Raw genomic sequence first — 98,337 nt, forward strand, 5'->3', positions numbered from 1 at the left:
CTCGGGGGTGGCGACGTCAATCCATGCATCGCGTTCTAAGACCAGTGATCGCCTGAACCTGCGGATGACGGCGAGCCGGCGCGAGAGGGGCAGGTCGCTCCAGTCGTCGCAGGTTCGTCCCAGGGGTCGGGCGGGGGTGGTGGTCATGCTGGTGGCGTCGGCGGGCAAGATCATGACATGATCCGCTCCGGGGTCAGGGCTGCAAAGGGCACGGGGGGCTCGATGGGTCGGCGGGAGGGGTCGGGCCAGCTTGGTTGTAACCCGAGGTCCTGCAACAACAAGCGTGATGAGATGCGTGCGGACTCGTAGATGACGGGGAGGCCGGAGCCGGGGTGGGTTCCGCCGCCGGTGAGGTAGATGCCCTGGAGTTCTTCGAAGCGGTTGTTGGGGCGCAGGTGCAGCATCTGCTGGAGGTTGTGCGCAAGGTTGAAGGTTGCGCCTTTGTAGATGTTCATGTCGACGGCCCAGTCGGGCGGGGTGAGGATTTTTTCGAAGCGGATGCGGTCTTCGAGATCGTCGAGGCCGAACTTGGTGAGCTGGTCCAAGACCTTGCGGCGGAAGGGTTTAGCGTGCTGATTCCAGTCGATGTTGTCGTGCAAATGTGACACGGGGGCCAAGATATAGAGGGTGGAATGGCCATCGGGGGCGAGGGTGGGGTCGGTGATGGAGGCGTTGTGGACGTAGACCGAGGGGTTGGTGGGGATCTCGAAGCGGGTCTCGATTTGTTCGAGGTTGGTCTTGTAATCGCGTGAGAGGAAGATGCTGTGGTGTTCTAAGTCGTTGTAGCGGCCTTCGATACCGAGATACATCATAAAAGTCGAACAAGAGTACTTCTTGGCGGCGACGCGCTGGTCGGAGTACTTCTTTCTGAGCTGTTTTGGGATCAAACTCGTCACTGCTGCGCCGAAATCGGCGTTCAAAACGACGCTATCGGCCTCCAAAACGCAACGGTTTGTGCGCACGCCGGTGGCTTTGGTTTTTTCAAAGAGGATTTCTTCGACCGGTTCGTTGAGTCGGATTTCGGCACCGAGCGACTCGGCGGCGCGGGACATGGCCGTGGAGACGGCGCCGCATCCGCCGCGGGGGTGGAAGACGCCGTAGTCGTACTCGAGGTAAGAGAGGATGGTGAAGAGGGACGGGCAGCGGAAAGGTGACATGCCCAGGTACTTGGATTGGAAGGAGAAGGCGAGGCGGATGCGTTCGTCGGAGAAGAAGCGTCCGAGGTCGGAGTCGACGGAGGCCCAGGGTCGTAGGAGGGGCGCGGCCTTGAGGACGTCGGGGCTGAGGCAGTCGAGGGGTGAGCTGAAAGGTTTTTGGAGGATGGAGGCGAAGCGGGCGAACTTCTTGCGGTTGTCGGCCATGAAGTCGGGGAAGCGTTTGGCGTCGTCGGGTGAGATGGTGGCGATCTGCGCCTGCATGCGTTTGATGTCGGGGGTGGCGCGGAGTTCACCGCCTTCTTCAAAGATGAGGTGGTACTGGGGGTCGAGTCGGATGAGGTCGACGTGGTCTTCGAGTTTGAGGCCGCAGGTCTGAAAGATCTCGCGGAGGATCTGGGGGTAGAGGAAGAAGGTGGGGCCCATGTCGAAGCGGAAACCGTCGTAATCGAGGGTGGAGGTTCGCCCGCCGACGCGGTCGAGGCGTTCGAGGACGGTGACCTTGAGTCCCTGGGCGGCGAGAAGCATGGCGGTGGCAAGCCCGCCTGGGCCGGCCCCGATGATGACGACGCGCTTGGGTCGACGTTCACTGGCGGCTGTCATTCGATGATATTCCTCGTCGCCGTGGTGGCGGCTGGCTGAGTGCTGGACAGACTTTAGGCGGATTGGCGGCTGGTGGCACGCGGGCGTGGTCAGGCGCGAAGGTTGTGATATCCGGCTGAGTATGTTTGGGTCGCGGGGTTTTTGGTGATCGGGCACACGTTACTCCGCAAAGTGTGGCACCCAGCAGGCCTTCTGTGGGGTTTCGAGTGCTATGAATGCTGTTCGGGATTAGTCTGTTGGGATGTCGGAGATGAGTCTGCATGGGCGATTGTGGGTGGTGGCGTTGCTGGCGGTGGTGTCCTCTGGGGGTGTGGTGTGGGGTCAGGTGCTGGAGCGGATGGCGGCGGATGCGCTGCCTTGGGCTGGGGATGTTGGGTTTGCTGCGCAGCGGGTGGCGATTTTGGAGCGGATCGAGGCGGAGGGGTCATCGGATGTGCTGCTGTTTGAGCTGGCTCGGGTGGAGCATCTGCTGGGGGCGCGGGGGGATCGTGAACTGGCTAAGTCATCGTTGAAGTCGCTGGAGGGTCTGGCGGAGCGTTATCCGGATGACGCGGTGGTGAAGGGGTATTTGGGGAGCGCGACGATGCTGCGGGCGAGTCGGGTGTGGTGGTTCATGACGAAGGGGAAGCTGGTGGAGCGTGGTGGGGGATTGTTGGAGGAGGCGGTGCGGTTGTCGCCTAGGGACGCGGAGCTGCATGCGCTGGCGGGGGCTTCTGTGGAGCAACTGCCGGGTTGGATGGATCAGGGGGCGCGGGCGGAGGAGGAGGTCGAGCTGGCGTACCGGCTGATGGTTGAGGCGGAGGATGCGGAGGCGCGGTGGACGGGGGCGGTGCGGGCGTTGATCGCGGAGACGTACGGGAGGCTATGTGAGCGTCGGGGTGATGTGATGGCGGCGCGTGATGCTTATGGGTTGGCGGTGGAGGTGGCGCCGGATAGTGATTCGGGCAAGGCGGCGGCTCAGCGGATTTTGTCGTTGGGGGATTGATCGCGGCGGTTTTTTCGGGCCGCGGCGGTGCAGGCTTTGGAGCAGTAGCGGACCTGGTCCCAGTCACGTTCCCATTTTTTGCGCCAGGCGAAGGGGCGACGGCAGTGTTCGCAGGTTTTGGTGGGGAGGTGGGGGTTGGCGGGCATGGGGGATGGTAGGGAGGGAGCGGTTGATTGGAGGGTTGTGTGGAGATCATGGGGTTGATGGTTCCGGGGGCCAGCTGCGCTGGACCCCGGCCACCCGGGATTGGGGGTGGTCGAGCGTGGGCGTTGGTTACTTCGGAGGGAGGGTGTGTTTGTCGATGAAGGATTCGGCGGCTTTGAAGATGTGTTTTTTGCGGTCGAGTTTCATCTTGTCGAGGGTGCGGGTCATCATGTTGAGGCGGGGGTTGGAGCTGAAGAAGTCGCGGTGGCGGTCGATGAAGGACCAGTAGAGGCCATCGACGGTGTCACACCAGGGGCCTTTTTTGTGGTCGGACATTTTGAGGAGGTAGTTGGAGCCGCAGATGTAGGGTTTGGTGGAGAAGACCCCGCCATCGGAGAAGAGGCCCATGCCGTAGACGTTGGGGCCCATGACCCAGTCGGAGGCGTCGACGAACATCTCCATGAACCAGCGGTGGGTTTCGTGGGGGTGGATGCGGGCGAGGTTCATGAGGTTGGCGAGGACCATGAGGCGTTCGATGTGGTGGGCGTAGCCGAGGCGGTGGGCTTTGTTGATGGCGTGGTCGAGGGGTGGGATGCCGGTGGTGCCGTCGTACCAGGCTTGGGTGAGTCGGCGGTCGTGGTTGAAGAAGTTTTCGGTGTCCTGTTTTTCGGAGAAGTTCTGGTAGATCCCGCGGATGAACTCGCGCCAGCCGATGATCTGTCGGATGAAGCCTTCGAGGGCGTTGAGGGGGATGTCGTGGTCGTTGGCGGCGGCGATGGCGCGGTCGATGATTTCGCGGGGAGTGATGAGTCCCAGGTTCATGGCGGGTGAGAGGAGCGAGTGAAAGAGGGTGTCGTGGCGGGTGGAGAGGGCATCTTCGTAGTCGCCGAAGAGGTGGAAGCGCTCGGCGAGGAACTTGTCGAGGGCGGCGAGGGCCTGACGTCGGGTGACGGGGAAGAGGAGGGTGGTGTCGTCGCCGGGGTGGTCGGCGAAGCGTTCGCGGACGAGGTCGCGGATGTCGGCGATGTGTTGTTTTTCTTCGGGTGGCGTGATGTCGGGCGGGGTGATGTCTTTGGGGAGTTTTTTGCGGTTGTCTTCGTCGAAGGACCATTTTCCGCCAGCGGGTTTGTTGTCATCGTCGATGAGGATGTCGAGTCGTTTTCGCTGTTGCTGGTAGAAGGTCGCCATGAAGGGTTTTCTGGTGTTTTTGAGGTAGTCGGCGAACTGTTCACGGGTGGTGAGGAACATGGGGGAGGGGTGAGTTTCGAGCTCGAGGTTGTGGTCGTCGGCGAAGGTGTGGATTCGCTGTTCGAAGAACTTGTCTTCGATCTCCCAGGTGATGAGTCGTTTGGCTTTGGTTTTTCGGAGGGCGGCTTCGAGTTTGTCTTCGTAGGAGCGGTCGTTGGGGTTGGGGTCGTTGAGTCGTTCATAGATGAGGGGGAGGTTGCGGTCGCGGAGCTGGTCGGCGTAGCAGCGCATGGCGGCGAGGAAGAGGATGATCTTTTTCTTGTGGTGTTTGACGTAGGTGCAGAGGCCGTTGTCTTCGGCCATGAAGAAGGTGATGGCGGGGTCTTCGGGGAGCTGCGAGGGTGGGAAGAGCTGGTTGCCGAGGATGATGTGGAGGGCCGGGGGGTGGTTGGAGGAAGAGGTCATAGGATGTTTGTAGGCTGGTTGTCTGGTTCGGGCGATTTTTAAGTGAGAGATTCCATGAGTGCGTCGATTGAGCAGCATCTGGCGGAGCTTGAGGCTCGTGATCGGGCGATCTTTAACCATGATGCGCGGGGGACGCGGTGCAGTGCCTTTGGAGTGGATTATCTGCGGTTTGATGATGAGGATGGGGGTCAGTTGTACGTGACGCGTTATGGGTATCGGGTGTTGCCTGATCTGCGGCCGGAGGCGTGGTTTCATGGCAAGCGGTACCGGACGGAGGGCGAGCGGCTGGCGGGTGGGACGGGTTCGGTGTTTCGGATGCCGGCGGCGGAGTTGTCGGGTAAGCCGTTCGACATGGTGGTGAAGTTTTCGCGTTTTGCGCAGAAGGTCCCGCTTTTTATCGCAACGCATATCCTGAAGAAGGTGCGTGTGGACTGGGTGGAGAACGCGCGGTTCAACAACCCGTTCGAGGAGTTCGGGAGTCTGGTGTCGCTGCGGCGGGCGCAGGCGGACAAGGCGGGACGCCGGATCCGGACGGGTCGGGCGCTGGCGATTTACACGCCTGGGCGTCGTTATCCGACCTGGCAACTGGATCGGACGCGGTCGCGGTTTATTCGTCACGAGAACGCGGTGGATCGCGATCAGGCGAAGTCGACTCAGCCGGGGAAGATCAAGCTGGAGATCGATCGTGATTATGTGGTTTTGTATGAGTGGGTGAAGGGGGATGATGCGGAGTCGTTGTATTTAAATGGTGAGTTGAGTGAGAAGACGTTGCTGGAGTTGAGTGATCGGGTGACGGCGGAGTTGGAGACGGCGGGGTTTTATGTGTTGGACAACAAGCCGAAGCATTTTATTTTGCGGAAGCGTCATCACGATGGGCGTGGGCTTCTGATGCGGCACGGGAAACTGGTGTACACGCTGATCGATTTTGAGTTGTTGCGGCGGATTGAGGATTGAGTCAGACGGCTTGGTTGAAGGCGAGGTCGTGATCGGAGGCGGGGTGGAGTTCGGGGCGGTGGTCGAGGAAACGGAGGAGTTCGACGGGTCGGACGGGGTGGTTGCCCATGCGTGAGACGGCGACGGCCGCGGCTGCGGAGCCGAGGTAGCCGGCGACGGGGAGGGGCTGATCGGAGGCGAGGGCGAGGGTGGCAACGGCGAGGAGGGCGTCGCCAGCGCCGAGGGGGTCGATGGCGGGGCCAGCGAGGGTGGGGAGATAGTCGCAGCGGAGCCGGGCGTTGTACCAGTGGGCGCGGTCGGTTTCGCGGGGGCGGAAGAGGAGTGAGCCTTTGCGGCCGAGGGTGACGATGAGGTTGGCAAGCTGGCTCTCGCGCATGAGGGTTCCGGCGAGAGTGGGCAGAGAGGATTCGAAGTCGCCTACGGCCCCGCGGGCTTCGCGTTCGTTGGGGGTGAGCAGGTCGAAGGCGTGCATGGCGAGGAGTCCGCGGCGGATGCCGGAGACGTCGCCGGTGATGATGGGGATGGTGTTGCGGATCTGGGGGATGAGTTTGGCGAGCAGTGAGGGGGTGACGACGCCGAAGCCGAAGTCGGAGACGATGAGGGCGTCAAAGTTGTCGGCCTGGTCGAGGACGGCTTGGATGAGGCGGTCCTGAGCGGCGGAGTCGAGGGGTTCATCGCCGCCCTGCTCGACGCGGAAGACTTTGTGGTCGTCGACGAGGTAGCGAAGTTTCGAGGGGGTGGCGTGTCTTGTGTGCCAGTGTCGGGTGTCGATGCCGGCGTCGATGAGTTTGTCGGTGAGTTGGTGGCCGTGGGGGTCGTCGGCGGTGCTGGTGAAGAGGGTGGTCTGGGCGCCGAGGCTCTGGAGGTGGGCGGCGATGATGCCGGCTCCGCCTAGGTAGGTTTGTTCTTCGGAGGGTCGGACGGTGAGGATGGGTGCTTCGTCGGTGGTTCGGCCTTGTTCGCAGAAGGCGTAGCGGTCGGCGAGGAGGTCGCCGATGACGGCGACGCGGAGGGTGGTGAAGCGTTCGCGGATGAGGTTGCCGAGGGAGTTGCGGTCGATGGACCATCGTTTGCAGGCGGCGGCGACGAGGTCGGTGTCGGTGTAGCCGGAGGCGTTGAGGAGGTGGCGTTGTTCTTCGATGAGTCTTGTGGAGGAGAAGACGACGTCGCCGGAGGAGAAGAGGACTCTGCCGCCTGTGGCTTCGACTTTTTGTCGTTCGGCGAGGAAGCCGGGGTGGTCGGAGCACTCGTACTCTTTGCCTTTGATGTAGATGTCGGGTCGGAGGTGGTCGATGGCGGGTTCGCCGGTGTCGGCGTCGATGATGACGACGGCGTCGACGAGTTCGATGGCGGCGAGGTTTTCGGCGCGGAGTTCCTGGGGGATGTAGGGCCGGGTGCCGTCGGATTTTTCGATGGCGTCGTCGCCTGTGAGGGAGACGACGAGGATGTCGGCCTGGGTGGCGGCGAACTCGAGGTAGCGGAGGTGTCCGGGGTGGACGAGGTCGAAGCAGCCGTGGCAGTGGGCGATGGTGAGTCCGTCGCGTCGCCAGGTGTTAGCGCGCTCGGAGAGTTGGGCGAGGGAGCAGATTTTCTGGCGCATCGTGGTGGTCATGCGCTGCTCCTTAGCCGGCGAGGCGGTGGGCTTGGGTCGAGGAGGTTTCGGGTGTGTGGTGGCCGGCGGGGAGGTAGGTGGTGCCGGGCGGCCAGGCGTGGTCGATGAGGGCGCGCCAGGGGTCGAAGACGATAAGGGGTCTTGTGGTGGCGGCGTGGGTGATGGCGTTGGCCATGCCGGGCCATGGGGTGGCGAGGACGACGGCGTCGGCGGCATTCATGGCGTCTTCGGCGGAGTCGCAGAGGGTGAAGGCGATGTTGTTGGGTTGAGCTGCGGGGTCGAAGGCGCGCACGGTGTGGCCAGCGCGGGCGAGTTGTTCGGCGAGGGCGACGGGCTGGGATTCGTCGGTGACGTTACTGTTGGGTTTGTAGGCGAGGCCGAGCATGGCGATGGTGGCGTGGTCGGGGAGGATGGCGCTTAGACGGTTGAAGAGTCGATCGACCTGGCGGCGGTTGACGGCGTCGATGGTCTGGGGGAGGGCGGGGTCGGCGCCGATGGAGGCGGCGGTGTGGGCGAGGGCTGCGTTGTCGCGGGGGAAGCAAGGCCCGCCGTAGCCGAATCCGCCTCGGAGATATTTGCGTCCGATGCGGGAGTCGAGGCCGATGGCGTTGGTGACGGTGTCGGCGTCTGCGCCGAGGAGGCGTTCGCAGATGCCGGCGATGGTGTTGGCGAAGGTGATCTTGGTGGTGACGTAGGCGTTGACGGCGATCTTGGCGATCTCGGCGTTGACGAAGGTCATGCGTGAGACGGGCGGGTCGGTGTTAACAACGCGGCGGTGGATGGTGGCGAGGGTGTGTCCGGCGACGGGGTCGGACTCGCCGATGAGCAGGGTGTCGGGGTGGAGGTAGTCGTGGATGACGGAGCCGAGGGCGACGAACTCGGGGCTGTAGCAGAGGTGGAAGTCGACGCCGCAGCGGAGGCCGGAGGCGCGTTCGAGGGTGTGGCGGATGGGGCCCTGGGTGTCGCCGGGCATGACGGTGGAGACGATGGTGACGAGGTGGGGGGTGGTGCGGTGGCGGAGGGCTTCGCCGATTTCTTCGCAGGCTGCGAGGACGTAGTCGAGTGAGAAGGCGCCGTTGGGTTCGGAGGGTGTGGGGACGAGGACGAAGCTGGCGTCGGTGTTTTGGATGGCGTGGCTGAGGTCTTCGGTGGCGGTGAGTCGGTCGGCGGCTTCGGCGAGCTTGTCCTCGAGGCCGGGTTCGTAGACGGGGGGTTGTTTGGCGTTGATGGCGTCGATGGTTTTGCGGTTGGTGTCGACGCCTATGACGCGATAGCCGACCGCGGCGAGGCAGGCGGCGATGGGGGCACCGAGTCGTCCGAGGCCGACCATGGCGATAGCGTTGACGGTTAGCGTCATAGTGTGTTTTTCGGATGATTTGGCGGTATGGCTTGTGAATCGTCAGGAGGCTTGTCTGGCGGAGCGTCGGTAGGACCAGATTCCGCCGCCGAGGCCGGTGGTGTCGCGCTGAATGACTTTCAGGTCTTCAGTGAGGAGGTGGGTGGAGTCCCAGATGGTGTAGAGGGAGGATTTTCCGCCGGCGAGTTCGAGATTTCGGCGAGCGCCGGGGCTCAGGCGGATGCCTTGCTTGCGTTGGTTGACGGCGGCGGGCTCGTGGCTCTGGTGGATGGCGGGGAGTCCGCGGGTGGCGTCGATGACGGGGACATGGTTCTCGCGGGCGCGGTAGATCATCCAGTTGTCCCAGGAGTATCGGGCGACGGAGAAGGGAGGGATGCGTCCCCAGATCCCGCGTTGGTAGAGGAAGTAGTCGATGTAGACGGGCCCGCCCAGGTTGTTGGCGGCGCGGGCCTGGTCGATGAGTTGAGGCCCCCAGTCGGGGTCGAAGGCGAGTTCGTGATCGATGCGGAGGTCGTAGCGCTGGCCGACCATGAGGAGTCGGTTGTGGGCGCGGCGGGCGGCAAGGGCGGCTGGCCAGAACGTATCGGTGAGGATGATGTCAGCGTTGATGAAGCAGAGATGGGAGGCGTCGGTGACGGCTTCGGCGAGGCTAAAGAGCCCACTGAGCAAGGGCATGCCCTCGTCGCTGAGAGGGATGTCGGGGATATGGATGGCGCTCAGCTCGGCGGCGATGTTGGCGGTGCCGTGGTCGTCGCCGAGGAGGATGATCTCGGGGCGTGGGTTGAGAAGCGACCATGAGCGCAGGGCGTTGCGCTGGATGACGGCGGCGTGGCCGTGGAAGGCTTTGGGTGTGGTGAAGAGGGCGAGGCGCATGGTGGGTCAGGTGGTGGCGGGTTTGGCGTCGATCAGGAGATGCCATCCCATGGTGCGTTCGAGGGCTCGGAAGAGGGGTTGCGGGAGCATGCGGAAGTACCAGCTTTTGATGTAGCGGTAGTGTTTGTAGTCTTCGATGCGGTAGGGGAAGACGTGGTCGACGGCGAAGCGGGTGGGCTCGAAGCCGGTACGGGCGAGCCATGCGGCGGCGGTTTTTCGGGTGTAGGTGTAGGTGACGGGGCAGCCAGTCTGGGCTTCGGAGCTGCGGGCGACGAGGTCGTCGAGTTTCCAGAAGCGGCCGTAGCCTTCGGCGAGGACGATGGCCATGACCTTCCAGGCGTGGCGGTGGTAGACCATAAATTTGAGGTGGGTGTCGGGTCCGGTGAATCGGCGCAGGGCGCAGAGGGCGTTGTCGGGGTGCGGGGTGTGGTGGATGACGCCAAAGGAGTAGATGAGGTCGAAGGGTTCGGGTTTGAGGACGGTGTCGAGTTCTTCAGCGTTGGCGTGGATGGTGCGGACACGGTCGCGGACGTTGAAGATTTCGGCGCGTTGTCGGGTGAGGTTGAGGGATGCTTCGGAGAGATCGACAGCGGTGACGTGGGCGCCGGCCTGGGCGAAGGAGATGCTGTCGGTGCCGATGCCGCAACCGATTTCGAGGACGCGTTTGCCGGCCCATGAGGGGAAGTCGGCGAAGCGAGGGATGTGGGGTTCGACGAGGTATTTTCGGTGCGCAACCTGTTCGAAGTAGGCGCGGGTGCCGACGGGCTCGGGTGAGTGTCGGAGGTTGCAGGGGCGCTGATTCCAGTAGTGTCGGACGGCGTCGATGGGGACCGACTCGAAGTGTTTGAGGGGTGCCTGGGTCATGGGTTGTCCTTACGCCGGGATGGGACTTGTGGGCCTGGGGAGGCCGATTGATTCGCCGAGGTATCGGCGGAGGTGCCACCATGCGCGGGCGGTGTTGGCGGGATCGGAGAGGAGGGCGAGGAGGAGGTGTTTGGCGTAGAGGTCCCGGTGTCTTCCGCCAGCCCATGCGTAATAGGCGGCGCGGAGGTGGGCGTTGCTCATGGCGCGGGGTTTGAGTTGTCGGAGTTGTTGGGGGACATCGAGTTGTTTGTAGAAGGTGCGTGTGACCTCGACGATGGCGGGGGCGACCTGGCGGCCGAGGAAGCTGATGCCAGCGTCGTTGCGTTGGAAGGCGAGGAGACGCGGCCAGGCGTCGATGCGGGCGTGGAGGCCGGCGCGGAGCCAGAACTCGCGGTCTTTGGTGAAGATATCGGTGCGGAGGTCGCCGATGCGGTTAATGAGAGAGCGGCGGATGAAGGCGGCGGGCTGGGGGATGCAGTGGTCGGCGGTCACCAGTGCGAAGGGCAGGGACCAGGGCTGGGCGTAGGAGCGCCCTTGGTCGTGGCCCTGTTCGTCGATCCAGTGGCAGTGTCCGTAGACGATGTCGGTTTCGGGTCGGGCGGCGAGGTACTGGCAGGCGAGGTGGGCGCTATCTGGCGTGGCGAGGGTGTCGTCGGCGTTGAGCCAGTGAACGATGTCGGAATCGGTTTGTCGCCAGCCTTTGTTGATGGCGTCGGCGTGGCCCTGGTCGGGTTCGCTCACCCAGGTGATGCGGTCGCCAAAGGATCGGAGAATGTCGAGGGAACCGTCGGTGGAGCCGGCGTCCATCACGCGGCAGCTCAGGCGGGGGTGATCCTGCGCGAGGACGGAGTCGATGGCGTCGCGGAGGTAGGCGGCTCGGTTGTAGCTGGGGATGATGATGGCCAGTGAGAGGGGCTCAGACTCGTGGAGTCCGGGTGGGTCATCGTGCCAGGGTCCGGGCTGGGGGGCATTATGCGGCAAGGCGATTGACCTGCTGCTTGTGACGGGCGATAAGATTGAGCGAGACGCCCGGTCGGTTGTCGAGGGTGGTGGGTGTGAATGCCCCGCGGGCGTTGTCGATCGAGCCGATGTCGTAGCCGTGGGACTCGATGAGTGACCAGAGGTCGGCGGTGGTGGCGCCCTGAGCGTTGAGGCTTTTTTCGTTGAACTCGACGAGGAGTTCGGGGTGGAAGCGTTGGAGCGTTTCGCTGGCACCACGGATGGCGGCGAGTTCTGCGCCTTCGATGTCGAGTTTGATGAGGTCGACTCGGCTGAGGGATCGCTGGCTGACGATCTGGTCGATGGTGGTGGTTCGGACACACTCGACGCGATCGAGTCGAGTGGCTTCATAGGCGAAGCTGCCGAGGGTGTTGTGTCCGGCGTGTTTGTCGTCGGCGACTTTGAGTCCGATGGTGTCGATGTCGTCGGCGACGGCGAGTTTGAGGGCTTCGATGTTGTTTGCGTGGTTGATATCGATGTGGCGGAGCAGGCGGTCGTGTTCGCGGCAGGAGGGTTCGATGGCGATGACGCGGCCTTCGAGTCCGACCCTGCGTGAGGCGACGAGGCTGTAGAGGCCGAGGTTGGCTCCGGCGTCGATGAATGTCATGCCAGGGTGGAGCCTTTGCTGGAGATAGCTGAGTTCGGTGGGGTCGTAGAGGCCGGTCATCATCAGGGATCGGGTGACCTCGTTGTAGGGGTAGGCGATGAGTTCGAGGTCATCGATCCAGCGGAGTCGGGCGGGGTGTTTGAAGGAGCGGAGCAGGAGTTTGCGGGCGCGGTGCCTGAGATCGCGGCGGCATTCGCCGAAGCCGAGGTACCAGCCCGGGATGGGGTGAGGGACGACGACGGGTGCCATGCGTGGGAGGAGCCAGCGGCTGAGTCGGACTGCGAGGGAGTTGGTCGCCATCAGGCCGCCCCTCTGCTGGGTTGCCAGTCTTCTGCGGCGTTGTCTTCCTGCTCGGCGAAGTCGAGGATGGGTTTGCTGGTGATGGGTCTGATGTCGCGGAGGCGTGCGGGGAGTTGAGCGGGGTTGATGGTGGCGACGATGACGCCATCGTGTTCGAGTTCGAAGGCGGAGCGGTCGTCGAGGATGGGGACGTCGCGGTAGAAGTGTCCTGAGAAGGCTGGGTTGTTTTCGGCGATGGCGATGACCTCGAGTCCGGAACGACGGCAGGCGTCGTAGGTGGCGTAGAGGTTTTTGGAGAAGTCGGCGATGAGGACGTGACGGGGTTCGTAGCGGCGGGACCACTCGGCGACGTGGCGGGCCTGGGCTTCGATGCCGAAGACGCGCTCGACGGCTGCGGGACTGAGGGCGGTGCGTGCGGTGCGGGCTTCGGCGGCGCGTTTTTCGTCGGCTTCGGCGACGGCGGTGTCCATCGAGACATCGAGGTCGAGTCCGGCGGCGATAAGCGTGTAGCGCTGGGTCCAGTCGGTGCGGTAGGCTAGGGCGAGGTCGGGTGGCAGGTAGCGGTCGGCGATGACGAGGTTGTTGCGCAGGTCGAGCAGGCAGACCTCGGCGGCGGGGCGCTGGCCTGCGGGTTTGTCGTGGCGGAAGACGAGGTTGGGATCGCGTTTGACGCCCCAGCCGGCGAGGAGCATACGGAGGGTGAGGTCAAACTCCTCGGCCTGTCGTCCGAACCAGCGATCGAATCCGCCTAGCTCTTTGAGGGCGTGGTGTCGGCCGATCATCCCGCAGCCGACGGGGCAGAGGGGGTAGGCGGAGGCTTCGGCTGAGCCATCGGGGAGTTCGATGGCTCCGGCGAGAAGGCCGAGGCTGGGTTGTCGCGCGAAGCGTTCGATGGCGGCTTCGGTCACGCCCGGGAGTGGGTAGCTGTCGTCATCGAGGAAGACGAGGAGATCGCCTGCGGCGCGGCCGATGGCATCAGTGCGGGCGCAGGCTCCGGCGTTGTCGCGGCGTTCGATGAGGTGGACTTCGGGGAAGGACTCGTTGAGGGTGGCGACGGTGCCGTCGTCGGAGGCGTTGTCGATGACCCAGATGTCCTGGGTTTGGGTTGGGGTGACCAGGGCGCGGAGGCGTTTGAGGGTTCGGGTCAGTGACGACCGACGGTTGTGGGTGACGATGACGTAGCTGACGTTCATGCTGTGGACCTCTCGGACTTCGAGGGCTGGTCGACGATCCGTTGGCGGATCGTGTCGAGGACGTTCCTGAGTCCGTGTGGGTAGCTGAAGCGATTGGAGACAGCGTCGCGTTGTCGCTTAGCGATAGCGCGGCGTTGTTCTGGGTTGCTGATGAAGTGCTGGATGCAATCGGTCATCTGCTCAGCAGTGGTGAAGCTGATGGCGTTGAGGTCGGGGATGGCTTCGCGGCCGGGCTTGAGGATGCCGAGGTTCTGGCTGATGCGGCCTGCGGCGACGGGGTCCCACTGCGACGATTCGTCGTAGCAGGCGATGCAGCGGGCGGCGAGGTGTTCGAGTTGGTGGCGGTGATCGGGTGAGATGAGTTGGCGTGCGTGATCGAGGGTTTGCACCTGAGGGTTGGTGTGCTGATCGATAAAGCCCAGGAGTTGGGTGAAGAGCGGGTCGGGTGCGAACGTTCGAGTGAGGTAGAACCCGCCAGCAAAGAGGCCGTCGAGCATGCGTTGGTGGGCGAGTGTGGGGTAGGGTTCGAGTCGGAGGTTGATCGCGGCGGAGCGGGTGAGTTGTTCGAGAGGCTCGCCGTAGCCGATGGAGCCACGGGCGTAGGGAGCGAAGGCGGGGTGGTTTTCCCAGCCTTTTCCGTAGATTTCAAGGTTCAGGCCGAGTTGCCTGGCGGCGTTGATGGCCCAATGGAGGGCCTGTTGTCGGTAGAGGGCGTCGTTGATCGGGAGCCAGAGGAGGTCGCGGAGGATGTGACGGGCCTGGGGCGTGGGCCAGGTGAGGTTCTGGGTGCGGGCCTGCTCGTCGATGAGTTGGGCGAGGGCTCGTGTGGAGTCGATGAGCCCGCCTCGGTCGTAGATGTCGAAGAGTTGCTGGGCGACAGTGGTGGCGAGTTGGACGAGGTGGGGTTGGGTGCTGAGCTGGTTGTGGAGTTCTTCGAGGAGTGCGTCCTTGGTGTGTGAGGCGTTGGAGACGTAGAGAAGGTCGGGTCCGTTGGTGGTCCACTCGGTGGGGAGGTCGGGGACTCGGCTGAGTTTGCCAAGATCGATGCACTGACGGTCGGGGTAGTGATGGTGGTTAACGAAGGTGGGTCGGCTGGCGGTGAGCACGAAGTCGCGGGGGCCGATCAAGCGGCCGGCCTGCTGGTTGCAGAGGCTGGCGAGGTGGTCCTGAATCCAGTTGATAAAGGGGATGTTGGCGGGGAAGAGGTCGCCAAACTCGGCGCGGTTGTGGTCGATGAGGAAGACGAGGTCGGGTTTGAAATCGACGATTTCGGAGAGACCGGGGAGGTAGCCGAAGCGTTCGTCATCGGCTTGTTCTTTGTAGAGACGGACTTCGCAGCCGATGTCGTCGAGGGCCTGGGCGACATCACTCATGGCGTGCTGGAGGACGTTGGTGAAGCGTGAGGTGATGGCGAGGATGCGGGGTTTTCGGGGTGGGTTGTCGCCGAGGACTTCGAGGAGGTGGTCATCGGTGAGGGTTTGGGCGTGGGCGTGGGCTTGTTGTTCAAGGAGGTTGATGCGGGTTTCACGATTAGTCGAAATCGTCCGTAAACCAGCCTGGATTGAAGTTGAATCGGAGGAGAGGCAGATGGCTTCCGTGGGGAAAGGTAGGAGCGTGCGTTGTTGAAGCAGTTGTTGAAACTGCTCAACAGACTTATTGCCGAGTAACCAGTGGATGTTGGTTGATGTTAGGGGGCTGGCGTGTGTATGCCAGGCGTGGATCATCAGGACCTGGAGGAGGGTCTCGGGCCGGGTTTCGAGGACGTAGATCGACGAGGCCTGGGTTGGGGTGTCGCCTGGGTCTTGCGAGGCGTGGGTGAGGTGTTCGAGGAGGTGGCCGTCGCCCAGGCCCAGGAGCGCGAGGGCTCGGCGGTCGCTTAGAGCCTGGTTGCAGGCTTCGGGGAGTGATGCGATTTGTTGGGAGGCGCTGGTGTTGACGCCGGTCCAGAGGATGGCGTTCTGACGGGAGGTTTGTTCGATGGTCCGCTCGCCAGCGGTGTTGCGGAGGAGTCGGCAGTTGGTGGTGGCGTGTGTGTTGAAGAGTCGGCGGTAGGCCTTGGGGTGATGCTTGCGGAGGGTTTCGAGGTTGCGGGTGAGGTTGAGGCTGAGGGTATCGGGTTCGGTGGGGTCGATGAGGCGTTCAAGGAGTTGGCTGGCTTCGAGCCAGCGGGCTTTGGCGATGAGCCCTTCGGCGATCTCGCGGAGGAGGGCGTCGTCGATGGGATGAACAGACTCGTTGGCGAGGCGCGCGGCGTCTGTGAACCGACCGCGATCGAGGGCGACACGCAGGGGGTTATGTGTGGCTAGTTGCTCGGTGAACCCGGCGGGCTCTATGGCTCTGGTCATCGACAGACTCCACACGCTTTGGGGCTTATCGGCCCGTGGCTGGAGGCTGCTCGAATCTGCCGGGGCGGGGTCAGCGGTGCCAGAGAGGCTGGAGTTGATCGACTTTTCCACCGAGGGACATCTGCCCGCCGGTGTGGATGAAGACGACGGATTGGCCGGAATTGAGGCGTTTTTCGCGGATATCAGCGATGAGCCCCGCCATGGCTTTGCCGGAGTAAACGGGGTCGAGAAGGATACCTTCGGTCTGGGCGAGGAGCTGGATGGCTTCGAGGCAGGCTTCGGTGGCGATGCCATAGCCGGGACCGACCTGAGAATCGTCACACTGAACATTGTCCATCGCTAGTTCGATGGGTCCGCTGGCTGCAGAGGCGGCGCGGAGGGTGAGGTCGTGGATGAAGCGGCGTTCTTCTTCGGCCTGGCCAGCGGCGAGGACAGCGCGGATGGGCGGTTCGAGTCCGAACCATGTTTTGCCCAGGAGGATGCCAGCGTGGGTTCCGCCTGAGCACGAGGGTGTGTAGACGTAGTCGGGTGTGAGGCTTTGGGACCAGAGCTGGTGCTGGAGTTCGAGGGCAAGGGCAGCGTAGCCGAGACAGCCGGTTTCATCGGACGCGCCAGTGGGGATGATGAAGGGGCATCGGCCATCGGCGGAGAGTTGGTCGGCGATGTCCTGCATCTTGGTTTTGCGCTGTGGGCCGGTGGTGACGTAGTGGCATTGGGCACCGTAGAGCAGGTCGATGAGGAGGTTGCCCTGCGGGATGGCGGGGACGGATTCGGCGTTGAGGGCGAGGTGGCAGGCGAGTCCTGCTGCGCAGGCGGCGGCGGCGGTTTGCCGGCAGTGATTGGAGTGGATGGAGCCTTCGGTGATGAGGTCGGTGGCCCCTTCGGCGAGGGCTTTGCCGAGGGAGTATTCGAGCTTGCGGGTTTTGTTCCCGCCTGTGGCGAGTCCGGTGAGGTCGTCGCGTTTGATCCAAACCGCGGGCCCGCCGAGCGCTTCAGAGAAGCGTCGAGCGGGCACCAGCGGGGTTGGAAGTTGTGCGAGTGAGAAACGAGGGGCGTCGAGCAGGGCCACGGGCAGCTCCTTGATTGGGAGTCCGGAGGCTACGCCGCGCCGCTGCCGACCGTCAACCCCCCCACACTACCACCGGTCGGTCGGGGGGTTCATTGCATCGGATCAGGCTGCGCGATTCCAGAGTCCGAAGAGTTCCTGTTGTTCTTCTTCAGCGTCGATCCAGTCATTGAGGACCAAGCGGGGCATGCCGGCTTTTTCCATGCGCTGACTGACCCATGCGTGACTGTCCGTCGCTGCGGGCTCAATCATTGCTGTGACTGAGGAGGGCTGCGTGAGTGCATCACGGGCGGCGTCGAGAGCTGCTTGTTCCTCCATGGTAGAGGCGACATCACTCAACGCCGGGAAACCGGAGACGCTCTCTGAGCTGGTGTTGAAGCCGAAGTACAACCCAATGTTGGAGAGATCGGCGAGGTTGACAATACCGTCCGCATTAAAGTCACCCTGGGTCCAACTGCTGACCGTTTTACCGAAGTTCGTCCCGATGATCGCGAGGTCGTTGAGGTCAACGCGACCGTCGAGGTTGGCGTCGCCAGCGACTGTACCCAGACGTTGCTCGACGAGGAGATTGAGGTCCATAGAGTCAGTGATGCCATCGGAGTTGACATCACCTGCTGTGGAGTAGAACCCGCTGAGGATATCACCTGCGAGCAGATCAAGGTCGACGACACTGATGATCAGGTCGCCGTTGAGATCGCCGAGCATGGTTTCGGGCGCGTTGATGGCGGCGTGGATTTCATAGCTACCGATGCTGCCGTAGTCGGAGTATCCGGAGACACCATCGCCGGTGCCGACGCCATCAACTACGACGAAGTAGTGGCCGGCCTCGAGGGTGAGATCGAAGTTCGCGTCGAGTGAATCAAGGGGGTTATCGATCGCGATAAGATCGCCCTGCTCGTTATAGATCCTGGCCTCGATGTCGAGATTGGCTTCCTCGCCTAGTGCGTCGATGTTCATCTGGAAGCTGCCGCCGGTGGTGATGAAGCCGAAGATATCAAGGTCGAGCTGGCTGGCGATGACGCCGGAAGCAAAGACATCGCCAGATCCGAGTTGTGTGGCTGCGCTGAAGTCATTGGCGTGGTCATCGACTCGGAAGAAGACGCCTTCACGTCCGCTGCCGATGATATCCACGTCGTATTGAGTCGATCGGTTGGCGTTGTTGTACTCACCGGCGCTCCACTGAGTGACTTGTTTGTAGTAGCTGTTGCCCATGATGGGTGCCCAGTCGCCGTGCCCACTGTAGTATTCATTACCGACCTGGCCATGGTGTCGGAGCCCGAGGGTGTGTCCGACTTCGTGGGAGATGGCTTCTGCGACAAACTTCTCAGCGCCGTTTCCGAGTTGATCTTCGAAGACATAGGCTGGTGTGTCGCTGGTCCAGTTGAAGGAACCGACGAAGGCGACACCTCCTGCGGAGCCCTGGCCAGGGTTGAGATACCAGTCGCTGCTGCTGCCGCCTATGACGACTCGGTTACCCCATTCGTAGGGCAGTTCACCGCCAAGACGGAGCTGATTGGAATCGGGCTCGACCGTCGTGACGTTCACATCGAAGGGTGCGTAGTCTTCGGCGACGCGTGCCCAAATTTGCTCGATGCGATCGAGTTCGGTTTGCGAGAACGTCGTGAGATCATCGTCGATGGAATACGCGGGGGTATCGAATGACGCTCCGCCTGTGAAGCTCCAGTTCCAGCTCGTGCTGGAGGTTGTGTGGCCGTTGAAGTCGAGATAGATGGTCATGGTCGAGCCGGGGAGGCTGCTGAGTTGAGGTACAGAGTCGAGACTGAAGAGGTCGCCTGATCCGCTGGTTGTTCCTGAGCCGCCATCTAGTGAGGCCAGGTATTCAGCGAGGACGTCTTCGGGGACGGCCTGGTCACGATAGATCTCGAGTCCGTTGCCCAGATCGATCAGGTCGTCGCTGTGATTGTGGCCATCGTTGGCATGATGGACTTCATCGGAGGTCCCCATACCTGAGCATCCGCAGCATGCGCAGGCTGGGCCGTGTCCGTCTGAGTCGGCAAAGGATTCCAGGGGCGTTGCTGAGAAGAGCACGCGAGACTCGAGGTTTTCGAGGCCCGCAGGCAAGATGGGCGCATGACGACCGCTGTTAGCACGCATTTCTTTCTCCATGGCGCGGCTCGATGCCGCGCTTCCTCTCGTATGTGCGAACAGGCAGGGATCCACCACCCCATGCCTTCAGTGATAGCTACGAATTCAAATCGCCAGGATCCTAGCGGAACTGGCTAAGAATCAACAGCTTGGGCTTGCCCAAACCGCTCATCCGGACTCAGTTCACGGACAACCTGCCATGCTTCGATCGGGCGTTCGATGCCTTTGGCGTGAATGGGCTCGAGTTGTTCGAGCTCGAAGCGTCCGTCAAGGTGGGCCCAGGTCTTCTTCTCGATGGTGACCTGACCGGGTTTGCAGTTCTGCTCAAGACGGGCGGCCATGTTCACTGGACGCCCGAGGATGGTGTACGCGGCGAAGCGATCGCCACCTAAATAGCCCACAGTGGCGTATCCGGTGCATAAACCGGCACGGATCTTGAGGGTCTTGCGCGACTTGGCGAGTCGATCGGAGATGGCGTCAAATCTTGCCTGGAGCGCCAGAGCTGCCCTGGCTGCCCAGGCTGCCTTGTCTTCCAGGGGCTCGGGTGCGCCAAAATAGGCAAGCACGCCGTCGCCGAGGAACTTGTCGAGGGTTCCGTGGTTTTCGACGAGGATGGCCATGGCTTCTTCGTACCAGACGGTGAGGAACTCGGAGATCTCTTCGGGCTCTGCCGTGTCGCTGAGTGAGGTGAAGCCGGCGATATCGACGAACATGATCGTGATCTCGTGGCGGACAGGAGCTAGCGAGGTTCGCGTGACGCCATGGCGATAGAGTTCTTCAAGAAGGGCTGGCGAGACGAAGCGGCTAAGGATGGTCGAGAGACGCGTGGCCCAGCGGTAGGCTCGGCTGAGCGCCGCGAGCGTGGCGGCCGTGGCCGCGAGGATCACTGAGACGAGGGGAAGGGCGACGGGCAGGTAGTAAGGCGTGGGGCCGACGAAGAGCATCGGGGACGCGAGCAACAGACCGATGATGATGCTCGCGGTCGCCGCGACCGAGAGCCAGGCACTGCGGAGGAGGTAGATGCCCCCCAGCGCCAACCCGAGAAAGATGGTGAGTCCTTCAACGAGCCAGCGCGGCGCAGCGGTGATGATCTGTCCTGTGAGGACGCCATTGATGACGTTGTAGAGCACCATGACGCCCGGGAGTTCAAAGTCGAGCGGGCTGGTGACGAGGTCGTTGGTGTAGGTAGCGGTCTCGCCGATGAGGATGATCTTACCTTGGTAGGTTGATCGGAAGTCTTCAGGGAAGGGGACGACCGATTCCCAGGTGGTGTAGTAGGAGCGGACCTCGGCGTTCTGCAGCCAGTCGGGGATGAAGTTGATGCGGAGTCGTCCGGCTTCGTCGATTGGGAGGCTTCGATCGCCGTCGGCAAGTGGGAGAAGAATCGAGCGACCGGACTGGCGGATGCGTTGGCGCAGCTGGCCCGAGGGGTCGAGTGCGTGGAGGGCGGCGGCGAAGGGGAGCGAGGGGAAGAGTCGGTTGTTGGCGTTGGTGACGAGTGGGGTTCTGCGGACGACGCCGTCGTCTTCGAGGGTGTAGGCGACGTGGCCTCCGCCAACGGCGGCATCGCTGAACTTGGGATTGGGCCGGAGCTTGCCGACACGGAAATAAGGAACAGGCCAGCGATCGGCCAGCTCGGCCTGCGAGCCGACAGCGACCTGATTGATCAGTTGGTTGTCATCGGTGTTGCGGACGGTTGCCTGCTCGCCGGTATCAACGAGCCTGCCTTCAATAGCGAGAAAGCTTGGTACCGAAGCGAGGCCATCCCGGAGGAGCGTGTCGGCCTCGGAAATTTGATTTGGATCGCGAGAGGTGAGGGTGTCGAAGGCAACATCCCAGACCATGGCGGTCACGCCCATCTGGCCGAAGGCTTGCATAAGCCTGCCGTGGGCCATGCGGAGCAGTTCGCGATCGGTGATCTGATCGATAGGGGTGATGACACCCTCGAAATAGTCTTTGTAGTACTCGCCGTCGAGGTCTTCCCACTCTTCGCGGAGGTGCGTGATGAAGTCCTCTTCCCGGTTGTCGAGTGCCAGGAGAATCAGGCGATCATCAACATCGGGCACATGCGATCGCTGCTGGAGGAGGGTGTCGTAGTTGTAGCTCTCCAACGGCGTAAGAAACCGTGGCTCGGCGCGGTGGAGAGCGACGATCAGGATCCCGGCAAGCGCGGCGACGGCGAAGGTGAGCCAGGAACGGCCAGTCTGGATGCGAGCGCGGCGAGGTTTCGGCATGAAAGGGAGTTTACCCTCTCACACCCATCATCCCCGTCGGGGCGTCATCGATGAGGCGATCCACGATCCGCTCGGCGGCGAGTTGGAGCAGGTCGTCAAGGTCATCGGGGGTGATCTGAGGCTCGGAGTTGTCGCGGGTGCGGAGGCGTTTTTTCTGCACCAGAGTCATGTGATTGGAGACATTTTTCTGAAGCTCGTAGACGAGGGTAAGGGTTGCGACAGGCTGGCCCTGGGCGTCCTGGCCGAGGTCGAGGTCCTCGATCATGCCCTGACAGAAGTATTCAAGGCCCTGGGCGATGAGGGATCGGATCTCCTGATCGGAGATCTCCTCACTGACGCCAGACGTGCGCTGCCCGCGGGCGCGGAGGCCTTGCTCGATGTAGAAGGCGAGGCGATCACCCCACTGCTCGGTGAGTTCGCGGAGCAGTTCGTGTTCGTCGAGCCAGCCGTCGCGTTCGGCGAACTCGCCGACGACCCAGAGAGGCTCGGCGACTTCGATGCCCTGGCCCTCGGGGCCTTCTTCGCCGGAGAGCTGTGGAATGTCTTCGGCGAGATCGAGGGGCTGGTCCACGCTGATGTTGCCCGAACCGGAGATGCGGGCGTTGGGGTTGGTGGTGCGGACATCGACACCGCCGGTGGTGTTGAGTTCAGCGGTCTGGAGAACGCCTTCGGGGTCGCCGATGCTGATGGTCGAGTCGGCGTTGATGGTCAACTGACGGGTCGCCATCTGCACGCGCTGGCCGGACCCGCCGACGCTGGTGGCAGTGATGCTGGTTGATCCGGCGCGGATGTCGATTCCGGAGTCGGCGTCATTGATCCCGCCCTGGACGTTGAGGTTCACGCTGCCGGTGCCGGCGTTGAGGTTGAGGCTGCCGAGGTTGCCGGACTGGCTGAGGTTCTGCCCGCCAGCGGTGGTGGTAACGGTCATCGAGTTAACGGCGGTGTTGATCGGGGCACCTGTGCTGCCGACGCTTTGAGCGTTCATCGTGGTGGAAGGGGCGACGATCTGCTGGACCGGCACGCCAGCGGCCTGAGTGATCGAGCCCTGGAAGGCGTTGAGGTTGACGCCTTCGGATGCCTGCATGCGGCCGACCTGGATACCCCCCTGCTGGGCGGTGAAGTCGATATCGCTGTTGGCGGTGACATCGAGGGCGATGATCTCGCCGGTGGATTCGAGGAAGATGTCGCCGGAGGTGGTGTAGATGTACTCGACGGTGAGGCCGCCGACATCCATGAGGCTGACCTTGCCGGGCTGGGTCACCGTGACGTCGAGGTAGGCGACTTCGATATCGAGGGCGTCGTAAGGCGAGTTCTCGATCTCGACGGGGTCACGTCCGATCTCTCCGCCGGAGACCATCTTCAGGCGTCCATCGGTGCGGAGTTTGACGGACATATCATTGGCCATCTCGTCGATCGTCGAGCCGGAATAGAGGGTCAGGTCCATGGCTTTGCCGGCCAAGTCAACGCTACCGATGTGCATGGGCCCAGATTCCATCGAGCCGATGAGCACTTCTGAGGCGCTCTTGATGGTGTTGATCTCGGTTTGGTCGATGTGGAAGCCGTTGGTCGTTTCGGCGTCGGCGGATGACACGGGCATCTCGCCGACGGTCATGGTCTGGCCTTCCCAAGGCATCATGGCGACCGTGCCTTGCCCGGCGTAGATCTGCGACTCGGTGTCGATGTCGAGGTCGTGGGCCTGGAGCATCACGTCGGCGCTGTTGGCCGTGGTGTCGATGACGGCGCTGCCGCTGATGCTGATCGTGCCATCGGAGGTCAGGTAGACGGTGTTGTCGCCGGTGGCCGAGACCAGGGCGTTGACCTGCATGGACCCGAGAGTATCGATATCGACCGTGGAACCGGACCAGGTGCCGGACTGGTGGATGTCGAGGTCGCTGACGAGTCGCAGGGTCTGAGCTGCGGTAAAGGCCAGGGAGAGTTGTCCGTTGCTGCCTGCGGTCTGGAGGTAGGCGTCGCCGGAGGTCGTCGATCCGCTAAGCAAGTCAGCCGTGACAATGACCGGGGCGTCGATCAGACCGATCGACGCGGCCTGGAGGTTCATGGTTGTGCCAGCGGTGAAGAACGAGTCGCGGATGTAGCCCGCCGCCTCAGCGGTGAGGGAGGTGCCCGCCGTCGCGGTCACGCCAACGATGTTCCCGCCACTAATGAGATGGACCTGTTCGTTCCCGTCAAGGATCGAGTCGAGGATGTCCCCACCAGCGGTCAGGGTTGCTCGGGGGACGTTCACGCTGACATTGGAGATCGACCCTGTGGCCGTGAGCACGGCGGCCTTGGTGGTGGAATCGAAGCTGAATCCGGAAATGTCGCCTGTAACGGAGAGCTGTCCCTCGCCGCCGTTCTGATTCACACCATTGAAGTTGAACTGCGAGACCTGGGTCTGGAGCGGGGTAACGATGTTCGTGGCCGACACGGTCGCGACATTGCCGATCAGGTCGAGTTCGATATCGAGGTCAAGGATTTCGCCAGCGTTTTCGAAGGTGATGTCGGAGTCGCCCGCGTCGAGGAGGAGTGAAGTCACCGAGCGACCGTTGCTGATGTAGACCCCGCCGGTGGTGGTGACCGCCTCGATCGCTGAAAGGTCGGTGGCAATCGGGTTGGTGGCTGTACCGATGCCGGTCTGGGCGACGATGCGCACGGCCCCGCCTCCGCCGATGTTCAGCAGCGAACCAGACGGGTCGGTCATCACATCCTGACCGGTGGTGAGAACAAGGAGCGTGCCCTCATCGGCGAAAATGTGTCCGAGGCTGATCCGCCAGCTCTCGCTGTCGCCAATATGGAGTTCGGCCGCGTCGATCTGAGTGAGGAGTGAATCGTTGAGATTCAGTCCGCTGCCGGGCAGGATGTTGTTGATCGCGATCTCGGTACCGGCGAAGGGCAGAAGTTCGACGACGCCGGCCGTGATGGAACTACCGAGCGTTGCCGCGTCCGCTTCCAGCAAGGCGGTGATGTAATCGATGCTGTTGGACTGGATGCGGATCAGGTCGGTCGACTCAGAACCGATCGAGCCATCGAGAAACAGAGTAAAGCTCCCGGTCGTGAAGTCGATGCTCTCGGCGACCACATCGCCGAAGACCTGAATGAAGTTCTCGGCACTGAGTGACAGGCTCTGGCCGGCGGCGTCAAGCCCGCCCCCCGGCGTGATGATGATGCTCTCGCCAAGGACACTGGACGGGCCCGTTCCTGTGAGCGTGATGGCGTTGCTGATGGTGATCAGCGGTGCGTTGAAGCTGTGTCGCGTGAGTTCGAGCGAAGCTGCGCTGATACTCTCGTTGACATTGATGAGCTGGGTCGCCTGGACCCGGAGCGTACCGTCGCCAAGATCGATCGAGGATGGTGTATCGAGGAAGTTGATCTGCTGACCGACCAGCAGCAGGTCGGTGCCCGCAGCGAGCCCCAGCGACCCATCGGTGATCGTGCCGACGGTGATGTTCTGATCGAACTGGACTGTTTCCAGAGTACCGGCCCGGACGGCACCCAGAGCATCGAGACCGAAGACAGTCGAGGGTGATCCGACGGTGGCGTTGTCACCCAAGACCAGGTGACGGGGGGCCTCGTTGTTATCGAAGAGAACGACAAAGCCGTCGCCTGCATCAACCAGGGCACCGGGCGCGATGTTGTAAGCGTTGGCCCCGAGGACGATTTCAGTTCCGCCAGCGCTCAGGACACCCGCATTGGTCATCGTCAGCGTTGGGGTCTGGAGATTGATGGACCCGTTGATGCTGCTGACCGCTTGCCGGACAGTTAGGGTTCCGCCTGCATCGAGCCAGATGTCACTTTCACCGGTCATCATCGCCCTGATATCGAGGGCGGTGTCTGAGTTGATGTCGATGACGCCCGAGGAGCTGATCGCCCTGCGGATCGTGGCACCCTCGACGTTCAGCACGACATCACCGGCGGTGATGGCTGGCGGCCCGGCGAAATCGCTGAAAGTCAACGTGACCTGGCCGTCAGAGGTGGGGCCTAAGGTGTTGATGCTGCCGACAGGGCTTGGCCCAAGGTTCTCTCCCTGAGCCGTGAAGTCCCCACCAGCCGTGGTCACGGCCCCGAAGATGGCCACGACGTCGTTTGCGTTGATGACGACATCCCCGCCAGCGACGGTCAGGGGCTGGCTGAGCTCGAAGTTGGTGGCCGATTCGACCATCAGAGAAGCAGCCTGCGTAGCGGCATCGATCTTGACGCCAGTGCCGGTGGTGTTGGTCTGCGAAAGCTCCACATGACCGCTGGCGGTGAATGGCGAAGCGATTCTGATCTGGGCTCCAGCGGTGATGCTGGCATCGCCAGTGATGATCCCGGGGGTACCGACAGTGCTCTGATCGCTCGTGATATCGATGGAACCGTTCCCCGCGCTCGAGATGGTCAAGATGCCGCCTTGGTCTCCATCACGGGCTTCGATCGAGCCGTTGACCGTGACGAGCCCGGCACCGGCTTCGAGGCTGATGTCCTTGCCCTTGACGGTGCCCTGCTGGCGGATGGCCAAGGCGTAGATGTCACCCGCGCCGAGGCGGACCTGACCGCCCTGGGCGTCGAGCGTGCCCTCGTTGATGACACCGGCTTCCTCGCCAAGTAGCCCGCTGGCATCGACCTTGGCGGAGACCACCCCGCCGATGCGCGTGATGTAGACGCTGTCGCCTGCAGCGAGGGTGATCGAACCCTGAGGCGCGATGATGGTGCCGAGGTTCTCGACACGATGACCGAGCAAGCTGACCGCATCGGCCTGGATCATGCCCTGCTGGTTCACAACGCCGGTGAGCTGGGTAAAGCGATCGGTCCCACTGAGGAAGTCGCCATTGCTCATCGCGCCGGCGGCGGCGTGCAACTCGGCGACGTTCACCACCGCCTGATTACCGAAGAAGATGCCCGCGGGGTTGAGGATGTACACCCTGCCGTTGCCGAACAGGTTGCCGTCGATGCGGGTGGGGTCCACGCTGTTGACCCGGTTGAGCACACGCGACTGCGCGTTGGGCTGGATGAACTGCACGGTCTCGTTGGCGGCAATGTTGAACTGGCTGTAGTTGATGATGCTGTTGTTGCTGGCAGTGATCTGTGTGGTCGTGCCCTGCTGGGAGATCGAGACCTCACCCGCCGCGATGTTCTGGACCTGAGGCGCAGCGACAGCGGAGGTGGCTGCGGACCCGGCGAGGACCGCCGCAGCCAGGGTCGGAACCCTGCGGGTGACGTAGTGCCAGAGCAATGCTTCAGAGAGATATGGACGCGCCATGATGCCAGTCCTTCGTGCGGGGGCTAGTAGACCAGGCCAGCCTGGATGTGAAAGCGGTTGCTGCCCGCGGTGTACCCGCCACCTTCGAGGTCTTTGAGGCCGATGCCCCAGTCAATCCGCACCTGTAAAGTTTGCTTCACAGATATCTCTACGCCAACTCCAGTACCAATTAGCAGCTCATCATTCTCAAATCCGAGACGATCCGCGTTATAAGCCTTTCCGGCGTCAAAAAACCCCTTAAATACCAGGTCCCAATCGGGATACCCGTAAACCTGGGGGGCTGAAACACGAAACGGCTGGCCGATCATGGGAAGCTGGGCAGGCACGGCAGACACGGGAAGAAGGCGTGGGACGTGCAGCCGGTACTCGGCGGACCCAAAGATCGCGGTGTCGCCGGTCGCTGCGGATTCCGGATACCCCCGAACCGTATAAAAACCGCCCAAGGTCATCTGCTGCTGGGGAATCAGCCGCTTGTCAAAGGAGTGCTGGCCTTCAAAACGCAAGGCGATCTCATGGGCCAGCGTGGAGGTCTCGGGGGTGGTTGGGTCTTCCCAGGCCGCACGGTCGAACAGCGGTTCGAGGTAGAAGCTGAAAAAACCGCTCCAGCGGAGAATCTCGAACTCCGCATCGGCGCCCGCACGCCCGAGGTCGCTGACGTTGTCGGTGGTGGCGGTGGTCGCGTTCCAGAGCAGGCTGACCTGCCCGAAGAGTGATTCGGTCTGGCGCGCCCGCTGGGCTCGGACGCCGATCTCAGGAAGGATAAAGACCTCCTCACCCTTGAGTGTTGACACACCCGTGACGTTCTCGGTTTGCAGGTACTGCGGGCTGAGCCCGGCGAAGGCGTCGATGAAAAAGTCACCATCCTGATAGACCTGCCGTGATACCTCGCCAGCGAGAATGACGCTCTCGCCGGAGAAGTTCGAGGCAAGCACACCGACCTCCGAAGCGTCGTACTGGCTGTAGGTCGCCGAGAGCCGGTAACGCCAGAGCCCGCCACGCTCAAACGGCGCTTCGTACATCACGCTGCCGGTGTGGCTCTGATCGAACGCCGTGGTCGAGTAGCTCAGCGAGAGCACATCATCACGCCCGGTGAGTTGGGTGTTGGTGTACCCAAAGGTCTCGCGCCAGTCGCGGGTCTGAGGCGTTCCGTTGTTGGTGATCTGTGCGTACACCCGCCAGGGCTTGCTCTCTGAGATGAGGTATTCAAGTTCGACGCCGGGCTCGCCCTCTTCGTCTTCGATCGCGGCGACCGCAACGTCGATCCGTCGGCCGGGCACTCTGTTGAGTCGGAAAGCGTAATCCTCGATCTGTCGGAGCCAGAGCAGGTCATCGCGGGGTCCTGTTCCGTCCCACGGTCGGACCGGCGCTCGCTCGGGAATCCAGTCCTGCCGAGGCAGTTGCTCCTGCCGGTTTTCGCCGGAGTCATCGGTTGTGATCGTCAGCGTCGAAGACACCACGCTGGTGTTGACCACCATGGTCAAACCGTCATCGCCCGATAGCCGGAGATCCTCGCCAAAGACATCGATCTGCTCGGGATCGGGCGCGACGTAGACGCCAACCAGGCCAATATCGTTGAGCGTCTGAGCGATCGACCGGCTGATCATGAGGATCGCGGAAGCGTGAAACGATCGCGTGCCCTTCTCGCCGATGGAACCGAGCCGGAAAACTTCCACCGGCCCATCGGGACGCTCGGCGATATAGCCGGTGTCGGTCGGCGTCAGGCGCACCATCGCGTCCATGACTGGATCAAGCAAGGGGTGTCGGGGGTGGTCTTCGGCGTAACGCAACTGAAGCAAGCCAAGCGGAAAAACCGGGCCGTCCGCAGGCGAGGCGGCGACCTTAACCGGATCAGCCGTTACTTCATCCCCTTGCTGAGCGATCGCAGGAACCGCCAAGCAAAACACGATTAACCCCACCATGAGGCGCATCAACCAGTCCCTTCGATTCACAGCACGCCCCTTGCGGCAGGACCCAAAAACCAAGCGATTCAGACCCGCGGTGTCGGCCACAACACCGCTAGCCAAACGGGCTTACATCATATCAAGCCTCTGGCCTAGCCAACAGATGATCCCGAAAGACCCAGCAATTTTCGCACGCCAGCGCCACCGCCTGTCTGAACTCGCTTGGCCAACTCTGACTCCGAAGGGAAAACCTCGACGGCCAGCGGGATTTCTGGCAGGTCGGGGGTGTGCGCAGCGATCTTGGACCAATCAAGAGAGCCTTCTCCCGGCCACTGGTGGTTGTCGAGAGAGCCCCGGTTGTCGTGAACGTGCATGGCAGAGATCCCGCCGGACATCATCAGGGTGATCTGCTGACCGGGATCATCCGCCATGTTGGCGTGTCCGGTGTCGAGGATGAGCCCGAACCACTCGCTCTGAACCTCTTGCAGCACATCAAGCAGGTCACCGGCGTGCCCGCCTAAGGGATAACTCGGCGGGAGATTCTCAAGCAGAAAACGCACGCCAAGATCACGGGCGGAGTCCTCGAGATCACCCAGAAAGTCGATCAGCCGCTTCTGCCGCTCGAGTGAGCCTGTCACGGTCCCGCCAGCCGAGGGGTGCAGAACCACAAAAGCTCCGCCAAGGGCCACGACGTACTCAGCGTCCTCCATCGCGACCTGGCGCGTGAGATCGCGGACGGCACGGTGAGGGGAGGAAGGATCGAGGTGCGACCCGAAGCGGCCGTGCAGCGAATCGATACGCAAGCCAGCGTTCTCGGTTTTGCTACGCAACTCGGAGGCGGGCGGATCGGCCTCTGGATGCCGCTGAACCTGAACCGATCGACACCCCATCTCCTGGTAGAGCGGCAATAAACCCTCGCCCGTGAACTCGCTGTAACCAAACGGCACCACCGCGGAAAGGTAAGCGCCTTCCCCGTTCACGACGCCACCTCGCCATCGGCCCGACGCCTCACCAGCAGCACGGTCATGTCGTCGTTCTGCGGAGCCCCTTCGGCATAAGCTGCTACATCCTCGCGGATCGCAGCGAGCATACCCGGGCAGCCTGTCGAGACCCCGCGTTTGATCGCCGCTTCGGTGCGATCGGTACCGAACTGACGCCCGTTGGTGTGCTGAAACTCGAAGACACCATCGCTGATGACCGCCAGAACATCACCCGGCGCCATCTCGATCGCCGAGCGCGCATCCAGTTCGATCTCTTCGAGGATCCCCAGCGGGAACGTCGTCGCATCGTGCCGGGTGAAGCTCCCGTCAGCCGCGTGGTAGTGGAGAATCGGTGCCTGACCCGGTGCGTGATACCGGACCTCGTGAAGACTCGGGTCCAGGACCGCAAAAAACGCCGTCACAAACCGGCCATCGGGCAGGTCTTCCATCACCTGAGCATTGATTTCCCGGACCAGTGTGTCCATGTTCGCTTCAAGCCGAAGCGCGAGGCGGAGCATGCTCCGGACCTGCGTCACGCTGAGCGCCGGCCCGATGCCGTGACCGGTCGCGTCGCCCAGCAGCAGAGCCACCCGCTGGCGCGGCAGCTCAGCGACATCGTAGACGTCCCCACCGGTCTGCTCTGCGGGCTGACTCCAGCCCAGCAACTCATACCCCTCGGGCTGCGGCACGACCTCCGGGAGCGTCCCCTTCTGGATCAGGCTGGCGATGTCGAGATCGCGCTCGAGTTTCTGGCGAACCAGCCGGTCCTCGATCAGCATGGCCCGCTGGACCGCCGCAGCGCACTGCGTCGAGAGCACGCCAGCCAACTCCTCATCCTGAGCCCCAAAGGGACCGCCGGCTTTATTGAGCACCTGGAGGACGCCAACTGGGACATCGCCATCGCCGATCAGCGGGACCGTCAGCAGCGTATGGGTCCGGTAGTTGGTCGCCTTATCGATGTCCTGATTGAAGCGCGGGTCGCTGTAGCAGTCCGGGACATTCACGATCTCCCGCTCCCGAAGCGAAAACCCTGCGATGCCGTGCTCAACCGAGAACCGGATCTCATCGGCTCCCGTGGCGACTCGGGCGTAGAGCTCACGGGTCGATTCGTCGTACAGGAAGACCGTCGCGCGGTCTGCCCTGAGCACCGCGCAAGCCACGTCCACGACCTTGCGCAGGACGGTATCGAGGTCAATCGGCAGCAGCAGCTGGCGCGTGACGTCCAGAACCTGCCACAAAGGCGACGCTCGCAGACTCGAATCTGGTGAGTGCCCATCAGCCATGGTCACAAGCCATGGTACGGCATCGGCCCCAGCCCGTCGCACGAGCGATCAGTTACAATCCCCCCCAAGCCGGAGTGGCGGAACTGGCAGACGCAGCGGATTCAAAATCCGCCGGTGGCAACACCTTGTGGGTTCGAGTCCCACCTCCGGCATTCAGTTCCCTCCCTGCCCGACGCCGGGCCACCAGGAACAGCATGCCTGGATCGCCTGTCATCCTCCTGACCGCCTTCGAGCCCTCCGGCGACGTTCTGGGTGCGAGCCTCGTCAAAGCCCTGCGCCAACGGCATCCCGATGCTCGCTGCCTGGCCTATGGCGGCCCGCGACTTGCCGCCGCCGGTGCCGAGATCGTCGAGCAGACCACCGACGACCCGGCGATGCTCCTCGATGCCGCTCGGAAAGTGGTCGATCACTCCCGGCGGCTCCAGCGGATCAAGGCGTTCCTCGAAGCCAATCATGTCGATGCGGTCATCCCGATCGACTCGCCCGCAGCGAACTGGTCGGTCTGCCAGGCAACCCGAAAAATCCGACCCGAGGCAAAGATTATCCATCTGGTCGCGCCTCAACTCTGGGCCTGGGGACGCTGGCGGATCCGCAAACTCCGACGACTGACGGATCGAGTGCTCTGCCTGTTGCCCTTCGAGCCCGACTGGTTCCAGGCGCGTGGCGTGCCCGCGACGTATGTCGGCCACCCGCTCTTTGATCGCCTCAGAGACCGAGAACCCGAATCGAACCCGCTGCCCGCTCTGAGTGATCGCGTGGGCAAGCGGCTCGCGCTGCTACCCGGATCACGCTCCTCAGAGGTCATTTTCAACTGGCCGACCATGGCACGCGTCGCCTCGATGCTTCGTGAGCGTCATCCTGACCTGATCGTCGCGATCCCGGCCAGCGACGAACGGCGTGCCGAGCAGATCCGCCAACACCCGGCGACCGCAGAACTCACTGGCCAGTCCGAGATCCTGCTGGATGCCACCCCCGAAGTGCTCGATTGGGCCGACGCCGCCCTCGTGGTCTCCGGCACCGCCACGCTGGAAGCACTCGGCCACAACACGCCAACGGTCGTGCTCTACAACGTCCGTTATCTGACTTGGCTGATCCTCGGGCGGACCATGATGAACACGAGAACCTATGCCTTACCCAACCTGATCTCCGAGTGGATCGGGGAGGGCCGGGTCGTCACCGAGTTCATCCCACACTTCGGTAAACCAGAGCCAGTCGCCGACGCCGTGGACCGGCTTCTATCAGACCCCCAGGCCGTTGCCCAACAACGCTCGCTCTACGCCAAGACCCAAAACGCCTTCGGCGACCAGCGCTTCCGCGATCTCGCCGCCGACGCCGTGCTCGAAACCCTCGCTGAACAAGCCTGAAGCGGGTTTTCTGCCCTCCCCATCACCACAATGCGCGCAAAAAAAGGCGGCCTCGAAAGGCCGCCGGGCATCGTCTGATGAGTCTATCTGTGCATTATCTCCTCGCCGGAACGAGGGTGACCAGGCAGATTCTCGGGCGTAATCAGAGGATCGGGGCGACGGGAGCCGACGCGGATCGACGCCGAGCCTTCTTCTTGGTGGTCCGCTTCTTAGCGACCTTCTTCTTGGCCTTCTTCTTAGCGACCTTCTTCTTAGCCTTCTTCTTGGCTACCTTCTTCTTCGCGGTCTTCTTCTTGGCTACTTTCTTACGGGCGACTTTCTTCTTGGCCTTCTTCTTAGCAGTCCGCTTCTTCGCGGTCTTCTTCTTGGCGACCTTCTTCTTAGCTGCCCGCTTCTTGGTGGTCCGCTTCTTCGCGGCCTTCTTCACGACGCGCTTCGTAACCTTCTTTTTCGTGACCTTTTTCTTGGCCTTCTTTTTCGCTGCCTTTTTCTTCGCCATGGCTGATTTCCTTTCGTGCGGCTTCAAGACGATGCCGTTGCCAGTTCTTTCGTTCACACCCACGCGGTGCGAACACGCTTCAAACATCGGCCGCGATCACACAAACGCTTGAGCAATCCGTGTCGCGGCATGAAAAAAAATGATCAATCGTCCTCTCGATGAGCTGCATCAGTTGGCTTCAACCAGCTCAACCCGGCTCTGCTCAACCACTTTCTCCTGCACATGAGAAGGCATCGGGTCGTAGTGACTCATCGACATCGTGAAACTGCCCTGGCCCCCGGTCATGCTTCGCAGTTCACTCTGATAGCTGATGACTTCGGCCAATGGGACGGTCGCTGTGATGCGCATCAGCCCGGAACCCGCCATATCGGTCGCCGCAACACGCCCCCGCTTGCCCGAAAGATCACTCGTCACATCACCCATGTACTGCTCGGGCACCGTGACCTCGATCTCCACCAAGGGCTCGAGCAGAACCGGACCCGCTTTCGAGATCGCATCGGCAAAGGCTCGTTTCCCCGCCGTGATGAACGCGACTTCCTTTGAATCTACGGCGTGATGCTTGCCGTCATAAACACTGACCTTCATATCCTGCATCGGATAACCGGCAACAACCCCCTCGCTGAGCGCCTGCCTGATGCCCTTCTCGATCGCGGGCAGGAACTGATGGGGGATCGATCCGCCAAACGTCTCGTTGACGAACTCAAAGCCCGCCCCGCGATCAAGCGGTTCGACGCGCAAATACACCTCGCCGAACTGGCCGGCCCCGCCCGTCTGCTTCTTGTGCCGGTGATGCCCCTCGGCCTTGGTGCTGATGGTCTCCCGATACGCCACCCGCGGGACTTTCGTGTCCACCTCAACGTGGTACCGGTTCTTGAGCTCTTCAAGAACCACACGCAACTGCAGGTCGCCCAGCCCGTGGATCACGGTCTCGTGCGTGGTGGCATCCCGTGTGACCGTAAAAGTCGGGTCCTCCTCCTGGAGCTTGACCAACGCGTCAGCGATCTTCTGCTCGTCACCACGCTTCTTCGGGCTCACCGCCAGACTGGTCAGCGGCTCGGGGAAACGCAGCGGGCGCAGGCGAATCCGATCCTCATCGCGCGAGTCATGCAACACCGCATCGAAATGGATGTCCTCGACCTTCGCCACAGCGACCAGGTCGCCGGGGATCGCCTCATCGATCTCGACATGCTTGCTCCCCTGCACCCTCAGCAGGTGAGCGACCTTAAACGGCTTCTTACTCTCACCAGACTTCGAGTCGCCGATGAACAACTGGCTACGCGACGTCACGGTTCCCTGATGGACCCTGAACATGCAGATCTTGCCGACGAAAGAATCAATCCGCACCTGAAAAACGTGCGCTAGCACATGCTTGGATGGATCAGGGTCAGCGTGGACCTCATGCTCGGTGTCGCCACCCCGGATAAACGGCCTGGGATTGCCCTCCGCAGGGCTCGGGGCCAGTTTCTCGATGACCTCGACCAGTTGCTTAACGCCCACCGGGTTCTCGTGATCCTCATGCGGACGCGCCGCAACAAAGCAGACCGGGATCAGATGCCCTTCGCGGAGCGCTTCCTCGAAAGCCTCGTGCAACTGCTCGGGCTTCACATGCCCCTGCTCGAGATAGATCGCCATCAGGTCTTCGTCGATCTCCACCACCTGATCGATGATCGCCGTGTGAGCCTCAGACACCGATCCAAAATCGCTCTCGCCCTCGGTGTTGAAGAAGCAGTCGATGACCGCCTTACCGCTTTGAGATGGCAGGTTCACCGGCAGGCACTGCTTGCCAAACATCGCCCGAAGCTGCTCAAGCAGCTGCGGTAGGTTCGCTGCTGGGGCATCAATCTTGTTGACGATGATCATCCGGCAGAGCTTGCGCTCCTCCGCCATCGCCATCAGCCGTCGGGACAATGACCCCACACCCTCGGCCGCATCAACGACCAGCGCTGCCGTGTCCGCGGCAGGAAACGCACTGATCGCTTGCCCCATGAAGTCCGGTGAACCGGGCGTATCGATCAGATTCAGGTGCACGCCGTGATGATCCGCAGACACCAGCGTCGCAAACAAGCTATGCCCGTGAGCCTTCTCTTCATCCGTAAAATCACTGGCCGTATTGCCGTCCTGAACCGTCCCGGCACGACCGATCGCACCCGCAGAAAAGAGAATCGCCTCGGCAAGCGTGGTCTTGCCCGAGCCCTGTTGCCCCAGCAACACAAGGTTCCTGATGTCCGCTGTCGTGTAGGCGCTCATGCCCAACTCCTGATGTCATCGATTCAAAACGACATGATCATCAACGATCGACACAAAAAAAAATGATCGTTAAAGAATGAGTCTAGAGAGAGTGCGCCGCGAACGCTAGGGGTTATTGCACTGCGCACGCGAAAAAAATTCATCGCCGCGCAACGGCCTCAACCGCGTCGAAGGCTGTAGCGCACGATGCACACCAGCGCGATCACGCCATCCCACCACCCGATCTTCTTCCCAGCGCTGTACGAACGCGCGTCGTACGACACCGGGATTTCCACCACACGCACCCCCAGCTTCGCCAGCTTCGCCGTGATCTCGGGCTCAAAACCAAACCGATCTTCCTCGATGTCGATCGCCTTGAGCACCGACGTGCGAAACAGCTTGTAGCACGTCTCCATGTCCGTCAGACCAAGCCCAGTCAAGCAATTCGACGCCCACGTCAGCGTCCGATTGCCCATCGCGTGCCACCAGCCAAAAAATCCCGCGCCACCACCGGCCAGAAAACGAGACCCGTACACCACGTCCGCGCGACCTTCGAGAATCGGCTCAAGCAACCGCGCGTACTCGCTGGGGTCGTACTCTAGGTCCGCATCCTGAATGATCACGAAGTCGCCGGTCACCCGCGACAACCCCGTCCGGATCGCCGCCCCCTTGCCTCGGTTCACCGGATGACGATGCACCACACACCAACCCCGTGCCTCCAGATCATCGAGCACGCGCACCGAAAAATCCCCCGAGGCATCGTCCACCGCGATCACTTCACGCTCGACCTCCCCCAACTCAACCGCCCAGACGCGCGCGATCAACTCGCGCACCGTCTCCTCCTCATTGAACACCGGAATGATCACGCTCAGCTTGGGCAACGATCCCTACCTCTCGACGGACCCCAGCCGATCATCCCCGCCCCGCCGCCCCCGTCAACCGGTCCACCACCCGTCGCCACCCTCCATCCCGCACCCCCGCCGATCTGCCATTCCGACACCCCCGCCCTGCCCCCGCCACCTCACCCGGCAGACCTATCCTTATTAAGTGTGCCCCACACCAACCCTTGATATCACTCAAACTCATAAAAAATAAGCACTTACAATCCGACCGCCCCGCCGCTCGACTGGCACCGCCCTTGCATCCAGTCCCCCATGCTCGGTCCCCAGCCACAACACGGCCGCTTCAACGTCCTCCTCGCCGAAGATCCCCAACGGGTTGACGCCGACTGGGCCACCCCCCTCGGCCAACTCCTCGAACCCCAGGGCTTCGCGCCCTTCCATGCCAACTCCGGCCGCGACGCCCTCGACCTCGCCAACCAGCACCCCTTCCACGCCGCCCTCATCGACCTCGCCACCCCCCGCGAACCAGGTAAAAGACCCACAGGCGGAGCAGCCTCTCCCGAATCAGGCGGGCTCTGGCTCCTGGAAGTCCTCCACCGCATGCCCGAACCCCCACCCATCGTCGTCGTCAACAACCAGCGACTCGATGGCCCCGCATTCCAACGATACGTCGCCGCCGCCCTCCAGCTCGGCGCCTTCTCGGTCGTCAACTTCCCCATCCGCATCGAAACGCTCCTCGGCGTCATCCGCCGACTCGTCGATCGCCGCTACCAGGGCAACTGGCCCACCGAGAACAACAACTGACTTCAACCAACGTTTTTTCAATCCCAACAAGCACCCTTTTTCAATCGGAGAGTCCACATGAAAGTCCGTCCCCTAGGTGACAAGATCCTCGTCCAGCGCGTCGAAGCCGAAGAGAAGACCGCCTCCGGCATCTTCCTCCCCGAATCCGCCAAAGAAAAGCCCCAGCAGGCCAAAGTCATCCGCGTCGGCCCCGGCAAGGTCCTCGACAACGGCGACCGCTCCACCTTCCAGGTCAAAGAAGGCGACACCATCCTCCTCTCCAAATGGGGCGGAACCGAAATCAAGATCGACGGCGATGACTACCTCGTCATGGACGAGTCCGAAGTCCTTGCCATCGTCGAGTGAGCCCAAAACTAACGACCCGTTCGTGATACGAGCCCCGTGGCGCAAGCCCGGGGTGCACAAAACAGAAACCAACCTTAAGGAGCAACCATCATGGCTGCCAAGTCAATCAAGTTCGATAACGATGCCCGCGAGGCCATCCGTCGCGGCGTCGCCAAGCTCGCCCGCGCCGTCAAAGTCACCCTCGGCCCCTCAGGCCGCGTCGTGATCCTCGAAAAATCCTTCGGCTCACCCACCGTCACCAAGGACGGCGTCACCGTCGCCAAGGAAATCACCATCGAAGACCCCATCGAAAACATCGGGGCACAGATGGTCAAGGAAGTCGCATCCAAGGCCTCCAAGGACGCTGGCGACGGAACCACCACCGCCACCGTCTACGCCGAGTCCATCTTCACCGAAGGACTCAAGAACATCACCGCCGGCGCCAACGCCAACCAGATCAAGCGCGGCGTCGACAAGGCCGTCGCCGCCATCGTCGCCGAACTCGCCAAGGCCTCCAAGAAGGTCACCTCCTCAGAGGAGATCGCTCAGGTCGGCACCTGCTCGGCCAACCAGGACGCCAACATCGGCAAGATCATCGCCGAGGCCATGGACAAGGTCGGCAAGGACGGCGTGATCACCGTCGAAGAAGGCTCCTCACTCGAAACCACCGTCGACCTCGTCGAAGGCATGCAGTTCGATAAGGGCTACCTCAGCCCCCACTTCGTCACCGACCAGGCCCGCATGGAAGCCGGCCTCGAAGACGCCTACGTCCTCATCCACGAGAAGAAAATCTCCTCGGCCAAGGACCTCGTCCCCATCCTCGGCAAGGTCGCCGAGTCCGGCAAGGCCCTGCTCATCGTCGCCGAAGACATCGACGGCGAAGCCCTCGCCACCCTCGTCGTCAACAAACTCCGCGGCATCCTCAAGGTCGTCGCCGTCAAGGCCCCAGGCTTTGGCGACCGCCGCAAGGCCATGCTCGAAGACCTCGCCGTCCTCACAGGCGGCAAGGCCGTCATGGAAGAGCTCGGCATGGAACTCGAAAAACTCGAGCTCGCCGACCTCGGCCGCGCCAAGAAGATCGTCATCGATAAGGACAACACCACCATCATCGAAGGCGCCGGCAAAGGCTCCGACATCAAGGGCCGCATCGAGAACATCAAGCGCCAGATCGAGAACACCACCTCCGACTACGACGCCGAGAGACTCCAGGAACGCCTCGCCAAGCTCGCCGGCGGAGTCGCCCAGGTCAACGTCGGCGCCGCGACCGAGTCCGAGATGAAAGAGAAGAAGGCCCGCGTCGAAGACGCCCTCCACGCCTGCCGAGCCGCCGTCGAAGAAGGCGTCCTCCCAGGCGGCGGATCCGCCATCCTCCGTGCCCGCAAGGCCCTCGACAAGATCGAAGGTCTCGTCGGCGACGAAAAGGTCGGCGTCGAAATCATCCGTCGCGCCGTCGCCGCACCCATCAAGCAGATCGCCCAGAACGCCGGCTACGACGGCTCGGTCGTCTGCAAGAACGTCGAAGACGCCAAGGGCAAGAACGACGGCTTCAACGCCATCACCGGCGAATACACCGACCTCATCGCCGCCGGCGTCCTCGTCCCCGCCAAGGTCGAACGCGTCGCCCTCCAAAACGCCGCCTCCATCGCCGGCCTCCTCCTCACCACCGATGCCGTCATCACCGAAATCAAAGAAAAGAAGAAAGCCCACGCCGGCGGCGGCATGGACGATATGGATATGGATTACTAAAACATGCTTCCATCTTCCGGGACGACAACCTAAAATCACACGAGGCGGGACCCCGAGAGGGGTCCCGTTTCTCATTAGGAATGAGCAATGAAAAACTCGCTACCACATGGCCTTGGCCGGACATGTATAGTTCTGGGTGCAGGAGCAACCAGAGGATCATCGCTTGCTAAAGGTGGCGCATTTCCGCTACCCCCTCTTGACAGTGATTTCTTCACTCAAATACAGCGCATCAAAAACAGAAAATACCATATTTACATTAGTCGACTATTGAAGTACTGCTTTCTAGAGTTTGGGCCATCTTGGGAACTAAGTATGGAAGGATTTTTTAATCACCTTTGGTACTCAAAGACTTTTCTTGGGCGACGAAAGATCTGGATCGGGGATCGACGCAAGAGATCTGGGCCGCTTCCCGAAACTAGAAGTCGTAAATACAAATACGTTGATGATGTATTTAGACAAGTCTTTCTTGGCGTACTAGAAGAATCACTTTTTGGGGAACACTCGGGGAATGTTTTTGATCAATCATGTATTTATCACAACGCTTTAGCAAGAAGCTTAGATCCGGATGATTCCATTATCAGCTTCAACTACGACTGCGTAGCTGACGTTAGCTTAGCGAACTATTGTCAAAGATGGAATCCACAAAAATCATATGGTTTTCAGCCATACGAAGACGAGAATGTGGATTATTGGAGACGCAGAGGCACTAGAAACCTTTCAAGTCTTGTAAAACTTTATAAGTTGCATGGGTCAGTTAATTGGCAGCAAAAAGGCCAGTCTATTCGATTAACACAAAAACCGTATACTCGGATGAATTCTGACCGCGACTTCTTTATTGTACCGCCCGTGTTATCTAAAGAACTATGGATGAGTGATGAGCTGGAAAGCGTTTGGGGGCATGCAGCATCTTCTCTAGATAATGCCGCTTCTATAATTATCATAGGCTATTCTCTCCCAGAAGCAGATGCGTTAGCTACAGAGCTATTTCGCACACGTTCAAGGCGTGTCAACCGCCAAGATATTAAAAAACCCTCGCTGCGGTATTTAATTAGTGTAGATCCTATCAAAGCTATTAGAAAAAAGCATCGAGATATATTTCGATCTTCTCTATCCCAGCAAACACGCATACTTTCTTTTGATACATTGGAGGAGTTTTCTAAGTATCTTTTCAGTAAAGATCAGCAATTCCTGAATGATCTTGATCCGCCAACTAATTATTTAAAGATAACATGACGTCACCCTCCCCCTTCTTCAACCGCATCGCCCACAAGTACGACGCCTCCGTCAAAAAAGGCCCCAACTACGCCGCACGCATCCAGCGCTGCGCCCAGTGGCTCGGCCCCCACGCCAACGTCCTCGACGCCGGCTGCGCCTCCGCACACATCACCCTCGACCTCGCCCCCCACGTCGCCCACATCCACGGCGTCGACATCGCCCAGACCCTCATCCAACTCGCTCAACAACGCGCAGCCCAGCAACGCATCAACAACGCCCGCTTCTCCCGCGCCAGCATCGACGACCCCCAGTTCGACCACCTCGCCGGCACCTTTGACGCCGTGACCTGCTTCTCCCTCCTCCACCTCGTCGACGACCCCGCCGCCACCCTCCGCCGCTTCCACCACCTCCTCAAACCCAACGGACAGCTCATCCTCGAAGCCCCCTGCCTCGCCGACTTCTCCCTTCCCCTCCGCGCCCTGATCATCCCCCTCATGCAGTGGATCGGCAAGGCCCCGCCCCTGGTCTACTTCTCCGTCCCCCAACTCGAACAGATGACCCGCGACGCCGGCTTCGACCTCCTCGAATCCACCATCTACAACCCCAAGTCCAGCCAGCAAGCCCTCCACGCCCGCAAACCCGCCACCCCTTGACCGACTCGGGCCCTTCCTCCGGCGCAGCCGGGTGCCACAGGGTAGTTCGCCGAAGGCGAATACCCTGTGCCGCCACCCTCTCCCAAACCCATCCCTCGAAACCACCGCACCCTGCATAGCCTTGGCGAAGCAGGGCCAGCACACAACCCAAGCGCGACGCGAGCCGCGGACGCAAGACCGCGGGCAACTCAAATACCCCCGGACCAGCAGGCCCGGGGGCACGTCATCACATCACCTTGGATTCCCAAGCGCCATATACGCCGCCTTACCGAAGAACTCGGGCAGCAGCGCCAGCTGCACCCGACGCAGGTCCAGCACGTGCGCCTTGCCGACCGGGTCACGCACCAGCACATAAGGCAGCGCCACCCGGCTGACCCGATACGGATAACCCGAGTTCTGCGCGATCGTGGTCACCCGATGCACCAGGGATTCGCGATCGAATCCCCGCTCAACCTCGATCCAGTCGTCAGGCGTCAGATACTCAGTCACCCGGCTCACCGTGACGTACTGATGCACCGCAACGTCCTCCGGAGCCAACGCCCTGGCGATCGTCAACAACTCATTCTCTTGGATCAGTTCCGTTTCCATAGCCATGCCCCCCTTTCATCACGGGGCCTACCGACCAACACCACGACGCGTCGCCACCAGGCAACACGCCGAACGACCGCGCCACGATGGACGCCACGCCCTCCCCATCAACATGGAACGATGGCAGTCGCCAAACAGGAGGACCCTGCTCAGCCGGCGACGCAGCCCTCCGACCAGACCACGCCCCGCACGCCCGCCAGCGCTCCGAGGTATTCGAGTTGTCCAGTCATCTTCAGGGTCACGCATACGCCTTTCGCTAAGTGCGAACGAAGGAAGATACCGACTCAGAGATCAAGGTCAAGAGTTTTCCCAACAAAACAAAAGAAAAACCGCCCGGCGCTCACCGGGCGGTTACTCAGAAATATCAGTTCGTCTCTCTCACCGTACAGACTGAGGCAACGGAACCACCACCGACTCCGGATCAAGCTTGTTGAAACCGCCACCCAGCACCCCGAGGAACGGCACCAGAATGATGAAACCACCCACAAGGTCCAGAATACCCGTCGTCGAAATCGTCTGACGAACCTGAGCAGTGCCCACTCGATCACCAAGCTTGGCCATGACCACATGCGATGATCGCTTACTTAACTCAACCGCCGCCGTACCGGTTCCCACAACACGATTGTCCACCACAATCTCAGCCCGCGGATCAGACGCCGTGATCTCAATCATCTGCATATCAGAAACAAACAGAGAGCAACCCAGCGATTGCACCAGCAGCGAGGCAGTGATCGCCGAAGTAACGATCCGCGAAGCCCGGGGCTTGATCCTCATCATCGAAGTGTCTCCTTGAGTATGAGCCATGAGGTGCAACCTCCAGACGGCACCCACCGTGATGTTGTATCGCCCCAGCAGAACATCCGCGAATCAATCCCGAAGACCCCGCGCAACATCCCCTCCCCGCCCCCGACTCCCCTCCGTGATCCCCTCGGAGTGACCGCCATGAACTGGACCGCAACCCGACAAACCATGACCTCCGGCATCAACCTCAACGACCCCTTCGCCGACCTCGCCCTCACCGCCGTTCGACTCTATGCAGGATTGAGACTGGCGCTCGGTCCGGGGTGGGACAAGGTCCAGACGCCCTGGGGGTCACCGTGGGTCTACGCCGCGGTCGATCAGCTCGGGTTCCCTCTGCCAGGTTTGTTTGCGTTTGGGGTCGGGTGGATGGAGCTTCTAGGCGGGTTTCTGCTGGCTCTCGGGCTCTTCACCAGACCCGTCGCTGCCCTACTGACGATCCAGTTCGCCGTCGCCGCCTTCGGCCTGCTAACCAACAACCCACTCTTCGAGTTGACCTTAACCCAGTCGATGTTCTGGATGATGCTCACCTTCACCGCCCTGGGCGGCGGCACCCTCTCCCTCGACCACCTCCTCCGACCCGACACCCCCAAACCTCAAATCCACCCCCACACCAACCCGAATCCCAAAACCCATCCGACACCAAGCCCCACCCCAACCCTCCCCAAACCCGCCACCACCTGAACCACCCCGCTCCGGCAAACCCGGATGCCACAGGGTAGTTCGCCGAAGGCGAATACCCTGTGCCGCCACCCTCACCCAAACCCTTCCCTCAAAACCGCCGCACCCTGCATAGCCTTGGCGAAGCCCCGTGCGCACATTCGACCTACGTTTAACAGCGTTTAACACCACCTTGTGCGCTGCAAAAGACCTCTTTCGTGTCGTTTCATGACCCAAAACCGACCGATTCCAACCCGAAATCAGTACCCATGGACCTCGAGGTCCATCCACACCAGCCGATGGTCGGAAGTCTCGACAAGCCCTTCAAGCGGGTGACCCGCAGGCGGCCAGAACACCCCCGACCTCAAGACCCGCATCGTCTTCGACGGTAACACATAGTCAACACGCAAGTTACCGGGACCGCCGAAGTCCGCGGTGTCCTGCGCCGCCGGGCCCTCATGGGTCAGATTCGCCCCGCCCTCACGCTCCGCATCCACCACCGCCCCACGACTGGCAGGAACAGGCTCTGCTCTAACTCTCTGATGATTAAGGATTTGCGCAACAGCTTGATCCGTCGAATCCCCATCAAACGGATCGGCGTTCATATCCCCTAGCAGCACGAAATGGCTCCCGCGAGCAAGCCCGCCCACGCCACCCCGATCGTCAACGATGTAACTCGCTGCCTCACCTCCAGTTAGATAATCCTTCCAAAGCCTGATCTCGTCGTGATTCCGCCGCCCGTTCCGGTCCTCCGGCCCGTCAAACACAGGCGGCGTCGGATGACTCAGCAGCAGGTGAATCGTCCGCCCATCGATCATCACCGGCAGATCAACGTGATTCTTAGACGATAAACGCAGCTTGGACCATACGTTATCGGAATAATAATCCCCCGCTTCCGCCGTGTCCGGGTCGTCAGGCCGCAAACCCCCAGGCATGTCCGCCCACAAAAATCTCTGAAAAGTGCGCATGCGCACAACATCCAACGGATACCGCGACAGCACCACGAACCCGAAATGACCCGGGAACATCCCGAACCCCCACGCGTCTCGGGGCAGCGTGATCGCCCCATCACCATCAAGGTCGATGTCGGCCAGCTCGCCGGTGTTCACCGCGGGGAGGTAGACGTAGGGGTAATCGATGGGCAGCCGACCGTTCTGGGAAACGCCGAGGTATTGGTCTTGGAGAAGTTGGACCGCTTCGCCAGCAGGGTCGTGATCGACTTCCTGCAGCAGCACGATGTCGGGCCGGATGCGTTGGAGGATTTCCGCCGTGCGCCGGGCCGCAGGGTCGCGGCCGGTGGCGAGATCCTCGACGAGTTTTCCTTCGGGGGCGCGGCTCAGGGAGGTGTTGAAGGTGGCGACGCGGAATCGGGCGGGCTCTGCGATGGCGGGGGCGGCGATCAGGGCGGTGATCAGCAGGAGCCCCGTGATCGTTAAGTGTTTATTTTTACTCATGTTGACCACCCATATGGCGTCTTGATCGCCGTCGTGGCCGCCATCGTCGGCGGAGGTCAGGTACCTATATAGTTTACGCGGGACTCGGTGAAACGTTGAGGCGGGAGACCCGGTGATTCCGTGGACGGTTACGGCTCATGGTTTCCTAACCGTAAATGAACGGGATGAGGGTGGATTGAGTTCATGGATGCGGGTATTGTATGACGCTTGTGCGGGTTCGAGAGATGCTCAAGCCCGCCCACCGCTCTTGTGGGAGAGCGCCTGACCGCACGCGGTGTAGCCAGGTTTTTGGTTGAGAGTTCTATCTTGGAGGATTGAGAAGATGCGATTTGCGATGACTTTTGCTGCGGCCTCGTTGGCGATGACCGGTGCTGCTTCGGCGGACCTGATCATCTCGGAAGTGATTGATGCGACGCTTTCGGGTGGCAACCCGAAGTTTGTTGAGATCACCAACACGGGCAGCAGCTCGGTGACGTTCGCTTCGGGCGGCATCATCCTGCAGTCGAACGCCAGCACGGACCTGGACATCGACGTTGATCTGACCGGCGTTGAGATTGCTGCGGGCCAGTCGTATGTGATCCAGTCGTCGGCCAACGGCGGCCAGACGGTGTTCGAGGCGGTTTACGGCTTCGCCGCCGATCTTTACACACCAGCGTTTTTCAGCAACGGCGATGACCGCTACATCCTGAACCTCGACGGCGTTATTGTCGATATCCACGGCGAGATCGACACGGACGGCACGGGCACGGCGTGGGAGTACCTGGATGGTTATGCCTACCGCCTGCCGACGGCGATCACCGGCAATGGTGGCGTTTTTGACATCAGCGAATGGTTCCACTCGGGCGTGAACGGCCTTGAGGACCCCGGTTTTGATGATCAGGTGGAGACGGCGTTGATCCTGTCGCTGACGACCCCTGGCACACATGACTTCGTGCCCGAGCCGGCTTCGGCGGCTCTGCTGGCTCTGGGTGCCTTCGCGCTGACGCGTCGTTCGGCCTGATCGCGTGAGAATGAAGAGACAATGGCGATCTCTTCATAAAACTTGCTATACTGAGTGGTGAGCCTTGACGGGCTCGCCCCTCTTTCCCGGTCGGACCGGGAGCCAACGCGGCTGATCCCCAGGACGATGTCGTCTCTGGCACTCAGTTCGCCGAATGGCAGGGGTAGAACCCGGGCTATGATTTCCTGGACGGTATTCCCCTAGCTGCACGGAGACATGAATTGGACAGCCCCACCTCCCGCCTGACACGCGTTCGCTGTTGTTCTCTGGTTGGTGTTCGTGGTTTTACGTTGATTGAGTTGCTGGTGGTGATTTCGATCATTGCGTTGTTGATCGGGATTCTGTTGCCCGCGTTGGGGGCGGCGCGGGGGACGGCCCGTTCGGCGATATGTCTGGGGAATCTGAGATCGGCGGGGCAGGCGATGTTTATTTACACGGTGGATAACAGTGGCTGGCTGGCGGGGCCGAACACCAGTGGCCAGAGGATGAACGACAACGGTTTTACGGCTTATCGGGAGAGTTCGACCGAGCCAACTCAGAATATGGACTGGGTCTCACCCACGATGGGGTCATCGCTGGGGCTGTCGACGGATCGCTCGCGACGGGTGGAGGACATCTTCAACAACGATTTCCGTTGCCCGAGTAACCAGGAGAACTACACTGGCGACTTTGCTGCGGGTGATCTGGATATTGAGGCGACGGCTACGCTGGTCTCGAGTTATTCCTCCCCGCTGGGCTTTCATGCCTGGGGCGAGAACACCAGTGGGAATGTTGTAAAGCTGAGTCAGACAGGGTCTCCGGTTGCACTAGCTGCTTCCTACGCGGCTGGTGCGGGTGGCCAGAGCGGTATCCCCAACTATTCGAGCAAGCTTGATTTTGTAGGCCCGAACAGCGAGAAGGTCTATGCACTGGATGGTGCAAGGTTTCTCAACAGCTCGGGCGAGATGACCTTCAACGGCATCACACGGCAGCTTCAGGGTGGGAACTTCATGGTCGGTGGCCCTGCTTTCGGAGATCCCGGGGGTTCGCCGTACAAGTACGAGAACTTCCAGCAGAATGAGCCGACCGAGTTGAGTCGTCGTTATGCGTTTCGCCATAACGGCCAGTTGAACTCGGTCTTTTTCGATGGTCACGCGGAGTTGCTGACCATGGAGAAGGCGACGACTGTCGATCACTTCCTGCCTTCGGGAGCGGTGATTGTTCAGCGGGGTCAGACCCGAGACCGTCGCAGCCCCGTAATCGCGAACGGTTATGTGATCAAGTGAATCAGTCGGGTTGTAGACCGGTTGACCTAACGAGAATGTTCGACTTTCAATCTCAGGAGAGAAGACAGATGACCACCGCACGTATGCTGCAGACTGCCCTCGTAACCGCCCTGCTGACTGGTGCTGCGCAAGCCGGCACGATCTCCGGGCCTCAGGGTGGGTTCATCGCTGTGGGCGACATTGGAAACGCAACAGCGACCCGTGATGCCGTGACGTTCTATTCGACGATGGACCTGAGCACACCAATCTTTACGGTTGCACTGCCGTTCGAGACAGATACATCCAACTATGAGGACTTTTCTAATCTCACGGTGAACCCGACGACAGGTGATGTGTATGTACTGGCTTTTGATTCGGGCACCTCGGGTAATGTGGTCCCCTCGACAGGGTTCGCGAACAATCAGAATGACACAGAGGGTGATTCGGATCTGTACCGGATCAACTTCGCTGACTTTTACAACGACTGGGCGGCCAATCAGGGCGGTCAGTATGTGACCTACTACACGCAGACGGACGGCTTCTTTGGTGACCCGATCTTCGGTTCGGGGCCGAACCCCGTGTTGGCGAACCCGACGCTGGCGTCTTCGGGTATTCAGAAGATTGGTGAGGTGGCCACGTCGCGTGCGTTTACGCCAGCGATCTTCAACTCGTCGATTGCATTCATTGATGAGAATACGCTGGTCATGCTGGACAACGACTCGCCGACACTGGTTGGTGGTCTGGGTGATGACGGGAACAACTTTGAGGGCGATCATGAGATTCGTGTGCTTAGCCGTGTGGCGACCTCGAACGATCCTTCTCAGCAGGTTACGGCTACGACCAACACGATCAACATTAACGGGGTGGATGTAACCGAGTTTGAGGGCGGCTACGAGGAGGGCACCACTGAGGTGTGGAGTTCTTCGATTGTTGGTCGCGTGCAGGGCGACGGTACTGGCAGCAGCGAACCCACGACGATGTTTGCTTACAACGACCCAATCAGCGGCGTGAAGGGTATCTGGATCGTTGAGGATGATGGCGATGGTGACCAGGTGCGGTTCTTTGATCTGGGCACGAACTCATATCGCCCGTTCACCACAGGTTCGGATTCTTTTATTCTCGATGAGGACCCAACGATTGATCCGCTTTCGAATGACGGGAATGCAGATCGGATCATGGTGAACCCATTGACGGGTGACCTGCTGATCTCGGAGTCTGGCTTCTTTAACAGCCCGCAGGAAGAGCCTTCGGTGATTACGCGAGAGGTTCTCAACTATGACCTTGGTGGCGAGATTCTTTTCGGTGCCTGGGGTATTGAGCAGATCGACGGTGCACAGCCTGGTGACGACGATGGCGTTATCACGGACGGTCGTTATCCGGTTTACGACTTTGTTAATGACATCGTTTACTTCTTCGATCGTGATGATTTCACCAATGGCGGCTCGTTCGATGGCGACTGGTGGGCATTAGACATGACCACTGGACAGACAACCCTAGTGGCCACGGACGCTGGTAACTTCCAGATCTTCAATCAGGGAAGTTATATGGGCTTTTTCCATATTGGCGGTCTTCCTGGTCTTCTCGGCGACTTTGACGGTTCGGGTGATTTGACGATTGCGGACGTGGACCTGCTGGTGGCGGCGATCCTGGGTGGGTCTGTCGATGGCCAGTTCGATCTTGATGGTCTCAACGGTGTTGACTCGGGTGACCTGGCTGAGTGGGTTGAGGTTCTGTTTGGCTCGGCGCTGGGTGATGCGAACCTTGACTTTGAGGTGGACCTGATTGACCTGTCGTTGCTGGCGACGAACTTTGACGGGCCGGGCGGTTATGGCGACGGCGACTTCAACGCTGATGGCTTTGTTGACCTGATCGACCTGTCGCTGCTGGCGACGAACTTTGGTTTTGATGGTACGCCGTTGCCGGAGCCGACAGGTCTGGCGTTGCTGGGTCTGGGCGCTGCGTTGCTGACGCGGCGTTCGGCGTGAGCGGTTGATTGACTGATTTTTCGGGCCCCGTGGGATGAATCCTGCGGGGCCTTTTTTTGGCTTTGGCTGGTGCGTGTGGCATGCTTGTTGTTTGGTATTCCCGCCGGTCTGTTTAGCTTCAGGGAGACTTTATGTCTGTTTCGACTCGCGCTTTGGTGGCGTCTGCTCTTGTGGTTGGTTTGTTTGCTGCTGGCGCTGCGGAGGCGCAGTTGCGGGTGGTGTCGTACAACACGGCAGGGGGACCGCGGACGAATCTGGAGGACGTGCTGGAGGCGATTGGGGATGAGGTTCGCAACGGTTTTGCGAAGCCGATCGATGTGCTGTCGCTGCAGGAGCAATCGACGATGGCGTCGACGACGCAGGCGATCGTGAATCTACTGAATGGAGTGTACGGAGCGGGGACTTATGCGCGGAGTTCGCTGAATGCTGGGAGCACGGGTGCGGGTCGGCCGGGACTGATTTACAACACGACGACGGTGTCGTTGGTGGACGAGGACATTCTGGGGACGACGAGTTTTAGTGGTCCGGCTCGTCAGTTCATGCGTTATCAGTTGCGGCCGGTGGGCTACGGGGTAGAGGCGGATTTTTACGTTTACTCGAATCACTACAAGGCGAGCACCGGGTCGTCGAATGAGGCGCGGCGGCTGGAGGAGACGAATCAGGTGCTGGCGACGGCGGATGCGTTGGGTGAGGGTGCGTCGATCATCTACAGCGGTGATTTCAATCTGTACTCGGCGTTTGAGCCGGGGTATGCGGCGTATCTGCTGCATGACGGGCCGGGTCAGGCGTTTGATCCGGTTGATCGTCGCGGGGCGTGGAGCAACAACAACAACTTCAGGGATGTGCACACGCAGGCACCTTCAACGAGCCCGCCTGGAGGGTTGGTTGGTGGTGGGATGGACGACCGGTTTGATTTTCAGTTGGTGACGGGGGAGTTGATGGATGATGAGGGGCTGGCGTATATCCCTGGCTCATACCATGCGTTTGGGAACAATGGCACACATACGTTGAATCAGTCGATCACGACGGGGACGGGGGCGTCGCCAGCGATCCTGACGCTGCTCACTCAGGTGTCGGATCACCTGCCTGTGGTGGCGGACTATCAGCTGCCAGCGCGAGCGGGATTTGAGGTGACGTTAAGTTCTGTGCGGGCGGTGGTAGGCGGTGTGGTGGATGTGGATGTTGATGTGATGAACACGGCACCGGTGGTGGCGGCGATCGGGGCCGATGAGCTGGACTACGAGGTGGCTCTGTTAAACACGAGTGTGAGCGAGGTGTCGGGGAGTGTCTTGGCGTTGGCTGGTGCGACGACCCATGCGATGACAGCGGACACCTCGGTGGCGGGGGTTGTTGGTGTGGGTGGTCTGTTGACGTCGCTGAGTCAGAACACGCCGGATGATGATCTGGTTGCGGTGGAGTCGCTGACGGTCGTGGATGCGGCGCGGCCGTCGTTTGATGAGTTTACGGAGGTGACGGGATTGACGGTTGATCTGGGGGTTGCGGTGGCGGGGTCGTCGATGGTGGAGGTGCCATTGAGTGTGTTTAATCTTGAGGGTACGGCGGGGTTCACGTCGGCGTTGGACCTGGATTCGATTACGCCTAGTGGGAACAGCGTGTTGATGCTGAATCTCTCTACGTTTTCAGGGCTGGCGGCTGGGGACAGTGAGGCGGGGTCGGTGAGCTGGTTTGTGGAGAGCGGCACATCGGGTCAGCGGGCGGCGTCGTTTACTTTGAATCTGTCTGATGAGGACATTGCGGGAGAGACACAGCATCAGTTGACGATTGATGTGGTGGCGACGATTGCTGGTGAGCTTGGAGATTTTGATGGTTCGGGGGTGCTGGATCTGGGTGATGTGGAGTTGTTGATTGAGCGTTTTGGGACGACGGTTCCGGGGTTTGACTTGACGGAGGATTCGGTGGTGGATGGGGAGGACTTCGCGTTGTGGCGTGAGAGTCTTTTTGGGACGGCGGCGGGGGACGCGAATCTGGATCGTCGGGTGGACCTGGTGGACCTGTCGATCCTGGCGTCGAACTTTGGGGGTGCGGGGACTTATGGTCAGGGGGACAACAACGCTGATGGCGTCGTGGACCTGATTGACCTGTCGGGTCTGGCGGCGAACTTTGGTTTTGATGCGTCTGCCCCCGCCCTGGTGCCGGAACCGGCTGGGGTCGTGTTGGTGGGGTTGGGGCTGGTGGGGCTTGGTCGGCGTCGGTAGCGAATTACACACAGCAGGCCTTTGGCGTGCGATGTGCCACCCGGCGATATGGCTGGACTGTTGTGTTTTAGTAGGCGGAGAACATCCCGGCGACGGTGGCGGTGGCGAGGGATGCGAGGAGTCCTGCGGTCATGGCTTTGAGGGCGATCTCGGCGAGGAGGGGCCTTAGTGAGGGTGCGAGGGCGCTGATCCCGCCGATCTGGATGCCGATGGAGCCGAAGTTGGCGAACCCGCAGAGGATGTAGGCGGTCATCATGGCGGAGCGTTCTTCCTGAAATGCGTCTTTGGCCATGAGTGCCTGGAGGTCGAGGTAGGCGACGAACTCGTTGACGGCGACCTTGGTGCCGATGAGCGAGCCGACGAGTTGGCAGTCGGCCCATGAGCTGATGCCGATGATCCATGCGAGAGGTGCGAAGACCCAGCCGAAGAGCATGGAGAGGGAGAGGTATTCGCCGTCGCCGACGGGGATGGTGCTCAGTGGCCAGTTGACGACGTTCACGAGGGCGACAAAGGCGAGGATCATGGCGATGATGTTGAGCCAGAGACGGAGTCCGTCGGTGGCCCCGGTCGCTGCGGCATCGACGAGGTTGGAGCAGGGGCGGTTGAGTTCGAGGGGCATGTGCGCGCCGGTTTTTGGTTCTTCGATCTCGGGCATCATGACTTTGGCGAAGACGAAGGCGGCGGGTGCGGACATGACGGAAGCTGCGAGAAGGTGGGGTCCGAGTTCCGCTCCGAGCATGGAGATGTAGATGGCCATGACAGAGCCTGCGATGGTGGCGAACCCGCCTGTCATGACGGCGAAGAGTTCGGAGCGCGTGAGTCGTTCGAGGTAGGGCTTAATGACGAGGGGTGCTTCGGTCTGTCCGACGAAGACGTTGGCGGCGATGGCCATGGACTCGGCACCGGAGACGCCCAGGAGACGAGAGAGGAGTCTTGCAAGGGCCCAGATGACGACCTGGAGGACGCCAAGGTGGTAGAGCACGGACATGAGGGCTGAGAAGAAGATGACGACGACGAGGCCGCTGGCGGCGAATGCAATGCCGGGTCCGAAGGGGCCTTCCTGATTGGCGAATCCGGAGCCGAAGAGGAGGATCGCGGGTTCTTTGGCTTTGGCGACGAGTTCGACGAAGAAGGCTGAAGCGGCGCGGAAGACGGATTGGCCCATGTTGCTGCCGAGGACTGCCCAGCCCAGGAGGATCTGGAGGATGAGGCCCCAGAGGATGACGCGCCAAGGGAGTTTGGACTTGTGGGAGGAGAGGAGCCATGCCAGCAACACGAGGGCTGCGAGCCCGATGAGTCCGCGGAGGATTTCCATGGGCGGCCATGCTAACGGGGTGTAAGGGATAGTGCTGAGGGGGGTCGGTTTTCGAGGTTTGGCGGGTTGGGCGCGCGGGCTGGGATTGGCTATACTGCTTGGCCAAACTTTAGCCCTAGCCCCCGCACCCCCCCGCACCCCCCTGGGAGATTCGTCATGCAGCTCCAAGAAGCCCTCAACCTTGTTCAGCAGAAGTTCCAGTCGGAGTCCCAGGGTCAGACCTCGGGCGAGGCGGCTGACAAGTACCAGGCGGCGTTTGCTGATTACCCGGTGATGATGGAGGTCGCGACACAGATCTTCGGCCATCAGATCATCGTGCAGAACGCTCAGCAGCAGGTAGCTCGTGCCCAGCAGGCCGCGCAGGCGGCAGGCGGAGTCGTCCCTCAGGCCTGAGATCAAGCTTGAGGGAGCTCAGGCTTCCAGCTTTATTTAGCCCCCCCACCACACACGCGGTGCCCCCGGCAACGGGCGAGCGCCGCGTGTGCTTTTTTGTGTCAGTGAGCGTGGTGATGTTTTTTGTGATCGGCGGCTGCTTTGGCTTTTTGATAGCACTCGTCGCAGATTTCGTGATGAATGAGGGTGCCGTGGAAGTTCATGCGGATGCGGTGCATGTTGCGTGAGAAGTCGCGTTGTCCGCATTCGTAGCAGGCGACCTTCTTGAAGACGAGTGATTTAACACGATCGGCGATGGACATGTCGGGTCCTTTCAGAAGCGTGCCCGAGTGGGCGGGGGCAGAAAAAGACCTGTGATTCTTTATATATCGTACCTCACCGTGGCTGCTGAGCAAGGGGCGATCTGCTGGTTGGGTGCAAAAAGAAGGCGAGGTCATGACCCGCTCGTCATGGCCCCGCCAGGGTTGAGTGTGTGGGCGATAGGGACTCAGGATTCTGAGGGGGGCTGTTCGCCGACGGCGTCACGGATGGCCCCAAGAGCGCGTTTGGCAGAGGCGTCGATGGCGTCGGACCCACGTTTAGCGGCGGTTTTGACGGTGTCGCTTAGGGGGTGGCCATCGAGGAGGCGGAGGCAATGGGCTGCTGTGCGACGGATGAGGTTCTTGCCCACGTTGGTGTTTCGGATGACCTGCTGGGCGGAGCGTTTGGCGATGGCGGCGGCGGCCCGGTCGTTGCCCTGTTCCTGCAAGCGGTTGATGAGCACGATGGCCTTTTTGGCGGTTTCGGCGTTGTGATCGATGGTGCGTTCGGTGAGGTTTTGGATTCTGGTGACGCAGCGTTCGGCCAACTGTTCGGGGGTCGGCTGGATTTCGGGGCGTTCGGGGGTTTCGGGTCGTTCCTGGGCGTTGGCAGGGATTCCGCCAACGAGGAGGACGAGGCCGGTGAGCGCGCAGGACAGCAGGGATGCGTGTTTCATGATTCATGCTCCTAAACGGTGCTTGAGAGTCTTGGGCACCACGCCCGTGTATTGGTCGCACCGTGCGACCCGATTCAGGGAGGACAACGGGGGAGGCGGGAGGCTATTGCAGGGCTGTGGTGAGTTTCTGGGTATCGCGGAAGCGGAGGGTTCCGTGATCGGGTCCGCAGCGTCGGCAGTAGTAGGAGCGGCCGCGCATGGGTTTTCGGTAGCGGGCGTGTTGTTCGGCACATCCGGGGCAGCGAGCCTGCCAGCGTCCTGAGGGCATGTCTGCTTCGCCTCGGACTCGTGGGGGGATGCCGAGGCGGAGACACTGGGCGCGCCAGGCGATGCCGTGGCCTGCTTTGGGTCCGGCGAGGGCGTGGGCGATTTCGTGGAGGAGGGTTTCGCGGATTTCGGGTTCGTCGTGTCGTTCGACGTAGGGTCGCGAGAGCTCGATGCGTTGGTCGGTGAAGCAGCAGAGTCCAAGGACTCGGTGTCTGCGGTTGAAGGCGAAATCCCAGTGATTCAGGCCGTTTTCGGCCATGAGTTGGATGGCGAGCTGCCTTGCTCGATCGGTTTCCATGTCGCCTCCTGCTGGTGAGCAGGGTACATAAAAAAACCCCGTTGATACCGAGGCACCAACGGGGCGGAGGGGAGAAAGTCTGTTCAACGAGCATCGGATAATCGGACGCTCGCGCTTTAGTACGGGCTTGCCGGCGTTCACTGATCCCTACGGCCGGTCTTGTCTGCTGGTTCACGAATCGGCGCTCATGGGACTTATTGGCCATAGGGGTTTACCCTAATAACCTAGCCAGAGCATGTCTGCAGGCGGTGTTCCCGGGATTGAGATGGGGGTTCTGGTGGCGTCAGGCGTCAGGCTGATGCGCGTAGGTCTTGATCCTGAGCGTACTTATGTGCGAACTCGATGGCATCATCAGCGGGAAGAGGTTTGGCGAAGAAATACCCCTGGCCGAGGTCACATTCGAGGGCCTGGAGGGCTGCGAGTTGTCCGGCTTCCTCGATGCCTTCGGCGACGACCTGGATGCCGAGGGTGTGGGCGAGGGTGACGATGGCCTGGATGACGGCCCCGAGCTGGAGTTTCTCTTCCATGCTCTGGATGAAGGACTTGTCGATTTTGAGAACGTTAAAGGGGTATTGGTGGAGGCAACTGAGTGAGGAGTATCCGGTGCCGAAGTCGTCCATGGCGAGGAGGACGCCCATTTCGCGGAGTTCGCTGAGGGTGCGGAGGACGCGGTCCTGCTGGTCCATGATGACGGACTCGGTGACTTCGAGTTCGAGGGCGGTGGCGGGGAGACGGTGTCGCTGGAGGGTGTCGCGGACGATCTCGGTGAAGCCACCTCGGACGAGCTGACGCTGTGAGACGTTGACGTTCATGCGGAGGGGTCGTCCCTGAGGGAGACCGGCGTCCATCCATGAGCGGAGTCTTCGGCAGGCTTCGTCGAGGACCCAGGCGCCGATGGGCTCGATGAGTCCTGTTTCTTCGGCGAGAGGGATGAATCTGTCGGGCGGGATGAAGCCGTGACCGGGGCAGTTCCAGCGGATGAGGGCTTCGAAGCCGACGACTCGTCGTTCTTCGAGGGATACGAGTGGCTGGAAGGCGAGTTGGAATCCGTTGTTGGCCACGGCGTTTCGGAGTTCACGTTCGTAGACGAGTCGGTTGAGCGCTTCGGTGTGCATGTTGCCGTGGAAGACGACGGCCTGGGCCTTACCTGCTGACTTGGCTTGGTTCATGGCGATGTCGGCATCGCGGAGCATGTGTTCGGAGCTGTCGTAGCTGCCGTCGGAGGTGACGATGCCGATGCTGGCGGTGAGTGACATCTGGTGGCCGCCGACTTCGAGCGGTTCGGAGATGATTCCCTGGAGCCGGCGGGCGACATCGGAGGCGGAGGAGGCGTTATCGAGTCCGTCGAGGAGGATGGCGAACTCATCTCCGCCTAGGCGTGCGCAGAGGTCGATGTTGCGGAGGGTTGAGGGCAGTCGTTCGGCTACTGCTTGGAGGAGGAGGTCTCCGGAATCGGGCCCGAGGCTGTCGTTGACGACTTTGAAGCCATCGACGTCGAGGCAGAGGAGTGCGAACTGGTAGTTAGCAATTCTGCGGGATCGTTGGATGGCCTGGCTGACCTGCTGGAGCAGGAGGGTTCGGCTGGCGAGTCCAGTGAGGCGGTCGCGGGTGGAGACTTCGGCGAGTGATTGCTCGATGCGTTTTTGCTGGTCGATGTCGGCGAGTGTTCCGGCGATGTGGGTGGCTCGGCCGGAGTCGTCACGGACGACGATCCCGCGGATCTCGAACCATCGTGTGGAGCCGTCGGCGGCTTGCATCTTGAGTTCACGGGCGATGCGGCCGTCACCGCCTGACATGGCGACGGTAAGATCGACCTGGAACTGGCTCAGATCGGAGGATGCGATGCGTGAGAACCAGTCCTGTGAGCGTGCGATAGCTTGATCCGTCGGGACCTCGACAAGTTCGCGCCAGCGTGGATCGACTTCGAGGTGGTCGGAGATGAGGTCCCAGTTCCAGAGGCCTTCTCGGGTTGCTTTGGCGGCGAGCTGGAGTCCGGTGTCGCTGGTGTTGGTGCGGTTGTATGTATGGTTGGCGGGCTGGATGAGGGCAAGGGCGACGGCGGCGTCGGCTTCATCGAGATGTGTGCCGCTGCAGGGCAGGAGGGTGATGGTGAGTTGGTGGTCGTGGTCGCGGGAGAGGTCGAGCGTGAGTGGGATGGGTCGTGTGGTGTCGGCGTTCTCGGGTGAGAGCCATGTGATGAAGGCTGCTTGGTCGGACTTATCCAGTGCGTTTTGCAGGAGTGAGCCTGGGTTGGCAAGGTCGCCTAGGAGTCCTCGAGCGGCTGTGTTTGCGGACAGGGTTTCGCCTGCGGTGCCGATGAGGAGTTGGCCGACGTTGGAGCGTTCGAGAGCGTGGAGGACAGCGGCGCCCAGGCGTGGTGCCTCGACTTCGATGGCACGTGGTTGCCCACCTGACTGGCTGGCTTGCGCGCTGTGTTTGGTGTTGTTGTCGCTTGGGCTCATAGGCTCCACCGTGCGGCCGGGTGTGGTCGGATTCTGCGTAGGAATCGGGTGCTCATCCCTGTGAATGTCGTCCAGCCTTACGGACTGCTTGATCGTGACTGAGTGAAGCGGGGCGGATTTGGCGTGAGAGGTGTTACAAACGTCACAGAGTGAGCTATGCAGGGGGATTTTGGGGGATATGATGGGTTATGCGGTTAGCCCATAAGAGTTTGTGGCAACTGGCGATTGTGGTTGTGGTTGGGTTTTGCGCGCCTGGTTCGGGGGTGGTTGGACAGGCGGTTGGCGGGTGGACGCCGGAGTGGGTTTTGAATGCGAACGATCGCTCGCTGAGTTATCGGGGTGTGCGAGGTGATGAGACGCTGTATCCGATCACACTGCACGGGCTGGCGGGGCATGTGACGGCGTCGGGTGATCTGGCGATTGCCCCGGTGTATGACTGGGCGGATTCGTTTTATGACAACCTTGCGCGGGTGGGTTTGAATGGGCGGGTTGGGTTTGTAAATCGGCGAGGGCATCTGCAGATCAAGCCGGTGTTCGAGCTGGCGGACCGGTTCATGGATGGGTTAGCGCGGGTGCGGGTCGAGGGGCGTTGGGGATTTGTTGACAAGAACGGGCGGTGGGCGATTCGTCCTGAGTTCGAGGCGGTGGGTCGGTTTCATGGGGGGTTGGCGGCGGTACTGGTCGAAGGCCGCGTTGGGTACATCGACAAGTCGGGTCGGGTGGTGGTGTCCCCTCGGTATTCGCGGGGGCGGGGGTTGATTGATGGGCAGGCATCGGTGGAGTTGGTGTCAGAGGATGGTGAGCAGAAGCGTTGGGCGGTGATGGATCGGTCGGGTCGGCTGAGGTGGACGGACCCGACGGGCGAGGTGCTGGAGTTGGGTGATCTGGGGGACAACCTGCTGCGGGCACGGACGGCAGCGGGTTGGGGTTATCTGGATCGATCGTTTCGGTGGGTGATTACGCCGGGGTTTGATGAGGCGAGGGAGTTTTCGATGAATCTAGCGGCGGTGAAGCGGGAGGACCGCTGGGGGTACATCGGTAAGGACGGGGCGTGGCGACTCGAGCCAGCTTATGAGTTGGCGGATGATTTTGAGCCGGAGACGGGGGTGGCGATGGTGCGTGAACGGGGTGGGGTGGGGTTTATCGATCGGCAGGCGCGTTGGGTGGTGGAGCCGTTGCTGGCGGAGGCCGAGCCGTTCGCGGGGAACTTTGCACGAGTGCGGTTGTTGGCGGGGTGGACGTGGATGGATCGGCAGGGTCGGTCGTTCTGGAATCCGGCTCGGCAGGTGGATCAGTTGGTGGACCGGTCGGCGACGCTGGATCGGATATTGCGCGACGACCCGAACATGGTGTTCAGGGTGAAACGGGTTTATCCGGCTTCGGAGTTGCGCTCGGCGGAGCCGACGGAGCGGCTGTTCGTCGCGGAGTATTTGTATGAGTCTGTGTTGCCTGAACCAGAGAACGGCTTGACTGTCGAGCGTGTTGAGGGTGGTGAACCCGAGGTTAGAGATTCGGAGGGAGAGCGCCTAGGATCGGACGAAAGGTAACCCGCAGTGGCGGGAGATCGGTGAGTGCTATGAACCCCCACGACAAGATCAACGTGCCTGACTATTTTCCGGTTGAGGTCCCGCGGTTTGCAGCGGGTCAGGTGGTACGGCATAAACGGTACGGCTATCGCGGGGTTGTGGTGGATTTTGATCTGTCGTGTCGTGCGAACGAGCAGTGGTATCAGGGGAACCAGAGTCAGCCCGAGCGTGAGCAGCCGTGGTACCACGTGTTGGTGGATGGGTCCGAGATTGCGACGTATGCGGCGGAGTCGAGTCTTGATGTGGATGAGGACAGCGAGGCGGTGACGCACACGCTCATCAGGCATTTCTTTGAGGTTTACGACGGCCAGCGTTATGTAAGGAATGATGAGCCGTGGCCGGGTTGGATGTGATTTGTGTGGCGGCCTTAGCCCCGGCCGTGTGTGGTCGTTGCGGCTTGCTCATCGTCTTCGAGTTCGGATTCGTGTCGTGCGGCCCATGATGAGGGCATGAAGGGTTCGAGCCCACCATCGCGGGGCCGGACGCGGACTTCGAGATCGACGCTGTCGGCGGTTTCGGGGCTGCTTGCGGAGCGGTTTCTGAGTTGCTCCATGAGTCTGAGTCCGTCGATGAGCTCCATGCGGCCGTCGTCGTGTTCGACCAAGATGGTGCAGCTCTCAACCCAGTCCCCGCAGTTGTAGTAGGCGATGCCTTCGATGTCGCGGACTTCGGCTTTGTGGATGTGTCCACAGACGACGCCATCGACGCCATGGGCTTTGGCTTCGCGTGCGAGGGTTTGCTCGAAGCTACTGATGAAGGTGCAGGCGTGCTTGACTTTGAGTTTGATGAAGGCGGCGAGTGACCAGTACTGGAGTCCGAGGAGGGAGCGGATCCAGTTGTATCCGGTGTTGATGGTGGTGAGCAGTCCGTAGGCCCAGGCACCGAGGTGGGCGAGCCAGGGTGAGTGCTTGACGACCATGTCGAACTCGTCGCCATGGACGATCAGGAGTTTCTTGCCGTCGGCTTTTTCGTAGACGGCTTTGTGTTCGACGCGGACCCCGCCGAACTCGAGTCCGCAGTATTGCCGAGCGGCCTCGTCGTGATTGCCGGGGATGAAGATGACTTGTGTCTTGCGAGCGAGTTTGAGGAGTCGTCGGATGACTTCGTTGTGGTCTTTGGGCCAGAACCATCGTTGGCGGAGGCGCCACATGTCGATGATGTCGCCGACGAGGAAGAGTCGTTCGCATTGGATGCGTTTGAGGAGGCGTGCTAGGTCCTTGGCGTGGCAGCCGTTGGTCCCGAGGTGGACGTCGCTGATGAAAACCGTGCGGTAGCGGAGTTTGCGTTTGCTCATCGCCGGGTCTTCGCTTGCCTGGGTGTCAGGGAGGTCGGTGTGGGGATCGGGAGCCGGGCCCGCAGGGTCGGGCTCGGGGCCGATAACCTTGGATCTTAACTCTTGTTTCGGCATAAGATGACCCCCGACCTGACCCGGGGCGGCGATTAACCAAAGCATAACACTGTAGCCTGCTCAACACGCTTTTTTGAAGTCACCAGGATGCTCTATTTCGCTTACGGCTCTAATCTCGACCCGCACCAGATGGACGATCGGTGTCCGGGTCATCACGTGCATGCCCGGGGGTTTGTGCGGGGGTACCGGCTGACCTTTCCGCGGGATTGTGTTTCGTGGGCGGGCGGGGTGGCGTCAATCGAGCCTCTGGAGGGTTGTGAGGTGTGGGGGGTGTTGTACGACCTGACGGCGGACCACCTCGAGACGCTGGATCGTTACGAGGGGGTGGCGGAGGGTGACTATTGGCGGGAGACGATCGACGTGGTGCTGGATGGCGGGCGGACGGTCCCGGCGATCGTGTACATCGCTGCGGCTGATGAAGGTGGTCCGACCCCGCCTTCGCGTCAGTACCTGGAGGCGATTGTCCGGGGGGCGCAATCCCACGGGTTGCCGTCCGACTACATTGCCGGGTTGCAGAAAACACCGGTGAATACCCCAAAGCCGGCGTGATGGGGGTTGTCCGCGAGGACAGGCGAGCGAGAGACGGCTAGTCTCTGGACTCTTTCAACCTTACTGGAGGCAACTCGATGCCTAAGCTGACTGTGTTCGTTGGATTGCTGCTGGTGATTCTAGGTGTGGTCATGTACGCGACGGCGGGCGGGTCGGCGAATCCTGCTCCGGCGGATCATACGGCGGCGATTGAGGAGGGTTCGCCTGCGGATGCACTCCCGTCGCCGCGTCCTCCCGAGGTAGCGCACGATGACGCCGGTGATGTGGCCAGTGCAGCGGGGGCGGAGACCGGTGAGCGGAAGAAGCCGTCGATCACGGCGTTGATCCCGGCATTCATCGGAGCTCCGATTCTGCTGCTGGGGCTGGCGTCGATGAACGAGGGCTGGCGGAGGCACGCGTTGCACGGGGCGATGATTTTTGCCTTGCTGGGCACGCTTGGCGGATTGGGCATGGGTCTGCCAGCGGTGCCGAAGTTGATTGCTGGCGAGCATGAGCGACCCAAGGCGGTCTACAGTCAGATCGGGATGGGCGTGCCTTGTGCCGTGCTGCTGATCGCGGGGATCAACTCGTTTGTGCGTGCCGGTCGTGCGCGACGGGCGGCGGCTCAAGCGTCGGCTGATGCCTGAGTTTTCGGGTCTGGAGAACCTGGATGATCTGCTGACGGTGGCGTGGCAGCGGCTGGTGGCGGCCACGCAGACGGCCCATCACCCGTGGCATCTGGCGGTGTTGGCGACCGTCGATGACGGGGGTGAGCCGGATGCGCGGACGGTGGTGCTCCGGCGGGTGGAGCCGGGGTCGAGGCGGCTGATGTGTCATACGGATGTTCGGTCGCCTAAGTTTGCGGCGCTGCGGCGGAACCCGGCGGCGACGATGCTGGTGTACGACCCGGGCGACAAAGTGCAGCTTCGGGTGCTGGGGCGGGTGACGGTGCACGGGGATGATGCGTTGGCGGATGAGCAGTGGGCGGCGTCGACGGTGAGCAGTCGGCGGTGTTATCTGGCACCGTCCCCGCCTACGGCGGAGAGTGAGGGGCCGTCGGTCAACCTGCCGGAGCACCTGCTGGGGCGCGTGCCGACTCAGGAGGAGTCAGAAGAAGGGCGGGCGAACTTTGGGGTGATCTCGGTCACGGCGGAGCGTATCGACCTGCTGCACCTGGCGGCGACCGGGCACCGGCGGGCGCTGTACTCGTGGCCGAATGGCCAACTCGAAGCCCACTGGCTCCACCCGTAACCCCCCAACTGCCCACCACCCGCCCGCTAAGCATCTCTGTGTCATTCGTAGCGATTGGGTTTGATGGCTGTCTTGCTGGACAGGGTAGCGCACACAGCACGCCTTGGGCGTGCAATGTGCTACTCAGAGGAGGCTGCCATTGACATAGATGTGTTTAGAGAGAAGGTTTGTGGTTCGCCGAGGCTTGGCAGGACTGCGGGGGGGCTGGGGGTGGGAGGCGCAGAAAAATGCCCGTGGCGGGTTAAGGACCACGGGCACTTAGGAGAAGGGAGCTGGGTTAGCGGGGGACGTTAGGCTTGGTTCCGCTACTTTGTCTACTGGAATAATGCACCAGGGGTGCGATGTATTCCGTGGTAAGTGCGGAAAATCTTTGAGAATTGTTCTGGAAGAGTGCATAAACCGTATTCGGTCAGCGCGTTACAGTGGCGGCGCGTTGTGAGTTTTTTCGTTGTTGCGATGTTTGGAGCTGAAGATGGCGGATTCGCGAGATGTGAAGGTGCTGTTGGTGGGGCATTGCGGGTTTGATTCGGGTTTGCTGACGCGGGCGGTGGCCAAGGCGCTGCCCAGGGCGGAGGTAGTTCTGGTCAACACTGATGAGGACCTGTCTCCTCGGCTATCGCCTGAGACGATCCTGCTGGTGAACCGGGTGCTGGACGGGCAGTTTGCCGTGTCATCGGGGATCGATTTGATCGCTGGTGTGTCGGGGCGAGCCGAGGCGGGGCCGACGCTGCTGATCTCGAACTATGAGGATGCGCAGGCCGAGGCGGAGCGGAAGGGGGCGATGCCTGGGTTTGGGAAGAATGATGTGGGTACGGAGTTGGCGGCTGAGCGACTTCGTGAGGCGGCGGAGGTGGCGATGCGGGGTGATGGGTGATGTCGGAGTTTCGGTTGGGGATTCTGGCTACGGGGAACATTGCGAGGCAGTTCGCGGAGGCGATGCCGCAGTCGAAGCGTGTCAAGGTGGTGGCAGTGGCTTCGAGATCGGAGGAGCGGGCGCGGTCGTTTGCGGAGCGCTACGGGATCGCTCGGGCTTATGGGTCTTACGGGGCGCTGCTTGATGATCCGGGGATCGATGGGGTGTATATCGCGACGCCTAATGACACGCATGTGGCGTTGACGCTGCGCGCGCTTGAAGCGGGCAAGCATGTGTTGTGCGAGAAGCCACTGGCACCGAGTGAGGCGGATGCTGAGCGATTGTTTGCTGCGGCGGAGAGTGCGGGTCGGTTGCTGATGGAGGGGTTTATGTATCTCTCGCACCCGGCGACGCGGAAGGCGTTGTCGTTGGTGAATGAGGGAGCGATCGGGACGCCTCGGCTGCTGCGACTGAGTTTTTGTTATCGCACGCGGAAGCTTGAGGGGAACACTCGGTTTCGGCCAGAGTTATTGGGTGGGGCCCTGATGGATGTCGGGTGTTACGCGACGTCGCTGGCGTTGACGATGGCGGGCGAGCGAGCGGATGCGTTGTCGTGTTCGGCGCGGTTGCATGCGACGGGGGTAGATGAGTTGGCGGTGGGGCATCTGACGTTTCCTGGTGGGTTGATCGCGAGTTTTGAGGTGGGGATGGGGGTGCAGACGGACAATGCTGCGCTGCTGTGCGGGGATGAGGGTTATGTGCGGTTGCCGGTGCCGTGGAAGCCGGGCGAGCGGAGTGAGGTGGAACTGCGTCAGATGACGGGGCCTCGGCAGGATGGTGCGGTGCGCCCGGCGCGGTCGGAGACGTTTTCGCTGACGGCGGATGGGCCGTTGTTTGCGCTGGAGGCGGATGACTTCGCCCTTGCAGCGCGAGGTGAGGGCAAGCCATCAGTGTCGGGGCGGTTATCGATTGATAATGCGGCGGCGCTGGAGACGCTGCGACGGCTGGGTGGGCTGGCTTACTGAGCCGGTGCGGGGCGGGTACACTTCCGGGCATGAAAATCGCCATTGCCGCTGACCATGCTGGTTTCCCGCTGAAGGCTGCCTTGTCCGAGTTGCTCCGTGAGTTGGGGCACGAGGTGCTTGATCTGGGCGCAAACGAGTTGGACCCTAAGGACGATTACCCGGATTTTGCGCGGTATGTGGGCAACGCGATCCAGCACAAGCAGGCGGATCGCGCTGTCCTGCTGTGCGGGTCGGGTGTGGGCGCGTCGATCGCTGCGTCGAAGATGAAAGGTGTGCGGGCGGCGGTGTGCCATGACACGTACTCGGCTCATCAGGGAGTCGAGCACGATGACATGAACGTGCTGTGCCTAGGGGCGCGGATCATCGGGATCGAGCCAGCCCGGGAGATCGTCAAGGCGTTTGCGAGCGCCAGGTTCACCGCAGAAGAGCGTCACCGCCGACGACTCGAGAAAGTCCTCGCCATCGAAGCCGCCAACTAAACCCCCGCATTTTTCTTCTGGGTGGTGCGCGTCTTGGGGGCGTGGCGTGGGGGGAGCATCGCTTACTGTTGGGTGTTGTCGTCTTCTTTGGCGGCACGGAGGGCACTTAGCCATTGTTCGTAGCGGACGGCGGCGAGGAGTGTTTCGGCTGAGGCGGCAAGAGGCATGCGGGGGTCGAGGAAGGTCTGACGGATTCCGCCAACGGCGCCCTGGGGGTAGGGGCTGGCGAAGGCACCGGCCTCTGACATGTTGAGGAGGGCGAGGTAGCGAGCGGCGAGAGAGGCGAAGACCTGGCGGTCGATGCGGCCATCGGGTTGCTGCCCGGCGAGGGCCATGGTCGCGACGAAACGGAGGCCGTAGGCGGTGGTCCAGTCGGGCAGTTCGCTGAAGACACGAGGCCCGCGTTGGAGTCGTAGGGAACCGATGACGTCATCGGGGCCGATCATGGGGGGATCGATGCGTTGGAGGCGTTCGAGGTCGTCCATGAGGGCGTCGAGGCGGTTACGGAGTCGCATCAGTTCGGCGGGGTCGTTGATCGCGGCGAGTAGCTCGGCGGACCAGGCGAGTCGTGAGAGGCCGGGTTTGGCGAGAACGCGTTCGATGGCGGGACCGGCGAGGGCGCTGACTCGGTTGGCGAGTTCGGGTCGCTGGGTGCGGGCTGCGGCACGGTGGAGGGTGACCAGGACGACGAGTTCTTCGCGGCCAGCCTGTTCCTGAGTGAGGCGGTCGAGGGTGGTGTCGAGCCGCTGGATGGCTGAGTCGCGGGTTTCGAGGGTGAGTTCACGGGATTCGGATTCGATCAGGGCGAGAAGGTAGAGGGCTGAGGCTTCTTCGTCGAAAGCGAGGGGTTCGTTGTCGAGTTGGGCTTGGAGCCGACGTCGGGCGAAGCTCATGGCGTTGACCATGGCGGGGGACTGCCCACCAAACTCCTGGCCGAGGGCCAACTCGGCGCGGATCAGGGCGAGGGCTCCGAGGGCGGCATCGCGCTCGCTGGCGTCACCATCGAAGCGGTTGGCCATGGGTAAGTAGGTGTCACCCGGCATCAGGCGCGGGTCTTTGTATCGCGTGGCAAGGTGTTGACGGAGTCGGGCACGAAGGCCAGCGACGGTCTGCTCTGAGATGCTGCCGAGGGGGATGGTGGCGTGTCCGCGCTCGAGTTCAGCACGACCGGCACCATCGCGAAGCCCTACAACGTGGGTGATGGCAAAGCGGTTGACTTCGAGACCGATGAGTTGAGAGGGGTCATAGCGGCCGGCCCCACGGCCGACATCGCGGAGGGCGCGGCCGATCTGGCCTTCGACAGAGATGGCCTGGGCGAGCGCGGTGCCGGGCCACAGCAGGGCTTGTGAGCCTGTCAGCGGGTCGCGGAGGACCAGTCCGTGGTAACCGGGGACCCACTGCTCCATGAGGCTGGGGCCAGGGCGTGTCCCACGGATGGCGAGGGGCGTGAGGGGGCCAGCGATCTGGAGATCGACTTCGAGTCCGAAGAAGCCGTCGTCTTCAATCTCGTTGGATCGCTGTGGGTTGTCATGGTTAGCGCGTTGGTGAGCTCTGCGGGCGTTGGCGTGGCCCAAGGCGGTTTGGCTGGCTCGAGCGAGGAGCTGACCGAGGTTGACGGTCTCTTCGTCGCCCAAGAGGTCTTGCTCGGTAGCGAAGGCATCGCCTTCGGCGATGGCGTAGCCGTTGTCACGGAGTGTGACGCGGACGGCGGTGGTCTGGCCAGCGGCGAGGGTGGGGATGTCGTCATCGACGACGCCTCGGGACGCCCAGGCTTCGACGAGCCGCTGGGCCTCGAAGGAGCGGAGCCAGTCGAGGTCCTGGGCGGCGGCGGGCGTGGGGGTGGGTCCGGTTGTGAGGATGAGGCAAGCGAGGGCGTTGCTCAGGAGCGACACCGGATGGCGACAGGTGTGGCGGGCGGGCGACGTGGCGTCACAGATAGACCTGCGGATAGCAGCTCGAAATCGGCTTAAAGCTATTTTATACAATGACTTGTGCTCCATCCAAGAAAAAGGGCCGTGCTGGCACGGCCCTTGAAGGTACCCTATTAACCCTTGGTTATCGGAGGCAACACCATGAACAGCATCACCCTCTTCGGTTGGAACGCCACTCAGATCGCTTACCGCAAGAAGATCCTTGTGCTGACGCTGTTGACCTTCGCGGCGTTGTGCTAGGGCTTGGGGTTCACGCGAGGTCGGGGAACATTTTCTGAACGACGCCGACCAAATCGCCGACGTGGCTAGCCGATTCATCCATGAGCTTCTGTTCGTCCGGGTTGAGCTTAATCTCGACGACTTTCTCGACGCCGCCTGCGCCTAGTAAGGTTGGGACGCCGACGAAGAGGCCTTTGATGCCGTATTCGCCGTTGCAGTAGGAGGCGCAGGGGAGGATGCGCTTCTTGTCTTTGACGATGGCCTCGACCATCTGGACGACGCCAGAGGCGGGGGCGTAGTAGGCGGAGGTACCCATCAGCTTGACGATCTCGCCGCCGCCAACCTTGGCGCGGTCGACGAGTTCCTGGAGTCGTTGTTCGCTGATGAACTCGGTGACGGGGATACCAGCGATGTTGGTGAAGCGTGGGAGGGGGACCATGTCGTCGCCGTGGCCGCCTAGGAGCAGGGCGTTGATGTCTTCGACGGAGAAGCCGGTTTCCATGGCGATGAAGGTTTTGTAACGGGCGACATCAAGGCATCCGGCCTGGCCGACGATCTGGTTGGTCGGGAAGCCGGTGGTCTTCCATGCGGTGTAGACCATGGCGTCGAGGGGGTTGGAGACGACGATGACGATGGCGTCGGGGGCGTGCTTGGCAATGTTTTCGCTGACGCTGCGAACGATCTTGACGTTGGTCTCGATCAGGTCATCGCGAGACATGCCGGGCTTGCGTGGGATGCCTGCGGTGACAACGACGACTTCGGCTCCGGCAATATCGGCGTAGTCGGTGGTACCGGTGATCTTGGCGTCGAAGAGCTCGATGGGGGAGCACTGGGCGAGGTCGAGCATCTTGCCTTTGACCACCCCTTCGGCCTGAGGGATGTCTAGGACGACGACGTCGCCGAGTTCCTTGGAGGCGGTCCAGAGGGCGCAGGAGGCGCCGACGTTGCCGCCGCCGATGACAGCGATCTTGGGGCGTGAGGGCATGGTGGTGAGTCCTTCCAGAACGGTGTGCGGAGCTCGGAGGGGCGATCAAGAGATTATTTAATCTCTACATCAATGATTCTAGTAGTGAGCTAAATGTACCGCAAGCGGGGCAGGCTGTTGGGTGCGGGGCCATCCCACAGCGGGTGTGTGGTGGTCTACACTCCGGTGATGCCTACTGACCTGACCGGTTCTCTGATCCCCGGCGACCACCGTATCGCGATCGTGGTGGCCCGATTCAATGAGTTTATTACCGAGCATCTGCTGGCTGGGGCGATGGCGAGCTGGGATCAGATCGGCGGGGACCCGGAGAACGTGACGATCACGCGGGTGCCGGGTTCTTTTGAGTTGGGGGTGACCGCACGGAAGCTGGCTCTCACCGGGGAGTATGCCGCGGTGGTGTGCCTGGGGTGCGTGATTCGTGGCGAGACGGATCATTACGACCATGTCGTGGAGCAGACAGCCAAGGGGGTCCGAGAGGTGGGGACGCAGACGGGGGTGCCGTGCATTTTCGGGGTACTGACCTGCGACACGCTCGAGCAGGCGATTCACCGTGCGGGGGCCAAGATGGGTAACTCGGGGAGAACCGCCCTGCTGGCGGGGGTTGAGATGGCGAATCTTCTCCGCGTGATCGATGAGGCGTGAAGATGCTTAGCCCGGCTGCATCGGGAACGTCGTATCATGGTGGCATGAAGCAACAGGCTCGACTGATCCGCCGGCTGGCGATGCAGATGCTCTACCAGATTGATCTGGCGGGTGAGCAAGAGGCGGCGGAGCTCCTCGAAGGGGTCGAGGACTCGGAGTTGGACGCTGACGAGCGGCAGACGGCTGTAGATCTTGCGTTGGCTGCATGGGTTCAGCGAGAGACGGCGGATGCGGTGTTCGCGGAGTTGGCACCGGACTGGCCGACGCACCGGCAGCCGCCGGTGGATCGCGCGATCCTCCGACTGGCGCACTACGAGCTGGCCAGCGAACGGGTATCGGCGCGGGTGGCCATTAACGAGGCGGTTGAACTGGCCAAGGCATTCTGTGCCGAGGATTCACCCGCGTTCGTGAATGCTTTGCTGGACAAGGCGGCTCATCGGCTGGTGGAAGCCGGTCGGCTGGACCCGTCGGCGACGGAGGGGCTTCCAGAGCCGCCCGCACTTCCTCAGGGGGAGACCGCGTGGCTGGCTGATGCGCTCAAGGGTGAGGCTAAGCCTTAACTCGGATCATCATGACTGGCGGCTTCGGGGACATCGAGCTTGAAGAGCCGGGCTGCGGTCCTCCACATGATGAGTTCGCGGGCTTTGTCGGTGATGTCGAGCCCTCTCATGAACTTGAGGTACGGGGCCATCTCACAGATAGGCCAGTCGGTGCCATAGAGCAGGTACTTCGGCTCGCCAGCGTAGGTGATCATGTCTTCGACCTGCTCGTGCATGTAGCGTTCGAACTTCTCCTGAAAGTTTCCGAGGACAAGTCCTGAGACATCGGCGTAGGCGTTCTCGTTCTTGTAGACAACTTCCATGCAGTCACGGATCCAGGGGTTACCGATGTGGCAGATGATGAAGTTGACATCGGGGTTGTCCACGGCGACATCGTCGACATTGAGTGGGTGCGAGAAACGGACTTTGCCTTTTGGAGAGTAGGTGTCGCCGGTGTGGATCATGACCGGGACGTTGTATTCAGCAGCGAGATCGTAGACCACCTTGCAGCGTGCGTCATAGGGGTAGAAAGGCTCGTAGCCAGGGTAGAGTTTGAGACCTTTGACAAGGCCCTCTGCGAGAAAATCGCTGATCTCGCGGAGGTCGCGTTCTTTGTAGTGCATGATGCTGATGCCGGCGACGACGAAGATGTTGTCGAGGTGGCGGGTGGCCTCGACGACTTTAGCGGTCGGCGGGCGGTGATCGGTGACCTTGTAGGAGCTGAGTACCAACGAGATATCGACGTTGTTGGCGGCCATATCCTGTTGGAGTCGATCCAAGCACTGCTCGATCGAAACAACGCGTTCTTCGTGGTAGTTGTTGAGGTGGGTGTGGCAGTCGATAATCATGCTCAGGCTCGCAGGTAGAGGTAGGGTCGGATGTGAACGATTTCGTTGATGACGCGACAGTCTAACCCCAACGCGCAGCGGAAAGCCCCCTGTGACCGTCAGGTCACAAGGGGCTCACTCATCGAAGCGACAGCGTTACGCACGCCGACGCAGGAGCAGCGAAGCCAGGCCGATGCCGCAGACGGCCGCGGTGCCGGGTTCGGGGATCACCATCTGGGGCTTGGGCAGCTCGAAGCCCTGGAAGCTCATACCGTCGAGAATCGACGCATCAGCACCCGAGGCCAGGGACATCAACAGAACACCAGCGATCAACATACATGTCTTACTCATCTCTCACTCCTTTACGAAGCAACTTTGGAAATGGCATGTCCACAACGGCATGCCTTTTGGGAAAGCCCCTGACGGCTTTAACACCACCAGGGACGACACACATCAGGGCGTCGGGCTACAAGCTCCGACGCAGGAGCAAGAACGTTGCGCCCAAGGCACCGATGGCCAGCGTGCCGGGTGAGGGCACAGCGGTATCGGCGTTGGGGTCGATATAAGCCTTCATGTCGATCTTGATCCGTTCTTCTTTGATCTGGTGAAAGTTGCCGTCGAGGGTTCCGGTCAGACGGAAGTCGATGCCAGCGCCGCCTAGCCCGCTGACCTGAAGCAGGCCTGACCATCCGCTGGCCGCGGAGAGATCGGGGAGGCTGGTGGACTGACCGTCGATGATCAAAGCAAGATCGGTGGCTGTCAGCGAGCCGAGGAAACTGTTGTAGTCAGTGGCTCGGAGTTGGAGGAACAGGTCGGTCGCGCCATCGACGAGTCCAGACTCGATGATCGACTGGCCGTTGATGGTCAAGGAGGAGACGCCGTCGGCGACATCCCAGATAAACTCCTGCGGTCCTGTCGCGGTAGACCAGTTCCAACTGGCGTTGGGATGGCCGGGGACGCCAACCTCCTGGCCGGTCGCGGCTTCCCATCCGGTGCTCCAGCCACGGACGCGGCTGTGGGCGACCTTCTGGAAGGTCGGATCGATACCCGAGACGAACGAGGTGGTGATCGGGTCGGCCGACGTCTCGGTCGCGAGTGTTCCGGCGAGCAACGAAGCCGCCAGCAGGCTACCTGTGAACATCCGGGTCATAGACGAGAACTCCTGGTGCACAACGACAACAGCCGACGGCACACGCCGTTCGCTCTTGCACTTGAAGTCTCGAATTCAGGTCGGACGATGCCAACACGTCCGGCAGAAAAACCGCAGCCGAGTCGTGCCATAGGCTGGTTGTTTGGGTTGGGTTGATTGGAACGTCTGTGACGACCGGGAGGTCTGGGGCCTATGCTGGGCGTCTGAAAGAAGGCTCAGGCTATGAGGGCATTGATCCAACGCGTCCGCAGGGCATCAGTGAGTGTCGATGACGAAGTCGTTGGCCAGATCGAGCGAGGCTACGCCATCCTGCTGGGCGTCGGTCCGGAGGACACTGAAGCGATCTCCAAACGCCTCGCGGAGAAGATCGCCGGGCTGCGGCTATTCCCGGATGAGCATGGGCGGTTCGATCGGTCGCTGCTGGATGTGGGGGGTGGGGCTTTGGTGGTTTCCCAGTTCACCCTGTTTGCTGATGCTCGCAAGGGCAGGCGTCCGAGCTTCATTGGCGCGGCTCAGCCAGTTGTTGCAGGCCCGCTTTGCGACCGCTTCTGTCAGGACCTTCGGGACGCTGGGGTGGCACAAGTGGCATCGGGGCGGTTTGGTGCGGACATGCTGGTGAGCATCGAGAACGATGGACCGGTGACGCTGTGGCTGGATACGGTCGAGCTTGGCTTCTGACCTAGAGCGCCGGGCTTACCCAGTTCCTCAGGTGAGCGCAAAAAAGAAAGGCCACCCTCTCCGATGGCCTTTCCGAGCCCCTGACATGCTTTCTCCACCTCGTTGGTGTCCCGCCCGTCACCGGGGTGATGGGTGGTGGGGCTCAGCATGCTGGCAGCATCGGGCCGGTCCGGAGACCTCGCTGGGTTCATGAACTCTCTCCTCCAAGGAGTTCACGAGACCGCCGCCCGAGGGGCTGCCATTCTCCCATTGTCTGGTTGATCCATCCTTGGAGCGCTAGACCCTCTCATCCACGAGGGAAAGACATGATGCGCAAGTATGAAGTTAACACATTATCGGCCCTGATCAAGGGGTTTTTGCACAGATAATGAACCTATTTCGCAGGCTGACGTAAAGTACCGGCGTCACTCGGCAAACAAAGCCCTGACGAAGTCGGAGGGCTCGAAGGCGCTGACATCCTGGGGGGTTTCGCCGGTGCCCACGAGCTTGACCGGGAGACCGAGCTGCTCGCGGATGGCGATGACGATCCCGCCTCGGGCGGTCCCGTCGAGCTTGGTCAGGAAGATGCCGGTCACGGCGATCGCCTGCGAGAAGACCTTGGCCTGATTGACACCGTTCTGACCGGTCGTGGCGTCGATGACGAGCAGCACCTCGTGAGGGGCATCGGGCACCTTCCGCTGGATGATGGACTGGATCTTGGTGAGCTGCCGCATCAGCGGTTCCTGCGTGTGCAGTCGGCCTGCGGTGTCGAGGATGAGGACATCGGCGTTCCGTGCCAGGGCGGCCTCGACCGCATCAAATGCGACAGCGGCAGGATCACCCCCCTGCTGGCCTTTGACGACCTGGACGCCGAGCCGCTCGGACCAGATCTCGAGCTGATCGACCGCGGCGGCTCGGAAGGTGTCGCAGGCACCGAGGACCACGGACTTGTTCTCTTCGCGTAGCCGGTGACAGAGTTTGGCGATCGAGGTTGTCTTACCCGCGCCGTTGACGCCAGCCACCAGGATGACGGTCAGTCCGGTGGGTTGGAGGTTGAGCGTGCGGTCTTCATCCGGGAAGTAGGCGGTGAGTTGATCTTGGAGGAAGACCAGGGCCTCGTCGCCGGTCTCCATCTCTCCACGGTCATAGGCGGCCTCGACGTCCTTGCGGAGTTCCACAGCGGTCTTCACGCCAACGTCGGCTTCGATGAGGACACGCTCGATACGTCGGATCAGGTCGTGGGACAAGCGTTGTCCGGTCAGGAACGAGCGGAGGGTCGCGGTGGACGCCTCTCGGGTGCGGGTGAGTGCGGACTTGAGCTTGGTAAATGCGCTGGAGAAAAGGCCCATAGGTCGAGAGTGTAGGGATTTGTTCCAGCACCGGGCGGCGGTTGGGTCGGTGTTCGAGCCAATCGCCAAAGCATCATTCGCTATGTTGATGGGCTTGAGGAGCCCCACGATGGCCGCATCTGATCCCCTTGCTCAGCAGGCGTTGGCCGCCTTTCGCGCAGCCTATTCCGCGGAGGCAGAAGTCGTCGCGGCGGCGCCGGGCCGAGTGAATCTCATCGGCGAGCACACCGATTACAACGATGGCTTCGTGCTACCGATGGCGATTGATCGGCGGACCGTCCTGGCCGCACGACGACAATCGGATTCTGTCGCTCGCATCCGCGCCGAGGGCTTCGAGGGTGAAGCGGTCATTGATCTGACGCAACCGATCGCCAGGGGGATGCCGGATTGGTCGAACTACGTCCGCGGAACACTGGCGTTCAGCCTGGAGGCTGGTTTGGACGTGCCAGGGTTTGATGCGGTGATCGTGAGTGATGTTCCCACGGGAGCTGGGCTCTCTTCGTCGGCGGCTTTGGAAGTGGCGACCGCGACACTAGCCGAAGCGCTCGCCGGGCGTCAGCTTGATCCGGTGCAAAAGGCATTGCTGTGCCAGCGAGCTGAGCACGAGTTCGCCGGGATGCCTTGCGGGCTGATGGATCAGTTCATCTCTGCGATGGGTCAGGAAGGTCACGCCCTGCTGATCGACTGCCGGACCCACGTGACCCGACAGGTCGCGCTCGATGACGAGGACCTGGCGGTGCTGATTATTGATTCACGGGTGAAGCACGCTCTCGTGGATGGAGCCTATGCGCAGCGCCGGGCAGCTTGTGAGAAGGCAGCAGAGGCACTGGGCGTCAGAGCACTCCGTGACGCTGGCCTTGCTGTACTCCAAGCCCACCGTGACCGGCTCGATGAGATCACGTTCCGGCGGGCTCGGCATGTGATCACCGAAAATGATCGCACGCTTCGTGCTGCTGACCTCGCGCAGTCTCACGACTGGACGGGCTTCGGTCGGCTCATGCTCGAGAGTCATGCCTCGATGCGTGATGACTTCAAGATCACAACCGCGGAGCTGGATCGACTGGTTGATCTGTTGATGTCGCTGGGCGGATCGAACGCCTACGGCAGCAGAATGACCGGTGGGGGCTTTGGCGGGTGCACGGTGAGCCTGGTCAGGTCCGATGCGGCCAATGATCTTGCTGGCGAAGTTGCCGCTGCTTACCAACAAGCCTTTGGCGTCGAACCTCGCTGGTTCGTCACCACACCTTCTGCGGGCGGGCGAGTGATCTAGGCTTGACTCGGGGAACTCGATGAAAAGACAAATCGCTGATAGAGGAAGCCTATCGCGATCAGCGTTAGGCCAAGCCCCAGGAAACTCACAACCCTGAGCAAGCCCTCGAGATGGGCCGTATCAAGAAGGAAAACCTTGCCCACGGCCATCAGAATGATCACCAGAGATCCTATGCGCAGCCAGCGATTTCTTCTTAGCAGACCACCGATGAGCAAGGACACGCCGAGGACGATCCAGGATAGCGAGTAGGCATACCACTCCGTCTGAGCAATCGTCTGCTCCTGGATCAGGATGTCCGAGCCGTTAAAAGCCTGCCTGACCTGTAGCGTGACGAGCACAAAGGCCAGGAACAATGCCGTCACGGCACACAGGACGACCTCACTTCGTCGAGCTGGATCCCTCTCAAGACGGCTGGCAAGCCAGGCAAACAACAACATCGGTATGCCATAGGCTGGCAACAACTCGTTGAAGATGGGCCATTCCCCAACTACCTGCCCAAGCCATAGCGGGCTTCCCGGAAGAACCAAGCCAACGGTCGCCAGCCAACCCATCACGAGGAATACCCTTGAGGCGGTTCTCGATAGTTCGTCGTGATTTGGCAACTGAATATATCGGAGTGTTTCGGCTGCCAGCAGGAACACAGTCACATGAACCGACCACTCCAGAGCTCTGGGCAGAGTCATGAGTAGGCCCGAGGCTGATCCGATGAAGGTGTGCCGGATCAACAGAATCAGCATGAGTCCCAGCACACCAAGCCCGATCGACCCAACTGCCGTCGCAGCATCCTTGCTGAGCAGCGAGGGCTGAAATGCGAGGGCCAGCAAGAGTGCCCCGGCGGGAAGATAGAACACCGTGATCAGGTTGATGACTGGCCATCCGAGGATCGGATCGTTGGTCACGAAAGGATTGGCCATTAGCCCCAAGCCCGCTACGGTCAGCAGGCTTGCACCCATCGCGATCACGGATGCCGTGCGTTCGACGGCAGCGCCCCATCGCGCCAAGCGAGCAGCAAGAGCCAGGCCTAACGGATAAGCGAGGAGCAAGAGCGTGTAGCTCCCGATCTCCACGAGCCCAGAGGGCTCTGCCAAGACCTCCTGACCGTGGAACCCCTGATGGATCAGCCTGGTACCTGCCACTAAGGGGATGATGGCCGCAGCGACTGCGTAGCCATCACGCCAACGAATCAAACGGTCGCCACGGAGGCACCATGCAATAGCGGCTGCAAGTCCCGCGCAAGACCCGTAGACCGTCACCGTATACCAGGTCGTGGCCCATGCCTGCTGACCGCACAACCAACCCAGTGAGAGCCCCGAGAGAACACCGAGCCAGAGCAGTGACCATTTGGGCAGGCTGCCGTGTCGCACCCAGGGCGTGAAGCGAGCCGCGATCCAGCCAAGTGACATCCAGGCTGTAGCGAGCCAAGGTTCTTGAAGGCCAGTTCCCAAAGACCAAGTTATCCACCCCAGGCCCGCGACGAGCAAGACAGACGAGGCAAGTCGATTGCGGCTGAGCATGACCGCAGAGAGAACGACGTAACCCGCTCCGCTGATAGCCAGTGCCCACCAACTCAGCATCCACAGTTGCACATCCGGCTGAACAAAAAGGAGTGATAAAGCGAAGGGCCACGCCCCGGTCGCAGAAAGGATAATGGTCGACCGATCGCGCGAACCCGATAGCATGCACAAACTTGCGCCCGCAGCAAATAGACTGCCGTACAGCAGCGCAATCTGCTGCGTCAACGCGGCATCCAACTCCTGAGATGAACTGACCAAGAGAACAAGGCTGACAACAAGGGCGATCCACGGCATCGCTAGGTAACGTCGGTCCAACCGAGCCAGAACCAACACCCCCGCAGACATCGCTGCGAGCATGACTAACTCGCTCAAGCCGTACCCACCCTGAGCCGTGAAGAGCCCGAGCAGAGCGAGCGCCGCACCGATTGCTGTCAGCGATAACGATCCTGAGGTAAGAGTCCCTGCACGTTGCTGGGCATCTGGCCCACGGTCCACACGGGCGGCATTGAGCACATAGAGGACTGCTGACACGATCAGCAACAAAGAGCCCCAAAAACGCCCTTGTTCGGTCGCATCGAAGATCGCCATAAGGATTGCCCAGACGAGCGTACCAACGAGGCTCAATCCCGATAGACCACTCCAGCCGCGACGCCGAGTAACGATGACCATCCCGACCTGCAGAAGGACGAGGTAGGCAAACAGCCCAACCACTGAGCCATCTGGGTCACCAATAAAGGCTGGGCTGAGAAATCCACCAACCAATGCGAGCAGGGCGACATACGCCCCGTGACGCAACGACAGCATGACGGCACATGCTGTGATGCCCGCCATGGTGATAAAGCCTAGAGTCGGTCCGATGAACTCGTAGACACTGGTGGCCGCAAAGTTCACGCCATACAGAATCGCTACGCCGGCTCCGGCCAACGCCGAAGCCACGCGTGCAGCTTGAGGGTGCATCCACGAAGCCACCCCTATGCAAACCAGACCAAAGCATGCAGCAAGCAGCAGCCTGACCTCTGGAGAAAGCAGGTTGTTGTCCCATGAATACTTGACGAGGAATCCCCCGGCTAGCGCTAACGCCACACCTCCAACCCAGACCAGGATCCGTGAACCCAATGCCTCCTCAAAACTCTCTTTGGCAACAATGTCCTGACCAGAGGATACGACTGGCTCAGACGACATCGCCTCATCAGCCGGAGGCTCCTCAGGTGAACCCTGCGATTCTGGCCCTGTGACATCCGCACGCTCACATTCCACGGATTCGTGGTCAAGCGCAGGCCTCTTGCCACCATCATCTAGAACTGGTTCGGGTTCCTTGATTTGAGAAGGTGTAACGACACCCGCGTCCTGAGCACTCGCGGCCTCGTCGCTGGATGCATGACGCAGCTCTCGAAGCCTGAGGTTGAGTCGCTCCAGCCTGCCTTCCGGTACATCCACTCCATGCGTATCAGCGTCACCATCGCGATTGATCGCTTCCTCCAGCCGGATCAGCCGTCGATTGAGCCCCGCGATCCAGACCCAGCACAGGATCAGTCCCACTGGCGTGACCAGCAAAACAACCCCAAGAAGAATCCAGATGATGTCCATGTCGAGATCCTGCAGACAGGCTTAGCCACCTCGCTGCAGAATAGCTTCGGAGCTACAAACAGGCGACTTACCGCTCGAACACCCTCAGCGGCACGTTCGCCGTTGCTGCGGCACCCTGGCCGTCGTAGACGGCGACGTGGAGCCGATAGTTGCCCGGTTGATCGGGAAGCCGAACGACCGCATGTTGCGCATCGGCTTCGATCAGGGCTGAATCCAGGCGCTGCGGTACGGCCTGGGCGTCTCCGCCAGTGATGTAGCGGTCTGACTCGGCCTTGAACAGCCATTTGGCTTGTAGCGTGGCGCCCTCCGGATCGCTTGCCGCCACAGTGAATCGCAGCACGGTACCGGGCAGACCCGAGGTGCCGTCCAAGGCCTCGATCGGCTCGATCGTTGGGCAGAGATTCGCGGGCGGGCGGCCGGACCAGAGTCGGGTCATCGCATCGACCGAACCGACCTTGTTCCCATCGGGCAACCACATCCCGAACCAGGTGTGCGTGGCCTCCTGCTTGTGGCTCCAGAGGAACGCGAATGACCCCAGGCACATCTCCGTATCCGCTTCGAGCGCGAGATAGACTTCTTCATAGAACTCTGCCTTCTCGGTGCTCGTCTGCTCGAGCACCATGCCGTGCTCATCCTTGGGTACTTCCCAGGTGCCGAGGGGGCCGAACTCGGCGATGACGTAGGGCAGTGTCCCGCCAGCGTCACGGTATCGTGCCGGGAACGACGCGGCCCCGCCGTAGCTGTTGGAACCGATGACATCGATCGATGGGCAGAGCTGGTGAACAGCTGCGAGTTTTTCTCGATTGATCTCGGCAAAGACGGTCATGACCGGGTGATGCGGGTCGAGTTCCTTGATCAGAGCCGCACTGGCTTCGAGATGAGACCAGACCGCCGCGTTGGATTCGCCATCGCCGTGCTCCATCTCGTTGCCGAGCCCCCACATCAGCAGGGCCGGGTGATCCTTGTGCTTCTCGACAGACCTGCGGACGTGCTGGTACTGCGCGGCGACCTGCTCGATATCGCTGTAGTCAAAGCCGTGACGCGGATGGCCGAGCCAGATGCCGACCACGACTTTGAGACCGTTTCGGTGCGCTTCGTCGAGCACATCACCTGTTTTGTCGTGCACGCCCCAGGTGCGTGTGGTGTTCCCGCCTGCGGCCGCCAGTTCCGCCATGCTGTGGTTACCGCCGGCACCCTTGATACGGTAGGGCTCGCCATCAACGAGCAGACGCCAGCCGTTCGTTTCGGTCTGCTCGATGGTGACATGAGTTGGCTGGGCGTTCACCAGGGACCCCATCGCCAGAATGATCAAAAGACCAAGCAGCACCAGCGGGCTTTGCATCATCAACTGCTTTCCAAAAAGACTGAGAAAGAAAAACGTCAGGGCGGGGATGAGCCCACCCTGACGTGATCATGGTCGCGGTCGTCCCGGACCGCAGGAGGAAGATCAGTATCCAGGAGGGGCGTCAGGCCGGACGTTCTTCTTGAGGATCGAACCACGAGCCTGAGCCGAAGCGTGGCCGTCGGCGTAGAGAGCATTCACGCTGCCAGCATCACCCCCAGACTCCGAGCCACCGCCGTGGCGCCATCTGAGATCGGCGACGCCATCAGCACCGAGCTTCGTGATACCGTCTACGTTACCCCCTTCGTTGATTACTTCCTTGTTATTGATGTCAGAAGAATTGTAGTAGTCTTGAGGATCATCGACTCCACCTGCAGAAGGCCCCTTGCCGCCACCGAAGTCGAGATTCTCGAGAACCGCAAAACTGTCACCGATTTCACTATTGATGGAAAGTGCTTGCGTAGTCTGACCACCGTCAGCTAGTACGATAGTTTCGGAGCCACGCCGGTGGAAGCTTGTGCTGTACTCAGGTACCCCGTTGGTCCCGCCCGAAAGATTACCGGTAGCTGGACTGATGAGCTTACGGGTGTTGTATTGTGGCATACCACTGAGGTAGAGAGGCATCACCAGCATGTTGACCGAATAGTGCAGACTACCTCCATCGACCGCAGCTGAAGCGCAAGTAAATGCATCTTTGGAGGGATCGTCACCCGAGTTGTAACTTGATTGTGATCCGCCAAAATAGCCTGCAATGATCACACTATAGTCCGACTCTCCATTGATAAATCCTGGTGGATAGAGATCTTTGTTGTCGAGCGTCCAACCAAAGAGTGCAATACCAATCTGTCTTTGATTAGACAGACACGACATCCCTCGCGCCGTGTTCCTGGCCGCCCCAAGCGCCGGCAGGAGGATGCCGATCAGCAGCGCGATGATGGAGATCACCACCAGCAGTTCAATAAGTGTAAAACCGGTCCGTCGTGCGTTCATGGCGAGTCTCCTGTCAGGTATACGTCTGGATAAGGTTGGTTGGTTCGTCATGGATGGAAGTTCCTTCACCGGCGACGCAGCGCCAGGGCTGCGAGACCGAGGAGGACTGCAGAAGCTGGCTCAGGGATAGGAACAGCGCTAGCAGAGTTGCCGAAGTTGCTGGCGAGTGTCGAGAGATCGATGAGGTCTACAACCCCGTCGCCATTGAAGTCGCCCGTGGCCCAGCCGTCACCAGCCGTATCAAAGTTGCTCGCCAGGGCCGACAGATCGATCAGATCGACCTCTCCGTCGAGGTTGGTGTCGCCGGGAAGGCTGCCGTATTCGGTCAGCCAGTCCAGGGCGTCCTGCGAGGTGATGCTGCCGTCCTGGTTGATGTCGATCGGGTCGGTTGAGTCCGCGTCACCGCCCGACATCAAAACGAGGTCCAGGTCGTCGACATCGACGTCGCCGTCCATATCGGCGTCGAGAATGTCCGTGAGCATGACCAGCTCGTTGCCGTCGATCCAGACCGCGCCACCCTCGGCGATAAAGCCATTCTCGAAGTTGTTGGCCGTCTGGACGAACACATGGACGATCTCGATGGCGTGGGTGCCAACCGGGGCCTTGACCGCGAGATTTGACTCGACCCAGGTATCCGTAGGCGTCGTGGCGATCCGACCATCGATGATGGTGGCCACCTCGCCATTCAAAGCGATGCCGGGTGCCGGATTGAACGGCTCGGTGATGAGGTTGAAGCTCTCATCGAAGAACTGGACGACGGTCAGCGCGATGTTTTGCGTGCCGACGATGCCATCGGCTGAGGGCGTGAGCATACGCACCGTGGCCTCGAACTCCTTGCCGTCGAAGACCTGGCCTTCCTGCTCTTCGACGCGCTGGATCAGTACGCTGTCGCCGCCGGAGAAAAACGACCCGAAGAACTTAGCTGCTGCGTTGTCGCCATCGAAGGCTGTTACGCCCTCAAAGCTCGGTGTGGCGGTCGCGAAGGCGTTACTAAACGTCTGCCACCCGCCCACGAAGTTACTGTCAGGTGAAGTTAACGGGGCAACGTGGCTGGGATCGACCAATAGGTTGTCGCTGCGTCGGGTCGTCGAGAGGTTCGCATCAAACGCAGCCCCCAACTCCTTGACCTTGATGAAATCGACCTGGGCCTCGATCTCCTGGTTCGCACCCAGGGTCGCGGCGGTCTGGAGGGCGTTGTCGAAGGCGTCGCTAAAGCCCGAGTCGGTGGCCCAGAGGTTAGCGCGGACAGTCATGGGATCATCGGGGACTCGGTTTGTCTCGGTCCGCACCAACACGTCATCGCGGTACCACTCCACCCGGTCGCGCTTCCAGTCAATGCGATAGTTGTGGAACGCCCCAAGGTCCTGCCCCGGGCTAATGAAGGCAGCATCACCGGTCGGTCCGACGAAGCCTTCTTCGGAGTAGGTGTTGGTGAACGGGCGGTTGTTACCGTTGACGATCTCGTTCGTGAGCAGTTCCCAGTCGAGCTCATCACGGACCGGCAAGCCACCGGTGTCCGTGCGGGTCACGTTGTACGAGAACAGGCCGTTGACGAGCCCGCCAACGCCTGCGGGGACGGTGGTGAGGTCGATGCGTGAGCGCCACTCCATCGAGATCCCCCCGCCACGAGCGAAAACACGCTTGGAAATCATCTCGGCGCCGTGGAACGCCGCGCCGGGATCGTCCGGGAAGTAGGTATCGAGCTGGAGAACGGCGTTGCCGCCAATCTGCTGGGGCGTGTCGATGGCCGGGTCAACCTTCGCCTGGGTCCGGCCGTAGAAAGCAGCTGGGCCGTCAGCGGGGAGCCGCCAGGCTTCGTAGGCGACGTTGCCGGTGCCCGTGAAGTTGTCTTCAAGGAGGACCTTCGGTGCGTCGGCCGAGGCGATGGTGCCGACGGAACCGATCATCAGGGTGGTCAACAGGGTTCGGGTGGTCATGCAGGCGGTGCGATTCATCGTGCGTTCCTCCAAGGGCCGGTCGAGCCGGTGGGTAAAAACATTCTCCCGCGGGGACAGACTTCGTCCCGCTGAATCGGACCGGGCTCCTCTCGGAGCCCGGCCCGGAAAAGGTGATCGTTTAGCGACGACGGAAGGCGGCGAGGCCACCGAGCGCCAGCAAAGCCGCTGAGGCCGGCTCGGGGACGATGCCAAACGAGGCGTCATCCGCCGCGATCTGGATGTTGGCGAACACACCGTCATTGACGAAGCTCTGCACGGCGAGCACGACGTTCGCACGGGTCGCGGTCGGAGGAGCCACGGCGGACACCTCGAACTGCTGGTACTCCGAGGTCAGATCATCCTGAAGCAGGATCTGGTTCGATCCGAGAGGGCCGTCACCCGCATCAAACCACTCGATGCGGAACTCAACGGCGTTGCCCGAGTTGACGATCTCCTTGGCGAAGATCGAGGCGACATACTCGACGCCAGCGGAGATGCCAGGGATCTGCTGCACGTGACCGGTGAACGAGTCAAAGCCGGGTGTAGTGGGCACAGTCGGATTATCCGTGTTGCCGGTGATCCGAAGGAACAGCGCCTGGTTGCCGGAGTTGGCCTCCGACGCTGGGAGCACGTCGTTGAACGCCGCGAGGGTCACTCCGGGAGGGCCTCCAAAGAAACCGTTCCAGTTGGTGGCAACCGAGAAATCAAAGCCCAGCGGGTCTTCGAAGCCGGGGTTGTTCAGCATGTTCGCCGAAGCAACCGACGACATGCCGACGACGGCAACGAGGCAGGTGGTGGTGAGCAGACTCTTCATGATCTTTTCCTCCCTTAAGGTGGGTAGCGCCAACGAGGCGCTTGAGTGAAACCTAGAAACTTCGAATCAGATCAGCGGCCAACGCGACCGCATAAAAAAACAAAACAGAGTCAAGTGGCAATCGGTGCCGGGCCCGTGGTCCCGTTCACCTCGAACCAAGCGCGAAGTGATCGACCGAGCTTCGCGGGCTGGAAATCAGCGTCAGTCACCAGGGTGTTGAGCAACTCCAAGGCTTCACTACCGAGACGCTTGGCATCTTGGCAGACCGCACTCATCCGCGGATAGACCGACGAACGGAGCTGCGAATCGTCAAAACCGACCAGCGAAACGTGACCGGGGATGTCCAGGCCGAGCGCTCGGGTCTCATTCATCGCGCCGACACAGGTGAAGGGATCGGTGATGAAGATCGCGGTGGGCCGATCGGTCATGGTCATCACCCTGCGGATCATCTGGCTCCCGCCTTCGAGATTCGCGGGTGTCTGGATGATCATTCGCGGATCAACGCCGATGCCTGCCGCTTCGAGTGCTTCGCGATACCCCGCCATGCGGTCACGGTGGTCCGTGTCGTCCACGACATTGGTAGCGATGGCGATGCGTCGATGCCCCAGATCGATCAGGTGCTCGATCGCTTCTCGGCTGGCTTGTTTTGATTCGTAATCGACGGTCACGATGGTGGAGGAATCGAAACGATCACCCACCACCACGGCGGGGAATCCCTCTTCGGCGATCGCTGCACAGTAGTGACGCGTGGTCTCGGTCGTCCGCAGCACCGCCCCCCGAACACCTTTACGCAGAAACATCTGGCTGAAGGTCTCCGAAGTCTGACGGGCCTGCCGGGCGTTGATCACAACCAGATCAAGTTGATGCTGTTCGAGCGTCTCGAAGATCCCCTGGACGATCGCTGCGTCGTAGGGGGAATCCAGCGTGGTGTGGTCGGTGTAAACGTAGGCGATGTTTCCGGTCGATCGGCGGCCAATCGATGGGACATAACGCGACTCGTTCGCGACCATGAGCACCTTCTGACGGGCACCATCACTGACCCGCGGATGATTGTTGAGCACCCGCGAGACCGTGGCGGTCGAGACACCGGCCAGCTTGGCTATTTCGCGGACAGAGGCCATTGCTGTAACTTTCCGAAGTGGCTGGAATCTCGAATCTTGAAATCCGTCATGTAACTGATACTGTCATGTAACTTAACTCGACTCTCGCGAAAGTCAAGGCATACTAGAGGGAATCACGGATTTTTAGAGCATCTTCAGCGTTATGAAACCTTCCATGTAACGCGCGTTACACTATAGTTGTTACCTGTGACACGCATCTGGACCGGGCCTGACACCCGAATAATCTCGATTCACACCCCAGCTCACTCTCGCCAGAAACTGGACCCTCATTATGACAACCACATCAACACGGGCTTTCTATAAGCATCTGGCTCAAAAGACATCGCGAAAGACTCCCGACCGCCAAGAGAGTATCGAGACCACATTAGGCGTCGAGGCTTACCGAATTCCGAACTTCGATCAGTTACCCCCCTTTCTTGTCAGCCTGCTCTCCGAGGGGGATACCTGGTGCTTCGTCTCGTCCCGGGGGGCACTGACCGCAGGTCGCGTCGAGCCAGCTCACTGCCTGTTCCCCTATATCACAGACAACGAACTCCATCAGGCTCACACGCACACCGGACCGATCACGCTGGCGCGGGTGTCGCGCGATAGCAAGACTACTTTATGGTCGCCGTTGCGCGATCCACTCAGTGATCGCACGACGCGGAGTCTCGCCAAGACGATCCTCAGCGACCGGCTCATCGCGGAAGAGCATCACAGCGAACTCAAGCTAGATTATCGCAGCCAACTCGCGCCCACAGCACAACTCGGCATCATCCGTAGCGTGACGATCCAGAACACGTCAACATCCCGCCCCGTCGATATCGACCTGATCGACGGCTACACAGGATTGATCCCCTCGAACGTCAACCTGACCACGCTCAGTCGAGCCTCCTGCCTTGTCGATGCGTACACCCAGGCGGAAGTTGATCCGAAAACAACCCTTGCGACGATCTCACTGACCGCTGGAATAGTCGACACCGCAGAGCCTGCCGAGTCACTGCACGCCAACATCGCGTGGTCGACCGGTCTTGACCCCAACGCCATCACGCTGGACGCCAACCAACTCAACTCATTCCGCGATGGCAAACGCCCCGAGCCCCAGATTCTGGTCCAGGGACAGCGCAGCGGTTACCTCATTCATACCTTGATTCATCTCGAACCGGGCGAGAGCAAGACGTGGCACATCGTGCTTGATGCCAGACAGACTCAGGGTCGTATCGTCGAGGTCCAGAATCTGCTTCGTGATCCGGCTGCTGCTGAGATGACGATCGAGCAGGCTCTGGCGGCCACCGCATCAGGATTGACCCGTAACGTCGAGAGCACCGATGCCGCTCAGACAACCGGCGACGCCATCAGCAGCGCCCACCACCGCAGCAATGTACTCTTCAATAATGCCCGTGGTGGTGTGCCTGCGAGCAACTACGACGCCCCGGCCGCCGACGTCATCGATTTTGTTACAACCCGCCACCGCCCCGCCGCCGAGCCGTTCAAGAAGCTTCTGGGTGATAGCACCACGATCAACACGCTCGACCTCATCGAGCGGGCAGCAGACTCCGCTGATCCAGACCTTCAACGGCTCGCACTCGAATACCTCCCGCTGACCTTTGGTCGCCGTCATGGCGACCCTAGTCGACCCTGGAACTACTTCGCCATCCACGTGCAGGACGAGCACGGCGAGCCCATCCTCAATCATCAGGGCAACTGGCGCGACATCTTCCAGAACTGGGAAGCCCTTGCACTGAGTTTTCCCGCATTCCTGCCCGGCATCATCAGCAAGTTCGTGAACGCCTCGACCCTTGATGGTTTCAACCCCTATCGCATCACTCGAGACGGCATTGATTGGGAAAAGCCCGACCCCGAGGACCCATGGGCCAACATCGGCTACTGGGGCGATCATCAGATCATCTACCTGCTGCGACTCCTCGAAGCACTCAGCGATCACGACCCCAAGACACTCAACAAACTGCTGGCGAGTCAATGCTTCACCTACGCCAACGTGCCTTATCGAATCAAGCCCTATGCCGACATGGTGGCGGACCCCCGAAGCACCATCACCTTCGATGCTGATCTGAACCGCGAGATCGATCGCCGTGTCGAGAACCTTGGCTCTGATGGCCGCCTGCTGCTGACTCGGCAAGGCAAGGTGCATCACGTCGGCCTGGTCGAAAAACTGCTTATCCCGCTGCTCAGCAAACTGTCCAACCTCGTGCCCGATGGCGGGGTCTGGATGAACACCCAGCGACCCGAGTGGAACGACGCCAACAATGCCCTGGCAGGCTACGGCGTCTCGGTGGTAACGCTCGCCTATGTGCACCGCTACGCCAGCTTCATGCACAAGCTCATTCAAGAAACGACTGACAACACGCAGAAGCTCTCAACGCACGTCGCCGACTGGCTCAAGTCAATCTCAGACACACTGGAAGGCGTCGATACGCAACTCGCTGCTGGCCTGAATGCTCAGACGCGCCGCACCATCCTTGATCGCCTCGGAGAGGCTTTTGAGACGTACCGATTGCGAGCTTATGCAGATGGGCCCGGCGAACCGCGCGACATCACGCGCGAGCAGCTCCTCACCCTTCTCGATCGCGCTCGAACCATCAGCGCCCAGGGACTCGACGCCAACCGCCGAGACGACAATCTTTACCACAGCTATAACGTGCTCGATCTGACCAATGATCAGGCAGAAATCAAGCGACTCCCGCTCATGCTCGAAGGCCAGGTGGCCGCCCTCTCCTCTGGCGCACTCGACGAGCATCGGTCGATCAGCCTGCTCGAATCACTCCATCAATCTCCTCTGTACCGCGATGACCAAAAGACGTTCATGCTCTACCCCAAGCGAGAGATGCCCTCGTTCCTGAGTAGAGCCGTCGTCGCCGAACACCTTGCCGCTTCGTGCTCCGCTGTTGAGCGTCTCGAATCCGCTGGCGATCGCACGATCCTCTATCGCGATGCGAACGGCGAACTTCGATTCGCAAGCTCTCTGATCAACTGCAAAGCGCTCGATAACGCAATCACAAAGATCAGCGCCGTCAGCCTGAGCGAGGATGACCGAGCCGCTCTGCACGATCTCTATGAACAGGTCTTTGAGCATCAGTCCTACACCGGCCGCTCGGGCAGTATGTTTGCCTACGAGGGCAACGGCTGCATCTACTGGCACATGGTCGCCAAGCTGCTCCTCGCCGCACAGGAAGCCTCGGACACGGCAAGCACACCGGAGGCTGCAGCCAACCTCCAAACGCTCTACACGCGCATCCGCTCGGGCCTGGGCTTTAACAAGACCGCCAGTGAGTACGGCGCCTTCCCGCTCGACGCCTACTCACACTCCGCCTGGTCCACGGGGGCACGCCAGCCCGGCATGACCGGCCAGGTCAAGGAAGAGGTCATCACCAGGCGTGCGGAGCTAGGCGTCCGGGCCTTCCACGGCGCGTATCACTTCAAGCCTTCAAGCATCGCCGAGGCCGAATGGCTCGCCGAACCAACCACACTCAGCTTCCACGATCTCCACGGCAATCAGCAAACACTCTCGCTGGAGAACGACGAGCTCGCCTTGACGCTCTGCCAGGTTCCCGTGATCTACCGAAAAAAAGGCAACGACCCTGCGATCCATATCCACCACAGCGATCGCAGCATCACCACCATCGATCGCCATTCGCTTCCCCCTGAGGTCAGTCAATCGATCATGCGCCGCGAAGGCAAGGTCACCAAGCTGGTGATTGAAGCCTAAGCGTTAGATGGGGAGATGCCCGCAGGCCCAGAGCAGCCCGCGTCGGAGGATCTCTTTTGCTTCGGGAACCTGAAGATCGGCGTTGACGTGCCCTAGCGAACTGTAGAACACCCGACCTCGACCGTACTTCTTCGTCCACACCACCGGCATGACCACACCCTCGATCCACTCGTCGTAGGTCCCAGCGAATCGGGTCGTTGCCAGCACCTCCACTGCGGGATCAACGTGCAGATAGTACTGCTCCGAGTGCATCGCAAAGTCAGCTATTCCCTGGGTGATCGGGTGTGAGGTCGCTTTCACTTGCACCGTGTAATCGATGATGTTCCCAGGGTGCGCGACCCACTGCCCACCAACCATGTAATGATAGTCGGTGTCCTTCCGGAATGAGTCAGCCATCCCGCCGTGGAACCCAGCCAGCCCGATGCCTGACTTGATCGCCGAGCGCAGCCCCTCGCTCCGCTCTGGCGCAATCTCCTCCATCGTCCAGATCGGCACGATCAGCCCATACCCCGCCATCCGTTTAGCATCGGCGTAAACACTCAGGTCGTGCACAACCTCAACCTCAAAGCCCTCGTCATCGAGCAGCCCGCGCACGGTCTGAGCACAATGATCCGGCTCGTGACCATCCCACCCGCCCCAGTTCACCAACGCCTTCTTCGGCAGCATCGCCTTGTTCTCCTGTCTCAAACCAGCTCGAGCTCACCAACCGGTAGTCCCGCAGGCATCGCCTCTGGTCGTTCGACTGTGCTCTTCACAGAAACACTCGTGCCCTTGCCCGCCGCTTCCTGAACAGTGAGCATCACATCGAGCACATGATGAGCCAACGCACCTGACACACGATGCGGGCGATCACGCAGGACCCCCTCGGCCATGTCCGCAAGGCCGATGCTCCGATAGTTGTCGGTGTAGCCGTGCGTCAACTCGACTTCCTCAAACTCGCGCTCACCCCACTTCACCAGCGACACCGGGCCCTCGAACATATTTGGATCGGGCACCAGCAACGAGCCTTCGGTTCCATGCAGTTCGATAGGGCGATGCTTTGTCCCTGCGGTATCGAAACTCATCAGCATCGTGATGATCGCCCCCTGCTCGAAGCGCAGGTGCGCCGACAGGTGCGTATCGACCTCCACCCGCAGCTTACGCCCCATGTTCTTCTCGCTTGTGCACGTCCGCTCGCCCGAACGATGAGACATCGACTGGACCTCCGCGACCGGCCCCAGCATGTTCACCAGCGCGGTGATGTAGTACGGGCCCATGTCCATCAGCGGGCCGCCGCCCCGGAGAAAATAAAAATCCGGATTCGGATGCCAACTCTCCGGGCCAGCGCTGAGCATCACCGCGGTGCCGTGCACGGGGGTCCCGATCGCCCCCTGGTCCACCAGGTGTCTGCAGGTCTGATGCCCACCCCCCAGGAATGTGTCGGGCGCACAGCCCACACGCAGACCCTTGGACCTCGCCAGCGAGAGCACCTCCTCGGCGCTCTCACGATCCAGTGCAAAAGGCTTCTCACAGTACGCATGCTTTTCCGCTTCGAGAATCTGCAGATTCACCGAAGCGTGCGCCTGAGGCGGGGTGATGTTCAGGACGATGTCCACATCTTCACTCGCCAACAGGTCATCCACTCCCCGCGCCTCCACCGAGAACTCCGTCGCCTTCGCCTGCGCCAGCGACTCGTTCATGTCCGCACAGGCGACAATCTCCATCGACGAAAACGTCCGCGCATGACGAAGGTACGCACCGGAAATATTCCCACAACCAATCACACCAACTCGTAGAGGTCGCTCAACCAACATGGTCCCCTTTGCTCCTCTTGAGGATTCTGGAGGAAGGTACAAGCAGGAGGCAAACAGATCACCACCAGGAAACCGTATCTTCGCCCCGATGTGTTCGATTCACAAGTCACGCAACTCGACCTTGGAATAAGACCAAGCCCACAATGTTCAGCTTTAAATGTTCACAAAAGTTAAGATGAGATCGATTCGCCCTCGCCCTCGACAAAGTCATCGATAGAGACACGATCATGAGCAACGTCCTCCGTTCCCTCGGCTTGGTCCTGCTACTCACCGGCTTCTGCGAAGCCAAGCCACTGCGCACGGCTGTCATCCTCCAGTCCGCTGGCTTTGTCCACGAGGTCGTCAAACCCGGCCCCGACAGCACGCCTTCTGCGGTCGAGCAGGTCCTGTCCGGACTCTCTGAGAACCAGGGTCTCACGCTCTGGTTCACCCGCGACGCTGCCGAGGTCACACCCGACCGACTCGAATCCCTCGATCTGATCATCCTCTACACGACCGGCAATATCCCCCTTGACGCCGGAGCCCTCGACCAGTGGGTCCGCCAAGGCGGGCTGCTCCTGGGTATCCACTGCGCAACCGACACCCTGAAGGATGACCCCGCCTTCGTCTCCCTGCTCGGAGCCGCCTTCCGCGACCACCCCTGGAATGCTAACGACACCGTCACCATCAAGACCCTCGACCCACATCACCCCGCCACACGACCCTACGCCCCCAGCGCGACCTTCAAGGAAGAGGTCTACCGCTTCCGCCAGCCGCCCTCGCCCGCCAACAGCATACTCATCGAACTCGACACCGAAGACACCGAGAAAAAGGCTGATGGCCCCACGCCCTCCATCGCCTGGTCGCGGCCTCACGGTGCCGGCCGGGTCTTCTACACCTCCCTTGGACATCGTGAAGACGTCTGGCGGTCTGATCACTTCAGGCAGCACCTCGCAGGTGCCCTGACATACCTCCGCACCGGCCAGCCCCGCGACCCCTGGGTTTTTCGTTCCGTGCTCGATGGCAATGCGCGCATGATGACCCTCGCCCTCCACGACCACCTCTACCTCGCCTTCGATAGCAAACAAGGCCTCTGGACTCAGGCATGGCAAGGCGACGTGACGCTCCAGGGTGCCGTCTACGACGGCCGCCACGGCCCCCAGCCCGTTGCCGAAGCCATACAAACCTACTTCCAGACCGATCCCAAAGCCCACTGGTCTCTCAACGACCAGCCCATCACCTACCGCTACGACGGCTACCGCTTCCTGAACGACCACGTCCAGATCAGAGGCCGATTGATCACCGACGCTGACGACATCATTCACATCACCGAGACTCCGACCGCTCACCCCAACCCCGACGCAAGCCTTGCCTGGCACCGCCGCATCACCGTTCGTGGTCTGCCCGCCGATGCTGTCCTGTCAACACCCGTGAGCATTTCCGGTTCTCGATTCATGATCGATCACAACGGCAGAACCACGCTCCAGCGCAACAGCGCCGGTCAGACGCGCCTGCTCATCCAGAACGATGGCGACTACACCCTCCAGCTCACCTTAAAGCCAACACCCGCTCCTGAACATGACGCGGAAACCAACCGGGAAACCAGCCCATGACGCGCACTCTTTTAACGCTTCTTCTCACCCTGATCACCACACTCCTAGCACCTGCGCGCGTTGCTGCGCAGGACACACTCCTTCGCGCACCCGATGGGGCCGCCTTGACCCCCGGGATCTCGGTGCGCATCTATCACATTGTGCAACCCCTCCATCGCATCCCGCAGCTCATTGAAAGCCAGACCCCCAACGTCTCCTTCATTCACCCCGACTTCAACCTCATCGACGACGATTTCGTCCTCGAAGACGAGTACCTCACCATCGTTAATGGCTACTTGCTCGTAGAAGTGCCCGGTGAATACGAACTCCGACTGATCTCCGACGACGGCTCCCGCCTTTATCTCTTTAACAAAGCCATCATCAATCACGATGGTCGTCACCGTGCCACTCCCTCCGACGCTCTGATCACCCTTGACACCGGTCTACACGCCTATCAGGCCTATCACTTCGAGAACGCCGGCGGTGCAGAACTCAGACTCCAATGGAGACCACCCGGTGCAGACGACTTCATCCCCGTCCCCACCGAAAACCTTTACGCCCCCGCCGATGAAGTCCGTGTTACCTCCCCGGGTGCCAAGAAAATCGTCACCAACCTAGGCCTCGTCAGCCCCGGCGACGGCTCACCCCTCGACGCCGTCCACCCCAGCTTCACCATGACCCCCCTCGCCTCCGAACGCTTCCAGCCCCGCGTTGGCGGGCTCGCCCAGCTCCCCGATGGCCGCATCGCCCTCGCCACCTGGGACGGCGAAGTCTTCCTGCTCGATGACCACGACCAGACCGCCGACGAACTCAACATCCAGCCCTTCGCCTCCGGACTCGCCGAGCCCCTCGGCATCGCCGTGGTCGATGGACGCATCTACGTCCTCCAGAAACAGGAGCTCACCGAGCTGATCGACCACGATAAGGATGGTGTCGCCGACGAATACCGCGCCGTCGCCTCAGGCTGGCCCGTCTCCGCCAACTTCCACGAGTTCGCCTTCGGGCTCGCCTATCACAACAACCACTTCTACTTCAACCTCGCCACCGCCATCGACCCAGGAGGTGCGAGCACCAACCCGCAGGTCTACGGCCGCGGCACCGCCGTCGAGGTCGATCCCACCACCGGCGACTTCCGCTACTTCGCTGGCGGGCTACGCACACCCAACGGCATCACCATCGGTCCGGATGACCAGCTCTACGCCACCGACAATCAGGGCGACTGGCTCCCATCTTCCAAACTGGTCCGACTCCGTGAAGGTGCCCACTATGGCAACCACATCCAACCCCCCGGTCCCTTCGACGACCAGCCCGAAACGCCCCCCGTGGTCTGGCTGCCCCAGGGCGAGATCGGTAACTCCCCCGGCGAACCGATCGCCATCCACGAAGGACCTTACGCCGGACAGATACTCCTCACCGACGTCACCCATGGCGGACTTAAGCGCGTGTTCCTCGACCCCATCGACGGCATCGACCAGGGAACCGTCTTCCGCTTCTCTCAAGGCCTCTCGGCAGGCTCCAACCGAGTGCTGTGGTCTGACGATGGATCACTTTACGTCGGCGGGATCGGCTCCCGCGGCAACTGGGGGCAGACCGGCAAACTCCGCTACGGACTCGACCGACTCGATCCCACCGGCGTCACCCCCTTCGAGATGCTCGCCATCCGCGCCATGAGCAACGGCCTGGAAATCACCCTCACCCAACCCCTCGCCGACGACGCCTATCTCGAACCTGAAAGTTTCGAGCTTATCCGATGGTGGTACGAACCCACCGCATCCTATGGCGGACCCAAGATAGACCCCACCAGCTTCCTACCCGAATCCGTCACGATCAGCCCTGACCGCAAAACCATCTTCCTGGAGATCAACGAACTCCGCGAAGGCCACGTCTACTACACCCGATGGCTCGGTGACCCCCGCTCGGCGACTGACGAATCCCTCTGGACGACCGAGGCCTGGACGACCCTCAATAAGGTTCCTGCCAACCGCACAGGCACCGTCAACCCCGAACCCTGGCGTCACAACACCCTGACCAAAGCTCAAAGCGCCGAGGGCTGGCAGCTCCTATTCGACGGCCAGAGCCTCGACGGCTGGCACGCCTACGGCCGAAACCTGCCCCCACAAGGGTGGACGGTTGCCAATAGCACGCTGACGCGTACCGGGCCCGGCGGCGACATCGCGACCGATCAGCGCTACGGTAACTTTGAGCTACAACTCGAATGGGAAGTCACCCCCGGCGGGAACTCCGGCATCTTCTACCGAGCCTCCGACGAATCCCGCCCCGCCTGGCACACCGCACCCGAGATGCAGGTTCTCGATAACACTCGACATGCTGATGGCACCAACCCCCTGACCTCCGCTGGGGCGCTCTACGCCCTGATCCCTCCCTCGATCGACGCTACCTACCCCGCCGGACGCTGGAACCGTGTGCGTCTTGTTGTCAACGGCTCGAAGGTCGAGCACCACCTCAACGGCAAGCTCCTGCTTGAGGCCGATCTCGCATCCCCGGCATTCCGCCAACTCATTGCCGAGAGCAAGTTCGCCGACTTCCCCGACTTCGCGCGATCACCCGAAGGACACATCGTCCTCCAGGACCACGGCGACACCGTCCACTACCGCAACATCATGATCCGCCAACTCGACTGACCTCACGCCGCCCGCCGACGCCGGCAACCCAGCAGCCCCAGCAGAACGACACCTGCTACTGGCTCAGGAATGGTCGTCGCATCGAACCCGAAGTTCGACGCCAGCGTCGAGAGATCGATCAGGTCCACGACGCCATCGCCGTTGAAGTCCGCTTCACCAAACCCGGTCACGGACTGATCGAAGTTTGACGCCAGCGCCGAGAGGTCAATCAGATCAACCTTGAAGTCGAGGTTCGCATCACCCGGGGCGGATCCGAACAACTGCTCCACCCAGAAGGCGATGTCGCCGGCGTCGACATCGAGGTCGCCATCAAGATCAAACGCCAGGTCCGACCCACCAAGAGCCGCATACAGCAGGTCCAGGTCGGCGATCTCAAAGACGCCCGAGCCGTCGAAGTCTCCCAGCAACTGCAACGCCGTGATGATCCCCTGGCTCTGCAGCAGGCTGATATCCCAAAGCGTCGTGTCAATCAACGACGTATCGAACCAGCCGGTGATGCTGGCACCGGGATCGATCGAGAAGACCTGGTAGGTCGTTCCGGCTGCCGGACGGTTGCCGAGCAGCTCGATCTGCAGGAAGCCTTCCAGGTTGGCGAAGCTGTCAAAATCGATCGAAAGTCGGTCGATGACGAATGGCGAGTTACCGATTTCGAGCAGGAGCGTGGCGCCGGGCTGGAGGTCGTAGCCCATCCCGCCCTCGAAGAAGGCCGTGCCGGCGAAGCCGTTGAAGGGGCTATCGATTGTGCCGCCGGGTGAGAAGACACCGCCTTCCTGCGTGAAGGTCGATGGGTCTGCGTCGAACGTAATGATGTTCTGGATGTTCAGCCGACCGGCGGTGAGTTCGATGCCGTCGAGGCCGCCGTTGACGGTGGAGATCGTGAGCACGGCGTCTGGGTGACTGATCAGGACCTCCAAGCCGGGCGTAAAGCTATCGAGATTGCCGATCCTGGCATTGGCCAGTGGCGCGACTTCGATGATGCTGCCGGGCAGGCTTTCGAGGTCGTTGATGGAGGTGTTGCCGCCGAGGATGAGGCTGTCGCCGAACGTATCGAGGATGAGGATATCAATCTCAACATCTTCGATCAGCGTCGAAGTGCCGCCGCCGGGCAGAACCTCGATATCACCCTCGACTGTCCCGCCACGCAGTTGCGCTCCCACGAGTTGGATGCTTGAGAAGCTCAGTGTCCCCCCAGGGCCGCCTTCCTCAGCGGGGCCGTTAAGCAATACGCCGTCTTCGATGTAGAGGGTGGTGCCTTCGAGGTAGCCGCCTCGGTTGTCCATGGCTTCGCCATTCATTTCTACGAATCCGGCAACAATGGTTCCGCGGTTGACGAAGGCGAAGTCGGTGATGAACTGGGTATCGGCCTGGAGCTCGTTAAAGGCGTTGCTGGTGTCGCCGGTGAAACTGCCTTCTTCACCGGGCTGGATGTTGGCGAGTTCGGCGACCACGGGGTCGTTCTCGTTGGCGACAAGCGAGCCAGCGGGCACGACGACCGTGCTGCTGATGCCTTCGATGAAGAGGTTGCTGGTATTGATTGTTCCAAAATTGGTGACCCCGACCTCAGAGCCAATGCCGCCGTAGAGATCGGTTTCGAGATTGAGTGTGATGTTCTCGCCGATGGTGAGTCGGTCGCCGGCGTTGGTGCCGAAGATCCCATCGAAGATGGTGAAGGCTCCAGAACCCTCGATCTTGACGCCACCAGCCCCTATAAGCAGCCCATCGCCTGAGCTTGCATCTAGGCTGCCAAGCGAATCGATCGTGATGGTACCGACCAGCTCGAGTATCCCAAGGTTACTGAAAGCGTTCCCCGTGATCGTCACATTCTCAAGCGTGGTGTCTTCCATGCTGAGATCGCCGACGGTACCGCCGATGATCCATACAAACGAGGTGCTTCCGGAGATCACGCCCCCTTCGTTGTCGATGGTGGTATCGAACAGTTGGCCTTCACTCGATGCATCACCTGAAATGTGGCCACGGTTGATCAGGCCGATGGTGACGCCATCGGCGGTGCCGAAGGAGTCGATCTGCGCGTCGAAGCCCAGCGCGATGAATCCGTTATTCTCGAAGATGAGCTCATCTCCGCCTACGGAGCCCGAGAAACCACCTCCCTCGAAAAAAACGGTCGCGTCTTGGCCGAGCACCACACGGGTGCCGGCCGACTCGGCGGTCAGCTCTGTTCCAAAGAACTCGAGGCCGCCGTTATCGATGATGAGATCGTCGTCGAGGATGATGGTCCCGTCGCTAAAAGTCACGAATGACCCGGGCGTGAGGCCCAGTTGGCCCTCGATGCGTAGGGTGCCGACAAATATCTCGGTTGCGTCGCCGAGCGTGACATTGCGCAGCGTGCCATCAAGAAACATGTCGACGCCTGCGCCAAGCCGGGAGTTGATGAAGGTGGTATTGGAGGCGCTGACAGAGTCTTGACGAAAATCACCGCCAAGCACCGTGGCATCCTGGGTCGTAAGCGTGAAAACCTCAGTGGTATCGGCCTGACGGAAGTCGAAGGTTCCGTCGACGAGGTTCAAGTCTCCTTCGATTCCGCCCTTGACCGTGAAGCCGGGCATGGCGTCATCCATGCTCCCGGCGGGGTCGATCGTCGATCCGAACATGCTGACGACACCGTCGCCGACATCGAGGTTAATGACGGTGTCGTCACCATCTACGTCGCCGAACTCGACGTAGCCTGCGCCGGTCTGGCCGGTCAGCTTTAGATCGAATTGGTTGCCACCAGAAACACGTAGCAGGGTTAGTGCGTTAAAGTTGGGGCCGACATCGACCGTCATGGTCACGTTATCGTCGAGGAGGATGTCATCGATAAAGACTTCGTCGATGCCCTGGAACTGGAGTTGTCCGACGGAAGCCGCCTCAGTGATGAAGATGCTTGCGCTTGCAAACTGGCTGCTCGGGATGCCGATGAACGTGACATCCTCGAAGCTGCTGCTGGAGTTGAAGGTGGCTTGTTGGCCCACTTCGATGGTGCCGCCAGAGAAGGATGAGCTATCGAAGTCGATGTTGCCTTCGGCCCCAATGACTGAATCATTGACCAAATCAAGGTTGTTGCCGCTCAGGTTCCCGGTAACTCGCAGCGGGACGGTCAGCGCGATGAAGCTGCTGTTGATGGTCAGGTCGGTGATGTCGTAGGTGCCAGTCCCGCCAATCATGCCCGCACTGTTGTTGATGCGCAGATCGCTGACAGTGAAGTTGCCGTCGTTGTGCAGTCGGACGTTATTGAGGTTGATCGTGTTGCCGGAGATGTTTCCGCCGGCGCGGTTGAGCAGGAAGGTATCCTGGATCGTTAGCGGGGCGACGCCAAGGATGGTTCCGCTGTTATCCAGCCCCGGCGTGTTCCGCATCGCGTTGCCAGTCGGGTCGATGACCAGCGCACCGAGCGTGGCGCCCGCGAGAAGCGGGGCGTTGGTGATGGTGCCCTCGTTGATCATGAGTAACTGATTGTTACCCAGAACACCATCGATCGAAAGCGTGTGATCAGCGCGTTGCGTGATGCGGTCGGTCGATCGCAAGCCTTGCATCGAAGTGAGGCCGCCGCCAAACGATGCGATCACGCCATCGCCCTCGAGCACGATGTCCGGGCCGGTAAAGCGAAGGGTGCCGGTCGCGCCCACGGCGTTGTTGAGCTGGATGGTGCCGTCGTTGGTGATCAGCCCGCTGCCGGGGCGCTCGACGAACTGCTCGATCGTCAGCGACATCCCGGGCTGGATCGTAATCGAGGAGAGATTTGCCACATCGAGATGATCGATGGCGACGCTCACGTCCTGGCTGACCTGAGCAAACACCGGCGTCGACTGGCTGCCGACTTCGACATTAAAGGCATACCCGCCCAGCACGTTCTGCGGGAAACCGGGCCAGCCAACGAGTTCGCCAGGACCAGGCGGGAGACCGGTGTCGTTGTTGGTGACGGTCCACTTTGACGGGTCCGACCAGGCTCCTGTGCCCGAAGTGGCCCAGACCGCGTCGTAAACCGGGTTGTCCGGCGACGCGGTCACGAACATGAACTCGCCATCATTGAGGAACTGCTGCTGCGCCGAGTAGACGTTGCCTGCGGTCTCGAATGAGAAGAAGAAGTGCTCGGTGTTCTCGGGGATGAGCGTCGTGTAAACGCCAAAGCTCCCAAGGCCAGGCAGGACCTGATCGGTGATGCCGCCAAAGAGCGGATCGTTGACCGCGCCGCCAATGAGCAGGCGTTCGCCAAAGCCCTCCTGCCCGACGCCGAAACGCGGGTTCTCCAGCGTCTCGGGGCGAGCGCTGTAGAGCACAAGCAGGTCGTAGCCGACGAAGGCGGAGACGTCTTCGACGTTGAGGTCGTACCGAGCGATGCCGCCGAGGGCGTTGGCGGGCGTCTGGCTGACGAGGGTTACGCCGGGCGAGACTTCGATGAGCGTGGCGTCCAGGTCGGTCAGGCCGAAGGCCTCGGCGCCGCCAACGAGGTTGGGAAGATTGGGGACCAGCGGGGCATCGGCGATGAAGGGGTTGGGTGAGAGCGAGCCGATCCGCGTGGTGCTGTCCTGTCCGGTGACCGACCCGCCGAAGACACCTTTTGATGATGCGCCGGGGAGCACCGCGTTGGTGCCAACCAGAAAGCGACCTAAACCCCCCTCATCACTGGACCTGGTGTTGTCCCCGCCCTGCCCGCCGGAGAGGTCGATGGTGCCGCCGCCGGAGACGGTGGTGCCGACGAGTTTGACGGTTCCGCCGGACCCGCCGCCGGAGTGGCCTCCGCGGCCGCCGCTGCCACCATCGCCACCGGCTCCGCCGATCTCGCCATCGGCCCCGGTCTGGCCGGGGAAGTTGGGTCCGATGAAGATGATCGGGGTGAAGGGGATGGAGTAGGTCTGGACGCCCGGGAGCCCGATGGTGCCGTTCTGGAAGAACCCGCCGCCTTGGCCGGCATTGCCTGTATCGCCGGAAGTGCCTGCTGAACCAGTGGTTCCATTGCCGCCGGTGGCCGAGGCCATGCCCTGATAGATAACCTGTCCCTGGGCTTCGATGGAGAAGGCCCCGCCCCCTGCGCCGCCGTCGGCGCCCTGGCCACCGATGCCGCCATCGCCACCGGTTCCGCCGTCGCCCCCGCGTCCGCCGATGCCTCCGGTTCCACCGAAGGACCAGCCGGGTGTGGTGGGGTTGGGGATGGGGACGATGGCCCATGCCCCGCCGCCGGAGGCCCCGCCGCCACCGCCGCCGCCGCCGCCACCGCCCTGCCCGCCGCCTCCACCTCCCCCGCCTCCGCCGCCGGCTCCGCCGGTTAAGTTGAAGGTTGACTGGGTGTTAGAGCCACCCTGGCCGGTTCCGCCCGCGCCGCCGGACTGGCCGTCGAAGCCGTCGAAGCCGACGTTGCCGTCGGTGGGTTTGAGGATGTTGCCGGTGAGGGGTCCTGAGATGAACTCGAAGGGGAGGGGGATGCCGGGGTTGCCGCCTGTGCCGCCAGACCCGCCGCCGCCGGCGAGGATGGTGGTGGTTCCGCCAGCGGTTCCTGCGGTGCCGCCTGCGCCGCCGCCAGCGACCTGTCCGAAACCGGCGGACCCGGAAGTTGCTGATACGCCTGGGTTTGCATCAACGGCATCGCTGCCGACCTTGCCGTCTTTGCCACCGAAGGAAGGGACCGGGGCGGGGTTGAAGCCGAAAAAGAAGGCGAAGGCCCCGCCGCCGACGATAGGCTGGATGCCTGCGCCGTTACCTCCTGTGGCGCCGGAACTTGCGCCGCCGCCGGCCATGCCAAGTCCGCCGGCTCCGCCGCCTGGGCCGGCTTGGGTGCCGAGTGCGGAGAAGTCGATGGTGGCGCCTGTGCTTATAAATGCATTGTTACCAACGAGAAAGGTGGCTGGTGCGGAGCCGGATCCGGTGAGGGTGTCGGTGGCGTTGAGGACGAAGTCGCCGGAGAAGGTGAAGGTGGCGACGCCGTTCTGGTGGGAGGCGGCGACGAGGCCTTCGGGGGCACCCCAAGTGGTGGCGGTGGTGAGGTTGGTGATGGTGAGGAGGTCGGTGTCGACGACAAGCTGATCTGTAAGTGCTGTTGTGGCCGATGTTAAGGAGAGTGCGGCGGCGAGGAGCGTGGTGGTGGACCTGGTGATAGAGGCCTTGGGGTGGTCCATGGTTGTGCCCTTCTGCCCTGCGTGATGGCGGGGGATGTGGAGAGATGTCGGGACCACAGGCGAGGTCCGTGGGGTATAGGTTAACGCATGGATGGGGATCACCCCAGCGAAAATGGGCCGGAAAGCGGCATAAAAAGGGTCTGGAACGTGTGCGCACGGGGGGTTGGTCGTCAATCAAACGTGACCGATGGCCCCCGGAATGCGGTTGATTGTGCGCGCGCGGCCCTGCTTCGCCAAGGCTTCGCAGGGTTTGGGGTGGGTGGGGGAGTGGTGGCTTGTCTGGCTTGTCGGGGGTCTATCGGGGGGGGATCTTTCGGGTTGAAAGGCTTCCTTTTGGGGGTGGACTGGGTTAGGTTGGGAATTGTGGTTTTCTGGAGGTCCGCCGGTGGTCAGTGTGATGGATGGCACCCGGACCGACGCCGTGGACGAGAGCGGGGGCTATCTCTGTGGTCGGCAGCGGGGTGTCATGGATGCGGTGCCGGCTCTGGCCGCGACCCACTTCTACTACGACAACCAATCGATCATCGAGACCTGTGATGCTTCCGGCGGCGTGTACCAGCAGTTCGCCTGCGCCGACCAGCCGGTGATCGACCCTGATGGACTCATCGCGCCCTTCTGCTCATCCGCTGGCGACTTCCTCCCGCTGCTCTGCACGATGAACGTCACCGCGGTGACCGAAGAAGTCCGCGAAGCCTTCAACCTCGACCACGAGCAGCTCACCGAACAAGCCGCCGCG

76 protein-coding genes and 1 tRNA gene (1 of these 77 running past the window's edge) are annotated in these 98,337 nt (G+C 61.4%); 31 read left to right on the forward strand and 46 right to left on the reverse strand.

From position 1 onward, the window contains the following. Window positions 1-174, reverse strand: partial view of an aldehyde dehydrogenase family protein gene (locus RIG82_04870; protein MEQ9460263.1) — the start only. It extends 1,305 nt beyond the left edge of the window; only the first 174 of its 1,479 coding nucleotides appear in the window; it begins with the start codon at window positions 172-174; its stop codon lies off the left edge, out of view. Beyond that, window positions 171-1,757, reverse strand: a complete 1,587-nt coding sequence (crtI, locus tag RIG82_04875) for a phytoene desaturase family protein (GenBank protein MEQ9460264.1) — start codon at window positions 1,755-1,757, stop codon at window positions 171-173. Before crtI ends, RIG82_04870 begins: the two co-directional genes overlap by 4 nt. Window positions 1,758-1,998: 241 nt before the next feature. Here crtI and RIG82_04880 point away from each other — a divergent pair, with 241 nt between their 5' ends. Continuing rightward, a complete protein-coding gene (locus RIG82_04880; protein ID MEQ9460265.1) occupies window positions 1,999-2,742 on the forward strand; it encodes a hypothetical protein in 744 nt (247 codons plus the stop codon). Here the strand turns inward: RIG82_04880 and RIG82_04885 are convergent. Both RIG82_04885 and RIG82_04890 read right to left on the reverse strand, forming a co-directional pair. Further along, the gene (locus tag RIG82_04885; GenBank protein ID MEQ9460266.1) at window positions 2,715-2,888 is read right to left on the reverse strand and encodes a DUF2256 domain-containing protein; all 174 of its coding nucleotides are present in this window, start codon (window positions 2,886-2,888) and stop codon (window positions 2,715-2,717) included. The two genes, RIG82_04880 and RIG82_04885, sit on opposite strands and share 28 nt — an antisense overlap. 127 nt (window positions 2,889-3,015) lie before the next feature. Beyond that, window positions 3,016-4,539, reverse strand: a complete 1,524-nt coding sequence (locus tag RIG82_04890; GenBank protein ID MEQ9460267.1) for a cryptochrome/photolyase family protein — start codon at window positions 4,537-4,539, stop codon at window positions 3,016-3,018. Window positions 4,540-4,593: 54 nt separating this feature from the next. Here RIG82_04890 and RIG82_04895 point away from each other — a divergent pair, with 54 nt between their 5' ends. Continuing rightward, on the forward strand, window positions 4,594-5,493 hold the full coding sequence (locus RIG82_04895; GenBank protein MEQ9460268.1) for a hypothetical protein: 900 nt from the start codon (window positions 4,594-4,596) through the stop codon (window positions 5,491-5,493). Window position 5,494: 1 nt separating this feature from the next. Here RIG82_04895 and RIG82_04900 read toward each other — a convergent pair whose 3' ends face one another. From RIG82_04900 to RIG82_04970, 15 genes are all read right to left on the reverse strand, one after another. Next, window positions 5,495-7,105 carry a PfkB family carbohydrate kinase gene (locus RIG82_04900; protein ID MEQ9460269.1) on the reverse strand — a complete coding sequence of 537 codons (1,611 nt, stop codon included), beginning with the start codon at window positions 7,103-7,105 and terminating at the stop codon, window positions 5,495-5,497. Between the two features lie 10 nt (window positions 7,106-7,115). Next, window positions 7,116-8,462, reverse strand: a complete 1,347-nt coding sequence (locus RIG82_04905; protein MEQ9460270.1) for a nucleotide sugar dehydrogenase — start codon at window positions 8,460-8,462, stop codon at window positions 7,116-7,118. Window positions 8,463-8,504: 42 nt separating this feature from the next. Beyond that, complete coding sequence (locus tag RIG82_04910) at window positions 8,505-9,335, reverse strand: hypothetical protein (protein MEQ9460271.1); 831 nt, start codon at window positions 9,333-9,335, stop codon at window positions 8,505-8,507. A gap of 6 nt (window positions 9,336-9,341) precedes the next feature. Further along, window positions 9,342-10,199 (reverse strand): methyltransferase domain-containing protein, encoded by an 858-nt coding sequence (locus RIG82_04915; protein ID MEQ9460272.1) that lies wholly within the window; start codon window positions 10,197-10,199, stop codon window positions 9,342-9,344. A 9-nt stretch (window positions 10,200-10,208) separates the two neighbouring features. After that, complete coding sequence (locus tag RIG82_04920) at window positions 10,209-11,180, reverse strand: glycosyltransferase family 2 protein (GenBank protein ID MEQ9460273.1); 972 nt, start codon at window positions 11,178-11,180, stop codon at window positions 10,209-10,211. Next, complete coding sequence (locus tag RIG82_04925) at window positions 11,170-12,105, reverse strand: FkbM family methyltransferase (GenBank protein ID MEQ9460274.1); 936 nt, start codon at window positions 12,103-12,105, stop codon at window positions 11,170-11,172. Before RIG82_04925 ends, RIG82_04920 begins: the two co-directional genes overlap by 11 nt. After that, the gene (locus RIG82_04930) at window positions 12,105-13,298 is read right to left on the reverse strand and encodes a glycosyltransferase (protein ID MEQ9460275.1); all 1,194 of its coding nucleotides are present in this window, start codon (window positions 13,296-13,298) and stop codon (window positions 12,105-12,107) included. Before RIG82_04930 ends, RIG82_04925 begins: the two co-directional genes overlap by 1 nt. Then, entirely contained in the window at window positions 13,295-15,643 is a 2,349-nt protein-coding gene (locus tag RIG82_04935; protein ID MEQ9460276.1) for a glycosyltransferase, read from the reverse strand. Before RIG82_04935 ends, RIG82_04930 begins: the two co-directional genes overlap by 4 nt. Window positions 15,644-15,713: 70 nt before the next feature. Beyond that, the gene (locus RIG82_04940) at window positions 15,714-16,712 is read right to left on the reverse strand and encodes a D-cysteine desulfhydrase family protein (GenBank protein ID MEQ9460277.1); all 999 of its coding nucleotides are present in this window, start codon (window positions 16,710-16,712) and stop codon (window positions 15,714-15,716) included. Window positions 16,713-16,814: 102 nt separating this feature from the next. After that, entirely contained in the window at window positions 16,815-18,674 is a 1,860-nt protein-coding gene (locus RIG82_04945; protein ID MEQ9460278.1) for a hypothetical protein, read from the reverse strand. A 275-nt stretch (window positions 18,675-18,949) separates the two neighbouring features. After that, on the reverse strand, window positions 18,950-21,049 hold the full coding sequence (locus RIG82_04950; GenBank protein MEQ9460279.1) for an adenylate/guanylate cyclase domain-containing protein: 2,100 nt from the start codon (window positions 21,047-21,049) through the stop codon (window positions 18,950-18,952). Between the two features lie 10 nt (window positions 21,050-21,059). Next, window positions 21,060-26,285 (reverse strand): filamentous hemagglutinin N-terminal domain-containing protein, encoded by a 5,226-nt coding sequence (locus RIG82_04955; protein MEQ9460280.1) that lies wholly within the window; start codon window positions 26,283-26,285, stop codon window positions 21,060-21,062. 23 nt (window positions 26,286-26,308) lie between these two features. Then, window positions 26,309-28,180, reverse strand: a complete 1,872-nt coding sequence (locus RIG82_04960; protein ID MEQ9460281.1) for a ShlB/FhaC/HecB family hemolysin secretion/activation protein — start codon at window positions 28,178-28,180, stop codon at window positions 26,309-26,311. Window positions 28,181-28,338: 158 nt separating this feature from the next. Continuing rightward, window positions 28,339-29,166, reverse strand: coding sequence for a sugar phosphate isomerase/epimerase family protein (locus RIG82_04965; GenBank protein ID MEQ9460282.1), 828 nt, complete (start codon window positions 29,164-29,166; stop codon window positions 28,339-28,341). Then, complete coding sequence (locus tag RIG82_04970; GenBank protein ID MEQ9460283.1) at window positions 29,163-30,449, reverse strand: SpoIIE family protein phosphatase; 1,287 nt, start codon at window positions 30,447-30,449, stop codon at window positions 29,163-29,165. Before RIG82_04970 ends, RIG82_04965 begins: the two co-directional genes overlap by 4 nt. Before the next feature lie 68 nt (window positions 30,450-30,517). Here RIG82_04970 and RIG82_04975 point away from each other — a divergent pair. Beyond that, window positions 30,518-30,601 (forward strand) — tRNA-Leu (locus RIG82_04975). Window positions 30,602-30,643: 42 nt separating this feature from the next. After that, window positions 30,644-31,813, forward strand: a complete 1,170-nt coding sequence (lpxB, locus tag RIG82_04980) for a lipid-A-disaccharide synthase (protein MEQ9460284.1) — start codon at window positions 30,644-30,646, stop codon at window positions 31,811-31,813. Window positions 31,814-31,955: 142 nt separating this feature from the next. Here the strand turns inward: lpxB and RIG82_04985 are convergent, their stop codons facing one another. From RIG82_04985 to RIG82_04995, 3 genes are all read right to left on the reverse strand, one after another. Further along, entirely contained in the window at window positions 31,956-32,312 is a 357-nt protein-coding gene (locus RIG82_04985) for a hypothetical protein (GenBank protein ID MEQ9460285.1), read from the reverse strand. Between the two features lie 168 nt (window positions 32,313-32,480). After that, entirely contained in the window at window positions 32,481-34,559 is a 2,079-nt protein-coding gene (gene fusA / locus RIG82_04990; GenBank protein MEQ9460286.1) for an elongation factor G, read from the reverse strand. 158 nt (window positions 34,560-34,717) lie between these two features. Further along, on the reverse strand, window positions 34,718-35,419 hold the full coding sequence (locus tag RIG82_04995; protein MEQ9460287.1) for a glycosyltransferase family 2 protein: 702 nt from the start codon (window positions 35,417-35,419) through the stop codon (window positions 34,718-34,720). A gap of 273 nt (window positions 35,420-35,692) precedes the next feature. On the opposite strand from RIG82_04995, the gene RIG82_05000 reads away from it, so the two are divergent. The 5 genes from RIG82_05000 to RIG82_05020 all read left to right on the forward strand — a co-directional run bounded on the left by RIG82_05000 (window position 35,693) and on the right by RIG82_05020 (window position 40,122). Beyond that, complete coding sequence (locus tag RIG82_05000; GenBank protein ID MEQ9460288.1) at window positions 35,693-36,184, forward strand: hypothetical protein; 492 nt, start codon at window positions 35,693-35,695, stop codon at window positions 36,182-36,184. A 57-nt stretch (window positions 36,185-36,241) separates the two neighbouring features. Beyond that, window positions 36,242-36,529 carry a co-chaperone GroES gene (groES, locus tag RIG82_05005; GenBank protein MEQ9460289.1) on the forward strand — a complete coding sequence of 96 codons (288 nt, stop codon included), beginning with the start codon at window positions 36,242-36,244 and terminating at the stop codon, window positions 36,527-36,529. A 90-nt stretch (window positions 36,530-36,619) separates the two neighbouring features. Then, window positions 36,620-38,254 (forward strand): chaperonin GroEL, encoded by a 1,635-nt coding sequence (gene groL, locus RIG82_05010; protein ID MEQ9460290.1) that lies wholly within the window; start codon window positions 36,620-36,622, stop codon window positions 38,252-38,254. Window positions 38,255-38,341: 87 nt separating this feature from the next. Beyond that, on the forward strand, window positions 38,342-39,487 hold the full coding sequence (locus RIG82_05015) for an SIR2 family protein (GenBank protein ID MEQ9460291.1): 1,146 nt from the start codon (window positions 38,342-38,344) through the stop codon (window positions 39,485-39,487). Further along, a complete protein-coding gene (locus tag RIG82_05020) occupies window positions 39,484-40,122 on the forward strand; it encodes a class I SAM-dependent methyltransferase (GenBank protein ID MEQ9460292.1) in 639 nt (212 codons plus the stop codon). Before RIG82_05015 ends, RIG82_05020 begins: the two co-directional genes overlap by 4 nt. A 231-nt stretch (window positions 40,123-40,353) precedes the next feature. Here the strand turns inward: RIG82_05020 and RIG82_05025 are convergent, their stop codons facing one another. Both RIG82_05025 and RIG82_05030 read right to left on the reverse strand, forming a co-directional pair. Further along, window positions 40,354-40,716, reverse strand: coding sequence for a hypothetical protein (locus tag RIG82_05025; GenBank protein MEQ9460293.1), 363 nt, complete (start codon window positions 40,714-40,716; stop codon window positions 40,354-40,356). A gap of 372 nt (window positions 40,717-41,088) precedes the next feature. Continuing rightward, window positions 41,089-41,487 (reverse strand): hypothetical protein, encoded by a 399-nt coding sequence (locus RIG82_05030; GenBank protein ID MEQ9460294.1) that lies wholly within the window; start codon window positions 41,485-41,487, stop codon window positions 41,089-41,091. A gap of 165 nt (window positions 41,488-41,652) precedes the next feature. Between RIG82_05030 and RIG82_05035 the strand changes: the two genes are divergently transcribed. After that, window positions 41,653-42,192: a DoxX family protein gene (locus RIG82_05035; protein MEQ9460295.1), complete on the forward strand. Its 540-nt coding sequence runs from the start codon at window positions 41,653-41,655 to the stop codon at window positions 42,190-42,192. Window positions 42,193-42,428: 236 nt separating this feature from the next. Here the strand turns inward: RIG82_05035 and RIG82_05040 are convergent, their stop codons facing one another. After that, window positions 42,429-43,622, reverse strand: coding sequence for an endonuclease/exonuclease/phosphatase family protein (locus RIG82_05040; GenBank protein MEQ9460296.1), 1,194 nt, complete (start codon window positions 43,620-43,622; stop codon window positions 42,429-42,431). Between the two features lie 322 nt (window positions 43,623-43,944). On the opposite strand from RIG82_05040, the gene RIG82_05045 reads away from it, so the two are divergent. The 4 genes from RIG82_05045 (at window position 43,945) to RIG82_05060 (ending at window position 50,067) form a co-directional block, all read left to right on the forward strand. Further along, window positions 43,945-44,622 carry a lamin tail domain-containing protein gene (locus RIG82_05045; GenBank protein ID MEQ9460297.1) on the forward strand — a complete coding sequence of 226 codons (678 nt, stop codon included), beginning with the start codon at window positions 43,945-43,947 and terminating at the stop codon, window positions 44,620-44,622. A gap of 221 nt (window positions 44,623-44,843) precedes the next feature. After that, window positions 44,844-45,887, forward strand: a complete 1,044-nt coding sequence (locus tag RIG82_05050; GenBank protein MEQ9460298.1) for a prepilin-type N-terminal cleavage/methylation domain-containing protein — start codon at window positions 44,844-44,846, stop codon at window positions 45,885-45,887. 68 nt (window positions 45,888-45,955) lie between these two features. Continuing rightward, window positions 45,956-47,851 (forward strand): hypothetical protein, encoded by a 1,896-nt coding sequence (locus RIG82_05055; GenBank protein ID MEQ9460299.1) that lies wholly within the window; start codon window positions 45,956-45,958, stop codon window positions 47,849-47,851. Between the two features lie 131 nt (window positions 47,852-47,982). Then, a complete protein-coding gene (locus tag RIG82_05060) occupies window positions 47,983-50,067 on the forward strand; it encodes a hypothetical protein (protein MEQ9460300.1) in 2,085 nt (694 codons plus the stop codon). A gap of 67 nt (window positions 50,068-50,134) precedes the next feature. On the opposite strand, the gene RIG82_05065 is transcribed toward RIG82_05060, so the two are convergent. Further along, entirely contained in the window at window positions 50,135-51,382 is a 1,248-nt protein-coding gene (locus RIG82_05065) for a nucleoside transporter C-terminal domain-containing protein (protein ID MEQ9460301.1), read from the reverse strand. A 156-nt stretch (window positions 51,383-51,538) separates the two neighbouring features. On the opposite strand from RIG82_05065, the gene RIG82_05070 reads away from it, so the two are divergent. After that, entirely contained in the window at window positions 51,539-51,775 is a 237-nt protein-coding gene (locus RIG82_05070; protein ID MEQ9460302.1) for a hypothetical protein, read from the forward strand. 101 nt (window positions 51,776-51,876) lie between these two features. On the opposite strand, the gene RIG82_05075 is transcribed toward RIG82_05070, so the two are convergent. The 4 genes from RIG82_05075 to RIG82_05090 form a co-directional block, all read right to left on the reverse strand. Beyond that, window positions 51,877-52,077, reverse strand: coding sequence for a hypothetical protein (locus RIG82_05075; protein ID MEQ9460303.1), 201 nt, complete (start codon window positions 52,075-52,077; stop codon window positions 51,877-51,879). A gap of 185 nt (window positions 52,078-52,262) precedes the next feature. Further along, window positions 52,263-52,751 carry a hypothetical protein gene (locus RIG82_05080; protein ID MEQ9460304.1) on the reverse strand — a complete coding sequence of 163 codons (489 nt, stop codon included), beginning with the start codon at window positions 52,749-52,751 and terminating at the stop codon, window positions 52,263-52,265. Between the two features lie 103 nt (window positions 52,752-52,854). Then, a complete protein-coding gene (locus RIG82_05085) occupies window positions 52,855-53,316 on the reverse strand; it encodes a SprT-like domain-containing protein (protein MEQ9460305.1) in 462 nt (153 codons plus the stop codon). Between the two features lie 290 nt (window positions 53,317-53,606). Continuing rightward, window positions 53,607-55,778: an EAL domain-containing protein gene (locus RIG82_05090; GenBank protein MEQ9460306.1), complete on the reverse strand. Its 2,172-nt coding sequence runs from the start codon at window positions 55,776-55,778 to the stop codon at window positions 53,607-53,609. Window positions 55,779-56,083: 305 nt separating this feature from the next. Here RIG82_05090 and RIG82_05095 point away from each other — a divergent pair, with 305 nt between their 5' ends. Further along, window positions 56,084-57,325, forward strand: coding sequence for a WG repeat-containing protein (locus RIG82_05095; protein MEQ9460307.1), 1,242 nt, complete (start codon window positions 56,084-56,086; stop codon window positions 57,323-57,325). 29 nt (window positions 57,326-57,354) lie between these two features. Beyond that, window positions 57,355-57,717, forward strand: a complete 363-nt coding sequence (gene hspQ / locus RIG82_05100) for a heat shock protein HspQ (protein MEQ9460308.1) — start codon at window positions 57,355-57,357, stop codon at window positions 57,715-57,717. A 14-nt stretch (window positions 57,718-57,731) separates the two neighbouring features. Here hspQ and RIG82_05105 read toward each other — a convergent pair whose 3' ends face one another. Then, on the reverse strand, window positions 57,732-58,658 hold the full coding sequence (locus tag RIG82_05105; protein MEQ9460309.1) for a UDP-2,3-diacylglucosamine diphosphatase: 927 nt from the start codon (window positions 58,656-58,658) through the stop codon (window positions 57,732-57,734). A gap of 201 nt (window positions 58,659-58,859) precedes the next feature. Between RIG82_05105 and RIG82_05110 the strand changes: the two genes are divergently transcribed. The 6 genes from RIG82_05110 to rpiB all read left to right on the forward strand — a co-directional run bounded on the left by RIG82_05110 (window position 58,860) and on the right by rpiB (window position 62,908). Then, entirely contained in the window at window positions 58,860-59,321 is a 462-nt protein-coding gene (locus RIG82_05110) for a gamma-glutamylcyclotransferase family protein (GenBank protein ID MEQ9460310.1), read from the forward strand. A 77-nt stretch (window positions 59,322-59,398) separates the two neighbouring features. Further along, window positions 59,399-59,947 (forward strand): hypothetical protein, encoded by a 549-nt coding sequence (locus tag RIG82_05115; GenBank protein ID MEQ9460311.1) that lies wholly within the window; start codon window positions 59,399-59,401, stop codon window positions 59,945-59,947. Beyond that, window positions 59,940-60,551: a pyridoxamine 5'-phosphate oxidase family protein gene (locus RIG82_05120; protein ID MEQ9460312.1), complete on the forward strand. Its 612-nt coding sequence runs from the start codon at window positions 59,940-59,942 to the stop codon at window positions 60,549-60,551. The genes RIG82_05115 and RIG82_05120 overlap by 8 nt, the downstream gene beginning before the upstream one ends. Window positions 60,552-61,023: 472 nt before the next feature. Beyond that, window positions 61,024-61,425, forward strand: coding sequence for a hypothetical protein (locus tag RIG82_05125; protein ID MEQ9460313.1), 402 nt, complete (start codon window positions 61,024-61,026; stop codon window positions 61,423-61,425). Beyond that, window positions 61,425-62,429, forward strand: coding sequence for a Gfo/Idh/MocA family oxidoreductase (locus RIG82_05130; GenBank protein ID MEQ9460314.1), 1,005 nt, complete (start codon window positions 61,425-61,427; stop codon window positions 62,427-62,429). The genes RIG82_05125 and RIG82_05130 overlap by 1 nt, the downstream gene beginning before the upstream one ends. A 29-nt stretch (window positions 62,430-62,458) precedes the next feature. Beyond that, window positions 62,459-62,908 carry a ribose 5-phosphate isomerase B gene (gene rpiB / locus RIG82_05135; GenBank protein MEQ9460315.1) on the forward strand — a complete coding sequence of 150 codons (450 nt, stop codon included), beginning with the start codon at window positions 62,459-62,461 and terminating at the stop codon, window positions 62,906-62,908. A 62-nt stretch (window positions 62,909-62,970) separates the two neighbouring features. Here rpiB and RIG82_05140 read toward each other — a convergent pair whose 3' ends face one another. Beyond that, window positions 62,971-64,800 carry a hypothetical protein gene (locus RIG82_05140; protein ID MEQ9460316.1) on the reverse strand — a complete coding sequence of 610 codons (1,830 nt, stop codon included), beginning with the start codon at window positions 64,798-64,800 and terminating at the stop codon, window positions 62,971-62,973. A gap of 289 nt (window positions 64,801-65,089) precedes the next feature. After that, window positions 65,090-66,043 carry a malate dehydrogenase gene (gene mdh / locus RIG82_05145; GenBank protein MEQ9460317.1) on the reverse strand — a complete coding sequence of 318 codons (954 nt, stop codon included), beginning with the start codon at window positions 66,041-66,043 and terminating at the stop codon, window positions 65,090-65,092. 168 nt (window positions 66,044-66,211) lie between these two features. Between mdh and ribH the strand changes: the two genes are divergently transcribed. Both ribH and nusB read left to right on the forward strand, forming a co-directional pair. Further along, a complete protein-coding gene (ribH, locus tag RIG82_05150) occupies window positions 66,212-66,685 on the forward strand; it encodes a 6,7-dimethyl-8-ribityllumazine synthase (protein ID MEQ9460318.1) in 474 nt (157 codons plus the stop codon). A 44-nt stretch (window positions 66,686-66,729) separates the two neighbouring features. Beyond that, complete coding sequence (gene nusB / locus RIG82_05155; GenBank protein MEQ9460319.1) at window positions 66,730-67,245, forward strand: transcription antitermination factor NusB; 516 nt, start codon at window positions 66,730-66,732, stop codon at window positions 67,243-67,245. Here nusB and RIG82_05160 read toward each other — a convergent pair. The 3 genes from RIG82_05160 to RIG82_05170 all read right to left on the reverse strand — a co-directional run bounded on the left by RIG82_05160 (window position 67,242) and on the right by RIG82_05170 (window position 69,201). After that, window positions 67,242-68,072, reverse strand: coding sequence for an amidohydrolase family protein (locus RIG82_05160; protein ID MEQ9460320.1), 831 nt, complete (start codon window positions 68,070-68,072; stop codon window positions 67,242-67,244). The genes nusB and RIG82_05160 overlap by 4 nt on opposite strands. Window positions 68,073-68,207: 135 nt before the next feature. Continuing rightward, window positions 68,208-68,402, reverse strand: coding sequence for a hypothetical protein (locus tag RIG82_05165; protein ID MEQ9460321.1), 195 nt, complete (start codon window positions 68,400-68,402; stop codon window positions 68,208-68,210). 115 nt (window positions 68,403-68,517) lie between these two features. Then, window positions 68,518-69,201, reverse strand: a complete 684-nt coding sequence (locus RIG82_05170) for a hypothetical protein (protein MEQ9460322.1) — start codon at window positions 69,199-69,201, stop codon at window positions 68,518-68,520. Window positions 69,202-69,423: 222 nt separating this feature from the next. On the opposite strand from RIG82_05170, the gene dtd reads away from it, so the two are divergent. Next, window positions 69,424-69,879 carry a D-aminoacyl-tRNA deacylase gene (gene dtd, locus RIG82_05175; protein ID MEQ9460323.1) on the forward strand — a complete coding sequence of 152 codons (456 nt, stop codon included), beginning with the start codon at window positions 69,424-69,426 and terminating at the stop codon, window positions 69,877-69,879. 404 nt (window positions 69,880-70,283) lie between these two features. Here dtd and ftsY read toward each other — a convergent pair whose 3' ends face one another. Continuing rightward, window positions 70,284-71,207 (reverse strand): signal recognition particle-docking protein FtsY, encoded by a 924-nt coding sequence (gene ftsY, locus RIG82_05180; protein MEQ9460324.1) that lies wholly within the window; start codon window positions 71,205-71,207, stop codon window positions 70,284-70,286. A gap of 109 nt (window positions 71,208-71,316) precedes the next feature. Between ftsY and galK the strand changes: the two genes are divergently transcribed. Further along, window positions 71,317-72,477, forward strand: coding sequence for a galactokinase (gene galK, locus RIG82_05185; GenBank protein MEQ9460325.1), 1,161 nt, complete (start codon window positions 71,317-71,319; stop codon window positions 72,475-72,477). Here galK and RIG82_05190 read toward each other — a convergent pair. The 6 genes from RIG82_05190 to RIG82_05215 all read right to left on the reverse strand — a co-directional run bounded on the left by RIG82_05190 (window position 72,474) and on the right by RIG82_05215 (window position 81,782). After that, a complete protein-coding gene (locus tag RIG82_05190; protein MEQ9460326.1) occupies window positions 72,474-75,578 on the reverse strand; it encodes a DUF2339 domain-containing protein in 3,105 nt (1,034 codons plus the stop codon). The genes galK and RIG82_05190 overlap by 4 nt on opposite strands. 67 nt (window positions 75,579-75,645) lie before the next feature. After that, window positions 75,646-76,923 carry a glycoside hydrolase family 2 TIM barrel-domain containing protein gene (locus RIG82_05195; protein ID MEQ9460327.1) on the reverse strand — a complete coding sequence of 426 codons (1,278 nt, stop codon included), beginning with the start codon at window positions 76,921-76,923 and terminating at the stop codon, window positions 75,646-75,648. Between the two features lie 102 nt (window positions 76,924-77,025). Continuing rightward, window positions 77,026-77,910: a prepilin-type N-terminal cleavage/methylation domain-containing protein gene (locus RIG82_05200; protein ID MEQ9460328.1), complete on the reverse strand. Its 885-nt coding sequence runs from the start codon at window positions 77,908-77,910 to the stop codon at window positions 77,026-77,028. Window positions 77,911-77,975: 65 nt separating this feature from the next. Then, a complete protein-coding gene (locus RIG82_05205; GenBank protein MEQ9460329.1) occupies window positions 77,976-79,865 on the reverse strand; it encodes a family 16 glycosylhydrolase in 1,890 nt (629 codons plus the stop codon). Window positions 79,866-79,986: 121 nt separating this feature from the next. After that, the gene (locus tag RIG82_05210) at window positions 79,987-80,661 is read right to left on the reverse strand and encodes a PEP-CTERM sorting domain-containing protein (protein ID MEQ9460330.1); all 675 of its coding nucleotides are present in this window, start codon (window positions 80,659-80,661) and stop codon (window positions 79,987-79,989) included. 110 nt (window positions 80,662-80,771) lie between these two features. Beyond that, window positions 80,772-81,782 carry a LacI family DNA-binding transcriptional regulator gene (locus tag RIG82_05215; GenBank protein MEQ9460331.1) on the reverse strand — a complete coding sequence of 337 codons (1,011 nt, stop codon included), beginning with the start codon at window positions 81,780-81,782 and terminating at the stop codon, window positions 80,772-80,774. 271 nt (window positions 81,783-82,053) lie between these two features. Here RIG82_05215 and RIG82_05220 point away from each other — a divergent pair, with 271 nt between their 5' ends. Further along, a complete protein-coding gene (locus RIG82_05220; protein ID MEQ9460332.1) occupies window positions 82,054-85,488 on the forward strand; it encodes a hypothetical protein in 3,435 nt (1,144 codons plus the stop codon). Between the two features lie 3 nt (window positions 85,489-85,491). On the opposite strand, the gene RIG82_05225 is transcribed toward RIG82_05220, so the two are convergent. Further along, entirely contained in the window at window positions 85,492-86,154 is a 663-nt protein-coding gene (locus RIG82_05225) for a ThuA domain-containing protein (GenBank protein MEQ9460333.1), read from the reverse strand. Between the two features lie 17 nt (window positions 86,155-86,171). Then, a complete protein-coding gene (locus RIG82_05230; GenBank protein ID MEQ9460334.1) occupies window positions 86,172-87,281 on the reverse strand; it encodes a Gfo/Idh/MocA family oxidoreductase in 1,110 nt (369 codons plus the stop codon). Window positions 87,282-87,508: 227 nt separating this feature from the next. On the opposite strand from RIG82_05230, the gene RIG82_05235 reads away from it, so the two are divergent. Together RIG82_05235 and RIG82_05240 are read left to right on the forward strand one after the other, a co-directional pair. After that, the gene (locus RIG82_05235; protein MEQ9460335.1) at window positions 87,509-88,873 is read left to right on the forward strand and encodes a ThuA domain-containing protein; all 1,365 of its coding nucleotides are present in this window, start codon (window positions 87,509-87,511) and stop codon (window positions 88,871-88,873) included. Next, window positions 88,870-91,494, forward strand: coding sequence for a DUF1080 domain-containing protein (locus RIG82_05240; protein MEQ9460336.1), 2,625 nt, complete (start codon window positions 88,870-88,872; stop codon window positions 91,492-91,494). The genes RIG82_05235 and RIG82_05240 overlap by 4 nt, the downstream gene beginning before the upstream one ends. Before the next feature lie 2 nt (window positions 91,495-91,496). Here RIG82_05240 and RIG82_05245 read toward each other — a convergent pair whose 3' ends face one another. Beyond that, window positions 91,497-97,601: a hypothetical protein gene (locus RIG82_05245; GenBank protein ID MEQ9460337.1), complete on the reverse strand. Its 6,105-nt coding sequence runs from the start codon at window positions 97,599-97,601 to the stop codon at window positions 91,497-91,499. 397 nt (window positions 97,602-97,998) lie between these two features. On the opposite strand from RIG82_05245, the gene RIG82_05250 reads away from it, so the two are divergent. After that, window positions 97,999-98,337 (forward strand): hypothetical protein (locus tag RIG82_05250; protein ID MEQ9460338.1); only part of this gene is annotated, 339 nt, incomplete at its 3' end.

The organism is Phycisphaeraceae bacterium, from assembly GCA_040222855.1.
Classification (GTDB): domain Bacteria; phylum Planctomycetota; class Phycisphaerae; order Phycisphaerales; family Phycisphaeraceae; genus Mucisphaera.

What these genes read in the sequence shown, in the direction of transcription:
- crtI (MEQ9460264.1), bottom strand. Translation starts at nt 1,757, where the DNA reads ATGACAGCCGCCAGTGAACGTCGACCCAAGCGCGTCGTCATCATCGGG.
- RIG82_04880 (MEQ9460265.1), top strand. Translation starts at nt 1,999, where the DNA reads ATGTCGGAGATGAGTCTGCATGGGCGATTGTGGGTGGTGGCGTTGCTG.
- RIG82_04885 (MEQ9460266.1), bottom strand. Translation starts at nt 2,888, where the DNA reads ATGCCCGCCAACCCCCACCTCCCCACCAAAACCTGCGAACACTGCCGT.
- RIG82_04890 (MEQ9460267.1), bottom strand. Translation starts at nt 4,539, where the DNA reads ATGACCTCTTCCTCCAACCACCCCCCGGCCCTCCACATCATCCTCGGC.
- RIG82_04895 (MEQ9460268.1), top strand. Translation starts at nt 4,594, where the DNA reads ATGAGTGCGTCGATTGAGCAGCATCTGGCGGAGCTTGAGGCTCGTGAT.
- RIG82_04900 (MEQ9460269.1), bottom strand. Translation starts at nt 7,105, where the DNA reads ATGACCACCACGATGCGCCAGAAAATCTGCTCCCTCGCCCAACTCTCC.
- RIG82_04905 (MEQ9460270.1), bottom strand. Translation starts at nt 8,462, where the DNA reads ATGACGCTAACCGTCAACGCTATCGCCATGGTCGGCCTCGGACGACTC.
- RIG82_04910 (MEQ9460271.1), bottom strand. Translation starts at nt 9,335, where the DNA reads ATGCGCCTCGCCCTCTTCACCACACCCAAAGCCTTCCACGGCCACGCC.
- RIG82_04915 (MEQ9460272.1), bottom strand. Translation starts at nt 10,199, where the DNA reads ATGACCCAGGCACCCCTCAAACACTTCGAGTCGGTCCCCATCGACGCC.
- RIG82_04925 (MEQ9460274.1), bottom strand. Translation starts at nt 12,105, where the DNA reads ATGGCGACCAACTCCCTCGCAGTCCGACTCAGCCGCTGGCTCCTCCCA.
- RIG82_04930 (MEQ9460275.1), bottom strand. Translation starts at nt 13,298, where the DNA reads ATGAACGTCAGCTACGTCATCGTCACCCACAACCGTCGGTCGTCACTG.
- RIG82_04935 (MEQ9460276.1), bottom strand. Translation starts at nt 15,643, where the DNA reads ATGACCAGAGCCATAGAGCCCGCCGGGTTCACCGAGCAACTAGCCACA.
- RIG82_04945 (MEQ9460278.1), bottom strand. Translation starts at nt 18,674, where the DNA reads ATGGGGACCTCCGATGAAGTCCATCATGCCAACGATGGCCACAATCAC.
- RIG82_04950 (MEQ9460279.1), bottom strand. Translation starts at nt 21,049, where the DNA reads ATGCCGAAACCTCGCCGCGCTCGCATCCAGACTGGCCGTTCCTGGCTC.
- RIG82_04955 (MEQ9460280.1), bottom strand. Translation starts at nt 26,285, where the DNA reads ATGGCGCGTCCATATCTCTCTGAAGCATTGCTCTGGCACTACGTCACC.
- RIG82_04970 (MEQ9460283.1), bottom strand. Translation starts at nt 30,449, where the DNA reads ATGGCTGATGGGCACTCACCAGATTCGAGTCTGCGAGCGTCGCCTTTG.
- lpxB (MEQ9460284.1), top strand. Translation starts at nt 30,644, where the DNA reads ATGCCTGGATCGCCTGTCATCCTCCTGACCGCCTTCGAGCCCTCCGGC.
- RIG82_04985 (MEQ9460285.1), bottom strand. Translation starts at nt 32,312, where the DNA reads ATGGCGAAGAAAAAGGCAGCGAAAAAGAAGGCCAAGAAAAAGGTCACG.
- fusA (MEQ9460286.1), bottom strand. Translation starts at nt 34,559, where the DNA reads ATGAGCGCCTACACGACAGCGGACATCAGGAACCTTGTGTTGCTGGGG.
- RIG82_05000 (MEQ9460288.1), top strand. Translation starts at nt 35,693, where the DNA reads ATGCTCGGTCCCCAGCCACAACACGGCCGCTTCAACGTCCTCCTCGCC.
- groES (MEQ9460289.1), top strand. Translation starts at nt 36,242, where the DNA reads ATGAAAGTCCGTCCCCTAGGTGACAAGATCCTCGTCCAGCGCGTCGAA.
- groL (MEQ9460290.1), top strand. Translation starts at nt 36,620, where the DNA reads ATGGCTGCCAAGTCAATCAAGTTCGATAACGATGCCCGCGAGGCCATC.
- RIG82_05015 (MEQ9460291.1), top strand. Translation starts at nt 38,342, where the DNA reads ATGAAAAACTCGCTACCACATGGCCTTGGCCGGACATGTATAGTTCTG.
- RIG82_05020 (MEQ9460292.1), top strand. Translation starts at nt 39,484, where the DNA reads ATGACGTCACCCTCCCCCTTCTTCAACCGCATCGCCCACAAGTACGAC.
- RIG82_05025 (MEQ9460293.1), bottom strand. Translation starts at nt 40,716, where the DNA reads ATGGCTATGGAAACGGAACTGATCCAAGAGAATGAGTTGTTGACGATC.
- RIG82_05030 (MEQ9460294.1), bottom strand. Translation starts at nt 41,487, where the DNA reads ATGATGAGGATCAAGCCCCGGGCTTCGCGGATCGTTACTTCGGCGATC.
- RIG82_05035 (MEQ9460295.1), top strand. Translation starts at nt 41,653, where the DNA reads ATGAACTGGACCGCAACCCGACAAACCATGACCTCCGGCATCAACCTC.
- RIG82_05040 (MEQ9460296.1), bottom strand. Translation starts at nt 43,622, where the DNA reads ATGAGTAAAAATAAACACTTAACGATCACGGGGCTCCTGCTGATCACC.
- RIG82_05045 (MEQ9460297.1), top strand. Translation starts at nt 43,945, where the DNA reads ATGCGATTTGCGATGACTTTTGCTGCGGCCTCGTTGGCGATGACCGGT.
- RIG82_05055 (MEQ9460299.1), top strand. Translation starts at nt 45,956, where the DNA reads ATGACCACCGCACGTATGCTGCAGACTGCCCTCGTAACCGCCCTGCTG.
- RIG82_05060 (MEQ9460300.1), top strand. Translation starts at nt 47,983, where the DNA reads ATGTCTGTTTCGACTCGCGCTTTGGTGGCGTCTGCTCTTGTGGTTGGT.
- RIG82_05065 (MEQ9460301.1), bottom strand. Translation starts at nt 51,382, where the DNA reads ATGGAAATCCTCCGCGGACTCATCGGGCTCGCAGCCCTCGTGTTGCTG.
- RIG82_05070 (MEQ9460302.1), top strand. Translation starts at nt 51,539, where the DNA reads ATGCAGCTCCAAGAAGCCCTCAACCTTGTTCAGCAGAAGTTCCAGTCG.
- RIG82_05075 (MEQ9460303.1), bottom strand. Translation starts at nt 52,077, where the DNA reads ATGTCCATCGCCGATCGTGTTAAATCACTCGTCTTCAAGAAGGTCGCC.
- RIG82_05080 (MEQ9460304.1), bottom strand. Translation starts at nt 52,751, where the DNA reads ATGAAACACGCATCCCTGCTGTCCTGCGCGCTCACCGGCCTCGTCCTC.
- RIG82_05085 (MEQ9460305.1), bottom strand. Translation starts at nt 53,316, where the DNA reads ATGGAAACCGATCGAGCAAGGCAGCTCGCCATCCAACTCATGGCCGAA.
- RIG82_05090 (MEQ9460306.1), bottom strand. Translation starts at nt 55,778, where the DNA reads ATGAGCCCAAGCGACAACAACACCAAACACAGCGCGCAAGCCAGCCAG.
- hspQ (MEQ9460308.1), top strand. Translation starts at nt 57,355, where the DNA reads ATGAACCCCCACGACAAGATCAACGTGCCTGACTATTTTCCGGTTGAG.
- RIG82_05105 (MEQ9460309.1), bottom strand. Translation starts at nt 58,658, where the DNA reads ATGAGCAAACGCAAACTCCGCTACCGCACGGTTTTCATCAGCGACGTC.
- RIG82_05110 (MEQ9460310.1), top strand. Translation starts at nt 58,860, where the DNA reads ATGCTCTATTTCGCTTACGGCTCTAATCTCGACCCGCACCAGATGGAC.
- RIG82_05115 (MEQ9460311.1), top strand. Translation starts at nt 59,399, where the DNA reads ATGCCTAAGCTGACTGTGTTCGTTGGATTGCTGCTGGTGATTCTAGGT.
- RIG82_05120 (MEQ9460312.1), top strand. Translation starts at nt 59,940, where the DNA reads ATGCCTGAGTTTTCGGGTCTGGAGAACCTGGATGATCTGCTGACGGTG.
- RIG82_05125 (MEQ9460313.1), top strand. Translation starts at nt 61,024, where the DNA reads ATGGCGGATTCGCGAGATGTGAAGGTGCTGTTGGTGGGGCATTGCGGG.
- RIG82_05130 (MEQ9460314.1), top strand. Translation starts at nt 61,425, where the DNA reads ATGTCGGAGTTTCGGTTGGGGATTCTGGCTACGGGGAACATTGCGAGG.
- rpiB (MEQ9460315.1), top strand. Translation starts at nt 62,459, where the DNA reads ATGAAAATCGCCATTGCCGCTGACCATGCTGGTTTCCCGCTGAAGGCT.
- mdh (MEQ9460317.1), bottom strand. Translation starts at nt 66,043, where the DNA reads ATGCCCTCACGCCCCAAGATCGCTGTCATCGGCGGCGGCAACGTCGGC.
- ribH (MEQ9460318.1), top strand. Translation starts at nt 66,212, where the DNA reads ATGCCTACTGACCTGACCGGTTCTCTGATCCCCGGCGACCACCGTATC.
- nusB (MEQ9460319.1), top strand. Translation starts at nt 66,730, where the DNA reads ATGAAGCAACAGGCTCGACTGATCCGCCGGCTGGCGATGCAGATGCTC.
- RIG82_05160 (MEQ9460320.1), bottom strand. Translation starts at nt 68,072, where the DNA reads ATGATTATCGACTGCCACACCCACCTCAACAACTACCACGAAGAACGC.
- RIG82_05165 (MEQ9460321.1), bottom strand. Translation starts at nt 68,402, where the DNA reads ATGAGTAAGACATGTATGTTGATCGCTGGTGTTCTGTTGATGTCCCTG.
- RIG82_05170 (MEQ9460322.1), bottom strand. Translation starts at nt 69,201, where the DNA reads ATGACCCGGATGTTCACAGGTAGCCTGCTGGCGGCTTCGTTGCTCGCC.
- dtd (MEQ9460323.1), top strand. Translation starts at nt 69,424, where the DNA reads ATGAGGGCATTGATCCAACGCGTCCGCAGGGCATCAGTGAGTGTCGAT.
- ftsY (MEQ9460324.1), bottom strand. Translation starts at nt 71,207, where the DNA reads ATGGGCCTTTTCTCCAGCGCATTTACCAAGCTCAAGTCCGCACTCACC.
- galK (MEQ9460325.1), top strand. Translation starts at nt 71,317, where the DNA reads ATGGCCGCATCTGATCCCCTTGCTCAGCAGGCGTTGGCCGCCTTTCGC.
- RIG82_05190 (MEQ9460326.1), bottom strand. Translation starts at nt 75,578, where the DNA reads ATGGACATCATCTGGATTCTTCTTGGGGTTGTTTTGCTGGTCACGCCA.
- RIG82_05195 (MEQ9460327.1), bottom strand. Translation starts at nt 76,923, where the DNA reads ATGATGCAAAGCCCGCTGGTGCTGCTTGGTCTTTTGATCATTCTGGCG.
- RIG82_05200 (MEQ9460328.1), bottom strand. Translation starts at nt 77,910, where the DNA reads ATGAACGCACGACGGACCGGTTTTACACTTATTGAACTGCTGGTGGTG.
- RIG82_05205 (MEQ9460329.1), bottom strand. Translation starts at nt 79,865, where the DNA reads ATGAATCGCACCGCCTGCATGACCACCCGAACCCTGTTGACCACCCTG.
- RIG82_05210 (MEQ9460330.1), bottom strand. Translation starts at nt 80,661, where the DNA reads ATGAAGAGTCTGCTCACCACCACCTGCCTCGTTGCCGTCGTCGGCATG.
- RIG82_05215 (MEQ9460331.1), bottom strand. Translation starts at nt 81,782, where the DNA reads ATGGCCTCTGTCCGCGAAATAGCCAAGCTGGCCGGTGTCTCGACCGCC.
- RIG82_05220 (MEQ9460332.1), top strand. Translation starts at nt 82,054, where the DNA reads ATGACAACCACATCAACACGGGCTTTCTATAAGCATCTGGCTCAAAAG.
- RIG82_05225 (MEQ9460333.1), bottom strand. Translation starts at nt 86,154, where the DNA reads ATGCTGCCGAAGAAGGCGTTGGTGAACTGGGGCGGGTGGGATGGTCAC.
- RIG82_05230 (MEQ9460334.1), bottom strand. Translation starts at nt 87,281, where the DNA reads ATGTTGGTTGAGCGACCTCTACGAGTTGGTGTGATTGGTTGTGGGAAT.
- RIG82_05235 (MEQ9460335.1), top strand. Translation starts at nt 87,509, where the DNA reads ATGAGCAACGTCCTCCGTTCCCTCGGCTTGGTCCTGCTACTCACCGGC.
- RIG82_05240 (MEQ9460336.1), top strand. Translation starts at nt 88,870, where the DNA reads ATGACGCGCACTCTTTTAACGCTTCTTCTCACCCTGATCACCACACTC.
- RIG82_05245 (MEQ9460337.1), bottom strand. Translation starts at nt 97,601, where the DNA reads ATGGACCACCCCAAGGCCTCTATCACCAGGTCCACCACCACGCTCCTC.